The organism is Duodenibacillus massiliensis, assembly GCF_900128485.1.
Classification (GTDB): domain Bacteria; phylum Pseudomonadota; class Gammaproteobacteria; order Burkholderiales; family Burkholderiaceae_F; genus Duodenibacillus; species Duodenibacillus massiliensis.
The window spans coordinates 610107-723034 of the sequence record NZ_LT635861.1; the positions used below are offsets into that span (position 1 = coordinate 610107).

Here is a 112928-nt window from a genome sequence, read left to right on the forward strand (position 1 = left end):
ATGGCGTTAGTCCTCACAGGCGTTTTAACGTTCTCGGATCGGTAAGCACACCGGTCACGGCTGCGGCAGCCGCGGCCGCGGGACTCACAAGGTGCGTGCGGGCGCCCCGCCCCTGGCGGCCCTCAAAGTTCCGGTTGGTGGTGGAGGCGCAGCGCACGCCGGCCTCCAGTATGTCGCCGTTCATCGCAAGGCACAGCGTGCAGCCGCTCTTGCGCCATTCAAAGCCGGCGGCCTTAAAGATGTCGGCTAAACCCTCGCGTTCGGCCTGACGGCGCACGCGCATGGAACCGGGCATCACCTGGGCGCGTACGCCCGGCGCCACGTGACGGCCCCTAAGAACGGCAGCGGCTTCCCGAAGGTCCGAAATGCGGCCGTTGGTGCAGGAGCCGATAAAAACATGCTGCACGGGGGTGCCGGCAGGAGCCTGTCCGGCGGTAAGTCCCTGATAGGCAAGTCCGCGGCGGGCAGCCGCCTGCGCCACGGGATCGGCGAAGCTCTCGGGTGCGGGAATCGCTTCGTCAAAGTGCACGGCCTGATCGGGGCTCGTGCCCCAGGTCACCATGGGAGCAACTTCTGAGGCATCAAGCGTGACTTCTTTATCAAAGTGCGCGCCGGCGTCCGTTGTGAGCGTTGCAGCGTAGTCTGACATGGCTTTGAACTCATCTTCGGTCATGCCGACTGCATGGCCTTTGACCCAGGCCAGCGCTTTCGTGTCCGGTGCAATCAGTGCCCCGCGGGCACCGGCTTCCACCGTGAGGTTACAAAGCGTCATGCGCTCTTCAACGGTGAGCGCGTCAACGGCACTGCCGCAGTATTCAACGACCATCCCCAGGGCGCCGCGCGCGGAGATTTTGCGCAAAACCGTGAGCACGAGATCTTTGGCGGTTGACCCCTCGGGCAGTTTTCCGGTAAGCGTGATGCGCATCGTGCCCGCCGTGCGGTAGACAAGCGTTTGCGTTGCGAGAATATGTTCGATTTCCGACGTTCCGATCCCGAAACCCAGGGCACCTAAGGCACCGTGCGTTGTGGTGTGGCTGTCGCCGCAGATCACGACCATCCCCGGGCGCACGAGTCCCTGCTCATCCATTACGACGTGCTCAACACCCTGATCCGGATCGTCGGGGCCGTAAAAGGCGTCAATACCGAAACGGCGGCAGTTGGCTTGAAGCGTCTCGGCCTGAATGCGGCTTTTCTCATCGTAAATGCGGCGCGGTGACTCATCGATGCTCGGAAGGATGTGGTCGACCACACACAGATGCGCGTCAGGTACCGGGACAGTGAGTCCCCTGTCAACGAGCCCGGCAAAAGCCTGGGGCGACGTGTATTCATTGGCGAAGTGCACATCGCAGTAAAGAAGCACGGTGGCGGCGTCGATACGTTTGACGGTGTGCGCAGCGACGATTTTTTCGTAGAGCGTCTTGGGCACGGGTTGTCTCCTGGAGGTTCATGTTTTTTTGTGAGTATAGGCCCGGGCCATAAGCCAAACCGTTGCCGGGCTATTGGCTATTATGTCGGCCAAGCAAAGACAACCATGCCGGAAGCGCTTTCTATGGAAGACATTCTCATTAACTGCACGCCGCGGGAAAACCGCGTGGCGGTGATCGTCGACGATATCCTTGAAGACGTGCATATTGAGCGCACGCAAAGCCGCGGGCTTGTGGGTAACGTCTATAAGGGGAAAGTGATCCGGGTGCTGCCTGGCATGCAGTCCGCCTTTATCGACATCGGACTTGAGCGCACCGGCTTTCTCCATGTGATGGACATCGAAAGCGCGCACGGCCCCGACGGCATCATGAAGCCCATCGAAAAGATTCTCTGCGAGGGCGTGTGCCTGATGGTGCAGGTCGCTAAGGATCCTATCGGCACCAAGGGTGCGCGGCTTAAGACCACGATTTCGCTTGCAGGCCGCAAGCTCGTTTATCTGCCCCACGACAACCATATCGGCGTGAGCCAGCGCATTGAAGATGAGGCGCTCAGAGAGGAACTCAGAAGCCGCGTGACGGCCCTCAGGCCTGAAACGGAAAAAGGCGGCTACATCGTCAGAACCTGCGCCGAAGAGGGGGCTCAAGACAGCGAGTTTCTCGAGGACATGACTTACCTGAAGCGCCTCTGGAGCGAGATTGAGGAAAAGCGCTCGCGTCAGCCCGCGCCCTCGCTTTTGTATGAGGATCTGTCGCTTTCGCAGCGGGTGTTAAGGGACATGGTGCAGGCTACAACCCGAAGGATTTTGGTTGACAGCCGCCGCACCTGTGAAAACCTCAGAGCATTTGCCCGCCGGTTTGTGCCGGCGGCTCTCGATAAGATCGAGCACTACAGCGGTGACCGGCCTCTTTTTGAAATGTACGGGGTGGACGAGGAGATTGAAAAAGCCCTCGGGCGCCGTGTGGAATTGAAAAGCGGCGGCTATCTGGTCGTTGACCAGACTGAAGCGATGACAACGATTGACGTCAATACCGGGGCCTTTGTGGGCCGCCGGGACTTCTCTGAAACCGTCTTTAAAACGAATCTCGAAGCCGCTCAGGTCATTGCCCGGCAGCTGCGTCTGAGAAACCTGGGCGGAATCATCATCATCGACTTCATCGATATGGTCTGCGAGGAGCACCGCCAGGCGGTGTTGTCTGAATTAAGGCGCGCCGCGGCTTCTGACCGCACCAAGCACACCATTTCCGAATTCACCGAACTGGGGCTCGTTGAGATGACCCGCAAGCGCACCCGTGAGTCGCTTGCGCACGTGTTGTGCGAACCGTGCCCGGTCTGCGGGGGGCGGGGGCAGATTAAGACCGCGCGCACCGTCTGCTACGACATCCTCCGGGAGATCGTGCGGGAATTCAAGCAGTACCGCGATGCCAGGGAATTTAAGATCCTTGCTTCGCAAAGCGTGATTGATATGTTTTTGGAAGACGAGGCGCCCGCCTTGGACCTTCTGCAGGACTTTATGGGTAAGCCCGTGACGCTTGAGGTGGAGGGCTGCTACAGCCAGGAAGAGTACGACGTGATCCTGCTCTGAGCTAAAAAAGAGGCCGGCCTGGATAAAATCAGCCGGCCTTTCGTTTCGCAAGCGCTGTGCACTTAAGCGCTGACGCCTCTCCAGAAGAGCTCACATCCTAAAAGAACCATAACGGCCGACAGAAGGATCACAATCCAGGACGGGCGGATTTTCTTTGCAATCTTGGCGCCGAACTGTGCGCCGACAAAAGCGCCGCACCCCACCGCAACGGCTGCGGTCCAGACAATGTGACCGAGCATTGCATGGCTGGCAACACCGATCACGGAACTCACCATCAGCACAAAGGTGGAGGTTGCCACGGCAATCTGCGCCGGGAATCCGAGGATAAAGACCATTATCGGTACGTGCACGACGCCCCCGCCGATACCCAAAATCGACGAGATAAAGCCCACAAAGAAGGAAAGCGTGATGCCGATAGTGTAGGAAAACTCGGCATGCGCGACGTCAAAGTCTTCCACGCGGGCCGTGGCGCGCCTGCTGCGGCTTTTTAAAAACATGAAGATGCCGAGCGCGGCAAGCGACACGCCGAAAGTTATTGAAAAGCCGGGGCCCGAGAAGTATTCGGTGACATAGCTCCCCAAAAAGGCGCCCGGGATCGTGGCCGCTGCAAAGGGCAGGGCCGCACGAAACATCACGCGCTTTTGGCGGATGTAGGCGATGGTGCCTGAGACCGAATTGAGAAATACGCCGAAAAGGCTCGTGCCGATCACCTGCTGCACGGTCTGAAAGGTCGTGCCGTTCGGGGTCATCATCGTGAGCATGAAAAGCGGCACCATGATGAGGCCGCCGCCGATGCCCAGAAGCGCCCCCACAAGCCCCACGCCGATACCGACGCAGAAAAGTTCTGCAAAGGAAAGAAGTTCAGTCATGATTCAAACCACCCGGAAAATCGGGCAAGGCCGCAATTTTAGAAAAACCGGGACAAAAAAACGCCCGACGGCACACACGTGCAATCGGGCTGAAAATGCGAAACGCTTCAATGCGCGCTTTGGAAGAGGGAGAACTTCGAAAACGGCCCCTCGGGAGCGTTCCGCACAGGGAGATTCGGATCGGCTACCGCTCGATCCGCTACGAACTATATCAATTGCCTAGGTAATATCAAATAGGTGTATTCACCTAGACGCCGGGTCAGGCACTGAAACCCGCTCTGAGAGGGCGTTTGAGGGCTCAAAGGGAAAACCCCTGTGGCGTTTAGGGTACCGGCGGAAAGCCTCATGCTCCACCTCAAACGCCTGATTTTACGGATAGTTTTTAATTTAAATTCTACTATTGGTAGTGGGGCTTTAAGATTGACACCACAAGCACTGGCCGTTATTGTCCTGAGAACCAAAGTGATGCCGCAGGACTTACCGGCCTGCGGTCCGTTTTTTCCCGACAGAGCCTTATGACCGGGGCGCGGGTAATGCCCGTGCCGTCCGTTGCGGCTCTTTATTGCCGGGGAAACACTAAAAGAATAAAGAGGAGTTCACTTATGTCCATCATGCCCGAACATCTGGTCAAACGCGACGGCAGCGTCAAACCTTTTGACGCCGCCAAAATTACGGCGGCTATTGCCAAAGCCGGCAAGGCGACCGGTGAGTTCGGGGAAAAGCGTGCGCAGGAAATGTGCGAAACGCTCGTGATTCCCAAGATCAAGTCCTTAAACCTTGTGACGCCCAACATTGAGCAGGTGCAGGACGCGGTTGAACACGCCCTTTTTGACTCAGGGTACTTCGCCACACTCAGGGCCTACATCGTTTACCGCGAACAGCGCGCCAAGAGCCGTGACGCCAAAAAAAGCTGGGTCAATGTGGAAAGTTCCATCAACGAGTACCTCGATCAGCTCGACTGGCGCGTCAACGCCAACGCTAACCAGGGCTACAGTCTGGGCGGCCTCATTCTCAACGTGTCCGGCAAGGTCGTCGCCAACTACTGGCTCAACTACATCTACACGCCTGAAATCGGTGCCGCGCACCGCAATGCCGACATTCACATTCATGACCTTGACATGCTCTCGGGTTACTGCGCGGGCTGGTCGCTGCGCACGGTGCTCACCGAAGGCTTTAACGGTGTGCCGGGCAAGGTTGAAGCCGGGGCACCCAAGCACCTTTCCTCAGCCACCGGTCAGATCGTGAATTTTTTGGGCACGATGCAGAACGAATGGGCGGGCGCTCAGGCCTTCTCGTCCTTTGACACCTACATGGCGCCTTACATCCGGAAGGATCATCTGCCGTACCATGAAGTGCTGCAGTGCATTCAGGAGTTGATCTACAACCTCAATGTCCCGAGCCGCTGGGGTACGCAGACGCCCTTTACAAACCTCACCTTTGATTGGACGTGTCCTGAGGACTTAAAGCATCAGCACCCGGTGATCGGCGGCGAAGAGCAGCCCTTTACCTACGGGGAACTGCAGGCCGAAATGGACATGATCAACCGCGCCTACATCGAAGTCATGATGAAGGGCGACGCGAAGGGCCGTGTCTTTACGTTCCCGATTCCGACCTACAACATGACGCCGGACTTTGACTGGGACAGCCCCAATGCCCTGCGCCTCTTTGACATGACGGCGCGCTACGGGCTGCCGTACTTCCAGAACTTCATCAATTCGGAACTTAAGCCCAACATGATCCGCTCGATGTGCTGCCGTCTGCAGCTCGATTTGCGGGAACTCTTAAAGCGCGGCAACGGCCTCTTTGGCTCGGCCGAGCAGACGGGCTCTTTGGGTGTGGTGACAGTCAATTGCGCGCGCCTCGGGTACCTCTATAAGGGCAACGAAGAAGAGCTCTACAAGCGTCTTGATCATCTCCTCGATCTTGCCAAGCAGTCCCTGGAAATCAAGCGTAAGGTCATTCAGCGCCACATCGATCAGGGGCTTTTCCCGTACACGAAGCGCTATCTCGGCACACTCAGAAACCACTTCTCCACGATCGGTGTGAACGGCATCAACGAGATGATCCGCAATTTCACCGGCGACACCGACGACATCACAACCGACTGGGGCCACGCCTTTGCGGTGCGGTTCCTGGATCACGTGCGTGAAAGGCTCGTGCAGTTTCAGGCCGAAACCGACCACATGTATAACCTTGAGGCAACGCCCGCGGAAGGCACAACGTACCGCTTCGCGAAGGAAGACAAAAAGCGTTTCCCCAATATTCTGCAGGCGGGAACGCCCAAGAATCCCTACTACACCAACTCTTCGCAGCTGCCGGTGGGCTTCACCGACGACCCCTTCCAGGCGCTTGAGATGCAGGAAGATCTGCAGAAGAAGTACACGGGCGGCACGGTGCTGCACCTGTACATGAACGAGGCGATCAGTTCGGCTGAGGCCTGCCGGGATCTCGTGAGAAGAACGCTCACGCGGTTTCGTCTGCCTTATATCACGATCACGCCCACGTTCTCGATCTGCCCCAAGCACGGCTACATCCCGGGACGGCACGATTTCTGCCCGATCTGCGACGCTGAGCTCATTGCCAAAAAGCGTGCGGCGCTTGCGGCCAAGGAAAAGGCGGCCGCGTAAGTGTTTTATCTCTGTGCGGCCGCGGCCGCCGGTATTAAAGTTTCGTTAACCAAAAAGGGAGGTCATGAAATGGACCAGAACACAACAAAAACTCAGGAAGTTGAATTAAAGGACAGCGAACGTCAGCCCTGCGAAGTCTGGACCCGTGTGATGGGATACCACCGCCCGGTTCAGTCCTTCAACATCGGCAAGAAGGGCGAATTCGAGGAACGCAAGTACTTCGTTGAATCGAAGTGCGGCTGCAGCAAGTAACTGCGGCGTGAATCACGAAGCGATTCCGATCCGCGCTGAGGCACAGACTCCCGGCGCGGATTTTTGTCTTGAGGCACGGCACCTGAAGGTGGCGGGCATCACCCCCTTTGCGAGCATCGACTTTCCCGGAAAGCTCGCGGCGGTGGCGTTTCTGCAGGGCTGTCCCTGGCAGTGCATCTACTGTCAGAACCCCTGGATGCAGAGCCGCGCGTTTGCGCCGGATCTGGAACACAGCTCGTGGGAGGAACTTGAAAAGCTCCTGTCCCGCCGCAAGGGTCTTTTGGACGGCGTGGTGTTTTCAGGCGGCGAGCCGCTCACCGACCCCGCGCTCAAAAGTGCGATAGAGGAGGTGAAGTCGCTTGGGATGGCCGTGGGACTGCACACCTCAGGCTCCTATCCGCGGCACCTAAAAGAAGTGATCGGACTTGTTGACTGGGTGGGGCTTGATGTGAAGGCGCCGCCGGAAAACGCCGCGCTTTTTGAAGCCGTCACGCAGCGTAAGGGGAGCGCCGCAGCGTTTCGCGAAAGTTTTGAGGTGGTGCGCGCAAGCGGCGTTTCTTATGAAGCGCGCACGACGGCGCATCCGGATTTTCTCTCGGCGGAAGCAATCGGTGAAATTGCCGACTGGCTCGCAGAGCGCGGCTGCAAAACATACGCTCTGCAGATTTTCCGTCCGGCGCCGCACATTGACCTGAAACTCGCGAAAGTAGGAAGCGACTACCCGGGCGAAGAACTTCTTGCCCGTCTCAAAGCACAGTTTGAGCACTTCACATTAAGGCGCGGGTAGCGTTTTTTCCGTGTCAGATGAAGCAGTCTTGCGCCCGCGGCCGCGGGCTGCTTTTTCTTTTTTGCCGGATGTTCGGGATTTATTCTACGACATAAAACGACGCATATCTGCCGACGATTTCTTCGTGATCAACACGAAGAAAGAAAGCGATGTGTCTGCATCAGAAGCCCGTTAAAGCGCTTGAAGACAAAGGCCGGCTCCGCGCCGCAGGCTCGGGAAAGTTTCCGGCTGCAGCAGGAAAGCCGGGCGGAGAAACACTGCCCGATGATATTGCCGCCCTGATCGAAAAGTGGAAGGTCCTGTTGAAAAACCTGGAGGACAAATGAGCGGCATACGGACAGTTCTGACCGGGCGGGAAATCCGCCTCATGCACGACGCCGTTTTGATGCGCTTCCGGGGGCTGGCTTCAGCGCAGGCGCCCGGATTCCTGAAAGAGCGCATTAACGGCCTTTTGGCGGCGTGAAACTGAAGCTTACCTGCAGCACGGCAACGGATGCGGTGGTTTTCCGGACGGCAGGAGAACTGCTCTCACCGCTAGCCCGGGCGCATCTTTTCTCTGACGGCAACAAACGCACGGCCGTTCTCTCGGCGTTACTTTTTCTGTTGCGCAGCGGACACGACGTGAGTGCAACAACCGATGCGGTGCAAAGACTTTCGTCTCTGGCGGTTAATGCCGCGCAGGGCGCTCTCGGAGGAGAGGCGGCGGCCCGGGTTCTCGAAAATCTTCCCGTTGACCGTACAGTTGCGGCAACGGCCGGCAGCGCAGTGACCGGGGCAGAAACTGCAGGCATCGACCGCAGATTTGAGCCTTGTCAGCATGACAAAAAGCTATAAGCGCCATATGGCAATTAACTATCTTTTAAAAGAGGGTGAAGCCTAGAATTCAATCCGACTTTAATAAGAGCCGGGCCGGCCCCATCATTAAAATTAGAACTGGCCCTGAGGCGCGGGAGGTTTTGCGGCTTTCCTGCTTCGCTGCAGAAAAAATGTCTGCGGTGGTTCGTCAACATTTCAGGAGAAAAACATGAAATTCCGTTGCAAGGTTTGCGGCTACATCTATGAAGGCGACAGCCTCCCCGCTGACTACATCTGCCCCGTCTGCCACAAGGACGCCTCCTACTTCGAACCCGTCGTTGAAGAAAAGAAGAGCTGCGGCTGCACGTCCAAGCTCGCCGGCACCAAGACTGAAAAGAACCTGTGGTCTGCCTTCGCCGGTGAATCTCAGGCCCGCAACAAGTACACGTACTTCGCTTCCGTTGCTCGTCACGAAGGCTATGAACAGCTCGCGGAAATCTTCCTGACCACGGCCCGCAATGAACAGGAACATGCCAAGCTCTGGTTTGAATACTTGGGCGGCATCGGCGACACGGCCGCTAACCTGAAGGCTGCCGCCGACGGCGAAAACTACGAATGGACCGACATGTATGCAACGTTTGCCAAGGAAGCCGAAGAAGAAGGCTTCTCTGAAATCGCAGCCAAGTTCCGTATGGTCGGCGCCATCGAAAAGACCCACGAAGAACGTTATCGTAAGCTGCTCAACAACGTTCAGATGAAGCACGTCTTCTTCAAGGGCGAAATGACGATGTGGGAATGCCGCGTCTGCGGTCACATTGTTGTCGGTACCGAAGCTCCGGAAGTCTGCCCGGTCTGCCACCACTCGCAGAGCTTCTTCGAAGTTCGCGCCACGAACTACTAATCAGTGCTTCTGACTGCGGCTTTTTCGCTGCAGTCAGACTGATCGGTCAAGCCGCCGTTGGGTTTCAGTGCCCTGCGGCGGTTTTCGTTTGTCCGTTCGAAAAACACGGCAGAGTGCATAGGGAGAGCCTTATTTTCGCAAGAAGAGGAGATCTCTCAGGGTTATTCCCTAATTTTGGAACAGTTTTTCATTTTCCCCTGACTACACTGCAATTTCTGCGCCCACGGTACCGCAGAAAGTACCGGCTGCGGTCGTTAAAGACCCCCTCTGAAAGGAAATACATCATGCAGTGGCTTGAGGGCATCAATGCCGTCACGGTGATTTTCGCGGCGCTCTGCGTCTTTGCGATCGGTTACCGCTTCTACGGCCTTTACATCGCCCAAAAGGTTCTCAACCTCAACCCCAACCGCGAAACACCGGCTGTGAAGTATGCCGATGACCGCGACTACGTCAAAACCGACAAATTCGTTCTGTTCGGTCACCACTTTGCCGCGATTGCAGCGGCCGGTCCCCTGCTCGGACCGGTGCTTGCCGCGCAGTTCGGGTACCTGCCCGGGCTTCTCTGGATTCTGATCGGCTGCGTGCTTGCAGGCGGCGTGCACGACATGGTCGTGCTTTTCTGCTCGGTGCGTCACGGCGGACGGTCGCTCGCGTACATCGCGATGAAGGAAGTCGATCCGAAAACCGGTGTTGTGACAAGCTGGGCCGTGATTGCCATTCTGATTCTCACGCTTGCGGGGCTTTCGATTGCCTGCGTCAACGCCATGCATGATTCGCTCTGGTCCACCTACACGGTGGCGGCTACGATTCCGATTGCCGTCATCATGGGCCTTTACATGCATATCTGGCGTAAAAACGATGTGCTCGGCGCAAGCCTTCTGGGCGTTGTGCTTCTTTTCCTGTGCATCCTTTCAGGCCCCTGGGTTGCCTCGCATCCGGAATATTTCGGGTGGCTTAACCTCGACAAAAAGACGATGTCGCTTGCGATTCCCGTCTACGGCTTTATCGCTTCAGTGCTGCCGGTGTGGCTGCTTCTTCTGCCGCGCGACTATCTGTCGACGTTTCTTAAGGTCGGTACGATTGTGGCGCTTGCCGCAGGCATCATCTTTGTGATGCCTGACTTCCAGATGCCGCCTCTTACGGAATTCGTTAACGGCGGCGGCCCGATCGTGGGCGGCCCGGTGATTCCCTTTATCTTCATTACGATTGCCTGCGGTGCCCTTTCGGGCTTTCACGCAACGATCGGCACGGGCACAACGCCCAAGATGATTGCCAACGAAAAGGACGTGCTTTTCGTGGGTTACGGCGCGATGCTCACCGAGGGTTTTGTCGCCGTGATGGCTTTGATTGCGGCCTGCGTTCTGGTGCCTGCCGACTACTTTGCGATTAATTCAGCCGCGGACAAGTTTGCCGAACTCGGCATGACCGTGCAGAACCTGCCGATGCTTGAAGCTGAAGTGCAGGAAAACCTCGCGGCCCGTCCGGGCGGCTCCGTGAGTCTTGCCGTCGGTATGGCCTATATCTTCAGCCGTATCCCCTGGATGGAAGATCTGATGGCCTACTGGTATCACTTCGCCATCATGTTTGAAGCGGTCTTTATTCTCTCGGCCGTGGATGCCGGTACCCGCGTGGGGCGCTTCTTCCTGCAGGAAATGGTGGGTAAGGTCATTCCGAAGTTTGCCGATCATGAGTGGGTGCCGGGGATTGCGATAACGTCTGCCATCTTTACGGGCCTCTGGGGTTACCTCGTTTACTCGGGCGATATCTCCACCATCTGGCCGCTTTTCGGTATCTGCAACCAGTTGCTCGCTTCCGTGACACTGCTGATCGGCACCACGGTGCTGCTGCGTCTCAATAAAACGCGCTACGCCTGGATGACCGGCATTCCCGGTGTGCTGATGACCATCATCACGATGTGGGCCGGCGTGTGGCTTGTCGTCTATCAGTACCTGCCCGCCGAGAAGTATCTCCTTGCGTTCCTCTCGTGCCTTGTGATGGTTCTGATGGCCGTGGTGATCGTGGGGACGCTGCGCCGCTGGTCCGTGCTTCTGAAGATGGACAGCCACATCAAGGACGCTTACGGCGTGGATGTGAAGCAGATTGTGGAAGAGTAGTCGTCTTTTGTGAGTGACACCGAAAGCCCGGCGGGATTAAGCTCCTTGCCGGGCTTTGGTTTTCTTAACCTGCCGTCGTTTTTGCCGCCCTAAACAACCCGCGCTTGAAAGCGCGGGGTTTCCTGACACGGTGCAGGCTTTCCCGTAACAGGCAAGGTTTTTGAGGCCTTGTCTGCCCGGGCGTCCCCTGCACCACAGGAATATTTAAAACGCAACCGCTCTACGGGTACGGGCTTCATCAGCTCGATCCGTCGGTTCCGGCGAAGGACTGCTTCGTCTTGCCGATTCGCTGGTTTGTACTGCACTATCGATCCGGCGTTCCCTGAGACTTGTTTGAGCCTCGCAAGCGCTGATTGCTCAGCCTTCAGATCGTAGCTGTCAGTGGCGGGATCCGCAAAATACAGGTTCATGGCGGCCGCAAGGTCGCGGTCCATGTACCAGCCCGTATCTCCCAACTGATGACTTCTCTCCCAAAGAGCCTTCTTACGGTACGTTCCCGTTTCGGGATCGTGCTGACTCGGGCGCAGTTTTGCGGGGACTGACTTTCACCACACAACAGCCGGCGCTTTCAGCCTTACTTGTCATCCGGGTTATCAATCCTGCAATACCGCTTTTGCCCAAACTCTTGCCGTATCCGGCTCTCTGAAATGCTTTGTATGAGTTCTTCTCCACAATGACGGTGCCGGCCCTGCCGAACACCTGGTTAATCACTTCGCCGTGCAGGCAACGGCGGGTTTGCGCCTGGCGGCGGTACAGATCCGCAAGTTTTGCCTTTGTTGCCTTATAGGTCTTGGATTCCTTCCAGACAATCTTTTTTCCGGCGGCTTTAACGGTGCCGTCCGCGTTGTAGCACTCCCGATTCGTGTCTCTGCGGGAGCGGTCCATGGCACGTAAAAGACGCGCAATCTCCTTTTCCTGAGAGACAGTGCCCGCGCTCACCAAAATCTTTTGCTGCCACTCGGGGCTGTAAAAAGTCATGGTCCTCGGGCCCGGGTCAACAGCCACCTTGAGATCCTTGGGAGCATAAACGTGCTTGACGGGCGGTACGCCTTCGACAATGAGCTGAACAAAGTAGCGCATACGGCCGCGGATCATCCGCCGGACAAGACGGCAGTATTTGACACGCTTAAAACCGGACGGATCTGTTACTGAAAGAAGAGCTTCTTTCTGCCAGACATCCGGCGCTCAATGCCCTGCCAGACACGTGTGGCAATTTTCTGCGCTTCGTTGATGCCGATGCGCTTTGTAAAGCCGCCCTTGGCACGGTGCTCTTTCACGACATCATGCAGGGCATACTCGGAAAGGAGGGCGGACTTCTGAATTTCCTTAAACCGGTTGTTACGGTCTTTGCCCTTGGGCATCGCGGCCGTCAGCTTCCATGCTTCAGTGCTTTTCATGGCGCGCACGCGTTTCTTTGCCGTTCCGAGAACAGCATTGAAGAGCTGGCGTGCATCGGAGAAGTAGGTCTCCAGCGTACTTTCCTGATCCTCTCCGGTTTTCAGGCCCAGCTCGATGACAAAGGACGGTGTGCGCGATTTCATAGCGGCTGAATATACCTTAAGCGAAAACTATGTGCATGGTTTGGCTGCGTTTGGGCCAAGATTAAAAAATTTCGAAAGCCCGCATTCCTCCCGGGGCTCAAGCCCCGGGCTTCCTGCGGGAAATTCTGTGAGCGCAGCGGCTAATTCGGTAACGCTCTGCGCGTAGAAAAAAGAGCGGTTGTAGTCGAGAAGCGCAGCAAAGTTGACGCTTCCCAAAAGGTAGACTTTGGCTTTTGGATCCTCTTTGGAGGGCGTGGGAAGGCTCACCAAAAGAACGGGTGTGGCAGGAGGAAACGGCACATACCCCTGCGGTTCAACCCCTGCGTCCAGAGCGTTTTGCAGGGTTGTCGTCAGACGTGCCTCACCGGTATCGAGTTCCCGGGCGGCGGCTTCTGAGACCCGGCAGGGCCAGGTCACGGGCAGCCGGTTGTCCCATCCCACGCTTTTAAGGTAGTTGGCCGCTGAAGCAACGGCGTCCGCGGTACTTGCGGTCAGGTCGACCTTGCCGTCGCCGTCCATGTCAATGCCGAGCTTTTCAATGTTGCTCGGCATGAACTGGCAGATGCCCAGGGCCCCCGCAAAACTCCCTGTCACCGTTGTCGGATCCGTCTTGTTTTTGTGACAGATCGCAAGAAAGCTCGCGAGTTCATTCTGGAAAAAGGCCGCGCGCCGCGTGTAGTCAAAGGAAAGCGTGGCAAGCGCGTCAAGCGTTTTGACGTTTCCGGTGCTCTTGCCGTAAATCGTTTCTACACCGATCACGGCGGTGATGATTTCAGGCGGAACCTGCCAGCGTTCAAAGGCAGAAGCCAGGCTTGCGGCGTTGGCTTTCATGAAGTTCAGGCCCAGCGTGATGCGCTGACTGTTCACAAAGTTTTTGCGGTGCGCGGGCCAGTTTTTGGGGGTTGCCCCTGCGGTGAGCCTGGGGCGGCTCATGATGCGTTCGCTCACCGCGCTGTAGCGAGCGCGCGAGAGCGCATTGGTAATCCACGCAAAGGGAATGCCGCGCGATTCGGAGATGCCGGCCGCCCAAAAGCGAACGTCTGCGCGCGTGGCGTAATTAACGAACCCCTTTGTCTGCGCAAAAGCCGCAGGCACACACGCGCACACCGCGGCGGCCAAAAGCCGGCGGCGCAGGGCATCGGGCCCGGGGCAGGTGTGAAGGGGATCGGACATCGTTAAAAGCGCGCCAAGTGTGTGTGGTGCGGACAATCTTAACCGCAATACGCCAAAAACGGCTGAAATACCGGTAAGAAAGGCACTTCCGGGCTATACAAAAACGGGGCTCAACCTGATAGGATTGAAGAATCAGTTGTTTTGATATGTGTTGACCCACATGATTCACCGTGCTTTTCTTTTGAGTGTGCTTGCGGCGGTTCTCGCCGGCTGCCAGACAACGACCCACAACCCCTACAGTTGGCGCTACGCCTCCGGCGGGCAGGAGACGGTGTGCGTTGCTTCGCCGGAAGAAACCAGTGAAGTGTTAAAGCTCACCTTAAGACAGGCACTGAGGGAAAAGGGCTTTAAGTCACTTGAAACTGACGGGGAAGATGCCCGCTGTACCAAGTACCTGCGTTTTACCGCGGTGATGGGCGGCTGGTCCGGCGCTCGGCTTGAGTCCGCGCGGCTTGAGCTCAGAAATAAGGGTGAGGCGCGGCCCGCTTACAGCGCTTCGGTTTCAGGCTTCAGCGCCGGTGACGCAAGTCTTAACCTGCCGGAAGACGACTACAACCTCACGATCCGCGTGCTCGTTGACCGGATGTTTCCGGAACCGCAGCCTTGGAGCGCAAACTAAGCCGGGATATTATCCCGCCAGATTTCAACGGCAGTTTTCCAAAAGCCCGTAAGCGTATCGGCTTTAAATGCGGGCAGTCCGAAGTGCGGCCACAAGGCCGTGAGTGTTGCGAGCGGAGCCTCGGCAGTGACTGCCGGGGCTTTTCGCTGTTTGGAGAGTTTTTCGCCGTCGGGCCCGAGAATAAGGGGCGTATGAAGATAGCGGGGCGTGCGGTATCCGAGCGCCTGCTGCAGCTCAATCTGCCGCGCAGTGCTCGCTAACAGGTCGCTGCCTCTCACAACGTCGGAGATCCCCTGATCCGCGTCATCAACAACCACGCAGAGCTGATAGGCCCAGAGGTGGTCGGCGCGGCGGATGATGAAGTCGCCTACTTCTTTTTCAACATTTTGCTTAACGGGCCCGCAGAGGCGGTCGGTGAAGGCTACTTCCCGGTCTTCGGTGAGAAAACGAACGGACCGCACGGGTCTGCCGTGAGTGCCTCGTCGGCAGGTGCCGGGGTACACGCCTTTTGGAAGATGAAGCAGTCTGCAGGCGTGAGCGATATCGGTGTTGGTGCACGCGCACCCGTAGGCACGGTGAAGAGCATAAAGCCGCGCAAGTGCCGCCTCATACAGGTCGCAGCGTTTTGACTGCCATACCACGGGCTCGTCAGAGGTCATGCCGAACGCAGCGAGTGTGTCAAGAATCAGCCGGTCGGCTCCGGGCATATCCCGCGGGGGATCAATGTCCTCGATGCGCACAAGCCAGACGCCGCCGTGCGAACGGGCATCAAGCCAGGTCGCGGCGGCACAAAAAAGGCTCCCCAGGTGCAGGGGGCCGGTGGGCGAGGGGGCAAAGCGTCCCCGGTAAACGGGTGTTGTCTCAGACATGACCGGCATTTTGGCACGCATCAGAGGAGAAGGCGCCCGCCGGGCGCGTTTTTCTTCGGGCAAACACCTGTATGGAGGTCATCCGATTGTCTTGAGTCAGACCGCACGGGCCTTAGAATGCCGGCATATTTGCCGGAATTTAATTCATGACTGAAGCTAAGAAACACCCGGGCGGCACAGATTGCGTTAAGCCCAAGGTCAATACCTTTATCCTCACCTGGCTTTTGGCGGCCTGTTCCATGATCGGGCCTTTTGCGACCGACATGTACCTGCCGAGCTTTCACGAGATGACGCAGGTCTTTGGCGTGCCGATGCAAGCCGTGCAGCAGACGCTGTCGGCCTACCTCATCGGCTTTGCCGCGATGACGCTTTTTTACGGGACCATCAGCGACATTCTCGGCCGCAAAACAACGATGGTTGCGGGCTTTTTCTTTTTTATGCTCGCCAGTGTCGGCGCCGCTTTTTCAACGACTTTGGCCGAAGTCACGTTTTTCCGTTTCGTGCAAGGCCTTTTTGCGGGCTGCGGCATGGTGATCGGCATGGCCGTGATCCGCGATCTTTTCGGCGGACCGCAGGCACAGAAACTGATGGCCTACGTGGCGATGGTTTTCGGTTTCGGACCAGCTTTGGCGCCCGTGATCGGGGGTTACGCCGCAACGCACTTCGGCTGGCAGAGTCACTTCTATACGCTCGCCGTCATCAGTGCGTTTTTGTGCCTTGCCTGTGTTTTCTTTCTGCCCGAGAGCCTTCCCAAAAGCGCCCGTACGCCGGTGAACTTTAAGCTTTTGGCCGTGAATTACGCCAAGGCCGCCGCCAACCCCGCCTTCATGACGGGCTGCAGCGCACTGGGTCTTGCGTTTCTCGGACAGGGCGTTTTTATTGCGGGTGCCGCCGACTGGTGCGTCAACGTCATGGGCATGAAGCCTGATGAGTTCTGGCACATGTTTTTGCCGATGATTGCGGGAACGGTCATCGGGAGCTGGATTTCCGCGCGCACGGCGCAGAAAATCGGCACGCCCATGACGATCCGCGTGGCCTTTGCCATCATGGCGCTCGGGGCGCTCACGGCGCTTTTTGAGATTGTTTTCGTGGATCAACCCGAGATGCCCTGGGCGGTGCTGCCGCTTGCGGTTTACACAACCGGCATCGGCATGATGCGCCCGGCGATGTCGCTTCTGCTGATGGACTTTTATCCGCATTCGCGCGGAATGGCAAGTTCCGTTTTGAATTTCCTGCAGACACTCTTTTTTGCGCTTTGCTCGGCCTTTATCGTGCCGTTACTTTACGGTGACGGTGCAAAATATTCGGCTGCGATCATCGTGTTTTCGCTTCTCACGATGCTTTTCTGGGCCGCAAGCACTCAGCTTTATCTGCGGTCAAAGCACCGCGCGGCTTTAAAAGAGCGAAGCGACGAAATCGGCTGAGACCAAAAGAGAAAAGCGGACGGCAATTTTTGCCGAAGTTTCAACGGGCGGGCGCTCCTTGCGGTGTCCGCTTTAATTTTCGGACTTGACAGCGTACGGGGTCTGTGTAAAATGCGCATTCTTCGCCGCGGGAGTAGCTCAGTTGGTAGAGCGCAACCTTGCCAAGGTTGAGGTCGCGAGTTCGAGACTCGTCTCCCGCTCCAAAGCGCGTGTTTTGGAAAAGAACGGCGGCGCGATAGCAAAGTGGTTATGCACCGGATTGCAAATCCGTTCACAGCGGTTCGATTCCGCTTCGCGCCTCCAGCAGCTTTTTGCGGTGAAGAAAAACGTGATTTTGTGCGGGAGTAGCTCAGTTGGTAGAGCGCAACCTTGCCAAGGTTGAGGTCGCGAGTTCGAGACTCGTCTCCCGCTCCACAAATTTACGGTCAGTCCGGATGGGTTCTTCTGAAGGAACCCGGCGCATCAGATGATGCGGGAGTAGCTCAGTTGGTAGAGCGCAACCTTGCCAAGGTTGAGGTCGCGAGTTCGAGACTCGTCTCCCGCTCCAGTTTCTTTCCTCCCAATACTTTCGATGACACCGTCCGTGCGGTGGAATTTTGCTGTCCGCAACTTTTGCAAAACGCCTGAAAACAGGCCGTCTGCCTAAGGTTTTCGCGGGCTTGCTGCGCTAAAATCGAAGCATGATCATTCATGTCATCAGCCTCCTGGCGCGTGCTTGGGTAAACCCTCTGCGCTTTGGGCTTAAACAACGTCATGACCAAAACAGCAAAAGACAATATCTCGTTTGAAGCCGCCATGAGCGAACTTGAAGCGATTGTGCAGAAAATGGAAGCCGGGGGCCTTACGCTTGAAGAAAGCCTTGAGGCTTATACCCGGGGCGTTGAACTTTCCAAACTCTGCCGCCGCAGGCTTGACGCCGCTCAGGCCAAAATTCAGGTGCTGCAAAACGATGAAACCCTGCGGGAAGTAAGTCCCGAGGCGCTGGGGGTAAGCCGCGATGCGTGATGATGATCTTACTTTTGAAGCCTGGGCCGATGCCCGCCGTGCGCATTTTGAAACGTATGCCGAGGGCGTCTTTAAGGGCGTCACGGCGCGTGTGACCGATCCCGCGCTCTTAAAACTTTGGGAGGCCATGCGCTACGCGGTCTTGGGCGGTGGTAAACGCGTGCGTGCGCTTCTTGTCTACGCCGCAGGGCACCTCACGCAGGCCTCTTGCGCGGCCCTTGACGCCGCGGCTCTTGCGGTTGAGTCGGTGCACGCGTATTCGCTCGTGCACGATGATCTGCCGGCCATGGATAACGATACCCTTCGGCGCGGCAAACCCACCTGCCACGTGAAGTTTGGTGAGGCGCAGGCGATGCTCGCCGGTGACGCGCTGCAGCCTTTTGCGTTTTCGCTTTTGGCGTCGCTTCCTGTTTCGGACGCTTCGCGCGTTGCGGTGATGGCCGAACTTGCGAGGGCAAGCGGCGCCGTCGGGATGTGCGGCGGGCAGATGATTGACCTCGAGAGCGTCGGAAAGAGGGTATCGGCTGAGACGCTGCAGAGAATGCACGAGATGAAGACCGGGGCCCTTATTGCCGGGAGCGTCGTGATCGGCGCGCACTGCGGGACGGCTGAGAGGATCGCGGCCGCACTGCCGGCGCTTAAAACCTACAGTAAGTCCCTGGGGCTGGCGTTCCAGGTGATTGACGACATTCTGGACGTCACGGCCGACACCGCAACGCTTGGGAAAACCGCCGGCAAGGATGCGGCGGACAATAAGCCCACCTATGTGACGCTTCTGGGGCTTGAAGAAGCAACGGCCCTGGCAAAGTCCTGCCGTAATGATGCGCTTGATGCGCTTCGCGGTATTGAAACCGACGAAGAGGGGCTTATTCCGCCGCGGCTTACAAGGCGCCTGGCAGAGACCGCCGACTACATCGTCGGAAGGACGTTCTGATGACGGATAAAACGCCTGAGACCCGTTTTAAGCTTCTGGAAAGCGTGAATTATCCGGAGGATCTGAGAACCCTTCCGGAGGAGTCGCTGCCGATTCTTGCGCATGAAATCCGCGAGTTCATGATCGAAAGCGTCTCCAAAACCGGGGGGCATCTCTCCAGTTCCCTGGGTGCCGTGGAACTCGCGGTGGCGATTCATTATGTCTTTAATACGCCGGAAGACGCCGTCGTCTGGGACGTGGGGCATCAGGCCTACGCACACAAGATTCTCACCGGGCGCCGTGAGGCAATGGCGGGTTTGCGTCACTGGGGCGGCATTTCGGGCTTTCCCAAGCGAAGCGAAAGCCCGTACGACAGTTTCGGCACCGCGCATTCCTCCACCTCGATTTCAGCCGCACTCGGTATGGCCGTGGCTGACAGCCTTGCCGGAAAAACGGACCGCTGGCACATTGCCGTGATCGGTGACGGAGCGTTGACGGGCGGCATGGCCGTGGAAGCGTTAAATCACGCCGGGGTCTATAAGGACGGCGTGAAGCTTCTGATTATTTTGAACGACAACAACTGCTCGATTTCGCCTGCGGTGGGCGCTCTTTCCGGCAACCTCGGAAAGCTCGTGAGTTCCGCGCCCGTCTGGAAGATGAGAAGCATCAGTAAAAAGGCCCTGAAAGGGTGCCCGTCGCTTTGGGAACTTGCCAAGCGCCTGGAAAAGCAGACGGTGAATTTTTTAAGTCCGCCTTCTTCCATCTTTTCCACCTTTGACCTCAATTACTTCGGCCCCATTGACGGTCATAACCTTGCCGAACTCGTGCATATTCTGAAAAACCTCAGAAATCTCACGGGTCCGGTGGTGCTGCACGTCAAAACGCAGAAAGGGCACGGCTACGCCCCGGCTGAGGCCGATCCGACGCTTTATCACGGTGTCTCGCCCTTTGACCCGAAGGTGGGGATTCTTCCGAAACCCGCTGACCCCGCGCATCCCACCTATACGCAGGTCTTCAGCCGCTGGGTGTGCGATATGGCTGCCGCCGACAAGACGCTTTACGCGATTACCCCCGCCATGCGGGAAGGCAGCGGTCTTGTTGAATTTGAAAAGAAGTTTCCGGACCGCTACAGAGACGTCGCGATTGCCGAGCAGCATGCGGTGACGTTTGCCGCGGGCCTTGCCTGCGCGGGCATGCACCCGGTTGTGGCGATTTATTCCACCTTTGCGCAGCGCGCCTACGATCAGATCGTGCACGATGTGGCGATTCAGAACCTGCCGGTGATGTTTGCCGTGGACCGGGGGGGCCTCGTGGGTGCTGACGGTCCGACGCACCACGGTGTGTTTGACTTGGCGTACTTCCGGTCGATTCCGAACCTCACGGTGATGGTGCCGAGCGACGAAAACGAGACGCGGCTCATGCTCACAACGGCCTTCCGGATGAAAACACCGGCCGCGGTGCGCTACCCCAGAGGCAAGGGTCCGGGCGTTGCCCTGAGCGGGGGGCTTGAAACGATAGAGATCGGTAAGAGCCGCACACTGCGTGAGTCTGGTGCAGAAAAAGGTAAGCGCGTGGCGTTTCTGGCGTTTGGTTCGATGGTAAACGTTGTGCGGCCGATAGCTGAAAAGCTTGACGCAACCTTGATTGACATGCGTTTTGTAAAGCCCTTGGACACCGAAGCGGTTTTAAAGGCAGCGGACATCCATGATCTTCTTGTGACAGCCGAAGAGGGTGTGGCCGCGGGCGGCGCAGGAAGCGCCGTACTTGAGTGCCTGAGCGGACAGGGCCGCACGGTGCCGGTGCTTGTTAAGGGCATCGCCGACCGCTTTATCGATCACGGCGACATGGCGCACATCATGAAGGAAGCCGGTATTGATGCCGAAACGATTGAATGCGACGTACGGGCGCGTCTTGCGGCACTCTGAAGGAACGGATAAGCAAAGAGAGGAAGCAATGCTGACGGATACAGTGACAGTGTCGGCCGCCGGGGCCGTGACGGGGCCCGCGGGTGTGATTGAAAACGCTCCGTTACAGGACAAAAACACCTTTCACGTGAAGGCGCAGTCCCGTTGGTTCGGCTTTTTTAAGACGGCCGAAGACCTGAAAGCCCTTTTTGCGGACACGCGGTTTAAGGACGTGCCGAAATTTGTGCTCGGGGGCGGCTCCAACCTTTTGCTGACCGACAACTATCCGGGCCTCATGCTGCAAAGTGCCGACGGGAGCGCTGAAGTCGTCGACGAAAACGACGGCTACTGGTTTGTCCGCGTGGGGGCCGGCGCCGACTGGACGCGGTTTGTGGATATGACGCTTGAAGCGGGCATGCAGGGGCTGGAAAACCTCGCGCTCATTCCGGGGACTGCAGGGGGCGCCGTTGTGCAGAATATCGGTGCCTACGGTCTTGAGATCGCTGAGCGCGTGAGTGACGTTGAGTGCTTTGACCCGGCAACCGGGGAGCCCCTTACGCTCACGGCTGACGATTGTGACTACGGCTACCGCACGAGTGTCTTTAAAACGAAGCGGCCGGATCTCATCGTTCTTTCGGTGACATTGGCGCTTCCTAAAACCTTCGAGCCGCGGACGGCTTATAAGGAACTGGCGGCAGTCTTTGGCGAGCGGGTGCCTGCGGATGCCAACGAACTTGCCGAAGCCGTAAAGTCCGTGCGCCGCAAAAAACTGCCGGATCCCAAGGAGCTCGGTAACGCGGGGAGCTTTTTTAAAAACCCGGTTGTCACCAAGGTCAAGATGGTGCATCTTCTGGAGGACGACCCGACGCTGGTGGCTTACCCCTTGGCAGGCGGTCGCGCAAAGCTCGCCGCAGGGCGTTTGATTGATGCCTGCGGGATGAAGGGTAAGCGCGTCGGGGATGCCGGTGTTTCTGAAAACCATTCCCTGGTGCTTGTGAATTACGGCGGCGCCTCAGGGGCCGACATCCTGGAACTTGCCCGCAAGGTCCGTCAGGCGGTTAAGCGCCGCTACGGGGTGGAACTCACGCCGGAACCCGTCTTTTTGCCGGCCGCGGACCTGTAACGGCTGTTTGCAAAAGCTCGGGTTTGTCCCTAGAAAATTGAGGACGCCGACCCCACATGGACCTGTGAGAATCATTCTCAACGCGGGAGGCACAAACTGTGTCTCCCACCAGGTTTTGTCGGGAGGTTTCTTTGTTATGACAGTTTCGACGGCAGAGACAGCAAAAAAGCCGGGGCGCACCGCCTCGGACGCCTGCTACAGTCTCGGGGAAGAGATTGCTAACGCGGTCACGCACGGCGTGGCGGCGCTTTTATCCATTGCCGGACTCTGTGTGCTGGTGGCGTTTGCCGCCAACTACTCGGGGTCGGCCAAAGTCGTGACGGCCGTGAGTATCTTCGGCGCGAGCATGGTGCTTCTTTACACGGCTTCAACGCTTTATCACGCCATTCCCAACATCAACGCCAAACGGGTGCTGCAGATCCTTGATCATTCGATGATCTATGTGCTCATTGCCGGTTCTTATACGCCCTTTTGCCTCATTACGCTCAAAGGTTGGGTGGGCATTGCCCTTTGTATCGCCGTCTGGACGATTGCGGTGGTGGGGGTGAGCCTGCAGAAGATCCTTTTAAAGCGCAGCGACTGGATTAACTGCGTGCTTTACCTCGCAATGGGGTGGCTCGTGGTGCTTGCGTTTGATCCGCTCGTGACGGCGCTCCCCGAAGGCGGCCTGTGGCTTTTGGTCGCAGGCGGCATTGCCTACAGCGTGGGCGTCATTTTCTACATCTGGGAAAAACTCCCCTACGGACATGCGATCTGGCACGTCTTCGTGTTTTTGGGCACGGCCCTGCAGTTTTTCTCCGTTCTGCTGTACGTCATTCCGGGGGTACTCGATACAGGAGCGGCGTAACCGATGATGCGGGATTGGCGGGCTTCGGACTACGCGGTTTTTACTGAAGCCTTTGACAGTGTCTGGGGTTACGAGGTCAGCAATGATCCCGAAAATCCGTCGCGCCGCATCACGGCGGAAGTCTATGTCGCGGGCGCTCTGATGCGCTCGGACTTCATCAAAGTCGCAGAGACTGAAGACGGAAAACCGGGCGTACTTTTGTGCGCCGCGTTTTCAGACTTTCCTCTGCCGCCCGCAAGCCTCACGGCTCAGGCGCAGGCTTGGGCTTCCGTCATTCAGACCGGGGAAGAGGCGCTTTCAAAGACCCGGGAAGGCCGCGCGGAACTGGTGTTTGACGAACGGCTTAACGCAATGAACGACCGCTTTAAGACGCGGCTTGAGGAAAGAGGGCTTGCCGCTCAGGCTGAGCTCGTTTTTCTCATTGCGCACCCGGAGGGGCGCGGGCAGGGCCTGGCAAGCGAGGCGCTTGCGGCGTTTGATGAAGAATGTGTGAGGCGCCGCGTTAAGCGCGCGGTTCTTTTTACGGACAACCACTGTGAGCGCAGGCCTTATCTGAAAAAAGGCTGGGTGCAGGAAGAAACCGAAGTCTGGCCCGAAAGCGAATACGGGCCGAACTTCGTCTCTTTTGCCTTTGTTAAGCGCTACGGCTGAGACTTAAAGGGCATTGAGGCGGGCCAGGCCACCAGATCATCATGATCCATGATTTCGGCTGCCTGCGGACCCACGCGGGCGGAATTCACGGCGTAGTTGAGTTTGGCGTAAAGCGCTGTGATCTCGTGCTCCATCACGCCTTCGGCTTTGCGGGGATCCTCTTCAATGAGGTTGATGGCGTGCGCGAGCTCTTCGGCCGCATCGTTTAACGTCAGAAGCAGCCATTCGGTATCAATTTTTCCGTTCTGCGTCATTTGGCGGCATCCTTTTCAAACGGATTAAGCGTAAGTTCCATAAAGACGCAATCAAGGGGCCGGCCGAACTTAATGCCGCAGTTATGCATCGTGCCGATCATGGAAAAGCCGAGCTTGGTGTGAAGCCCGATCGAAGGCTTGTTTTCGCTGTCACCGATGACGCTGACCATCTGTTTGTATCCGAGGTCGCGGCAGCGGTTGATGAGTTCAGCGAGAAGCGCGGATCCGACTCCGAGGTCCCGTGCGGCCTGTGCCACATAGATGGAATCCTCGACCGTGGTGTCATAGGCCTTTCTTTCACGGAAAGGTCCCGCATAGGCGTAGCCCAGAACGACGGAAGGCTTATCCTCGCGCACCGCCACGATGTAAGGGGAGTGCCGCTCGGCAATGTGGTGAAAGCGCCGCTTCATTTCCTCAACGGTCGGGGCTTCAAGTTCAAAGCTTCCCGTGCCGTGCAGCACGTGATAACCGTAAATAGCCGTGATCTGTTCCACATCGGCTTCCGTGGCCGTGCGGATGGTAAAAGCCCTGCTCACAGGTGCCTCCCGAAATGCTCGAAGATAACTGAAGGCCGTAATGTAGCGCAGTGCCCGTTTTTTCGCTTTCGAAATGTTGCTTTTCCGGCCTTTCGGTTAACGGACTGAGGCTCTTTGTGTGCAGTCTTTGCTGCCGAAGCTGCCGTTGGTTTCGACCCGGGCAAAATGACCGTGCATTGTCATAGGAGTAGGTCATGCAGAAAAAACTTTGGGCATTGGCGGCTGCCGTGTCGGCTCTCGCCGTAACTGCCGGTTGCAGCACACAGACGCAGACGGCAGAGGAATCAGAGGTCGTTGCAGACAACGGCCGCGGGTGTCTCATAATCGTGGCGGATCATCCTTACAGTTTTAAGGACTGGCGGTTTGACGAAACCGCACAGGCACTGGCTCACGCCTCGGGCTGCTTTATTTCCATTGAAGACCGTGAGGTCTATGCCCAGAAGATTTCCCCGGTTGAAGGCCGCATGAGTATCCGTGACGCGGTCGCGCAGGCTCTGAAGGGCACAGCCTTTGAAATCAAGGAGGCCACAAACGATCACAGAATTTCCCGCAGGAAGCCCGGGGCTTGAGCCCCGGGAGGAATGCGGGCTTTCGAAATTTTTTAATCTTGGCCCAAACGCAGCCAAACCATGCACATAGTTTTCGCTTAAGGTATATTCAGCCGCTATGAAATCGCGCACACCGTCCTTTGTCATCGAGNGCACGCTCTCTAAAATTTCACGTACAGAATCACTAACACTTTGATCTTTCATCATTTTTAATCTCTTCAAAAATTGCTGTAACGTTACAGCGTAACGTTATTGTTACGACTCGGGACGATTGTCCTTGGTTAAAAGCCCCTTGTTCAGGGCCTGACGGCGATGCTCCCTCAATCGATAGCTGCTTCCCGTGATGGTTAACGCTGTGCTGTGGTGCAGAAGATGATCGAGGATCGTCGCGGCCACCGCTTCGTCGGCAAAGATGAGCCTCCATTCCGAGGGCGGTCGATTACTCGTGATGACCACGCTCTTCTTCTCGTAACGGCGGTTGATCAACTGAAACAGAAGATGTGCTGCCGACGGCGAGAACGGCAGGTAGCCAATCTCATCGATGATGATCACCTGGGGCTTGTTGATTTCCCGCAGCTTCGCTTCCAACGTATCTTCTCTTGACGCCTTCTCAAGCGTGGCGAGCAAATTGGCCGCCGTGTAAAAACGCACGGACCGACCGCTCTCAATGGCCTTGTAGCCAAGCCCGATCGCCAGATGCGTCTTACCCACACCAGGAACGCCGAAGAAGGCGACATTCTCGCCGGCGTCAATCCACTCCAAGCTGGCCAGTTCACGGATAGTCCCGGGGTTGATAGACGGCTGCGCCGTCAGATCGAAATCTTCCAGCTTCTTGATCGTCGGCAGATGCGCCGACTGCAGCAACTGCTTGAAGCGATTGCATTCACGCTGTTGCACTTCCTTGCCGAAGGCGTACTCGATAGCCTGACGGGGCGTCATTTTGGCCTGCGCAATATTCTCGAGAACTTCGGTCATGTGGTCGCGCAGATAGGGTAGACGCAAACGATCGGCCAGAGAGCAGAGCCTCTCATCAGATTCACGGCTCATCACTCTTGCTCCTTGGGCTCGGCCCAGCCGATGCTGTCGTCATAGGCACGCGTATCGGCGCTGAGCGCGCTGCGGTGCTCACTGTAAGCTTGCCACTGAGGATCCTCGGCAAGCTTGTCCCGACTCTTGTCGTAGGCCTCCTTCTCGATCTCACCGTTTGACAGATTTTGAGCTTGAGGGTTAAATACATCGGCGGTCTTATCGAGTGTGGCTACCATAACACCCCCTTGCAACACAGAAATCGTTGACTCGTCGATCTGAATCTGCACCTTCATTCCGACAAGATGTTGGGGGACTCGGTAGTACTTGTTGTCAACACGGATAAGACCGTCGTTGTTGCCGACCTTGCGAGTCTCCACGTAGGTGTGGATCATCGGCGGCTTACTGAGCGCACGCATTTTGGGGAGCTCGATTTGCCACCTCTGGGCAGGAGTCCGAGGACCGTCAAACACCGTCGAGAGCTTGCGCTCGTCGGAAGATCGGCACCAAGCCTCAAGCCACAGGTTCCAATCCTCGATGGTGGGTTTGTTGACGCCGGCCAGATTGCCTTTGAGATACTTCACCCCCGATTCCACTTTTCCCTTGCTGCGAGGCTTACACACGGCGGTCGCAATCGGCTTGAGACCGTAGTAGGTGCAGAACTGGTAGAAGCGCTCGGTAAAGCGTTCGACCGCCGTCTTGGCATAGTGGTCGCGAACCAGACTGGAAGCGTTGTCGCACACGATGCAGTAAGGCAGACCGCCGAAGTAGCGGAAGGCCGACTCAAGCCCGTCCAGCCAGGCAGTCTGGGTCTCAGACGGATAGGCATTGGCAAACAATCGGCGTGAGTAACCGAGCTTGCAAACAAAAAAGTGCAGGCGTGTCATCTTCCCGCCCAACCGAACAACCTTCTCGCCGAAGTCGATCTGCAACTGCTGTGCTGGAGCAGTCTCGTAGCGACCGTGAATAGCCTGCTGCTGCAGGCAAGCTCGGGCAGCCTCACGAAACGGCTTGCAAAACCGCTCAAGCGTTCTCAGGGGGATGTCAACGCCGTAAGTCTCACGCAACAAACTCTGCAGTGGTGGACAGCGGCTCTCGCACGTGTAGAAGCTGTTTNACCGCCAGGCGCAAACCCGCCGTTGCCTGCACGGCGAAGTGATTAACCAGGTGTTCGGCCGGGCCGGCACCGTCATTGTGGAGAAGAACTCATACAAAGCATTTCAGAGAGCCGGATACGGCAAGAGTTTGGGCAAAAGCGGTATTGCAGGATTGATAACCCGGATGACAAGTAAGGCTGAAAGCGCCGGCTGTTGTGTGGTGGAAGTCAGTCCCCGCAAAACTGCGCCCGAGTCAGCACGATCCCGAAACGGGAACGTACCGTAAGAAGGCTCTTTGGGAGAGAAGTCATCAGTTGGGAGATACGGGCTGGTACATGGACCGCGACCTTGCGGCCGCCATGAACCTGTATTTTGCGGATCCCGCCACTGACAGCTACGATCTGAAGGCTGAGCAATCAGCGCTTGCGAGGCACAAACAAGTCTCAGGGAACGCCGGATCGATANGCACTGGAGACCTACTTCTCCGATGCACGCCAGCTCTTCAATGCTGTTCTTGGAACGGCAAAGAAACGCGTGCGCGCCATGAAAAGCACTGAAGCATGGAAGCTGACGGCCGCGATGCCCAAGGGCAAAGACCGCAACAAGCGGTTTAAGGAAATTCAGAAGTCCGCCCTCCTTTCCGAGTATGCCCTGCATGATGTCGTGAAAGAGCACCGAGCCAAGGGCGGCTTTACAAAGCGCATCGGCATCAACGAAGCGCAGAAAATTGCCACACGTGTCTGGCAGGGCATTGAGCGCTGGCTGCTTCATCAGGGAGGTCAGCCGCGGTTTAAGAGTGCTAAACGGGGCTTGCACAGCGTTGAGGGAAAATCAAACAAAACAGGGTTGCGTTGGAAGGACAAGACGTGGACGCTCGAGGTTCTGGATCTGGTGATAAAGGCTGAAGCGCCGGATGCCTGGCAGAAAGAAGCTCTTCTTTCAGCAACAGATCCGTCCGGTTTTAAGCGTGTCAAATACTGCCGTCTTCTCTGGCGGATGATCCGCGGCCGTATGCGCTACTTTGTTCAGCTCATTGTCGAAGGCGTACCGCCCGTCAAGCACGTTTATGCTCCCAAGGATCTCAAGGTGGCTGTTGACCCGGGCCCGAGGACCATGACTTTTTACAGCCCCGAGTGGCAGCAGAAGATTTTGGTGAGCGCGGGCACTGTCTCTCAGGAAAAGGAGATTGCGCGTCTTTTACGTGCCATGGACCGCTCCCGCAGAGACACGAATCGGGAGTGCTACAACGCGGACGGCACCGTTAAAGCCGCCGGAAAAAAGATTGTCTGGAAGGAATCCAAGACCTATAAGGCAACAAAGGCAAAACTTGCGGATCTGTACCGCCGCCAGGCGCAAACCCGCCGTTGCCTGCACGGCGAAGTGATTAACCAGGTGTTCGGCNTCCTGTGGTGCAGGGGACGCCCGGGCAGACAAGGCATCAAAACCATTGGCTGTTACGGGAAAGTCTGCACCGTGTCAGGAAACCCCGCGCTTTCAAGCGCGGGTTGTTTAGATCGTTGTGGGCCGCAAAAAGTAAACCTGCGATTTGTTCTTAAAGGGAAGAGGGGCTTTTTCGGCAGGGTGCCGGGAAGCGCCTTTGTCGGCGGATTCTCTCTGATTGAAAGTTTTTTACTCAGATCGCACTAATTGGCGGGAAATTGGTGCAAAATGCAGTCATTATCCGCAAGCGGCCGCCCTCGGGCCGTTTCTGAAGATTCCAGAGAGAAAAATGACAACTCCCCACCCGCAGCGTCCTGTGATGACGCCCAGGCAAAAGCGCCGGCAGCTGATTCTGGCTGTCTGCTATCTCATCGCAATCGTTTTGGGTATCGTCAACGGCCTTTACGGCTCGGCCTTCTGGCAGGCCGCAGGCGACTTTATTTCCACCGTTTTCATCCGGCTTTTCCGCTTCATCGCGGTGCCCATCATTGCCGTGTCGATTATTTCGACGCTGGCGATGATCAGTCGCTCCAGCGAATCGGGACGGATCTTCCGGCACACGATTTTCTACACGCTTCTGACGACGATTCTCGCTGCGGGCCTTGCGGCGGTTTTGTACGTGCTTTTTTCACCCGCCAACGTCACGCTTGACGCCAATGTCGGTCAGGCGGCAGCCTTAGACAGCGTCAAGACGCAAAGTTACCTGCAGTACGTGCAGTCGGTGATTCCGGATAACTTCCTCGCGCCCTTTCTTTCCGCCAATGTTCTCTCGGTACTGCTGATTTCCGCTGCGGTCGGTATTGCGATTGCAAAATTGCCCAAGGACAGCCGACAGCAGGAAGTGCTGATGAGCTTTTTCTCGGGGCTTCAGTCGGTTCTCTTTACGCTTGTGGGATGGATCATCACGGTGTTGCCGATCGGGATCTTCGGGTTCTTTACGGTGCTGGCGATGCAGCTGGCCTCGGGCGTTGCCTTGGGCGGTCTCGGCACGTACTTTGTGACGGTCCTTGCCGCCAACTTCATTCAGATGCTTGTGGTGCTGCCGCTGTTGCTTTTAATGCGCGGCATCAATCCCCTTCGGGTCGCCAAAGGTATGTTCCCGGCGCTCACGGTCGCTTTCTTTTCGAAGTCCTCTGCGGGGACGCTGCCCGTCACGATGGCGTGCGCCGAAAATAATCTCGGCGTGCACACTTCAGTCTCACGCTTTGTGCTGCCGATCTGCACCACGATCAACATGAACGGCTGCGCGGCCTTTATCCTCATCACGGTGGTTTACCTCATGCAAAACGCGGGCGCCGAGGTGAGTTTCGGGATGCTTGCTGCCTGGATCGTGATTTCAACGATTGCGGCTGTGGGTAACGCGGGCGTGCCGATGGGGTGCTTTTTCCTCTCGGCAAGCCTACTGGCAAGCATGAATGTGCCGATTCTCCTGATGGGCGTGATTCTGCCTTTTTACGCCGTGATTGACGCGATTGAAACGACTCTGAACGTCTGGAGCGACAGTAACGTCGCAACGCTCGTGAACCACGACCTCTACGGTGACGCGCCGCAAAAAGAGCAGGCGCAGGTTTAAGTCCGTGTGCCGGCAGCACTTTCTTCGAGCGCCTGCCGGGCGCAGACTGTCACGAGGCTTACGGCCCTTGCGGCATCCGTAAAGGGCCGGCCGTTCTGAAGGCGCCGGTGCATAACCAGTCGCTTCAGGAAGCCGGCTGATTGCTACAATCGCTGGATTCCTCCTTATTTTCGGACGCCCGAGCCATGTCATCTTCCAGTACCGGCGAACTTTTTGTCGTGACCAATTTCGGCGAAAGCCATGGACCTGCAATCGGCTGTGTGATTGACGGCTGTCCTCCGGCCATGGAACTTACCGCTGAAGACATTCAGAAGGAACTTGACCGGCGCAAGCCAGGACAGAGCCGCCACGTGACGCAGCGTAAGGAAAGCGACACGGTGGAAATTCTCTCCGGTGTCTACGAAGGTAAAACCACGGGTACGCCGATTGCCCTTTTAATCCGCAACGAAGATCAGAGAAGCCGCGATTACGGCGACATTGCGCATCAGTTCCGGCCGGCGCACGCCGACTGGGGTTACTGGGCCAAGTTCGGCATCCGCGACCCCAGAGGCGGCGGCAGGGCTTCAGCGCGTCTGACGGCGCCCACGGTTGCCGCAGGTGCCGTTGCCAAGAAGTGGCTCAAGGATAATCTCGGCATTACGGTGCGGGCCAGACTCACAAAGCTCGGTGCCACCGACGTTCTTTTTGAAGACTGGTCGCTGATTGATGCCAATCCCTTTTTTGCTGCCAACGCGTCTCAGATTGAGGCGCTTGAAGCGCAGATGGACGCCGTGCGTAAGTCCGGAGACAGTATCGGCGCAGAACTTATGGTGGAAGCTACGGGGGTGCCTGCCGGTTTCGGCAATCCCGTTTACGGCCGGCTTGACGCAAAGCTTGCCGCGGCACTAATGGGGGTGAATGCCGTTAAGGGCGTGGAGATCGGTGAGGGGTTCGCGGCCGCGGGCCTTACCGGTACCACAAACGCCGACTGCATGACGCGTGAGGGCTTTACCTCCAACCATGCGGGCGGCATTTTGGGCGGCATTTCCACTTCGGCGCCCATTACGGCACGCGTGGCGATTAAACCGACGCCGAGCGTGCGGCTCCCGTTAAAAAGCCTTGATGAAGCCGGTAACGAAGTCGAAGTCGTGACAAAAGGCCGTCATGACCCTTGTGTGGGGTTGAGAGCCGCACCGGTTCTGGAAGCAGTTGTTGCGTTGGTACTCATGGACGCAGCACTTTTGCAGCGCGCACAGGTCGGAAACTTCGGGATGACCTACGGCGAAAAGGCTTAAGGCGCCTTGCGGCCGCGGGTCCGCATCACTTTTTCCGGTTAAGAAAAAGCCGGCAGATTGCTTAAACAGTCTGCCGGCTTTTGCCGTTATCGCAAGCGGGCTTTAGGCCATGTACTTCGGATCGGTGTGAACCTGCTCGAGGTGCTCCTCAACCACGGCTTCAACCACGGGGCGCGGACGGCCCGGGTACTTCACCGCAACGTAGGAGTAGGGCTCGGCAAGGCTTGCATCGGTCTGGACCTGGGTAAGGCCGGCCTTGGCGAGGTTTTCCTCGAGCCCTTGGCTGATGTCGTGCGCGGCGGGCGCGGGTTCGCCTGCCGCGGGTGCTGCAGCCTCAGCGGCTTCGGTCCTCACTTCCTCAGCCTTTGTTTCGGCGGCGGGAGCCTGCGTTTCAACCTGGTTCAGCACTTCGGTCTTGACGGTTTCCCGGGCTTCGGCGGCAGCAGGCGCTTCAGTAGCGGGCGCGTCCGACATTACCTGCACGCCTTCGGAGGTCTTGGTGGGACGGCGGCGACGGCGGGGACGACGGCGGCGGCTGTCGCTTTCGATCATCTGCTCACTGTCACCTTCCGGCGCATCCGTGGCGGCCGTCTCACTGTCTTCGGCGTCAGCGGGTTTGAGACCCACTTCCGCGTCAAGCGCATTCATGACGTCAGCGGGGAGCACGGGCGAAGGACCGTGGCGGTCAGCGTGACGCGCCTCGGTGAAGGCGGCATTGATGTCGTCAACATCGGCCACGGGCTCTGCGGCAGGCGTTTCAGGAAGCGCTTCCGGTGCCTGAACCGGCGTGTCTTCGGCAGCTGCCTGCACCTTGCGGCTCTGGCGGCGCGGACGCGGCGTACGGGCCGGTTTTTCTTCCGCGGCGGCTGCTTCAGCAGAAGCAGCCGGTGTTTCGGGTGTAACAGCTGCCGGTGCAGGCTCAGAAGCAGCAGCTGCGGGCACCACGGCCGGCGTCTGTTCTGCGGTATCCGTCGGTTCCTCACGGCGCGGACGGCGCGTGCGGCGGCTGCGGCGTTCTTCCGTCACGGCGTCACGGGCGGCATCGTCAGCGGCACCCTGCGTGGTTTCCGCGGGCTTTTGCGCCTCACGGCTCTGCAGGGCCTGACGGGCCTGATCGTCACGGCGGCGGTCGTTGCGGCGGCCGCGGATGGTGCGGGCCTCGTCACTTTTTTCAGAGCGTTCGTCCTTGTCCTGACGGCGGTCGGTGCGTTCAGCACGTTCCCCGCGTCCCTGACGACGCTCCTGCGTGCGGCCGCGGCGGTTGCGGTCGTCACGGCGCCCCTTCTTTTCAGCCGGTTTCTTTTCTTCTTCCTTCTTTTCTTCGGACTTGCCGCCGAAAATGGAGGAAATTGCGGAAACGATGGAGGCAAAGAACCCCTTTTCTTCGGTCTTTGCCGCCTCCGGCGCCTTTTCGTGCACAGGCGCCACATCCGTGGGAAGGATGTTCTTGATAACCGGCACCTGACGCGGACGTGCGGGCTTGTCCTCATCAGACTTCAGGGCATACGGGTCGTCGGCAACGGTCGTGAGGTCTTCGGCGCGGTTGTAGCTTGCCACCGAATCTTCAAGTCGTTCGTCGTCGGTTCTCAGGCGCTCAATGTGGTAGTGCGGCGTTTCAAGCATCGTGTTGGGGATGAGCACCACGGGCACACGGTAGCGGGCTTCAAGCTTGCTCACCTCTGCACGTTTTTCGTTTAAGAGGTAGGTGGCGACATCAACGGGCACCTGAGCGTGCAGCGCCCCCGTGCCTTCTTTCGTGGCCTCCTCCTGCAGAATCCGGAGAACCTGCAGTGCGCAGCTTTCGGTGTCGCGGATGACGCCCACGCCGTTGCAGCGCGGGCAGGTGATGTGGTGGCCTTCGGAAAGAGACGGTCTCAGTCTCTGGCGGGAAAGCTCCATCAGACCGAACCGGCTGATGCGGCCGATCTGCACGCGGGCACGGTCCGGACGGATCGCATCACGCAGGCACTGCTCGATTTCGCGCTGGTTCTTGGGGTCTTCCATGTCGATGAAGTCGATCACGATAAGGCCGCCTAAGTCTCTGAGGCGCATCTGGCGGGCGACTTCTTCAGCCGCTTCCAGGTTCGTCTTCAGAGCTGTTTCTTCAATGTCGGAACCGCGTGTGGCGCGGGCGGAGTTGACGTCCACGGCAACGAGAGCTTCGGTGTGGTCGATCACGATGGCGCCGCCCGAGGGCAGGGGCACCGTACGGGAGTAAGCCGTTTCGATCTGATGCTCAATCTGGAAACGCGAGAAAAGGGGCGTTTCTTCACGGTAGCGCTTCACGCGCCCCACCATGTCGGGCATCACGTGCGCCATGAACTGGCGCGCCTGATCGTAGATTTCGTCGGTATCAACGAGGATTTCGCCGATATCGGGCTGGAAGTAGTCGCGGATTGCGCGGATGACGAGGTTGCTTTCCTCAACGATGAGGAAGGGGGCGGGGTTGGCGCGCTTTAAGGGCTTGCCGTCCTTGACGCTTTCGGTGATGTAGTGCGTCACCGTGCGGCCTTTTTCCGTGGTCACCCATTCATACTGGGGCGTGGCGGCTTCGCTAATCGCGCTCCAGAGTTTCAGAAGGTAATTGAGGTCCCACTGCAGTTCTTCCACAGTGCGGCCGATGCCTGCCGTGCGGGCGATCGTGCTCATGCCTGCGGGCAGATCAAGCTGCTCCATGGCAGCACGAAGTTCCTGACGCTCTTCGCCCTCAATGCGGCGGCTCACACCGCCTCCGCGCGGGTTGTTGGGCATCAGGACCAGATAGCGGCCCGCAAGGCTGATAAAGGTCGTAAGTGCCGCGCCCTTGTTGCCGCGCTCTTCTTTTTCGACCTGAACGATGAGCTCCTGCCCTTCGGTGAGGGCTTCACGGATCGTGGCCGTGCGAACATCCACGCCTTCCTTAAAGTAGCTGCGGGAAACTTCCTTAAAGGGGAGGAACCCGTGGCGTTCTTCGCCGTAGTCAACGAAGCAGGCTTCAAGCGAGGGCTCGATGCGGGTAATGATGCCTTTGTAGATGTTGGATTTACGCTGTTCGCGGCCTGCGCTTTCGATGTCGATGTCGATTAACTTCTGGCCGTCCACAATCCCGACGCGGGTTTCCTCGGCGTGGGTTGCGTTAAATAGCATGCGCTTCAATTTCATTCTCCCGGGCCGCCACTGACGCGGGCGGCGTGTTGTCGCCTTGCGCACGAAAGCGCAGCAACTCAGAGCCCGTCAGACGATAAATGTCTGACCGGGTACTCACACGCTGCCGGGGAATTTTGAATCGGGTAAGAACGCACGCCGTGCGGCAGCTCTCGCTTCAGAGAGGCTGCAGACGACAGTCAGGGAAATGAGGGGATGAAGGCGCAGGCCTTCCGTCCGGACGCATTAGCCGCAGTGAGTCTGTCTGTGTCGAGCCCCTCGTTAAACCGAGGCAGCTCCTTGGGGAGAGCACGCTGTCAAAGTACATCCGCAGCTGCGGCCAAAGGCGCGCAAGGGGCCTGAAAACCCCGGCTGCGGCAGCTCGATCCCTCACAGGAACAGAGGCTAAAACGGTGATCATTTCTGTGTCGGACGGGGTGCGCGCAAAGCCCGGGCGTTCTTCCCTTGGAAGAAGTCCGAGAGCAGCAAGCGCGAAAAGAATCCACTCTTTGGCCGACACGTTCTTACTCAAAACAAAACCCGGCAGAGCGTGCGTGAGATGCGCACAAACCGCCGCAAGGAGTCCGGACGGGTTCCGCTGCCGCGCTGTGCGTTTCCGGGCAGACGCCTGAGGATCCCTTCTTCCGGACGCGTCAGCTCAAGCCTGATTCTTCATCAGGCGAGCCGAACAGAGCCGGAATCGGGCCGGTACAGGGTGCCGGCAGTAACGCGCAGCGGCCGGACAACGGGCCGCCGAACGGTCAAAAAAACTGTTACAGGCTCCGCAGAAACTGCGACTTGCCGCAACGCCGTGCGGCAGTATCGGTCCCCGTGCGGAGTTGCCGAAAACGCAAAAAATCGGCTTTTTCGGCTCCGGTGGCTCGGCTAAAATGGCCGGACACCTTCGAAAATCCGCTTCCGGACGCGCCGCAATAAGTCCGTCAGACAGTGTGCTGACCGATTTTTCACGGCGTCGCCAACGGACGCAGGCGACAGTATATAGAGTTCAACCGATGATTTCCCGACAAGATGCTGAGGTTTTGACGGCAAAAAAGACCGCGCAGCGCGAGACCGTAAAGGCTGCGGCCGCGCAGTCGCTTTCCTGCGACGCCGTGCGCTTTATTGAGATTGATGCGTCCGCCGAAGGCCAAAGGCTCGACAATTTTCTGCTCAAAATCGCCAAGGGCGTTCCCAAAAGCCATATTTACCGTGTGATCCGCTCGGGCGAAGTACGGCTCAACAAAGGCCGTACCGATGAAAAAGCGCGTCTTGCCTTAGGCGACATCGTTCGGGTGCCGCCCCTTAAAACCGCGCAGAGAACCGGTGGCGTCAAAACCGCGCCCGTTATCCGGGAGGCCGAGCTTCCGGTACTTTTTGAGGACGAACATCTTCTTGTCGTCAACAAACCCTCGGGGCTTGCCGCCCACGGGGGCTCGGGCGTGGCCTTCGGTCTCATTGAGCGGCTGAGGGCAAGCCGCCCGGCGGCGCCTTTTCTGGAACTCGCGCACCGGCTCGACCGCGACACCTCGGGGGCTCTGATCGTCTGCAAGACCCGCAAAGCACTGGTGCGGCTTCATGAAATGCAGCGCGAAGGCAAGGTTGAAAAACATTACCGGCTTCTCGTGCAGGGCGACTGGGTCAACGACCGGCAGCATGTAAAGGCACCGCTCGCGCGTTACGTTCTGCCGAGCGGCGAGCGGCGCGTGAAGGTTGATGAGGTCGAGGGGCTTTCTGCCCACACGATTTTCACGCTGATTGAACGTTTCGGGGACGTGTCGTTTCTTGATGCGGAACTGAAAACCGGACGCACGCACCAGATCCGCGTTCATGCGTTAAGTACCGGTCATCCGCTCGTGGGCGACGATAAGTACGGCGATTATGCATTTAATGACGCCGTGAAAAAGGGAAGTCTCGGCGTACGGTTTGCGAGGCTTTTCCTGCACGCCATGCGCCTGCAGTTTATCCATCCCGTCACCGCAAGCCCGGTAACAATCACCGCACCGCTTCCTGCGGAATGTGAAGCACTTTTGGCTGCGTTGAGAGCCCGCGGCCGCGTAAAGGACGCAAAATGACAGCAAAAGAACGCCGCTGGGACCTTTTTGTCTGGGACTGGGACGGCACGATCATGGATACGACGGGGCTTATTGCCCTGGGGCTGCAGCAGGCTGTTGAAAAGCTCGGTCTCACACCGGTGACCTTTGAAAAGGCAAAGTCCACCATCGGTCTCGGATTTTTCGAAACGATGCAGGTGATCTGCCCGGAGTTGCCCGAGAAAGACTGGGGACGCTTTCAGCAGGCTTATAAGGACTGGTACCTTGTGCGCGAAGCCGATGTCCTTCTGTTTCCTCATCTTTCTGAACTTCTGACCGGAATGCACGAAAACGGCCTCAGAATGGCCGTGGCAACCGGCAAAAGCCGCGCGGGACTCGACCGGGTCTTTAAAAAGACCGGGATCGGCAGCCTTTTTGAAGCCACACGCACGGCCGATGAGTGCGCCTCCAAACCTGCTCCTGATATGCTCGAGGAACTCTCAATCGAGACGGGCGTTCCCTGTGAACGGATGGTCATGATCGGTGATACCGGCTTTGATCTGCTGATGGCGAAAAAGGCGCACTGTGATGTGGTGGGCGTCACCTACGGCGCCGGAAGCCGGAAGGACCTGATGCAGGTGCCGTCGCTGGGATTGGCCGACAATGTCGATGAACTCGCCAAGATTCTTGGAGTTGACGACATTTTGACGGAAAAGCTCCTTAAAAAGCATCAAAAGTCGGAAAACTGAGACGAAAAACAAGTCTTCTGACGAAAAAACAGAAGACAGACGGAGATTGATATGGGAAAGAAAATTCTGATTGTGGACGCCGGCTGCACCAACTATGGTAAGGGCGGCACGCTCTCGCACGCCTTTGCGGCACTTGCCAAAGAAACGCTTGAGGGTCTAGGGCACACGGTGGACGTGACCACGGTGGACCGGGAGTTTGACCCGCAGGCGGAGGCTGAAAAGATCGCCGCCGCAGACTCGGTGATCTTCCAGGTGCCGGGCTGGTGGATGTACATTCCGTGGCAGCTTAAGAAGTATCAGGACCTCGTCTTCGCGAATCCCAAGCTTTGCGGCGGAGACGGGCGGCATCGCGACGATCCTGAAGCGAAGTACGGTACGGGCGGCTTCTTAAAAGAGAAGACCTATCTGCTGAGCACGACATGGAACGCGCCGCTTGAAGCCTTTGAGGATCCGAAGCAGTTCTTTGAAGGCCGGGGCCTTGACGGGCTCTTTATGCCTTTCCACAAAACGATGGCTTTCATCGGGATGCAGAAACTCCCGTCCTTTATGGTGAACGACGTCTTCAAGCATCCCACGATCGAAGCGGATATGGAACGCTTTAAGGCGCATCTTAAGACCGTTTACGGCGCTTAACCCGGGTGCGGCTCAGCTTAACGCCTGAACAATATCTTCAAGTGTCCAAAGCTCGACGGGCACGTCCTGGTTCTTGGCGTCAAGCACCAGTGCTGGCGCGAAGCCGGATTTTGAAAAGAGGTAATACGCAGAGGGCCGGATGCCGAGGTGTTCGGCTTTTTGTACCAACTTGTAGAAGTCTCCTGTCGTCATTGGTGAATTGCGGTATTTGCATTCGCCCAGTAGCATTCCATTGCCGTTGATTTCTGCAGCGGCGATATCAATTTCCGTGTTGTCTTTTGTGAATAAGCGACCAACGCGGTTACATAAAAAAGGAAGCTTCCCTTTGGCGTTGAGCCGCATCAACAGTTCACGGCAAATTGCCTCAAAGGGAAACGAGCAAATTTCATTCAGGTGATCGACGATATGTTTCTGCCAAACCTGGGTACCTGCACCGTAGTTGATTAACTCTTCATTCGGGAGAACGCAGCTGAACCAAAAGGCAATGAAATTGTCCGTCAGACGGATCAGACCACGCTGGATATTGGCTGTTTCTTTGATGCCGGTATTAATGCTGTACTCTTTTTGGATGAATCCCATGTCCGTCAGAATTTCCAGATACCTGTTGATTGACGTCGGAGCGATACCGGCTTTAGCGGCGATCTCATTGGGTTTGGAGGCGCCTAAGGCCACGACTTTAAGGATCTGAAGGTAGTTAAAGGGTTCCCTGCATTCCTGCTGAAGTGTCTGCAGCGGCAACTCAGAAAGCGGTGCATAGGACGTCAATGTATTGGCTATGACGTTATCGCCCAAAGGGACGGCATCATTGAAGTAGCTCAGAGACAGAGGAGATCCTCCGGCTATTGCATATGTTGCAACTTTGTCTGCGGGCGAGTATCCGGGAACGAACTTCTGGGCATCCGCAAAGGGCATCGGATCTACGCGCAGTACTCTTGTCGCCCTGCCATACAGTGGACTTTTTTCAGCGAGAATTTCCTTTTCAATAAAGGACATGGCGCTGCCGCACAGAATGATCATGACATTGCTGTTTTGCAGCACGTGATCCCATGTGTGCTGCAGGATTGAGGCAAGCGCTGGATTTTGCTGGAGTATGTATGGAAATTCGTCAATGATCAGTAGCTTTTTGCCCTTTTCCGGTATGCGGGAAAATTGCTCAAAAGCGACTTTCCAGGAAGCAAAAGTGTCGACAACGTCTCCTCCCGGGGCTCCGGCATTTATCACGGCGCGGCTGAAGTCCCTCAGTTGTACTTCGTCTCTCTCTGTAGAGCTAAAAAATAAAATTCCTTTTTTGTCAGAGGCAAATTTTCGAAGCAACCAAGTTTTTCCCAATCTTCGGCGGCCATAGATGACTACCAGCTCAGAATGTTCGGATTGGTAGGCTGTTTCTAATGCCTGAAGTTCATTTTTTCGCCCGATAAAACGAGGAGGTGGTGAGATAATCATTTTCGAGATAATAATTATTTAAATAATTATTCTTTAGATAATATTTTAGAACTGCTATTATCTTTTGGATAATTTTACTGCATTTTTGCCTGTGGGCTACAGCTTGTAAAACACTTTTGCAACTACCGTCGAAATTTGTGTACGACCTGCGATACACTGCGAAAACCCGACGGCGGGGCCGGTCTCCGCCCAAAACAACAATTTACCGAGAGGTCTTCATGCGTTTTATTCAAGCTGCCGTCATTGCTGCCGCTGCCGCCGTTGCTGCGGCCGGTGCCCACGCCGAATTCAAGGACTTTACCGTCAACGGTCAGGTGATCTCCAAAGATATCCAGGAGCGCCAGGCGCAGCAGGTGATTGCCGGCAGCCACACCCCTGACGTAAAGCCCAATGAGCATCTCGAGGGCCAGGTGCGGGATTGGCTGATCCGCGTGACGGCCGTGGCGCAGTACGCAAAGAAAAACGGTCTTGACAAGGATAAGGACGTAAAGGCCGATCTGCAGACCACGGCCGACTACGTCCTTTACAACGCCGCGATGGCTGACTGGATGAAGAAAAACCCGGTCACCGAAAAGGAAATGCGTGCGGTCTACGAAAAGGACAAGGCCTTCTGGGGCAATACCGAATACAACATCCGTCACATCATGGTTAAGACGGAAAAAGAAGCGCAGGACATTCTTGCGCAGCTTAAAAAGGGCGGTGACTTTAAGACGCTTGCCGATAAGTATTCGATTGACGAAGACACGGCGGCGATCGGGGGTGACCTCGGCTGGCAGTCTCCGTCGGTCTTTACCGAAGACTTCCGCAGCGTGATCACAAAACTGAAGAAAGGTGAAACGGCCGATAAGCCCCTGAAGTCGGCGGGCGGCTGGCACATCATCCGTGTTGAAGGCACGCGTAAGGCTGAGCTTTTCCCGAAGTTTGAGGAAAAGAAGGCTGAAATTGAGCAGGTGCTGATGCAGCAAAAGCTCAATCAGTTTGTGGAAGACGTGGTGAAAAGCGCAAAGATTAAGTAACGACTGATCGAAACAACAAAAAAGCGGCGGAGGAACGTAAAAAGTCCGGCGCCGCTTTTTCTTTGCATGCAAAAATTAACGGTGTCTGCGCCCGCCGGTTTTCATCTGCGCCATCACGGCAAAGACCGTGGGCAGCTTCGGCAGTTCGGGAAGCGCTTTTTTCCACTCAAGAGCGGTTTTTGTGACAATCGATTCACCGCTTCCGGTCACGTCGGTTGCCGCCGTAATGAGTGTTTCGGGACAGAGCGATTCCGCAAGGGCTTTGAGCATCTTCGTGTTGCGGTAGGGCGTCTCGATGAAAAGTTCGGTTTCACCGAGCCTGCGGCTTTCGGCTTCGATACTGCGGATCGCCGCATCGCGCTCTTCGCGTTCAATCGGCAGATACCCGAGAAACCGGAAGCGCTGCCCGTTCATGCCGCTTGCCATGAGCGTCAAAAGCATGGAGCAGGGGCCCACGAGGGGCTTGACGGGAATGCCGAGCAGCGAAGCGCGGCGCACGATCCCGGCACCGGGGTCGGCAACCGCGGGGCACCCGGATTCACTTACAACAGCGGTATCTGAGGCGCCAACTTTTGTCATGGGGGCAAGCCACGCATCAAACTGCCCGGCATCGGGCTCATGCCCGATTTCAATGATTTCAAGCGTATCAATGGGACCGGGGTGGCCCGCAGCCTTCAGAAACCGGCGCGCGGAACGCGCGTTTTCCGCAAGAAACCGCCGGCAGTTTCTGAGTACCGAGAGCGTCTGCGCCGGGAGTACGGCTTCGGGTTCGGTTTCCGCAATCCGGTTGGGCAGAAGATAAAGAGTCGCAGCCATGATGCTCGTGTCCTTAATTGACGGTGAGTCCCTTGACCGGGGGAATGCCTGCGAGGGTGAGCATTGTGGTGACGCGCATCAGAGGGAGCCCAATAAGCGACGTGGGATCATCACTTGAGACCGATTCCATGAGCGCGATGCCGAGACGCTCAATCTTGGCGCTTCCGGCGCAGTCAAAGGGTTTTTCCCGTTCAACATAGTCGCGCACGGTCTCTTCGGTGAGCGCCCGCATCGTGATCACCGTGTCGCTGATCGTTTCCTGCGGCGGCAAGACCGGGGAGAGCACACATACGGCCGTGTGAAACACGACGCGCTTACCCTGCATACTCATTAACTGCGCCACGGCTTTTTCAAACGTGTGGGGTTTGCCGAGGGCTTGGCCGTCCAAGTCACAGACCTGGTCGGACCCGATCACAACGGCGTGAGGATTGGTTTTTGCAACGGCCTCGGCTTTAAGCCGCGCAAGCCGCGCGCAAAGCTGTACCGGGGATTCACCGGCCAAAGGGGTTTCATCAACCTCGGGGCTCACGCAGGTATAGGCGAGCCCGAGACGGTCCAAAAGCTCACGGCGGTAGCGCGATGAGCTCGCTAAAATCAGAGGAATGTTTGTCATAGTGCCCGCTATTTTAAAGGCAGGCACCGCGAGATTTCCTGAGAAGAACTATGTCCCGTACCGTCGATATTTTTGAACTCTCCCGCACACGCCGCACGATCGAGGGGGAGGCAACGCTAACGGATATGCCGCAGCTTGAAAGTGCATTGGAAGGAGAAACCCGGGAGGCTTCCGTGCACTGGAAGGCTGTCGGGGAAGCCGGCGTCAGGGGGCTTGCGGCCGCGCGCCTTTTTATTAAGGCCGTGCTTGTCACGCAGTGCGTGCGCTGCGGCAAAGCCTGTGAGATTGAGATTGAAAAGGAGCTGCCCTTTCTTTTTACAAAGACAGAAGCAGAAGCCGATGCGCTTCCGATTGAAGAGGACGGTGACTACGACATTGTCGTCGGAAGCACGCACTTTGATCCGGTGGGCTGGGTTGAGGAAGAACTCATTTTGTCGCTGCCTGCATTTCCGCAGCATCCGGCCTGTGAACCCGACCGCGAAAAGCTGCAGACCAAAGAGACCGGGGAAACGCAGCAGAAAACCAATCCCTTTGCCGTGCTTGCCTCGCTGAAAAAGCGCTGAGAACGTCCTGAAGGTTTTCGTTGAGAAAAAATTACGAAGTCTCGGCTACAAATTGATGACAGAAATAATCACGAGAATGCCGCTCAGAGATCCACACAGATGCGGCATTTGCGGATGAAGCGCTTCACCGCCCAGTCGGTCTTGGCTTTGCGTAAGCCCGGAATCCCGAGATCCTCTTCGCGGTTAAGTTCCGTGATGTGCTCGGGAAGGCTCTTTGCGAACTCCTGGGCGAGCACCGGATAAGCGCCCGCAACATCTCGCGCGGCTTTTTCAATGTGAACAGCAAAAAGTCCGGGCGCGCATTCGGCGCCGTAGGTAAACCCGAGCACGCGCCCCGCATCGGTTAAGACCCTGCCCGTGACGTTAAGTGCCGTGAGGTTCGCCAGAACAATCGAAATCGCTTCGCATTCTTCGGTCAGCCCCGCATTACTGTCGTGTTCGGCGTACCAGCCTGTGAGAAAGTCTCTTACGGCGGGAACATGGGCGGGGGTGAGCGGCTCAAGCGTTGCCTGCGGATGCGCGGCACGGAAACGCCGGGCAAAGTTGCGTTTGCCGTTTAATTTTCTGCCGGCAAGCGTTACGAAGGCCTCCCGGTCGTAGATGTAATCCCAGTAGTCGTTGGATGATTCCAGGCGAAAGCTCACCGCGGGCAGATGAGCCGTGAGGTTGGCGACAAGGTCATCGACCACACCCGTGATGTAAAGCGCCTCACACCGAAGCCGCGCTTCTTCCGAGAGATGCTCCAAAACAGGCTTCATTTTTTCTGCGCAGGCAGGAACGGCATAGGCCGCTTCTTCTCCCGTCGGATGCCAGCGCACGACGGGAATTCCCTCAATCACGGCAAAACTTGCATTGCGCGCGGCAGCGCGGGAAATCAGCGATACGGCGGTGAGATTGCAGTCGCCGCTGCCGAAGGCCGGGTAGGCGGACAAAAGCGTTTCGGCGCTTTCAGGCGTGACGGGCGAAAAGGAGGTTTCAAACATCGGGAGCAGACAAATCTTTCAAAAGGAAGCAAACTTTAAAACAAAATGCCCGCGAAAAAACTGAAGGCAGACAAAAGAGCCCGCAAAGACTGCGGGCCCGATTGCCGGAATGTATGGGAAAACGCTTAAAAGCGGGCAGCCTTGAGTTTGACCGCTTCCACCCATTCGGCCGTGGAGGCTACGCTTTTTGCGCGGTAGGCGGGGCATTCCGTCGCATAAGCAGTGACGGTCCCCGCGTCAATGAGATCAAAGACCGGACGAAAGACGCGGATTTCGCCTTTTTGCGGCGCGTCCATCATCTCGGCTTCCTGTAAAGGGAGCTTGTCGACTTCCGGGGAGTCCGGATCACAGACGTTGTTGGTCCCGACGGTGTAGACGGGGATACCGGCGTGGCTTGCGGCAAGCGCGCAGAACGAGCTTCCGGTGTAGCCCACGGCGTCACCGCGCCGCGTAATCCGCAAAACCGGGAGCATGGCGGCCGTTATGCGGCGCGTTTTGATGGTGTAGTTCACTGCCGTATCGGCAATCACCGAAAAAGGAATATTGCGGATCTGCAGTTCCTGCACGGCCATGCGGATGCGGCCCGGAACGTACTGTGACTCAAGAATCACGACTTCGGCGTTTGCGCCCTGTCTGCGGGCTTTTTCCACGGCCGTGAGAATAGGGCTTTTGCCGAGCGCGCTTTTTGAGCTGCAGCCCGCGGTAAGCAAAATGACGGCATCTTCGCCGATCAAGGGCAGGAGATTTCCTGCAACCTTCTCTTCAGAGGCCACAATATGGTCGCAGTACGTTTTGGCGGCCGCAAGAAGCCCCTGAGCCTGCTCATCAATCGTAAGGTGCTCTTCCTTTAAGCGTTTGCTCGCAAGACGCATATAAGAGAGTGCCGCTGCAAGCGAGGCTGAGGCCGGGCACGTGGCCTGAAGGATCAGAAAGGCTTCTTCAAGCGCGTAACTGAAAAAGTCGGTGCTCGGGGCGCGTCTCTGGTTGTTGGCTTCAAGAGCAAGCCCCGCTAGAGCGGTTCCCACAATGGCGCCCGAACCGATCACGCCGTAAAGACGTATGGCCTGAGCGACCTTGTTGACGTTGTCAAGCTCCCAGGTTTCCTGTCCGGACGGGCGGCTTACCGAGAGCGTGAGTCCCTTGTCCGTGAGCTTTATTGAGTTGTACTCAAGAAGCGTTGTCATTATTCTGAGCCCGTCTTCAAACAGTTCTGCAGTAACCTGGGATTGTAGTCGACGGACTGATTTTTTTCGGATGTCCGGACTTTTCTTGCCTTAGGTTAAGATGCGGAAAGCTGCGGCGGGCTTTGCCTTAAAGCACAACGCATACGGGTTATGGCTCTGAGAAAACACAAAAAATTGTTTCCGGACCGTAGCAAAGCCGCGTCATTTTGCGTATAATGGCGCGCTTTCAAGTTTTCCCTCGTGGGGTATAAAAATGGCTGTTCAGCAAAATAAGAAGTCCGTCGCCAAGCGCGGCAATCATCGTGCACACGACTTTCTGACCAACCCGCCGACCGCTGTTGAAGCGACGACCGGTGAAGTCCATCGTCGTCACCACATCAGCCCGACCGGTTTCTACCGCGGCAAGAAAGTGATCGCCACCAAGGGCGACGCTGAGTAAGGTTTTACGTCCGTCCGATACAGAGTGCAGCAGCGCTCTGAGGTGAAGCACTTCAGAGCGGCTCATGTACCGAGGGATCCCACGACCCGGTCGCGGGAGAGAGCGGGAAAGGACAGACACTCTGCTGCAGGTTTCAGCAGAAAAAACTGAATTTGCCGGTCTCGACCGCATTCGCTGTCGGACGGTCAGCAAAAAGGCAGATTTCTCGCGCAGGAGGTGTGTTCCTGCAGGAGAATCTGCCTTTTTCTTTGCTCTGAAATAATCCCGGGCGCTACAGGCCCGGGAGAGAGAAACCTTATGCGGCCAGTGCGCAGGTTTCCGCGGGTGCAGCCTCCGGTGCGGGCGGCACGGGCAGTGCAATTTCGCCGTTTGTGCTCATCAGATAGTCGTTAAAGACGTGAGCGGCCGGGGGCTCGTACCACGTGCCGTCGGGCAGTTTCACGGTGGTTTCCCTGAGCCTCCAGGCAAGCGCTCCGCACGTGTAGACGCGGTACTGCTTCATTTGGTAGCAAAGGCAGGTCTTGCCCTCAATCACGGGGTTTTTGATGCCTGACTCTACCGCTTCACGGTAGGCGGCAAGGTAGGCGCAGTCGCCCTTATCGAGCAGGTAGCCGTAGGCTTCACACTGCGGTTTGACGCTGGAGGCGATGGCAGGTGAAATCTTAAGCATCCGCATCGGGTAGCCCGTAGGCGAAATGCCGTTAACCTCAATGCCGTCTTTTTCGGAATTAAAGTAGGCCTGCTTCACCTTGTGAGGAAGTCCCGCTTCCCGCGTGACGGCAAAGCGCGTTGCAACCTGAATGCCTGAGGCACCGAGCTGCATGAGTTCCACGCCGTCGGTGCCGGTGAAAACGCCGCCTCCGGCAATCACCGGGATTTCAAGGTGGTTTTCCTTGAGAAAGGCGATCACTTCAGCCGTGATTTTCTGCAGACTGTACGCCTCCCAGTCAAAGCCGAAACCGAGGTGGCCGCCCGCCAAGGGGCCTTCCACCACCACAAAGTCGGGAAGCCGTCCGGTACGGGAGGATTTTTTCAGGAAAATGTTGAGGGCACGGACGCTTGAAACCACAATCCCGAGTTTGGCGTGCCTAAAGCGCTTATTCTCAGCCATCATGGCAAAGGAAGAAATATGCAGGCCCGCCGAGAGGCTGATGCCGTCAATGCCCGCGTCAAGCGCTGCGTTTAAACGGTGCGGCAGCGTTTTAAAGCTGTCGTTCATCGTGAGCTTTTCCATGCAGTTGATGAAGACAAGACCGTCACCGGTTTTGCGGTTCATCACGTCTTCAACGCACAGGTGCGTCGCGCGCTCGATTTCTTCCGGCACAAATTCCATGTCTGTTTTCGGAGCCAGACCTGAAAAGGGCGCGCAGCGCTTTGCTTTATCCTTTACGAAGTGCGTGCCGAAAAGGCGGTCGCTCACGTCGGCGGTGAGAGCGTCTGAAATATGGCCCACGCCTCCCAGGCGTGCGGCTTCAAGCGCAAGCTCGCGGGTGGAGATATTCACGCCCATGCCTCCCACCATGATCGGTTTGAGTTCTTTGTCTCCGAGCACAAGGCGGTAGTCATTCATACGGGCCGAATTAAGCGGCATAGTCTTGGTTCCTCCGGGGGAATACGTTTTCGTTTACCGCAGTTTTGCAACGCACAGGGGACAAAATGTCCTGCCTGACTTTGGGGTTAATACGAATCAGCCGTCGGGACGATTCCCGCGGGGCCGCACCGCTCACGGCCTCAGGGGGTTTTTGAGGCTTGAACTTACTTTCAGAAAAATCCGTTTTTCAGCTTCACGGATGAGGGGATTCACCCTGATGCGCAAAGCCTGATTTTTGTGTAAACGCACACAGGCGCGAAGAGGCAGAAATTTCTTTTGTCCGTCGGACATCCGTGCTTTTGTCGTCCTTTCGGACGGCTCACAACGATCCCGCTCTTTGTTAAGATCATCAGATTCACGTCCGCGGGCTGAAATTGGCCACGGCGGACAAACGGAATCTGAGAACAAACTATCCATGGCTTTGACTGTTTTCTCACGCATTACGGGCACCGGGAGTGCGCTGCCCGTAAAAAGCGTCACCAATGACGAACTGGCGCGTGAACTCGCCCTCAAGGGTATTGAGACAAACGACGAATGGATCCGCACCCGCACGGGGATCTGCGCTCGGCGCATTGCGTCCGGGACGGAAACCACCACAACGCTTGCTGTGGCAGCGGCAAAAAATGCTTTGTCTGCCGCGGGCGCTGCAGCGGATACGGTGGACCTCATCATCGTCGCCACAACGACGCCCGACGCGGTCTTTCCTTCCACGGCCTGCCGCGTGCAGGCTGCTTTGGGTTGCCGCGGCTCGGCTGCTTTTGACGTGCAGGCGGTCTGTTCCGGTTTTGTGTATGCGCTTGGAACCGCTGACGGTTTGATCCGCGCAGGAAGCTATAAGCGGGCCCTGGTGATCGGCGCCGAAACCCTTTCGCGCGTTGTGAATTGGGAAGACCGTTCAACCTGTGTGCTTTTCGGTGACGGGGCGGCTGCGGTGGTGCTTGAAGCCTCTGACGCGCCCGGGATCCTCGCGCACCGCATGCACGCCGACGGAACGTTCGGAGCCGACACACTCGGGCTTGATGCGCACATCGCGGGGGGTGCTGTGACCGGCAACCCCTATATCCGCATGAACGGACAGCAGGTTTTTAAGCTTGCGGTGAGTTCGCTTGCGGCGTCTGCTCAAGAAGTCTGCGCGATGGCCGGTCTTAAATCAGCCGATATCACTGTCTGGGTGCCGCATCAGGCCAACAGCCGCATCATTTCGATGGTGGGGGAAAAGCTCGGAATCCCGCTCGAAAAAACAGTGCTTACCGTGGCGCATCACGGCAATACATCGGCGGCGTCCGTGCCCTTGGCGCTTGATGAAGCCGTTAAAGCAGGCCGCGTGAAATCCGGTGACACGGTCCTGCTGCAGGGGGTCGGTGCCGGCATGACCTGGGGCAGCGTCCTCGTGCGCTGGTAAAGAATAAAAAAATTTGGGAGTCAACATGAAAATCGCTTTTGTTTTTCCCGGACAGGGAAGTCAGGCCGTGGGGATGGCCGCGGGCTTTGCCGATAACGCAGCGGCTGCGGCCGTGATGAAAACCGCCGACGCCGCTCTCGGCGAGAGCCTCTCGGGGCTCATTGCAGAAGGCCCTGCGGAGAAACTGAACCTCACCGTAAACACCCAGCCCGCCGTGCTGTCCGTTTCTTACGCGCTTTACAGCGCGTGGCTTGCGGCGGGCGGGGGGGAGAGCCCCGGTGTCGCGGGGGCCAGGCTGTGGGGGAAAACCGGGCGCTTTTGTGCCTGGNCAGCGCGTGGCTTGCGGCGGGCGGCGTTAAGCCCGCTGTTGCCGCGGGGCACAGTCTCGGCGAATACACGGCGCTTTTGGCCGCGGGCACCTTTACGCTTGAAGAAGCCGTAAAACTCGTGCGTTTCCGAGCCGAAGCCATGCAGTCGGCGGTGCCCGTCGGGGTGGGCGGCATGGCCGCGATCATTGGTCTTACGGATGAAGCCGTGGAAAAGGCCTGCGCCGAAGCTGCCGAAGGTGAAGTGGTTGAACCCGTGAACTTCAATTCCCCGGGGCAGGTCGTGATTGCCGGCAACACCGCGGCGGTGGCGCGCGCCTGTGAAAAATGTAAGGCGGCGGGCGCCAAGCGTGCTTTGCCTCTGGCCGTCTCCGGGCCTTTCCATTCAAAGCTTTTGGCGGGTGCTGCCGAAAAGCTGGGCGTTCGTCTTTCTGAGGTTGAAGTGAAGACCCCGGCCTTTGACGTGATTGCCAACGTGGACGCGGCCGTACATACGGCGCCCGATGATATCCGTACGGTGCTCGCACGCCAGGCCGCTAGCCCCGTGCAGTGGGTAAAGACCGTGCACGCGATGAAGACAATGGGTGTGACGCATGTCGTTGAGTGCGGCCCGGGCAAGGTTCTGACGGGCCTTATCCGCCGCGTTGATCCAACGATTGAAACGGCCAACATTTCCTCGGTTGACGCCATTGCCACGCTTCTGGAAAAAGACGGTTTCCGCGCTTAAGACACAGATTTTTTTGTAAGGAACACGAAGAATGCTTATCAATGCAGATGCTTTTGCCGGGCGCGTGGCGCTCGTAACGGGCGCAAGCCGCGGCATCGGTGCCGCAGTGGCAAAAAAACTCACCGAAGCCGGTGCTTTTGTGGTGGGTACCGCAACCTCTGAAAAGGGGGCAGAGGCTGTCTCGGCGGCTTTGGGAGAAAAGGGCCGCGGCATTGTCTTAAATGTCACGGACCGCGCAGCCTGCGCCGAAGCCGTCAACGCTGTTGTGACCGAATTCGGCCGCATCGATATTCTCGTCAACAACGCGGGCATCACCCGCGACATGCTCGCGATGCGTTTAAGCGACGAGGACTGGGACGCGGTGATTGCCACCAACCTTACCTCGGTCTTTACAATGACGCGCGCGTGCCTGCGCCCCATGATTAAGGCCCGTTACGGCCGCATCATCAACATGAGTTCGGTGGTGGCTCAGATGGGTAATGCAGGGCAGGCCAATTACGCTGCCGCCAAAGCCGGCATCATCGGCATGAGTAAGTCGGTTGCGCAGGAAGTCGCTTCCCGCGGCATTACCGTCAACTGCATCACCCCGGGCTTTATCGAAACGGATATGACCAAAGCCCTGCCCGAAGAGACCCGAAAAGCGCTCTCAGACCGTATCCCTGCAAAGCGCTTAGGGCAAACGGATGATATCGCGGGAGCGGTCCTCTTTTTGGCCTCAGATCTTGCGGGCTATGTAACCGGCGCGGTTTTGCCGGTCAACGGTGGACTCTTCATGGGGTAGTGCTTCGCGCGCTCATCCCTGATAAAATAACGCGCTTACGGGGCGGCAGACATTCGCCCTCGTACCGAATTTTTTCAGTATTACCAGAATTACCTCCCCGGAGACTTTAAATGGACGATTTGGAACAAAAGGTCAAGAAGATCATCGCTGAACAGCTCGGCAAGAACGAAGCCGACATCAAGAACGAGGCTTCCTTCATCGAAGACCTCGGCGCTGACAGCCTCGACACGGTCGAACTGGTGATGGCTCTTGAAGATGCCTTTAAGGTTCAGATCCCCGACGAACAGCAGGAAAACCTGCGCACTGTTCAGCAGGCGATCGACTTCATCAAGGCCAACGTCAAGGCCTGATGTCTGAGCGTCACGGGTCCACAGCCTCAGACTGAGCCGCGACCCGTGAAAAGTTCTCCGAAGGGCCTCAGATTTCAGGCCCTTTTTTGTGCCCGCTGAAAGCGTGTGTTCATACCGCGGGCGCCTTAAAACATAAGGATTAATCCGTTATGCGTCGTGTTGTAGTGACCGGTCTGGGACTGGTCAGCCCCCTGGGCAATGATGTGGCCACCTCCTGGAATGCGCTCCTTGACGGGGCCTGCGGCATTGACCGCATCACGCTTTTTGACGTGGAAAATTACGGCTGCCAGATTGGCGGTGAAGTCAAAAACTTTGATGCGGCACAGTATTTGCCCGCCAAAGAAGCCCGCCGCTTTGACCGCTTTATCGCTTTCGGGTGCGCGGCCGGCATGGAAGCGTTGGACGATGCGGGGCTTAAGTTCGAGCAGGGCGATCCCGCCGCTGAACGCGCAGGCGTCATTCTGAGCGCCGGTATCGGCGGGCTTGACATGCTCTGCAAGAACTACGGCACGCTTCTTGAGCGTGGTCCGCGCCGTGTGTCGCCCTTTATGATTCCGGGCTCCATCATCAACCTCGCGGGCGGTGAACTCTCGATTTTAAGAAACCTCAAGGGCCCGAACCTCACAACGGTGACGGCCTGTGCTTCCGGCCTGCACGCGATCGGTGAAGCCTCCTGGATCATCCGCCGCGGCGACGCAGACGTGATGGTCGCGGGCGGCTGCGAAGGCTCGATCTGCCCTGACGGTATTGCCGGCTTTGACGTCATGCATGCGCTGTCGCGCCGTAACGACGATCCCAAGCATGCCTCGCGCCCCTTTGACACGGGCCGCGACGGCTTTGTGATGGGCGAGGGTGCCGGTGTTCTCGTGCTTGAAGAGTACGAACACGCCAAGGCCCGCGGAGCAAAGATCTACTGTGAAATCGCGGGTTACGGACTTTCCGGTGACGCAGGCCACATCACGACCCCGTCCACCGACGGCCCCGTGCGCAGCATGAAGATGGCTTTGGGGCACGCTGAGATGAAGCCCGAAGACGTTATGTACGTGAACGCACACGGTACGTCCACCCCGATCGGCGACATCAACGAATGTAAGGCGATCCGTGAGGTCTTCGGCGAGCACACCGAGCACATGTGGGTGAGTTCCACCAAGGGCGCCACGGGGCACCTTCTCGGGGGCGCAGGCGGCCTTGAATCGGTCTTTACCGTGAAGGCCATTGAAACCGACACGGTACCGCCGACCATTAACCTCGAAAACCAGGATCCGGAATGTAAGGTCCGGGTGTGCGCCGGTAAACCGGAAAAGACGGTGATCAACGCCGCCATGAAGAATAACTTCGGTTTCGGCGGCACAAACGCCACGGTAATCTTCAAAAAGCTGAAATAACCGCTCGGCTTTAAGCCGAAAAAAAGCCCGCCGGGAGGAAAGCTCTCAGGCGGGTTTTTGCTGCCCCAGTCTTCGGGTTTCTCGCACAGCACTTTGCTCTGGCAAAGGCTCTTATCTTTGTGCTGCCGCTGATAGCCGTGACGGCGGCAGCAGCAGCCTGGTCAGCGCTTGCCGCTTGCATCCGGGACTGAGGCCGCGCCAGCGCTTTTGGCCTCAATGTCCTTCAGCTTTTTGATCGCCTTGATGTGCCCTTCGGTGCGCTTGGTGAGAAGGCTTGCGGCAATGCCCGAGACCACAATCGTCACCATGCCGACGGCGCTGGTAAAGCTGACGTCATCTCCGAAGATAAGAACACCCATGAGCGTGGAAAAGAGAATGACGGTGTACTGCAGGGCGCCTGAGAGCACCATGTTGCCGCGGGAAAAGGCCATCGTGAGCGTGAGCTGCCCGAGGGTCGCGCAGACGCAGAAAGCGAGAATGCTTGCGGCACCCGTGGCAGTCCACGCGTGAAAGCCGCCCGTGAAGGGAATGGCCGAGAGGCCGCAGACGCTTCCTGCAAGCATCAGGAAAAAGATGATGCGCGAAAGCGGCTCATGGTAGCTTCCGAGGCGCTTCACAAAGCCCGTGGCCAGCGCCGTGAAGCCGCCCGCGGCGATGCCGACGCCCGCGGCAAAATATTCGTCCGGCCCGATGGTGGGCCCGAGCAGAATGACAACGCCCGCAAAGCCCGCGGCAAGGCTTGCCATCAAGCCCCAGTTGATGTGGGAGTGATGCAGCAGCGACCAGATGACGACAAAGGTTCCCAAAAAGAGGGGAGCTGTGTAATTGAGCGTCATCGCAAGGCCGAGGTTGAGGTGCGAGAGCGAATAAATCCCCGCCACAATGGCGGCCACGCCCGCCAGAGACCGCACGGCATGCGCCCACGGGTGCTGCGTGCGCATTGAGGTGCCTTCGCGGTGCATCATGATGAAAAAGACCACGAGCCCGAAAAACGACCGGTAAAAGAGCACTTCCCAGGCGCCAATCCCTTCAAGGCTCGCAAACTTAATGCACACACCGTAGACCGCGTAAAAAACGGCGGCGACAACCATCCAAAGCGACTGCATGCGTTTCTCCAAAGTATCTTTGGATTGTATCGCCGGAGCTTATGCCCGAAAAGGGGCCTTTTTTTGCGCTGCGTCAGACTATTTCCTGAGCTTGTAGCCGATCACGAAAAGCCGAGCGGCAATTGCGGCCGCAACGACAGCCGCGGCAGCAAGCACGGTGAGGCTCACCCAGGCATTAAAGTCGCTTTGCCCGAAAAAGCCGTAGCGAAAGCCGTCCGTCATATAAAAGAAGGGATTAAAGCGCGAAGCGGTTTCCCAGACGGGCGGCAGGCTCTTGACGGAATAAAAAACGCCCGATAGAAAGGTTAGCGGCATCAGCACGAAACTCTGAAAGGCGCCGAGCTGGTCGTACTTATCGGCCCAGAGTCCGCAGATCACGCCGAGGCTTGCCATGAGAACGGCCCCTAAAACCGCAAAGGCCAAAACCCATAACGGGGACAAAATCATCGGACGCCCCCAGAAGAACGTGGCGATAAAAACGCCGATACCCACAACGAGCCCGCGCACAACCGAGGCCCCGATAAATGCCGCGGCAAGCTGAAGACCTGAAAAAGGCGGAAGCTCAATAAAAACGAGGCTTCCCATGATCTTTGACTGCAACAGCGACGAAGCGCTGTTGGCGAAACTGTTTTGAAGAAGCGACATCATGACCAGGCCCGGCACCAGAAACTGCGTGTAGGTAACGCCCTCAAACGTGGCCATCTTGTCGTCAAGGAGTTCCCCGAAAACCGCGAGGTACATCACGCCCATGATGACGGGTGCAAGCACCGTCTGCAGGGCGATTTTCCGGAAACGCAGCACTTCTTTTTCAAACAGCGTGAGAAAGGCGGCGCCTGCGTGATAGGGTTGTGGCTTGGGAAAGGTCTTTTGTGTCATGTCAGTCGTGCGTGAGGCGCAGGAAAACTTCTTCAAGGCTTGCCGGTCCCGTCTCAATGTCAGTAATGCGGCAGCCGGCATCGTGGAGCCGGTTCAGAATCCGGCGCAGGGCGTCAGCGTCAGGCGCTGAGGCCGTAAAGATGTTGTCGCCCGCGGCGGAAAAGGGCGTGCCTTCGATCTCAGGAAGCGTCCCCTCAAGCAGCTGGAAGCGCACCCGATCACCGGAAAAGCGGGTGAGAAGATTTCGGGTGGTGTCCAAGGCCGCAAGTTTCCCGTGACTTAAAAGGGCAATCCGTTCACAGAGGGCCTGCGCTTCCTCAAGGTAGTGCGTCGTAAGAATAATGGTGTGGCCTTCGGCGTTAAAGCGGCGCATGAGATCCCAGAGCTTGTGCCGTAATTCCACGTCAACGCCCGCCGTCGGTTCATCAAGCACAATCACGGGCGGCTTATGCACGAGCGCCTGCGCGATCAGAACGCGCCGCTTCATGCCGCCCGAGAGGCGGGAGACCTTGTCGTTGATTTTTTCCGTGAGTCCGAGGCTCTCAATGAGTTCCTCAATCCAGGCGTCGTTGTTTCTCAGGCCGTAGTAGCCGCTTTGCTGCCGCAAAATCTCGCGGACGGTAAAGAAGGGATCAAAGGTGATTTCCTGAGGGACGATCCCGACCGCCATTTTGGCGCGCCGCGCATCGGTGATGACATTCATGCCGAGCGCCTCAATCGTGCCTGCGTCGGGCGTGACAAGGCCCCCGAGAATGCCGATCAGGGTGGACTTGCCGGCGCCGTTCGGGCCCAGCAGGCCGAAGAGTTCGCCTTGCTGCACCTTAAAGGAGACGCCCTCAAGGGCGTGCGTGTCTTGCCCTTTGCGGTGATAGGTTTTTGTGAGGTTCTGAACGCTCAGGGCATTCGGTAAAACGTTGGGCATTACTTAAAGATATCCGTGCCTTTTGCGGCGAGAAAGGCGGAGAGTTTCTGAAAACGGTGAATGACTTCATCGTCGGCCGTGCGTGCAATTTCGCGGGCCAGCTCCCGGGCTTCATCAGGATTAAGCATCATTGACTGCGTGAAAAAGTCTTCAATGATGCGGCGCCGGGCACAGATGCGTCGTGCGTGCCTTAACCCTGGCTCCGTGAGCGTAATGGGGCCGTAGGGCTGGTAGGTGACGAGTCCGGCTTCCTTCATTGAGCGCAGTGTTGCGGCCACCGTGCCGCGCGTGACGCCCTTTTGCTGCACGATCGAGCAGCCGCGCGCCGTTCCCTTTGCCGACTGCTCTTCAAAGATGAGCGCGAGATAGTCTTCCTGCACCGGGGTGAGGGGTTTTTCCGCCATGGTGTTCTCCCGTGTTTTTTCTTTTTACGAAAGTCTAACTGCCTGAAAGGGTGAAGACCACCGGCACGTCAACGTTAAGCGCTTCCGTGACCGCGAGTTTCATGCCGATTAAAGCGTCCGCGGCTTTTCGTGCCGCACGGTTAAGCAGTACCGACGCATGCGGCTTTTTAACCGTGACCGCCGTCACGGTGCCGGCGGCGTCGATGTTGACGGTGAGAAGCACCTCACCTTCAGTGCCCGTCTGGCGGGCGCGCCGCGGATAGCGTTTGTGTTCGTTAATGACCGCAACAATGACGGCAAGCGCCTTGGAGCGCTCCTGGGCGGAATTGCCGGCTTTTTCCGGGTTCACGGCAACGGCTGATGCCCCTTTGCCGGCACCGGTTTGCGCTGCGGCCGGCACCGTTTTTTCGACGGCAGCAGGGGCCTGAGGCTTAACTTTGGGACTGACGGGCTTTACTCGTTTCCGGGCCTCAGCCGCCTTTTTGGGTACGGGCTTCGGTTTAACGGCGGGTTCGGGCTCCACGGGTTTCACCTCGGGCGCAGGAGCCGCTTCAACGGGTTTGACGGGCGTGGGCTTTGCGGCAATCGTAAAGTCGCTTTTCTCTGCCGTATGTTCAATGATTTTTTCTTTGACGGGCGCGGGGACCATTTCAATGGTGACTGTCGTTTCCTCTTTGAAAATCCCCTTGGTGAGTTCCGGCACGGCAATCGCTTTTTCCGCAAACCGTAAAAGCACGGCGGCAACGAATAACAGCCCCACTGCGCCCACTACTGTGCGTGTGAGCCGCGTTGCCCTGAGAATTTCCTTACTGCCCCCGGCCATCGTCACTGCTGCTCCTTGTCGGAGCTTCCGGTGATGTCGCCGGGCTCGCGCGTACTGATCACAAAGCGCCCGGAGCGCTTGACCTTCGCAAGATCCAAAACCGACACGAAACTTGCAAACGATGCCTTCTCGTCCATAAAGATGTTGAGAAGATTCTCAGGATCCGCGTCAAGTGCTGCGGCAAGTCCCTTGAGATCGGTTTTTTCATCGCCGAGCCAGAGGCTGCCGTCAGCCTTTACCGAAAGAACGAGTTCTCTACGCTCAGCGTGCTCTTCGGCATTTTTGGCTTCCGGCAGAATGATTTCCAGTACCGGGCGGGAAAAGCTCATCGTCAGAACGAAAAAGATGATGAGCATGAAGAGACAGTCAATCAGGGGCGTGAGATCGATCTGCGGCTCTTCCTCGAAGTTGTCAAAGAGGTTCGGGCCCATGGCGCACCTCACGAACGGCAGACGGGACAGGTGCCCTCAGCCGTTTCCTGTCCTGCGGCGTGCTGCCCGAGGTGAAGGCGCCGGCAGACTTCAAGCGCGCGGTAGCTGTGTTCGATCGCCTCGATGTGAAAGCCCCGGAACTTGAGCATGAGGTAGTAGTAGCACATCAGTACGGGAATCGCGATCGTCAGTCCCATGATCGTGGTGATGAGCGCAGACCAGATGCCGGAAGCCAGGACCGAGGCGTTCGCCTGTGTCACGTCACTCATGCTGCGGAAAACGTCCACCATCCCCCAGACGGTGCCGAGAAGTCCCAGAAGCGGGGAGATGACAGCGATGAGTTTTAACCAGCAAAGGCCGTTACTGACACGCTTAAAGTTGCGGTAAAAGAGATATCCCACCTCGGCACGGATGTCATCGGAGTGATGCGAGTGGGTGGAGACGATGTCGTAGATGATGCGGATCAGGGGGTTGGCGCGGTTGGGATCAATGTCACGCAGACAGCGGTCGCGGCCTTTTTCCAGATCCAGAAAGTCATGCTTGAAGTTACGCCACACGGCGGACATGTAAAAGAGCTGCCACAGGCCCACGTAGAGCGCAAAAAGCGCCACAACGCAAAGCGCAAGGCCCGCAGGGCCGATCAGGCGGTAGAGGGCATCAAAGCCCGCGACGGAAACTTCCATGGTACTTCTCAAGGTAAATGACGGAATAAGGGACGGCCCGGCAGAAAACGCGAAACTTTTCCGCTTGGCCGTCCGTGGGCGCTGTCAGGCAAAAAGGGGCGCCATCGCTTCGGCGGCGTGCGCCAGATCACTTCTGTCCGGATGGGTGTCCGCGGCCTTGCGGCGTGCCTCACGCTCGGGCGTCACCTTGCCGCCCATCATCTGCGTCATGCGGTCAAAAACCTCTGAGTCGATGCGGCCCTGGCACAGAAACGTTGCTTTGAGCGTGTTGTTTTTGCCCAGCGCGGCGACTTCACCGGAGACTTTTTTGGCCCAGGCCTGCGCCCTCGGGTCTTCGGGTTCGGCGCCCATCGTGATGAAGGTCCCGATGGTTTTACCGGTCACACGCGCGGCAAAGGCCTTCATGTCTTCGGGCGCATCCCCCTTGTCGCACCAAAAACCCAGAAGCACGGTGCTGAAGCCCGTGAGATCAGAGGGGGCCGTCTCCGGCGTATAGAGAACGCCCGCGGCATAGGCGTCTGCGAGCCAATGCCCGACGATGCGGGTGTTGCCCGTGACGCTTGAAACCACAACAAGCGCTTTTGCTTCGTTTGTCATAGAAATTCCGCGAGGAAACCCGCGTCTTCAGACGCGGGAGGAATCGCGGCCCTCCTTTCTCAGTTCAGTTAAAAACATCTTGCGCTTCTCAAGAAGCGAAAGTTTCTTGTAGGAAATACCGGCAGAAATCTTTGTACCGTTCAGACGGCGCACATCGAATGCACCCGAGGAGCGTCTGCCAAAAATAAAGCCGACTTCCCCTTTGCACAGCACCTTGTCAAAGAGCCTGAAGCCGTGCACTAGGTACGGAGCCTGATGGCGCTTGCGCACACCGCCTTTGAGAATCGTCAGCTTGTGGATCTGGCGATTGTGGCGGCGCGTCTGTTTCTGAAACAGGTATTCGCCCCGACGTTTTGCGTCGAGGACGCCGGCAATGCAGAAAGCGTCCGCGCAATGCGTCTTCGGCAAGCCCGCGACGATGCGCTTGTGTTTGGTCAGATACCCGTAGGTATTCGTGACAGGCAATTCGGGATGGCGCTCGCGCAGGCGGTTGAGCACCGTCCAACGCATGATGCCCATGAAAGTCTCTGCCCTGAAAGAAGCGCCGCGCCGGGGACTGAACTGCTTCAACTTGCCTGCGTGATACGCCTTGTGGCACGCCTCGCACAGTGTGATGAGGTTGCCCGGCGCGTCGCCTCCCGTTTTCCGACTCTCAATGTGATGCACGTTGAGAATCAGATCTTTCGATCTGCCTTTGCAGGCTTGGCAAACGTGACCGTCGCGGAACAGCACATATTCGCGCACGTTCCAAAAGCCAAGCTGCTCGCCCTGCTGATAGTCCGTGCCTTCGACTTCGGGATTCTTGATCTTCTGAATGTCGAAGGATGCGGTTTCAATCACGATATTGGTGATCGGAAGCACTCGGCAAACCGCTTCAATGCGCGATATGTGCGCCTGAATGCGGTTCTCCACGGACGGCGCAAGCCAGCCCTTGTGCTTCGATCGAACGCGGTTGTCGAAGCGTGGTGCGCGGTAGCGCGTCTTGCGATTGCGTCGGGCGCGGCGAAGTGCCAAGCGATCCGAGAGCAAGCCCGTCACGTCCTGCCGCAGTTCGACCTCGGAAGCCAACAACTCTTCCTTGGCGGTCGTTGCGCTCAGGCCGACGTGCTTGTAGCCCGCATCCACACCCAAGGTGATCGGCTGCTTGGTTTCGCCCGTCGGCACCGTCAGTTGAATCACAAAGGGCGTTCGGCGCACAGGCACGGCCTTCCCGGCCCGAAGCAGCTTACGCGCCTTGGGCGGGGAGCACGGCATGAGCGGTTGCCCGCGCATATTCAACACAAAAACTTTCAAAGTGTTCTCCATTGACGGATACCTCACGGGCTCCGTCTGCTCGACCTTGCGGTCGGTGGTGATCCTTCGCCAATGTTGGAAGGGGTTTGTTGTCTGAAGCACCGCTCCTACCTCTCAGAGCTTTTAACCGCAGACCGCAGAGCGCGGGACTAGGATCGACATCCCGCGGTGCCTGTTTGCGTCCCGTCTTGCGACGGAACGGATTCCCAACCAACGGAGTCCGTCCGAAAACGGACTGAGGCTAGTCAACCAAGACTTGTTGCCAAGCCTCTGACTTCAGTCAGGGGTAGTTGACTCTTACGTATTCCTTTGGTAACTTCGCAGAGTGTCCTGTCAGTCAGGAACCAAAGCAGAAAGCGGCCTTAGCCTTATGAAAGGCTTCGACAACACTATCGATAAGCTGATGGTTTTCGCGTCCGACATAGACAGAAAACGCCACGGATCCGTCATTGCAGAAGAACTGCACGGAATGCGATTCTCGTCCCATAAAGGGCATTGTGACAAATGCGGCGGCCGCGATGTCTTCGTACTTGATGTGGCCTCCGGCAACGGCGTCTTTCTGCAGGATGTTGTAGTAGCCGCGGGCGCACTTGCCGGTGGAAAGTTTGGTCTGAATCTCAAAGACGTGACCGGCGTGGACAATAAAAAGCGTCACCTTCTGCCAGGAGGCAAGTTCCGCCCAGAGCGCCTCAAAGCGCTCTGCGATGCTGCCCGTGACAAAGGCGACGGCGTCGTCGGGCATTTTCTGTGCCGACGCAAGTTCCGTGGTGTTAAGGGCTTTTGCGACCGTGGCAAGCGTCACGGGAAAAGGTGCCTTCATGAGTTCTTCGATCTTTGCGGCTTCTTCGTGGGTTGCGGCAATTTTTTCAGTCATGGCTGACTCCTGTCGGTTTTTAAGAGTGAACGGGTTGGTCCTGAAGCATTGCCATGTCTAGCGCTCTGTCGCAGCAGGCAAGCAGTTCCAGGTCATGGGTGATGAGAAAAACGGCGCGGCCTTTTTCGGCTTCTTTTTTAAGAAGCCCGGCAATTGCCTGCATGTTGGCGCCGTCCAGGCCGCTCGTCGGTTCGTCCAGAATGAGAATCCCCGGTTTTTTCGCGAGCGCACAGGCAATGACGGTGCGCTGCTTTTCGCCGCCGGAGAGGCTCTGAGGGTGACGGAGGGCCAAATGCGTGAGGTTGAGGCTTTCGAGAATTTCGCGGGCAAAGGCTTTGTCAGCTTCCGTAAGATGCGCCTTTTTAAAGCGTGCAAGCCACCCGCCTTTCCGGCGCATGAGGCTTGTTTTCTGTGCGGCCACCGCGCTTTCGATTTCTTCAAGGACCGTCCTCATCTGAAGCTGATGGTCGGCGTTCTGAAGCACAAGTCCAGTGTGAGGCATCAGAGCGCCTTTGTCGCCTGAGAGGTCACGGCCTGAGAGCGTAAAGCGTCCGTGCTGCGGGGTGTTAAGCCCCGTGAGAATGCGGGCAAGCGTCGTTTTTCCAGCGCCGTTTTTTCCGATTAAAGCCGTGATGCCGGGCTTCACGGCAAAGCTCACGTTTTTAAAAATCGGCTTTTCCGGCACGTAGGCAAAGTCAAGGTCTTCAGCACTGAAGACGGCGTCCGCTGTTTTGGGAGCAACTCCCCTTGTGACCGCTACCCGGGGCAGCGTCACGCGCGCGTCTTCCACCACGTCCCTACGTAACCCGAGACGGCTTCGGAGCAAGGGGTCGCTGAGAATGGAGTAGGGCCCCGTTTCCCGGATTTCGCCCTTTTGCATGATGATAACGGCATCGGCGGCATCCCTGAGCCAGTAGAGGCGGTGGTCCACCACGAGAATTGCGCAACCCTGGTGCTTGAGTTCAATGAGGGTCTGCGCGAGCGCAGCGGTTGCTTCCGGATCGAGGTTGGCGCTCGGTTCGTCAAGAATGAGGACCTTGGGGCCGAGAGCCAGAATGTCGGCTAAGCCAACCTTCTGCTTCTGGCCCTCGGAAAGCGCATGAATGTCCTGCTTTACAAGACTTTCGATACCCACACGGCGGGCGGCTGCGTCAACGCGCTCAGTGATAGCGTCGGCGGGAACGCCGCGGCTGCGCAAAGCAAACGCGATTTCATTTCCCACGTTTAACGCGAAAAACTGCTCTTCCGGATCCTGAAAAAGGGTTCCGATGTCTTCGGCGAGTTCGGCAACCGGTGTCTGCGAGACGTTTTTCCCGGCGACTGTCATGCTCCCGGTGACCGTGCCGCCGTAAACCTGAGGCGCAAGGCCGTTGGTCAGCCGCATGAGCGTCGTTTTTCCGCACCCCGAAGCCCCCGTGACGATCTTGAGTTCCCCGGGTTTGACGGTAAAGGAAATGTTTCGGACCGCATCGTGATCGGTGTGGGCGTAGCGGTAGGTGACGTTATCAAAGGTGATCATCTTTCACTCCTTACCGGATCACCGGGCCCGTGCCCGCGAGCACGTGCCTCAAAAAGATTTCGCAGAGGATGACGGCCGCTGCGGCAATGACGGTTGCCGCGAGAATCCGGGCGTCAAGACTGGTCATTGTCTGCCCGTCACTGCGCATCGTGCGGCTGCGGGTGCCGAGGCCCTTGAGTTCTGAGGCTACCCCGAGCGTTTCAGAGGACTTGAGCGCCCGGAAAAGCACAGGCGCGAGAATGAGGCGCGCCGAAAGCACGGGCTGCACCGTGAGCATCGCCGGCCCCAGGGGCCAGCCTTTGATCCTGAGCGTTTCCCAGACCTGCTTGATGTCATTGGTGAAGGTCGGGATAAAGCGCAGCATCACGGTGACCGGCAGAAAGATGTAAAAGGGGAGACGGATACGCTCAAGCGTTGCCATCAGATCCTCTATGTGCGTTGTGAGCGCGAGAACCATCACCACGTTCATCATCGAGAGGCCGCGCAGAAACGGGATGATGAGTGACTTTACGGAAATGCCGCCCATTGCCGGAAAGATTTCCCCGAGGGCTGCGCCGCACAAAACGGCCACACCCATTGTCACGGCCATCACGCCGTAAAGAACGGCCAGAAGTCCCGGACGGCGGATTAAAAGCGCGTAGACAAGTGTTGCGGCAAATAAGACGAGCTGCCCGATAAGGCCGGAAGCCGCAACCGTAAGAACCGCGGTCACCAAGGTCACCGCGAGCTTTGTGCGTGCGTCAAGCCTTCGCATCAGGTTCGTTTCATCAGCCGCCGCTTTAGCGAACAAATCCCGCATGTCTTAATTCTCCGACCGTTTTCCAACCGAACCAAAGACCCGCGAGGCTTCCGGCGTAGCCCAAAAGCACAATCGGGATGATGACTGACATCAGCTGCGGGCTTTCCCGCAAAAAGAGGTACGAGACGATCAGTGACGCGCCTTTTCCGGTGACGTCAAACATACCCGCCGCGACCCAGGGCGCCCAGGCAGTGGCTGCGCCCCCGGTGAGTTTCACAAAAAGTTCGCCGACTAAGGCACCGAGGAGCGCTGCAGGCAGCAGCGTGAGACTTCCGCCCATGAGGCAAACGCTTACGATCATGCTCACGGCCGTAAAAAGCAACAGCGTTCCCGCTTTCGGAATCTTTGTGAGAAGCACGATCAAAAGCGTTGTGAAGACGAGGTTTTTCGCCACAAGCGACACGGGATTCATCCCGCCGCCCGCAAGCGCAATCAGAAGACTTGAGAGCTTTGCGGCTGCGGCAAAGACGCCGATTAAGACGAGCTCCCTTGACTCCCAGTAGCGTTTTTTAAGACTTGTCATGTTCTTTGTTTCTTTGTGGGTGATCCCCTGGGCGGCAGACTCCCTGAGGGCCGCCCGGGGGAATGTTTCATCAGAAGCGGGCGTTCATCTTCAGACTGAAGTAACGGGCCGGTTCATAAATCGACTGATTGTCCTGGTACTTCTTGTCAAAGATGTTGTAGAGACCTGCATCCAGCGAGTACTGCTTCTGAGACCCGAAGGAGACGCCTGCCGTGAGGTTTAAGGTCGTGGCGCCGCCCAGGCGGTAAGCTGAAGAGCTCCCGGCGACCCCGTCGTCATACTTTGTGGCAGTCTGGCTGTGTGCGTAAAGATCCGTGCGCAGTGCGAGTGCATCGTAGGACCCCGTCCAGCGCACGCCGTAGCGCGCCACGATTTCGGGTGTTGCCGTGTCATAGGTCTTAAAGCCCACACCGTTGTCGTACTGGCGGCGGATCCACGTGACGTTGGCATACGGTTCAAAACCGGTCAGGCCGATGCGGTAGGCGGCAGAAAGCTCAACGCCGAAGGTTTTCGCTTTGGCAATGTTGGCGTAACGTTTGTTGACGGGACCGTCCGCGACAGCGGCGATGTAGTCATCGGCAAGCGAGAGAAATGCTGCCGTATCGAGCATCAGGCCACCGCGGATAAAGCGGGCGCCGATTTCAAAGTTGTCGCTTGTTTCGGGATCAAGATCCGGATTGCCGTAGGTCATCCCCATCGAAGAGCCCATCGACGTGGGGATATAGCGTTCCTGCAGAAGCGGCGCACGGAAGCCCTGACTCCATAAAGCGCGCAGCGTCAGGTCTTCAATACCCGTCCAGGTGATGCCGGCGTTGAAAATCACACGGTCATCACTTTGATTGCCGGCGGTATCCGTTTTTGTACCCGGTTTTCCGGCATTCATTCCGAGAGCGTATTTCTTCACGCTGTAGGCATCATCCATGTCGGTTTTGACATAGGTGTAACGGGCACCATAGTTGAGTGTGAAATCGGCGGGCAGCGTCGTTTCCATAGAGGCGAAGAGGGCATGCGTCTGCATGCTGCCGTTGTAGACGCCGTCATTGTTGTAATAAAGCGAGCCGACAGGGTGATTCATCATCAGCGCGCCCATAGGTCCGAGAGTGCTGATGGTGTTGCTGGTGGCCTTGAGCTCATCACGGTTGTATTCGTAACCCGCCACCAGATAATTGGATTCGCCGAGCTGCCAGTCCGACTGAAGGGAGAAGCCGTACTGATCGGTTTCATTGTCTGCATAGTTGTCAACCGTAAACGGCATGTCGGAGCCTGCAACGTGGTTGAGCATGTTTTTGGTGCTCTTCTGGTAGAACACGTCGGCTCTTATGCGGGAGAGGTACTCACCGAGGTTTCTGAAATCGGCAAAAAGCCCGACCTTGTCACGCTTCCATTCCGGAACGTCCACTAAGAAATCTTCGTAGCCGGGCATGGCGCTTCCCGACATGAATTCCATGTCAAAGTGATCAAGCGTGAGGCCCACCGTCTTGTTTTCATCGATATCGTAGGAAAGAAAACCGTTGACGCCGGCGGATTTAAACCCGGTTTTGGTCATGTCGCCTGCGGGGGTTCTCAGGTCATCGCCCTTTTCGTGCGCAACGCCCAATCGGTATTTCCAGCCGTCGATGTTACCGGCAACATAGGCGGAGGCCGAAACCCCGTTGGAGGAATTATCGAGTCCTGCGGAAACTCCGGCTTCAAAGGGCTTTGAGCCGCCTTTTTTGGTGATGATGTTCACGGCGCCGCCGATTGCGTCAGAACCGTACAGGACGGAAGCCGGCCCCTTGATGACTTCAATGCGTTCGATCATTGCGGGGTCGATGAGCATGGGAGAGCCCGACATCGATTTGTGTTCGGCAATCTTTTGCCCGTCAATCATCACCAGGGTGCGGAAGGTGTCTTCGCCGCGCACCTTGATGCGCTTCATGCCTTGACCGCCGTCATTGTTGATGCGTACGCCCGGGACGTCTTTTAAAAGGTCGCCTACGGTTCGTGCGTCTGACTTCGCAATATCTTCGGCCGTGATGACGGAGACCGACATATTGACGTCCATCAGTTCCTGCTCGACGCGGCTTGCGGTCACCTTCACGTTTTCCGTGGTGACGGTGTCTGCGTCCTGCGCCTGAGCCGTTGTGCCGACGGCAAGCGCTGCGGTGACGGCAGCGGCCGTGAGGGTGAGGTTGCTGTACTTCATGGTGTTTCCTTGGTTACTCAGTCAGAGTCAGTCCGGCCGCCTCCTTTTTCGCGGTCAGGAAACTGACGGTTGTGAGCGTTTTGTCACCCTGCTCAGGCGGGCTTCAGGTCGGCTCTAAACCTTGGGGAGGCTCTAAGCCCAAGACGGACGTTTTGAAAAAAGGTTTATGCGGCCAGTGCTTCTTTTCTGAGCGCTTTGCCGATCAGATCAACGAGAAGCTGCGCAAGGGTCACGTGCCAGAACTGGCCGGCCACGGTCTGAACAAGCCAGTCGCCCGTGCGTGTAACAAGGCCTGCATCTTCCCACTGCGACGTCACTTCCCGGGTAAGCGCATCAACGTCAACGCCGAAACGCTCACTGATGCACGGGAGGTTGATGGCACCGGACTCCATGTCGGAAGAAACGGTTCTCAGCAGTGCCCAGTTCGGACCCGGGGCCGTCATCACCATCACGGGTTTGAGCCCGGCGTCAACACCTGCGCTCCAGTCGGCAAGGCTTCGGTTCATCATGAAGCCGTAGCCCTTCAGACGGCCACCCGCACCGCAGCCGAACGCAAGGCAGTCGCAGGCGCTTTTACCGAGTTCGTTATAGATGTTGCGTTCGCGGTTTGTCTGCCGCCAGTGGTTGTTGGAAAGCCGGTGCCACTGATGCGCCGTGAGGACTTCAACGGATTTGGCAAACATGTCGGCTTTCTGTGCCGTGTCCGCAGCCGCCGGGAGTTTGCCGTTGGCGATGTATTTGGCAAGAGGCGACTTTTCAAAAACATTTAACTGGTAGCAGTCAACGCCGTCCAGGGGCAGCGTCATCGCGGTGGCAAGGTCGTCTTCCCAGACTTCCATTGTCTGGCCCGGAAAACCGTAAATGAGGTCAATGACAACGGCGGCGTTATCGTAGGAGCAGAGCTTTTCAAGCCGGCTGATGAGGGCATCACGGCCGTCCACGCGCTGCACGGACTGTCGCACCTGAGTGTTAAAAGTCTGAACGCCCAGACTGAAGCGGTTGACGCCGCCCGCAAGCGCCGCTTCCATCTTGGCGTCTTCAAAGTGGTGAATGCGGCCTTCAAGCGTGATTTCGCAGTCGTTTGCAAGCGGCAGGTGTTCGTGCACGGCTTTAAGCACCGCCTTCAGATCCTCAGAAAGCAGCGCCGTGGGCGTGCCGCCTCCGAAGTAAACCGCGTGAATCAGCCCCGAATTCTGTGCGGCCCTGTCGCTCCAGAGCTCAATCTCACGAATCAGGCGCCGAGCGTATTCGCGGCTTGCGTCTTCCTTGAAGGGATTCTGATAAAAGAGGCAGTAAAGGCAGCGGGTTTCACAGAAAGGGACGTGAAAGTAGGCTAGCCCCTTGCCGCTTCGCGGCTCTTCCCAGAGTTCAGAGAGGCGCTTTTGTGCGGCTTCTCCCATCAGGGGCATGCCGCCCGGTCCCGAATGAATCACGGCTTTGGCCTTAAACGCCGCGTGCAGGGGATCGGCACTGTCGGCAAAGTAAGCCGAAATGCCGCCCGCATTGACGGCCTCTGTCATGGCGCGGGCGCCGGACTCAAACGTATCCTGATTGGCGCTTTTGGGAATGGAAGAGGGATGCATTACTCAATTGCCTCTGTGTTTTCTGTGATTGTATGCAAATAAGAATCTAAATAAGAATCATTCGCAATGTATGATAACTCAAACAACGGCGATTTTAAGCATGGCATCAGAAAACTGTCAATGCGATATTTCCGGGGAATAAAAAACCGCACGGTTGTGCGGTTTCTGAAGGATGCTAATCGCTGTCCTTTTCAGCAGTCTTTACGGCCTGCCGGCTTCTGCGGCGGGCCCGCTTAAATTCGCCCTGCAGCTTCTCGGTGTAGCTTTTCACCTTCATTTCCGCGAGATCAATCAGAAGCAGTGCGGCAAGCAGAGTGGGGAAGATCCCGTAGGCGAGTGCCTGAACGGTCGCTTCACTGCCGGCACCGAGCCGGTAGGAAAGGCAGAGCAGAAAAGAGCACCACCAAAGCTTCATCAGCAGGTTCCCCGGGCGCAGGCGCAGGGCGTCACGCAGTGCCGTCACGCGTTCTTCCTGCGTGAGCATCTGACGGAAAATCCACAGAAAGACGATGATGTTTGCGAGTGCCGCGAAATTGATCCAGTCGGAAACGGACATAGTGTATGGCTGTAAAGCTCTGGCTCTTAAAAACGGTTCTGAACCGTACGCCGCTCATTATAAGGAGGCGTTACTTCGCGTCCGGATTCGGATCCTTGTCTTCAAAGAAACCCGGGTTCGGATTGGGAAGCGCTGAAACACAGCGGAAAACAATGACAGCCTCCGAGCCCGGTTTTCCGTCACGCTTTTGGCTTACGGCATCAAGAGGCTGCGCACTCTTGTCGCTTTTCTGACAGTAATCCTGCGCATAGTCGTTTACATACTCACGCACGCGGATTGCCATGTCTTCCCAGGGCCAGACGGCATAAAACTGCCAGGTGTCGCCCATCACGTTGGAGAGTTTTTCTTCCCGCTGATCGTAGAGAGCGGAGCGCCCGGAAAGATCGGCGCAACCCGAAAGTGCGGCTGCTGCAAGGCATAAAGCCAAAACTGCTTTTGTCATAGAAATTCCGCGAGGAAACCCGCGTCTTCAGACGCGGGAGGAATCGCGGCCCTCCTTTCTCAGTTCAGTTAAAAACATCTTTCGCTTCTCAAGAAGCGAAAGTTTCTTGTAGGAAATACCGGCAGAAATCTTTGTACCGTTCAGACGGCGCACATCGAATGCACCCGAGGAGCGTCTGCCAATAATAAAGCCGATTTTCCCTTTGAACAGCACCTTGTCAAAGAGCCTGAAGCCGTGCACTAGGTACGGAGCCTGATGGCGCTTGCGCGCACCGCCTTTGAGAATCGTCAGCTTGTGTTTCTGGCGATTGTGGCGGCGCGTCTGTTTCTGAAACAGGTATTCGCCCCGACGTTTTGCGTCGAGGACGCCAGCAATGCAGAAAGCGTCCGCGCAATGGGTCTTTGGCAAGCCCGCGACGATGCGCTTGTGTTTGGTCAGATACCCGTAGGTATTCGTGACAGGCAATTCGGGATGGCGCTCGCGCAGGCGGTTGAGCACCGTCCAACGCATGATGCCCATGAAAGACTCTGCCCTGAAAGAAGCGCCGCGCCGGGGACTGAACTGCTTCAACTTGCCTGCGTGATACGCCTTGTGGCACGCCTCGCAGAGCGTAATGAGGTTGCCCGGCGCGTCGCCTCCCGTTTTCCGACTCTCAATGTGATGCACGTTGAGAATCAGATCTTTCGATCTGCCTTTGCAGGCTTGGCAAACGTGACCGTCGCGGAACAGCACATATTCGCGCACGTTCCAAAAGCCAAACTGCTCGCCCTGCTGATAGCCTTCGCCTTCAATCTCCGGGTTTTTGATCTTCTGAATGTCGAAGGATGCGGTTTCAATCACGATTTTGGTGATCGGAAGCACTCGGCAAACCGCTTCAATGCGCGATATGTGCGCCTAAATGCGGTTCTCCACGGCCGGCGCAAGCCAGCCCTTGTGCTTTGATCGAACGCGATTATCAAAACGCGGCGCACGGTAGCGGGTCTTGCGATTGCGTCGGGCGCGGCGAAGTGCCAAGCGATCCGAGAGCAAGTCCGTCACGTCCTGCCGCAGTTCGACCTCGGAAGCCAACAACGCTTCCTTGGCGGTCGTTGCGCTCAGGCCGACGTGCTTGTAGCCCGCATCCACACCCAAGGTGATCGGCTGCTTGGTTTCGCCCGTCGGCACCGTCAGTTGAATCACAAAGGGCGTTCGGCGCACAGGCACGGCCTTCCCGGCTCGAAGGAGCTTACGCGCCTTGGGCGGGGAGCACGGCATAAGCGGTTGCCCGCGCATATTCAACACAAAAACTTTCAAAGTGTTCTCCATTGACGGATACCTCACGGGCTCCGTCTGCTCGACCTTGCGGTCGGTGGTGATCCTTCGCCAATGTTGGAAGGGGTTTGTTGTCTGAAGCACCGCTCCTACCTCTCAGAGCTTTTAACCGCAGACCGCAGAGCGCGGGACTAGGATCGACATCCCGCGGTGCCTATTTGCGTCCCGTCTTGCGACGGAACGGATTCCCAACCAACGGAGTCCGTCCGAAAACGGACTGAGGCTAGTCAACCAAGACTTGTTGCCAAGCCTCTGACTTCAGTCAGGGGTAGTTGACATTAGCCCATCGCCTGCTTGTTAAGCATTGGAAGGAACCGAAGAACTGACGGTTGGAGAAACTTGCAGGAGAGGCAGGATATGCAGGCATTGTACGGCACCGGGTACGGCAATCGGCGCGATGTCCGCAGGGGCCGCATCTCCCTCAAAAACAAAGCGCGGCGTGCCGCCGGCAATGCCCGCCTTCACAATTGACTTGTGGTGCCTGAGGGCTGTTTGAGCTTCAAGTGCGTCTTTCGGAAAGTAAAAAGCCGTGAAGTTTTCGCCGGGCTTCTTCATCATCAGGGGGCACGTGACGGCGTTGGTGTCGAGAAAGTGCGAAAACGCTGCTCCGGGAAAGGCGTCTTTCAGTGCCAGGTACACGCAGTTTTCAATGAGTGCATTTTTGAGTTCCGGCGTAAGGTGCCCGGCCGTATCGGAAAACCAGACCGCAAGGCCCGGCGTATTCCAGAAAAGTTTCGGGCGCATCTTGGCGCGGCGCGGTGCCGGAGCGGAGGCAGCTTCGACGAGTTCCACCACACCGCAGTCCACAAGAAACCGGCACCAGTCGCGCGCGCAGGGCCCTGAAATCCCGCAGCGCGTGCCGATTCCGGCCCAGTTCATGCCGCGGGCGGTGTAGTCCGAGAGGACTTTGAGATAACTGAAAAACGTCCCCGGATCCCGCACCCGCAGTACTGGCAGCACCTCGTCATAAAAGAAGCGGTGAAACCAGGCGCTCCAGTACACCGAGGGCGTGGCGCGCAAGGGGCTGTCTGAGCCGATGCCGGCCGTCAGAAGCGCCGTACCGCAGGATCCCGCATGTCGCAATGACGCGTCGGCCGTGTCAAACGTAAGGGCCCGGGGCGCCGTGAGATAAGTCACCGTCAGTCTGATGCCGCGCTGATCACAGGTCTTTCTAAGCGCCGTCAGCCTGCGGCTTCCGATGTGGCCTGAAAGCGTGAGGCTGCGGGTATGCCAGAGATCAAGGTGCTTTACGGCTTCCGTGAGTACTTCAAAGGCCGCATGGATATGGTCGATGCAGAAGTCACGCCCGTACTGCTCAAGAAATTCAGCGGGAGACGCCCTGAAAAACCGCCAGGCACGGATGTCGGCAAGATCCACACGGTTGGCGGGCGCCTCCGGCGTATCAGTGATTTCCCGACCGGTCTCGGTGATCCGGAGAATCATCTCCGGCATCGGTCGTGCAGAGCGGATTTCTGTCGCTTCCATGGCGTGTCAAGAAAAAAATTCTATGAGTGAGGCTAAACCTTCAGGTCCCTAAAAGTACTGCACTTCACCTGTCCGGTCAAATTCCCGTGACGGACGAAACTTCCTGCTGCAACAAGGCATGAGGGGGCGTTTTCCGCGGATTAAGACTTGTTTCAGAATTCGAATTGTAAATCTATTGGTAGTTTGTTGAAGGTGGTGTAGCATCAACATCTTGTGTCAGAACTAAAAAACCAAAGGGTGAAAATGCAGGTATTGAAGAAGGACGGCAGCCTCGAGGATTTCTTCCCGGCCAAGATCATCAGCGCCATTCAGAAGGCGGCTTTCCGCTGTGACCGAAAGCTTGATGCGGAAACCCTTGAATCGATGGCCGAGACCGTGCGCAAGCGCTCCGAACACGAAGACAAAGTCAGTGTTGCGACGCTGCATGAACTCGTGATCGCCGTTTTGAGCAGCTTCGGCTTTAAGGATGTCGCCGACAGCTACGCCGAATACCGCTACTACCGCAGCAATTACGCAAAGACCTTTGAGCAGCTGCGGCAGGACGCCGATGATGTGCTGCGCCTCGGGGACCGCGAAAACGCAAACTTCGACAGTTCTCTGGTGAGTACGAAGGGCAGCCTCATCAAGGGTTACCTTACCAAGGAACTTTACCGTCAGTTTTATCTTTCCAAGACCGAAAAAACGCTCATCGACCGCGGCGACATCTATATCCACGACATGCGCGACATGATCCTGGGGTCGATCAACTGCTGCCTTTTTGACATCGGAAACCTCCTCAAAGGCGGTTTCGAAATGAGTAATGTCCGCTACACCGAACCCAAGACCGTTTTAAGCGCCCTGCAGGTGATCGGTGACGTGACGCTTGTGGCAACGGCGCAGCAGTTCGGGGGCTTTTCACTTCCTGAACTCGATAAGGTATTGCTTCCCTACGTCAAAAAGACCTACGCGGCGTTTGTGAAGAAGTACACCGAAGAGTGCGGGCTCCCGGAAGAAAAGGCCAAAGCCATTGCTCGCAAGGACACGCTGCGGGAGATCGAACAGGGCTTTCAGTCGCTTGAACACAAACTCAACACCGTTCCCTGCTCGCGCGGCGACTTCGCCTTTACGACGATTACGTTTGGCCAGTGGGATCCGAAACTTTCCGAAGAAGACCGCGACTGGCTCTTTGAAATCGGCCGCGCCATTCTCGTGACGCGCCGTGAAGGGCACGGGCCCAACCATCAGCCGGTGGTCTTTCCGAAGCTGAGTTTCCTCTACGATCAGAAGCAGATCGACGCGGACCCCTGGTCCAAGAAACTTTTTGACGAGGCGGTGAAGACATCGTGTCAGTGCATGTACCCGGACTATCTGTCGTTAAGCAGCAAGTACGGTGACGTCTCACGGCAGTTTCAAAAGTACGGGATTGTGGTAAGCGGCATGGGTTGCCGCGCCTACCTTTCCGAGTGGCACGATGAAAACGGCAAGTACGTTTCGGTGGGCCGCTGCAACATTGGTGCGGTGTCGCTGAACCTCCCGTTAATCATCAAACTCGTGCAGCTTGAGCATCCGAAGACCTGGCAGACGAAGTTTTGGGAGGTTCTCGATGAACGGCTTGAGGTGATCCGCGAATTCTTAAAGAAGCGCTACGACGCACTGCGCCATCAGAAGTGCTCCTCCAATCCCCTGGCCTTTACGCAGGGCGGCTTTTACGAGGGCACCAAGGATCCCGATGACGAAGTGGGGGATCTGGTGCGCTACATGACCGCAAGTTTCGGCATTACGGCTCTGGACGAATCCACGTACCTCTGGACCGGCAAGCGTCTCATTGAAGAGGGCGGCGTCTTCTCCAATCAGGTCTTAAAGCACATGAAGGAGAAAATCGGTCAGTTTAAGAAGGAAGACGGGTATCTGTACGCCATCTACGGTACGCCCGCCGAAAGTCTCTGCTACACGCAGGCCAAGCAGTACGACCGCTTCTGCCGTGAACGCGGCGTGGAAAATGTGTTTTTGAATACCCCGCACTATTCGCCGGAGTATTTCTCCAACAGCTTCCATGTGAACGTTACCGAAGACATCACGCCCTTTGAAAAGCAGGACGCGGAATTTAAGAACTTCCACGACTGCGAGGGCGGCCACATCATCTACTGCCGCATCGATAACCCCAACAACACGCAGGCGGTGCAAGCCATTGTCCGCCGCGGCATGGAGATGGGCTTTTATCAGGGTGTGAACTTTGACTCCGCCTACTGCAACACCTGCGGGCGCCACAGCACCAACGTGCAGCAGAAGTGTCCGTACTGCGGCAGCATGGATATTTCCGTGATTTCGCGTGTGTGCGGCTACCTCGGTTTCAGTAATGTGAACGGCCACACCCGCTTTAACGACGGCAAGAAGGCCGAGTGGCAGAACCGCGTGAGTATGTAAGGCGCACAGAGCTTACTGTTTTACACGGGAGTTACACGGGAGGCGCCGGACGTTTGGTCGGCGCCTCCCGCGCATTTTGGAAAAGAACAATGTCAACTACCCCTGACTTGCCTGTCACGAATACCTACGGGTATCTGACCAAACACAAGCGCATCGTCGCGGGTTTGCCAAAGACGCATTGCGCGGACGCTTTCTGCATTGCCGGCGTCCTCGACGCAAAACGTCGGGGCGAATACCTGTTTCAGAAACAGACGCGCCGCCACAATCGCCAGATCCACAAGCTGACGATTCTCAAAGGCGGTGTGCGCAAGCGCCATCAGGCTCCGTACCTAGTGCACGGCTTCGGACTCTTTGACAAGGTGCTGTGCAAAGGGGAAGTCGGCTTTATTTTTGGCAGACGCTCCTCGGGTGCATTCGATGTGCGCCGTCTGGACGGTACAAAGATTTCTGCCGGTATTTCCTACAAGAAACTTTCGCTTCTTGAGAAGCGAAAGATGTTTTTAACTGAACTGAGAAAGGAGGGCCGCGATTCCTCCCGCGTCTGAAGACGCGGGTTTCCTCGCGGAATTTCTATGAATTACTGCGGTTACACAAACTGTGACGCAGCCAACGGCCCGGGCATGCGTGTCTCAGTCTTTGTTTCGGGCTGCACGCTGCACTGCAAGGGGTGCTTTAACCCCGAGTCCTGGGACTTTAAGGCGGGTAAGGTTTTCGATGAGGCGATGCTTGCGAAGGTGCTCAAAGACTGTGAGCATCCCTTTGTGTCCGGTCTGAGTGTCCTGGGGGGCGATCCCTTTGAGGCGGAAAACATGGACGGGGTGCTCGCGCTTTTAAAAGCCTTCCGCGCAAAGTTCGGCGACACCAGGACCGTGTGGATCTGGTCGGGAAGAACTTACGAAAAACTCATGAAGGACACAAAGGCCGCGCAGATCATTGCACTGAGCGACGTGCTCGTGGACGGCCCCTACATCGAGAGCCGGCGCGTGACGGAACAGGGCCAGTGGTTCGGGAGCACCAATCAGCGTGTCCTCAACATTAAATCGCTCTGAGCCTATGCAGGTCAGATTTTCCGGCGTTTTTAAAGAAAGCCCGAGACTCTGACTAGGCTAAAATACTCATTTCCCAAGCCGCCGAAGAAGTGCTTTCGGCGGTTTTTGCTTAGCTGAAAAAATCTGAGAAGGTATTAAAAATGGATCAGAAAGAAGCTCTGCTTGAACGATTCCTGCGTTACGTTGCGGTCCCCACGCAAAGTGACCCCAAGGCAGCCACCGTACCGAGTAACTCCAAAGAGTTTGACCTTGCCCGGCTCCTGGCCGATGAATTGAAGACCATGGGCTTTGTTGACGTCGAGGTTTCCGAGTACGCCGTTGTCACCGGGAAGCTTCCTTCGAATCTGCCCGCGGGCACGAAGGCCCCGAAAGTGGGCTGGTGCACGCACATGGACACCGTCAACATCGGTAAGTCCGGCGACATTCATCCGCAGGTGATCCGCGGCTACAAAGGGGGCGACATCTGCCTCAATAAAGAAAAAGACGTGTGGCTGCGCGTGAAGGACCACCCCGAAGTCGAACGCTACAAGGGCGACGACCTGGTGGTCACCGACGGTACGACCGTTTTGGGAGCGGACGACAAGAGTGCGGTTGCCAACGTTATGACCGCCATGGATATCGTGATCCGTGAAAACCGTCCGCACGGCGACATCTGGGTGTGTTTTGTCCCGGACGAAGAAATCGGCCTTTTGGGCTCCAAAAAGATTGATTTCAAGAAGTTCCCCGTGGACTTTGCCTACACGATCGACTGCTGCGAATTGGGCGAAGTCGTCTGGGAAACGTTTAATGCCGGAAGCGCGTTTCTCACGGTTGAAGGTGTGTCCGCGCACCCGATGTCTTCGAAAAACGTTCTCGTGAACCCCGTGATGGTCGTGCACGATTTTCTCAATATGCTTGACCGCGGCACGATGCCTGAGTTCACGGAAGGCCGTGAAGGCTTTATTTTGCCGAAGTCGCTCACGGCTTCTCCCTCGCAGGCCAAGCTTCTCATCAACATCCGCGACCACAGTAAGGCCGGTTACGAAGCCAAAAAGGCGCTGCTCAAGCAGGCCGTTGAATTTCTCAAAGTGCGCCACCCGCGCGCCGTCATTTCCTACACCCAGGAAGACGTCTACAGCAACATCGCCGATGCCGTGACGCCTGAGAAGCGCTCCTGCATCGACCTTTTGTATAAGGCGCTCGAAGAAGTGGGTGTGAAGGCGAAAACGATTGCCATGCGCGGCGGCACCGACGGCTCTTACATCTCCACGCAGGGTATTCCCACCCCGAATTACTTCACCGGAGCGCACAACTTCCACAGCGTGTGCGAATTTATGCCGATGAACTCCTGGGTTAAGAGCCTTGAAGTGACGTTAAAGCTCGTTGAGCTCACCGCCAAGGCCTGAGTTTGATTTGAATTTTTTCAGTTTGAGGCAGTTATGAGTTGGACAATTTGGGCGGCCGTCGTCGTTGTGTGCGTGACGGTCTGGGCCCTCATCAAGCGCTATGAAACGCGTCTGGTGCTTTTGGTTTCGGGCCTGGTGATGGCACTTCTGAGCCTTGACCCGATGATGGCTTTTAAGCAGTTTGATAAGTCCATGACCAACGGCAGTCTCATCATCGCCATCTGCTCGGCCATGGGTTTTGCCGCAGTGATTTCGGTCACCAAGTGCGACGCGCACCTTGTGCGTCTTCTCACCCAGCCCTTAAAGCGCATGGGGATTTTCCTTTTGCCCGCATGTATGGCTGTGACGAGCGTCATCGCAACGGCCATTCCTTCAATGGCGGGTCTTTGCGCGTCCGTGGGTCCCACGATCATCCCGATCATGGTGCGCGCGGGTTTTCGGCCGGCTACAGCCGCTGCCGCCGTGGGCGCGTGCCTGATGCCCGCGTACTTTAACCCGGGCGTCTCGCACAACCCCTTCATTGCGAAGCTTGCGGGTATCGACGTGATGACCTTCATCGGCAACCACGGCATGATGACCCTGGGTCTTACGATTGCCGCCATTGTGCTGATGACCGTCATCTGCATGATTTACGGCGACTACCGTAAGGAAGGGTTCGGCGAACTCAAGTCCGAGGCCGCCGCGGAACTTCCGGAACGCGCCAACGTCCTTTACGCTGTTGCGCCGCTCGTTCCCGTGGTGCTCCTTGTGTGCACGTCGCTGTGGCTGCCGCAGATGAAGATTTCGGTCGCAACCGCGATGCTCGTGGGCATGATTTACGCGCTTGCGATCACCCGCAGCAACCCCCAGGACACGATCAAGAAGTTTTTTGACGGCATGGGCAAAGGCTACGCCAACATCATCGGCATCATTATCGCCGCCGGCGTTTTTGCGGCCGGTCTGCGTGCCGCAGGCGTCATTGACCTCTTTGTTGAGTTCCTGAAAAACTCCAACGAAGTCGCCAAGATCGGCGGCAGCGTCGGGCCCTTCATCCTCGGTGTTCTCACCGGGTCCGGTGACGCCGCGGCCTTTGCCTTTAACGAAGCCGTGACGCCGCACGCACCGTCCTTCGGCATGACGATTGATTCGCTCGGCTACCTCGCGATGATGTCGGCCGGTCTCGGCCGTATGGCTTCGCCTCTGGCGGGCGGCATCATCGTGCTTTCGGGCATTGCGATGGTAAGCCCCGTGGAACTCATTAAGCGTACGGCCCCGGCAGCCGTGATTATGCTGATCGGCCTGTATTTCCTTACGTAGCCGCAACTTTTGCGGCAGGTTGTAAAGCCAGCCGCAGAGTTTGACAAAAACGCTGTTTCGGGAGTTTTTCCGGGACAGCGTTTTTTATCGGTCAGCCTGCCGCGTACTACATTGCGCGCGTTGTTAATAATCAGTTCGGCGGCTAGGCAGCCGGTGTTCTTTGGTTGCCTTTAACGTTCGCCGTCGTCACTGGTTACTCTGCGCGTGCTGTCTCTTTCCCGACAGACGCCTGTAACCGGTGTTTCTTTTTCCGGCAGGAGAGCACGCGCCTGACTTTTAAAGCAAACTAACTTTTTGAGAGCCCGTAAAGCCGCACGGGCTCTTATTTTTGTGCCTTTTCTAAATTATTTTCTTGTTGTATTCCGTTGTCTTTCCTGATATAATTTCATTAGAAAATCAAGGTCTCTTTGGGGAAGGACTATGTTCGTAAAAATCACCAAAAGCGGCAACGGCAAGTTCTCCTATGTGAAACTCGTGGAAGGGTATCGGGACGAGAAAGGCCGGGTGCGGCACCGCACCGTCAAAACCCTGGGACGCCTTGATGAACTGACAGCCAACGATCCCGACTATCTGGAAAATCTCAAACAGCAGTTCGGCAGTGAACGTGCGAGCAAAAAGCAGGCCGTTGCAGCCCTTCGGGCCCAGACGGCCGAAGCGGTGGCGCAGGTCCTTGGGCAAAGTGAGAGTCCGGCAGAGGACTTTCCTCTGCTTCGGTATGGTCACTATGCACTGAAGCAAATCTGGAATAAGACCTTGTGCTTGCCCCGCAAATTTGATTACCTGCAAAGCGAGCTCAATCAGAAAGTGCAGTTCAGCTTCAATGCCGCCGCTTCTTTCATGATTTTCAGAAAAGCCATGAGACCGAGCTCTGTGTTGGCCGGTTTCCATGATCAGGATGAGTATCTCGGCGCTCCGCTGCAGGGAATCTCTCTGCAGGCCTGCTACAGGACGCTTGATTTTCTGAAAGAGAACAAGGATGAGATTTTCAACTGGGTCAACCGTCAGATGGACAAGCACTACGGTACTGACAGAGCCACGCTTGTTTTTTATGACGTCACCAATGCGTATTTTGAGGCACCTCTGACAGATGCCGAGATGGAAAACTACCACCAGGATTTTCTGGACAAACTGCAGGCTGCTGCTGAGCAGGCCCGCGCAGAAAAAGAACTTCCAGAAGCGTGTTTTGACGATGACGGCTCCGTTCTGCCGGACACTCTGCCGCAGGACTTCATCGATGCCGTGGCTGATGATCACAATCCTGAATTTTTGAGAATGCGCGGTCCCTCAAAGGAACACCGCTCGGATCTGCCGCTGGTATCCATTGCTCTGGTCATTGACAAGAATGGTTTTCCGATGGACTTTGAGGTTTTCAAAGGCAACAGCTCCGAGTACAGAACCATGGAATCCGCCATCAGAAAACTCAAGGATAAATACAACATCGGTCATGCCATTGTTGTTGCCGACAGAGGACTCAATTCAGCTGAAAATCTGTTGATGCTCCAGCGGCTTGAGCTGGGCTACCTGGTGGCCCAAAAAGTGAGTAATCTCAATGACGAAACACTTAAGCAGATGCTTGATCTGTCGGCCTATCAATCGATTAACGACAAAGATCCCGAAAGCAACAAATACCGCGTTATTGAGGACTGGGAGCGCACCGGCAAGAGCGGCTCAGTCAAATGCTCACTGGTTCTGACCTGGAGCGAAAAACGTAAGCGCCGTGATGAAAAATTGCTTGAGATCTGGGCTGATTTGATCCGCAGAAGAAGCGGGCAAGAACTTAAAACAAGAAAGCCGGCTTGGGCAGGTATCGCCACCACCGATACTAAGGAAAAGAAGCAGGTGATCACCGGTATTGACGAAAGCGCCTTGGCAGAGCGCAAAGCGCTCTGCGGGTTTGCTGCTGTTGTTTATGACGAGTACTGCATTGAGCGGACGGAAATGGCTGACGAGCAGGAGAACAAAGCAAGGGGAGCAGCATCAGGTGCCGAGGTAAATCAGCCGGTTGACAAGGGAGAACGGATACTGAAAACGGGCAAGGAAATCGCCTCGATGTACCACTGCCTGAATCAGATTGAAACGTGCTTCCGGATCATGAAATCCAACATCGGCTTGCGCCCGATGTACGTCTGGACTTCCAGCCATATTTACGGCCATATTACGGCTTGTGTACTGGCCCTGTTGCTGCTGAGGCTGCTGCAGGACAAACTGAAAAAGCAGGGAACGCCAATCAGCATTGACACACTGTGCCGTGAACTGCACGACTCAACCGTGATGGCTCAAATCATCGATGACAACCAAATCACCTTCTACCGGTGCGGCTTCGGCCCGAAGCTGCGCAAAGGAAATGAGTTGCTGACAGAAGAAGAACTTGGTGCTCAGTACGTTGCCGGCAAAGCACGCAACCACAAAGCTGACATCCTGCAGGCCTGCGGCCTGTCGCTGCCGCCTCGGGTGTGCTCGAGGCCGGAACTTGCCTCCTGCCTCGGCACCCGCTTCCCCACCAATCGCTCCGCCGTACCCATGCTCCGTGAACTGGGACAGCGGTAGAAGTACAACAAGAAAATAATCAAAACCAGCCGTTAGACCTTGTGGTTACTGGTTTTGTCGATTTTCTGCTTTAAAACTCAGGTTCTTTGGTTGCCTTTAACGTTCGCCGTCGTCACTGGTTACTCTGCGCGTGCTGTCTCTTTCCCGACAGACGCCTGTAACCGGTGTTTCTTTTTCCGGCAGGAGAGCACGCGCGCAAAGAAGGAGGAGAACTTCTATGTTGCGTCAGTTGTCTGTGGCCGCCCTGTGCGTTGCAGCTTCGCTTTGCACCGCCGCCTTTGCTGCGTAATAGCGTCCGGTCGAAACGGCTTCGATCAAAAGAACAGACTGCATATAACCTCCGAAGACGCTGAAAAGCCGTGCCTTCCCATAGTAAGGAAAGCGCGGCTTTTACAGAAACGGAGCCGGCACTCACTCCTGCATCAGTGCTTTGAAAGAAGCGCGGCAATCTGCACGATGTCAGCCGGCAACGTTCTGCAGCAGCCGCCGATACAGCGCGCCCCGAGACTCTTCCAGCGGCCCACAAAATCGTCCCACCTGGGGTGATTCACCGGGTGATGCCAGGTTTTCGTGGCCGGATCATAGGTTTCGCCGGAATTCGGATAGACAATGAGGGGCTTATCTGTGACGGAATGCGCGAGTTCAAGCGCCCGTGCAGCCCACTCCTGGCGGATGCAGTTAAAGCCCAGCGCATCAATGTTGTCAAATGCAGAAAGGTGTCTGACGGCATCAGTTACGGGCGTGCCGTCAGCGGTGTGCTCGGCGTCTGCCAGTGAAAACGTCACCCAGGCCGAAAGCCCGTCTTCATCGGCCATTTGTGCAACGACCGCCGCTTCTTCGGGTTTGGGCTGCGTTTCAATTGCCAGAAGATCCGCGCCGGCCTCAGCCAAAGCCTTGAGCCTCAGACAGTGAAACGCGCGGTATTCGTCGCGGGTGAGAGTGTAGTTGCCGGTGTATTCGCTGCCGTCGGCAAGATACGCACCGTAAGGGCCGACGCTTCCCGCAACCAAAAGAGGTGAGTTTCTCTTTTCAGGGTGAGCGGCCAGGACCGTGTCCCGCGCACGCCGGGCAAGCGTTACCGAGAGCGCAATGAGTTCAGCGGCTTTTTCCGCGCCGATTCCCTTGGCTTTAAAACCGGCTTCACTGGCCTGGTAGCTTGCGGTGATCGCGACGTCGGCACCGGCTTCGTAGTAGCGGCGGTGCACTTCATAGATTTTTTCGGGGTCTTCGGCAAGGATCTTTGCGCTCCAGAGGCTGTCGTTGAGGTTGCAGCCCAAGGATTCGAGCGCCGTGGACATGGCGCCGTCAATGACGACACTGCCCTTGGCGGCAATGAGATCGCGGAGCGGATGATTTCGGACGGATTCGGTCACGGCGGGGATCCCTTACAAATAATTCGGATGTCCGACACGATAGCGGAATCGGTTAATGACGTCTTGCGAAAAAGCGTAATACCGCGAAAATTAAGCCCGACGCGGCGGCAGACGCGGTAAGCTCCCGCCACACGTTTTTAAGTATCTTCTGAGTCATTATGTTAAGACGCAAGCTTTTAACGGGCGCCGCAGCTGCCGCGCTGACCGCCAATGTTTCTTTTCAAGCCTTCGCCCGGGAACGCAAAACCCTCATTGTCGGGATGGATGCCGCCTATCCGCCCTTTGGTTTTCAGAACTCCAAGGCCGGCACTTATGTGGGCTTTGACGTGGATGTGATCCGCGCCATCGGTAAGGCAGAGGGCTTTGCCGTGGATATCCGCAATATGGCTTTTGACGGACTGATTCCGGCGCTGAAAACCGGCAACATCGATATCGCGATCAACGACATCACCGTAACGCCTGAGCGACAAAAGAGCGTCGATTTCAGCGACCGCTACTACATCGCCGGGCTCGGTGTGGTCGTTGCGGCCGGCAACAACACGATTAAAACCGCCAAAGACCTCGAGGGCCGAAAACTCGCGGCTTCAATCGGCTCGACCGGTGAAATTGCCGCTAAGGCAATCAAGGGTGCCGACGTGCGGATTTTCAATCAGTTGAATGAATGCTTCCTTGAACTCAGAAACGGCGGGGTAGAGGCCGTCGTCAATGACATTCCCACAAACGACTACTATGTGGCAAACGCCGGCCGCGGGCGTGTGAAGAGCCTTGCGGTGGCGCTTACGGCCGAAGATTTGGCAATTGCCGTCAAAAAAGGCAATACTGATCTTTTGGCGCGTGTGAACCGGGGTTTAAGAACCATCAAGCGTAACGGCGAATTTGCCGTTATCTATAAGAAGTGGTTCGGCAAAGAGCCCCCGAAAGCGCTTTTTGAGTAATTGTTTTATCCGGCCGGATGCGCCGGAGAAGCGGGTGTGAGATGAGCAGTTTGGGCAGAGGATTTATCAGAAAGGCGGCGGCTGTAGCCGTGACCGCGGCATTGTTGCTTTCGGGAGCCGCTTACGCGGAAAAACTCACGCCAGCGCAGTTTGAGTCGCAGTTTAAGGCGATGGCGGCTTCCGGTGAACTCGGTGCAGCGCTCACCGCAGCCTACAGTGCGGGGCCAGATAAAAAAGAGATTCTCACCGGCTACACCGCGCTTTTTGCTTCGGATGCGGTGGCCAAACGCCTTGTGGGTGAATTTGACGCCGCAGGGCTTCTTGATACCGCGAACTACCCCAAAAACGCCGAGCGGCGCGACGTGATGGCGCTTTTTGCCCAGAGTTTCACGGAAGACCTCTTTGTGAAGGGATTAAGACGCCTGACGCCTGCGGAAAAGAAAACCTACTTTAAGTTTCTCGCCTTTCGTCTTACACAGATGTCGCCCGTTCTTTGTAAGCGGGTGGCCGCGGGTGACCCCAAGGCAAGCGAAGACCAGGAGTATGTTCGCGTGATGCGGGGGCTTTATGCGGCGATGGACAAAGACCTGCTGCAGGACTTTCTGAGCGCCAGAAGCCGCGCGGTGCTCGCGGAAATCCGGGCGTTTCCTGCGGTGGCAAAGGTCAGCGGTGAGAAAGAGCGCGAGGGGCGCGACGCGATGAATGCGGCGCTCGAGGCGCGTCTGGCGGCGCTTCCTGAAGGTGAGCGCACGGCATTAAAGGCCGGGCTTACGGATCCCATGAAGGCTTCTGCTGAAAACACCTGCCGTGCGTTCGGGTTTTACCTTTCCACGATTGCGTCTCTCACGGGTGAAGCAGGCGACAACTACGTTTCCACGGCAGTGAACCGTCTTGCAGGTCACGAATGAACGAGATGCGCGTATTTTCCTCGTCGTACCTGGCTTTGTCGGAGTGCTGCCTTGATGCGCCCGGCCGGCGCCGCCCCAAGCCCGCGGACGTGACGGCGCTCTTGTTGCCCGACCTCAGAATCGAAGGCGACAAGCTTTTTGATGAGATGGCCGACATTACCTGCGGCAGTAATTCCGTCACCTGGCCCGACCGCGTCGTGACAACCGACAGCGGTACCAAAATTATGGCTGTAGGGAGCACCACCGATCCTGATGCCGCGCAGATTGCGGCTGTTGCCGTCGTGGACGAAAAAACAAAGGACATCACGGTCTGCGCGTTTGTCGAGCAGCTGCCCGGTGCCGCAATCGAGATCATCCTGCGGGATAAGGCACCCACGGACAATAACGTCACGGGAGAAATCAGCTTTGCCTGCGGTGCGGCACCCGAAAGTTACTTTGAGTGCTTTATGCCGTTTTATCTTGCCGAAGACGAAAAGCTCGTGCCGGGCAGAAAGCTCTGTCTGTCGCTGGCCGGTATCGGCTTTGATGTGAGGCGCATTGACGGCGAAGAGCCCGTCACCGCGGGGCCCCTGTTTGAAAGTCTTCAGAAGCAGTGGCTCCGGGATAATCCGGACAAAAAGCCCGCGGACTTTTCGCTTGTGCTTCAGCCTTCGGACTGCTTTTTAGCCTCTCCCTCTTACGAGACGACGTCCTGCGTGACGGTACGCCAGCCTCTGCTTGCAGTGGAAAAGATTGAGATCGCCGGGCACGGTTTTTATAAAGTTTTGTATGCGCTCGCAGGCTTTGCCGAAGACGATGTCCGTTACCTCGTGCTGCCGGTGTATGTACCAGAAACAGCCTTTGCAGAAGAACCGAGGGCAGGGGAATCTTTTGAGATGTCGGTGATGCTGACCGGGTACTTGAGAGATCCAGCGACGCTTAAGCCTCAGGAATGCCTGTGTCTGAGAATTTCCTGACACCGTAACGGCAAGGGGATCGACCGGCCGGTTAACTTTTTCCGGTTATCCGTACGCTTTGCGGAAAACGCAAAATCCCTTTGAGCCAAACTCATTGTGACCGACGGTGACTCTTCCTATTCTCTGATCATGCCAAACCAAGGAGAGAACAGCATGTTCAGACTTAAGACCGCGGCATTGGCCGCAACGATGGCCGCAGCAGCGCTTTCAGCCCAGGCTTCCGATGTTGAAGTGTTCGGGCGGCTTGATACCGGTGTGCTCTATACCGTCAATCAGGGGGACGCCAAAGACACTTTACAAATGTCCACCGGCCGTTCTACCGGCAGCCGCTGGGGGCTGAAAGCTACCGAAGATTTAGGCAATGATTGGCAGGTCGTGGCCTACCTTGAATCCGGCATCAGTTCAGATACCGGTGAATTCTGCAGCTCCTGCGGCAGCCGCATATTCGGACGACAGATGACACTGTCACTGAAGAACAATTCTTTCGGAAAAATCGCTTTCGGCCGGTCCGGAAAACCGCTTTCCGGCTCCGATGAATTCACACGAATCCGCTCTTTTACACCGTTTGGTGTGACTTACGGAGACGCGGGACTGCTCTTTTACGGTAAGGGCGGTCGTGTGGATAACGGCGTTTTCTACCAGTCACCGAGGGTTGCGGGATTAACTGCAGTTCTTGCGGCCTCAACACAGACAAGCAACCAGGAAGAACCGGAGTGGACGGACAATACACGTTTCTGGGGCGGGTCACTTGACTGGAAGGGCGGCAATCTCGGTCTGATCGTCGGCGCCGAGCAAATTGTGGTCGCGCGAGCCGATAAGGAGACGAAGGACAATCCGACTACGCTTCTGATGGGGGCGTACTACGACTTCGGCTTTATGAAACTCATGGCGGCATATCAGAAGGGCTGGGACCTTGACAGAATCGGCGCTTTTCAGGGCGGCAGCAAACTGACGATCGGCGGGAAAAACAGCATCGTGCGTTATTTTGACGCGGACTTTTACATGCTTGGTGCAACTGTCCCGGCCGGTAAAGGGCTTGTTCGGCTGAGTGCGCTATACATGACCGGCGAAAATGCGCAGCGCCTTGCCAATAACTCCGTCTCCAATGACGAAACAAAAGCCGGATACTGGGCGGTCGCTGCCGGCTATACCTATCCCTTCAGCAAGCGTACGAGCGTTTACGGAACGGTGTCTTATCTGCAGGGGACGGACGCCCTGGATAAAAAGTACAAGGTAACTACGGCTGACGGCGATCTGACGCGTTACCAGTTCGCGGTGGGTTTGGTGCACAAGTTCTGATCCGGGGAGTTGTTCTATGCAAGGTTTTGTCAAATCAGCTGTTACGGTTTTCCTGGGAAGTTTTGTCATGACTTCGGCCATGGCGCTGGAAAACTCCGTGAAGCCCGAGGTCACCGAGCCGCTTGCGGTCTCTCCCAAGGTATCGCTTCTGATCGGTAATTCGTATTCGTTCTACAACTGCGGCGTACATACCTATCTTCGCGGTTTTATGAAGGCAGGTACGCCCAAGGAGAATATGAAGACCCGGCTGCTCACCATCAGCTCTGGCGCCCTGTCATTTCATGATGTGGGCTTTTATCTGAGCCCGCATGAGCAGGATCCTTATGCAGTTGTCAAAGACGGAAAGCTCACCAAGCCCATGTTCGATGTGGTGTTGCTGCAGGGGTACTCTGCGGCGGCCGTGTCCAAAAAACGGTTGCCGTATTTTGAAAAGTATGCGGCAGCTCACGCTGAAACGATCCGCAATGCGGGCAGTACGCCGATGCTCGTGATGACCTGGACTAAACAAGATAAGCCCGGGGATATCCGTAAGCTTGCCGACAACACAATTACCATCGCCAATAAGGCCGGTATGCGTGTCGTGCCCGTCGGTTTGGCTTTTGCCGAAGTCCGCAAGCTGCGGCCGGAACTTGTGATGTATATGCCGGACAAGAGTCATCCGTCTGCAGCCGGTAGCTACCTCTACGGCGCTGTACTTTATGCAACGCTTTTTCACCGGTCGCCGGCCGCCATCGATTACCTCGGTGAGTGCGAAAAACCGTTGTCTGCGGAAACAGCGAAGTTTTTGAGGGAAGTTGCCTGGAAGACGGTGGCTGACTTTAACGGCTGGGAGCAGTAAAGTCCTACCCTGACGCAACTCGGGAGCCGGCGCTGTTGCCGGCTCTTTTGTCCTCGGCTTCTTTGGTGGATTTCCATGAGGTTTCCTAAATCTGCACGTTTCTGTGCTTTCTTTCTGTCACGACGGCGTAGCCGATCTCAGGTCCGGTAGATCTGGCTGCGGTCAACAGCCGCCTTATCCGGCGGCAGCCCCACAAGCGCAGAGACTTCGGCCTCGTAGGAAGCAAAAAGCGACTGCATGGCTTTGGCGTACCATTCAAGGAAAATCCGGACGCGCTTCATGTGCCAGGCTTCATGGCTTGCCACGATAAAGCATTCGGCCGGCGGATGAAACCATCCCGGCAAAATGGCCACGAGCCTGCCGGCCACAATATCCTCATGGATCTGCACAAGCGGCATATCCACCGCCACGCCCATGCCTTCGAGAAGCGCCGAACGGATGGCGAGAATGTCCGTTGACCGGATGGCCGAGGCAAAGTTAATGGGCTCTGTGCGTGTGCCGCGGACAAGCACCTTGGTTTCTTCGCGCACGGGCCCGGTGTAGACATGGCCTGTGTGCTGCCGGAGGTTGGCGGGTTCAATCGGCATACCGTGCTGGCTGATGTAGTCGGGGCTTGCCACAGGAAGGTAGACATTGCGGCCGCGGCTCATGTAGCAAAGGCCAGGAAGTGTGGGTTCTCCCGTGATGGTTGCAACATCGCATGCGCCTTTCTGAACGTCTGCGGCACTAAAGCCGCTCAGAATTTCCACCGTAATCTGCGGGTGCAGTTTCTGAAACTCCTGAAGAAGCGGTGTAAGGCGCCGCGCGGCAAAACCGGGCGCTGAAGAAAGCCGGATGTTGCCGGTTAAGGCACTGTTGTCGTCAATGAGTTTCTGCATCAGGCTGTCGTGTGCCTTGACGATCTGTCCCATGCGTTTGACAACAATTTTTCCGGTTTCCGTGAGCTGCAGCGGCCGCACGGAATGGTGGATGAGTTCGCAGCCAAGCGACTTTTCAAGTGCAGAGATGGCGCGCGACACAACAGACGCATCAACGTTAAGGGATTGCGCGGCAGCCGTGAGACTGCCGGTTTTGGCAAACATCAGAAAGGCGCGCCAGGCGCCGAGATCGTCGAGCTTGGACATGACCGTCCGTCCTTGACCGGGTTTATGGTTCGATACAGAAGATTGTAGAGAAGAACACTTCTTTCTATTTTGCAAAATCAGCAAAATGTCTTTGCCGAATAAACATTGATTGAGATGCTGAAAGAAGGAATACTGCATGCATCAGTTTTTGCCGGGAGCAAATCGTGCAGCGTGATGAATTTTTCTGGATTTCAGAAATTAATAAGGCCAGTGTCGTCGCAAACAGCCGCAGCGGGCTTTTGGAGCCGACAATTGCGAAAGAAGCCGCGGGCGGCATTAAGGCGCTTGATGCGGCCGCTGAAGCTGATCCCGCCAAGCGCGTCAAGCGCTACATCGACTATGAGCCGATGCTCATTGCGGCAACGGGGCCCGAGGTGACGATGCTTCACGCCGGGCGCTCAAGCCAGGACATTTTGTCTACGGTGCGTGTAGCCATTGACCGGCAGGATCTCTTTGCTGTCGCCAAGGCGCTTGACGCCGTGATCGAAAAACTTCTGAGCCTTGCGGCCGCGCACCGCGATACGATTGTTCCCAACTACACAAACGGCGTTGCTGCTCAGCCCAACAGCTACGCGCATTACCTTCTGGGCTTTACAGCGGCGTTTCTGCGGGACCGCACGCGTCTCAATGAATGTCTTGCCCGTTACAACGAATGCCCGATGGGCAGCACCGTGCTTAACGGCACAGGCTGGCCGCTCGACCGCGAAACGATGGCGAAGCTCCTTGGGTTTGACCGGCCGCGCCGCAATGCGTTTGACTCCACCTGCGTAGCGCCGGTGGACTTTCCGCTGGAGATTGCCTCCGTTGCGGCTTCCATCGGTATTCACGCGGGTTCGCTGATTAATGACATCATGGTGCAGTACGCGCAGCCCCGTCCCTGGATCATTCTGAAAGAGGGCGGTGACAACACGTATGTGTCGTCCGCGATGCCGCAGAAGCGTAATCCGGGTCTGATGAATAACTGCCGTGCGGATGCCTCGGACGTGGTCTCCGAGATGAATGCCGTCTTCTTACGGGTGCATAACCTCGTGCCGGGGATGGTTGACGGTAAGAGCGTCGCGAAGAACTCCCGTATGGCAAAGGCCGCGGTCTCGATGCTCGAGCGCTTCCTCAAGGTCTTAAATGCGCTTTGCATTAATCCGGAGAGAGCGCTTGAGGAGCTTAACAACGACTGGACGGCCTCGCAGGAAATTGCCGACCGCCTGATGCGCGACCACAAACTGCCTTTCCGTATCGGACACCATGTCGCAAGCCGCATGGTGAGCTGGGCGCGTGCCAACAACGTCCTGCCCAAAGACTTTCCCTACAGCCAGATGCAGCGCATCTACGCCGAAGAAATCCGAGAGGAGTTCCCGCAGGGACCGGCGGTGCTCCCCATGACGGAAAGTGAATTTTTGGACGCTCTGGATCCCCGCAAGATTGTGGCCGGGCGCCGCACGGCGGGAAGCTGCGCTCCGGAGGAAGTCGAGGCAATGCTCCGGGAATTCACGGGGCTTCTCAATAAAGAAAAAGAGAAGACGCAGGCAGCTGAAGCGAAAGTTGATTCGGCCCTCAGTGAGCTTGCCGCTGAGTTTCAAAAATATCTTTGAAAAAGGACTGAAGGAGATTAATCATGTCGGCACTTTTACCCTGGATAGCCGTCATTGTGACGGTGCTGGCGGGCTGGGCGCTCATTAAGCGCTACCAGACCCATATGGTGTTGCTTTTTGCCGGGCTTGTCATCCTTATTTGCGTGGCGCTCATGGGCGGCGCGGGATTCCTTCCGAAGGGCGTTAAGCCCTCGGGCTTCTGGCTCTTTGATATTTTTGCGACCCTCAAATCGATTGCAACGAAACAGAGCTCCGGGATTGGGTTTCTCATCATGACCGCGGGCGGTTTTGCCGCTTACATGGACAAAATCGGCGCGGCAAGGGCGCTTGTTGACGTGGCCGTCAAACCGCTTTCGAAACTCAAGGCCCCGTACCTCGTGCTTGCGGGCGGCTACATCGTGGGTCAGTTGCTCGTCACGGTGATTCCGTCTGCCGCCGGTCTTGCGATGCTGCTTCTCGTGGCGCTTTTCCCGATTTTAAAAGCCGTGGGCACTTCCCCGGCCGCCGCGGCTTCCGTGATCGGGACCTCCGCGGGCATGACCTTTGCACCGACCGCGGGTACCGCGAGTCTCGCCGCCAAGGTCGCAGGGCTCGATCCCATTATTTATCTCGTACAGTATCAGCTGCCGCTTGCGGTTCCGACGCTTATTGTCTGCTGCGTGGCGCACTACTTCGTGCAGCGCTATTACGACCGCAAGAACACTGACGTTTACGCGGAGGCGGCCGCCGTCAAGGCCGCTGATGTGCCGGCAGTTCCCAAGTGGTATGCCCTTTTCCCGGTGCTGCCGATTGCGCTGCTCATCATCTTTTCCAAGCTCGTAGTTACATCTGTGAAGCTTGATACGATCGCCGCTCTTTTCATGGTTTGGGTGGGCGTCGTCATCATCGAAATCATCCGCTACCGCGACGTGAAGAAGATCTTCAAAGACGCCATGGCGATGTTTCAGGCGATGGGCAAGATGTTTGCCGGCATTGTGGCGCTCATTATCTGCGCCGAGTTCTTTGCAACGGGCCTGAAGACCTCGGGCCTCATCGATATCCTGATTAATTCCGCGCAGGGCGTGGGCGCCGGTATGGGCGCGATGACCGTACTTCTGACCGGGATCGTCTCGATCGTTACGTTCCTCACTGGTTCCGGCGTCGGTGCGTACTCGTCCTTTGCGGCCTTGGCGCCGGATGTTGCCGCGGGCCTCGGCGGCTCGGTCGAAGCGCTTGTGACGCCCATGCAGTTTGCTTCCGGGATGCTTCGGGCCATGAGCCCGGTTGCCGGCGTGATCATTGCCGTTGCCGGTGCGGCCGGCGTTTCTCCGATGGCGATTGTGCGGCGTACCTGGATTCCGATGATTGCAGGTATGGTGACGACACTCGTCTTTAACCAGATTTTCTTCGGCTGATTTTCACTTCTCCTCTTTCGAAGAAAAGAGCAGCGCTCAGTCTTTGGTTCAGGCTGAGCGCTGTTTTTCTCTTCGTCTGTTCAGAATACACATGCTCTTTCGGGGAGCAGTAGCCGGCAACGCGGCAGATAAGCCTGCGTTCGCCGGTAACACGCCTTTTGGCCAAAAAGAGAAAATCCCGGCGGCGGATATGATGCCTTGCTCCATGTCAGGCATTCTGTTTTTCTCTGTGCTGCGTCCGCGCCGGGATTTTCCAATAGCGGACCCTACATCCAAACACGACAATTCATGTCGCATTGAAAACACAGTAATTCCAAAATTACGCGCGTCCTGCCTTAGAATAAATTACAAATTCCAAGGAGGCCGCCATGCCGCGCCATATTGACCAAAACGGGGTCACGGACGCCCTGCTCATTATTTCGATTCTCAAGCAGATTCCCACGAGTCGCTGGATCAGCGGTCCGCAGATTCAGCAGAATCTTTCGGAACTCGGCATCGAGATTGAGGCGCGCCGGATGCAGCGGCTTTTAAAAAGCATCCGTGACTGCGAACAGCTCCATGTGGACGTGAACGACAAAAGTAAGCCCTTCGGCTACCGAAGACAGGTCCCCGAGACCGATCTCGCAGTTGATCAGTTGAAGCCCGCCGAGGCGCTTTTGTTCCGTCTTTTTGAAGAACACATGCAGTATCAGCTGCCGGCGCCGCTTTTAAAGTCGCTGTCGCCTTTTTTTGCAGCCGCTAAAAGTTCGCTCAACGAAACAAAAAACGGCCGCACGCATGAGTGGCTCAGAAAAGTGGCCTTTGTGTCGGGGACGGTACCGATGATGCGGCCGAGGATACTGCCGCGCGTCTTTGATGCGGTGAGTGAAGCTCTCTACCGCGATGCAAAGTTAAAGATTTCATTTGAAAACCGGAAAGGGGAGAAGTCCAAGGCCGAAGTTTCGCCCCTGGGACTTGTGCAGCAGGAGCAGAGGCTCTACCTTGTCTGCCGCTTTGAGAATTACGACAACGTCCGGCACCTGGCACTGCACCGCATAACGTACGCCGAGGTGCTCGATTTTCCGGCCGAGCGCCCCAAAGACTTTTCTCTGGAACGCTATATCCGGGACCGCCACTTTAATTACAGCAATGGCGGCCGCATCAGGCTCGAAATTGAATTTACCAATCCCGAAACCGCCCGCAACATGAGCGAAACGCCCTTTAACAGCACGCAGGTTCTGACGGAACTCCCCGACGGCGCCTGGCGGCTTGAAGCTGTGATGGACGACACGGTCGTTTTGCAAGGGTGGATCGCCGCCTGGCACGACATTGCCGGTATGCGACTTGTGAAGAAGACGCCCGTTGAGACACCGGTCAAGGATTAGTGTTTCCCGTGGCAGCACCCGCAGGCCGTTTCGTGCGGCTGCATGGCGCAGTTGGGTTCAACGCCTGATGCGCGCAGATAGTCTGCGCCCCAGGCGTACATGGCTTCCAGAACCGGGCGGATGCTGCGGCCGCGCTCGGTGAGCGAATACTCCACTTTGGGCGGCACCACGGCATAAACGCGCCGTGCGACAAGGCCGTCGCGTTCAAGTTCCCTGAGCTGCGTGGTGAGCGTTTTCGGCGTGGCGGCCGTCACGATCCTTTGCAGCTCAGAAAAGCGCAGTGTCCCGTCCGTGAGACGCCAGAGAATGAGCGCCTTGTACTTTCCGCCGATAAGCCCGAGCGTTGCTTCCACCGGGCAGTGGATGTCGCCCACGGGTATTGTTGCTGTTTTCATGGTATCAAAAAAGATAGTAGTTGTATTTTTTAACCGTTCTTCCAAAAAGAAAGTTTAATACCTAAAATCAGTTGTAACGTCAACTACCCCTGACTGAAGTCAGAGGCTTGGCAACAAGTCTTGGTTGACTAGCCTCAGTCCGTTTTCGGACGGACTCCGTTGGTTGGGAATCCGTTCCGTCGCAAGACGGGACGCAAACAGGCACCGCGGGATGTCGATCCTAGTCCCGCGCTCTGCGGTCTGCGGTTAAAAGCTCTGAGAGGTAGGAGCGGTGCTTCAGACAACAAACCCCTTCCAACATTGGCGAAGGATCACCACCGACCGCAAGGTCGAGAAGACGGAACCTGTGAGGTATCAAGGTATCCGTCAAAGGAGAACACTTTGAAAGTATTTGTTTTGAACATGCGCGGGCAACCGCTCATGCCGTGCTCCCCGCCCAAGGCACGTAAGCTCCTTCGGGCCGGGAAGGCCGTGCCTGTGCGCCGAACGCCCTTTGTGATTCAACTGACGGTGCCGACGGGCGAAACCAAGCAGCCGATCACCTTGGGTGTGGATGCGGGCTACAAGCACGTCGGCCTGAGCGCAACGACCGCCAAGGAAGAGTTGTTGGCTTCCGAGGTCGAACTGCGGCAGGACGTGACGGACTTGCTCTCGGATCGCTTGGCACTTCGCCGCGCCCGACGCAATCGCAAGACGCGCTACCGCGCACCACGCTTCGACAACCGCGTTCGATCGAAGCACAAGGGCTGGCTTGCGCCGTCCGTGGAGAACCGCATTCAGGCGCACATATCGCGCATTGAAGCGGTTTGCCGAGTGCTTCCGATCACCAATATCGTGATTGAAACCGCATCCTTCGACATTCAGAAGATCAAGAATCCCGAAGTCGAAGGCACGGACTATCAGCAGGGCGAGCAGCTTGGCTTTTGGAACGTGCGCGAATATGTGCTGTTCCGCGACGGTCACGTTTGCCAAGCCTGCAAAGGCAGATCGAAAGATCTGATTCTCAACGTGCATCACATTGAGAGTCGGAAAACGGGAGGCGACGCGCCGGGCAACCTCATTACGCTCTGCGAGGCGTGCCACAAGGCGTATCACGCAGGCAAGTTGAAGCAGTTTAGTCCCCGGCGCGGCGCTTCTTTCAGGGCAGAGACTTTCATGGGCATCATGCGTTGGACGGTGCTCAACCGCCTGCGCGAGCGCCATCCCGAATTGCCTGTCACGAATACCTACGGGTATCTGACCAAACACAAGCGCATCGTCGCGGGCTTGCCGAAGACGCATTGCGCGGACGCTTTCTGCATTGCCGGCGTCCTCGACGCAAAACGTCGGGGCGAATACCTGTTTCAGAAACAGATGCGCCGCCACAATCGCCAGATCCACAAGCTGACGATTCTCAAAGGCGGTGTGCGCAAGCGCCATCAGGCTCCGTACCTAGTGCACGGCTTCAGGCTCTTTGACAAGGTGCTGAGCAAAGGGGAAGTCGGCTTTATTTTTGGCAGACGCTCCTCGGGTGCATTCGATGTGCGCCGTCTGGACGGTACAAAGATTTCTGCCGGTATTTCGTACAAGAAACTTTCGCTTCTTGAGAAGCGAAAGACGTTTTTAACCGAACTGAGAAAGGAGGACGGCGATTCCTCCCGTGTCTGAAGACGCGGGTTTCCTCGCGGAATTTCTATGAAGGAAGTTCATTTTGATGTGCGCGGCATGAGCTGCGCAGCCTGTTCTGCGCGCGTGGAAAAAGCCGCTGAGTCGGTCGCGGGAACAGAGGGTGTTGCCGTCAATCTGCTCAAAAACAGCATGGTCTGCTCGGTTGACGACACGAAAGCCGATGCCGTGATTGCGGCCGTTGAGAAAGCCGTGGCTGATGCGGGTTACGAAGCCCTTTGCCGCGAAGAGGGCAAGACCGCCAAAGGTTCTGAAAACGAGCTGCAGGCAGCGGCAGACGCTGAAACCGGGCAGCTCAAAATCCGCCTTTACACCTCCGTTGTTTTGTGCGTGATTCTGATGGCGGCAGCCATGGGTCCGATGGCCGGGCTCGCCGTCCCCGCGTTTTTGGATCCGAGGGTAAGCCCCGTGTCGGCGGCGTTGACGCAGCTCCTGCTCACGATTCCCGTGGTGGCGCTTAACTTCAAGTTTTTCCGGCAGGGCACAAAGGGCCTTATCCACGGTGCGCCCAACATGGATACGCTTGTGGCGATCGGGGCCGGTGCGTCGCTTCTTTTCGGCATCTTTGCGCTTTACCGCATGGTTTTTGCCCTTGAGGCCGGCGACGCAGCGCAGACGATGCACTACGCGCATAACCTCTACTTTGACTCGGCCGCGATGATTCTGACGCTCATTACCGTCGGAAAATATTTTGAGGCAAGAGCCAAAGGCAAAACCACGGCCGCGGTTTCAGCGCTTTTAAAGCTTGTTCCGGAAACCGCGGTGGTTATGAGAAACGGCACTGAAGTCACCGTAAAGGCCGCAGAGATCGTTGCCGGTGACACCGTGGTTTTAAAAACCGGGGAGCGTATCCCCGTGGACGGCGTGGTTGTTGAGGGGACGGCAACGGTGGATGAGTCGGCGATGACCGGTGAAAGCCTGCCGGTTGCCAAAGCCGCGGGTGACAGTTTGTCGGGCGCAACGCTCATGACAAGCGGCCGTCTTTTGATGCGCGCCGTGCGGGTGGGGGATGAGACGGCACTTGCGCAGATCATTCGCCTCGTGGATGAGGCAACATCAGGAAAAGCACCGGTCGCGCGGCTTGCGGATAAAGTGAGCGCTTACTTTGTGCCCGCAGTGATCGGCATTGCTTTTGTGACGGCCGCCGTGTGGCTCGTGTGCGGCTACAGCTGGGAATTTGCCGCAACCTGTGCGGTCAGTGTCCTCGTGATTTCCTGCCCGTGCGCCCTGGGCCTTGCCACTCCCACGGCCATCATGGTGGGAACGGGCAGAGGCGCTGCCGAGGGACTTTTATTTAAGTCGGCGGAAGTGATTGAAAAGACGCGCTCCGTTACAACCGTTATTCTCGATAAAACGGGAACCGTGACCGAGGGCCGTCCGGCACTCACCGACATCGTGCCGCTTGCCGGCCAAAACGCAGACGAAGTTCTTACGCTTGCGGCTTCTGTTGAAGTCTTAAGCGAACATCCGCTGGCAAAGGCCGTTGCCGGGGCCGTCAAGGAAAAGAATTTGGCTTTACTGAAGGCAGAGGCCTTCACGCAGGCGCCGGGCCGTGTTGAGGCACTTGTGAGCGGCCGCAAAATCGCGGTGGGCAACGTTTCGGTGCTGGACGACACCGAAGCGCAGAAACTCAGCCCCGCGCTTGAAAAGCTTGCCGACGAGGGAAAGACGGCGCTCGTTGTCGTTGCTGACGGTAAGCCGCTTGCGGTGCTTGCGGTGGCCGACGCCGTCAAACCGGAGAGCCATCAGGCGATTGCGGCTCTGAAGGCCAGGGGCCTTAAGGTGCGGATTGTCACCGGAGACAACGCCCGTACGGCAGCCGCGGTGGCGCGCGCCGTGGGGCTCACTGCGGCGGACGTGACCGCTCAGGTTATGCCTGCGGACAAAGAGCGCATCGTGCGTGAGCTGCAGGCCGGCGGCGAAACGGTTCTCATGGTCGGAGACGGCATCAACGATGCGCCGGCCCTGACGCGCGCGGATATCGGGATGGCAATCGGCGCGGGCACCGACGTTGCGGTGGAGTCGGCCGATATTGTGCTCGTGAGAAGCCGTCTCACGGACGTTGCCGCGGCCTATGACCTTTCTGCGGCCGTCATGCGCAATATCAAGGAAAACCTCTTTTGGGCGTTCTTTTATAACGCGGTCGGGATTCCGGTTGCCGCAGGCGTCTTTTACCTGTGGCTTGGCTGGACGTTAAATCCGATGATTGCCGCGGCGGCGATGAGCATGAGTTCGGTTTCGGTGGTCAGTAACGCCTTAAGGCTCAGAGGCTGGAAGCGCGCAGCCGATCTCGCCGTCACCGTCAAGGCGCAGACAAAAGAGCGCCCCGAACCGCAGAAAGAACAACAGCCCGAAACACCGTGCGATGCGAAGCTCATTGTGGAAGGCATGCACTGCCCGCACTGCTCGGGGCGCGTCGAAAAGGCGCTCGCAGCCACGGCCGGCGTCACAAAGGCCGAGGTGGATCTCGCAAAGAAAACCGCCTTGGTCTGGGGGAGCGCTTCAGCTGAAACGCTCAAAGCGGCTGTTGTTGCCGCGGGTTACACCGTTTCTTCAACTACAACCAAAAAGAAGGAAATCAAAATGACAACCTACGTTCTCACAGTTAACGGCATGCACTGCACCCACTGCAGCGGCAGTGTTCAGAAGGCGCTCTCGGCCGTGGCGGGCGTCACCAAAGCCGCGGTGGATCTTGAAAGCAAAAAGGCGACGGTCGAAGGCGAGGGTGTGAGCCCTGAGGCGCTTAAAGCGGCCGTGACGGATGCGGGCTTTGAAGTTGCCGACATCCGCTCCGAATAAAGAAGAAAACGCTCAATCAGCTGCCCGTAAAAAGGCGGCTGATTTCTTCCGGGCGCGGCAGGGAGCTTGCTTCTTCCGCGCTTCTTAACCACTGGTGCACGGGCTTCAGAATTTCGAGCTTTACGCGGAAGCGGTCGGCTTCCGAGACCACAAGCCCTTTCTTTTTGAGGCTTGTCATGCTGCGCTCAAGCGCTGCGCTTGAACAGTTCACCACGTATCTGAGCGCTTCGCCGCGCAAAATGAGCGGCATATCCACCCAGGTTTCGCCGTCAATCTCGGCGAGCTTACCGTAAACGGATGCCCAGGACATAAAAAACGCGAGCACGCGCTCATCAATGTCGAGAAGGGTCTCTGCGGCAAAGCCCAGGCGGTCAGAGAGCGCCGCAAGCTCAAACTGTGCGGCAATCAAAAGGAGAAACTCAGTGTTTTTCTTCGCAAGGCTCATCACGAGTTCCTGCGGAACCGACACGACAACACTCGGCACCAGCGCAAAATAGCGGCCCACGCAGGGGCGGCCCGTGAAGAAATTGAGGTTGCCGCAGGCCAGGCGCCCGGGGAGCCCTATCGCAACCGACAGACGGCTTTGTGCAAAGGGTGAACTCACACAGCGCGCAGTGATGCCGGATTTGACCATCACAAGCTGATCGACGCGTTCAGAGGCACCCAAAACCGGGTCTTTGGGCGCAAGCGTCCGCTCAACGCCCCAGCGTTCGATAAGCGACTTGATTTCCGGGTGCAGCACGGGGTGAATCCAGGGCATCACCGGGGACTTGGGGCCGGATAACCCGTCCCAAGGGGCGTCGCGCGTATCGGCGATGTCCTTAAACCACTGTCCTGAAGGTGCCCGCATGGCCGCTGCTCCTCTCAATAAAACAAACCGCTCGGTCGAAAATTCGAAGTGACTACAGAATAGTGCCTGCCGCTGCGGGCGTCAATACGATGGTGCCGTTGCGTTTTGCGCGCTTGCCGGCCTTTAAAACGGCCTTATCCTTGGTGACAACAAAGTCGGCCTTCACAAAGTCCGCAAGCCGCAGAAACTTCACGTCATCGCGGTCCTTGCACCGGAGTGTTGTGGTGAAATCAGCGGGGATGGTGATTCCGAAAGAGAGGCTGTGCCAGAGCCTCAGAATCTCACACTGATTGGCCACCGTCAGTTCAAACTGAGGGCGTCGGATCACGTCGGCAAGTTCGTCCACCGTGTCGTCGCTTCGCACCGCCCAGAAGCGGTCGTAATAGAGCGCGTCTTTAACGGGGGCGGCAGTTTTGTCTTCCCAAAACCAAAAATCCAGAAGGACATTCGTGTCAATCACCACCACGGGCCGCGTGCGCCGGCCCGGTACCAGAGCGAGGTCGGCTTCAAGCGCCGCCCTGCGCTCCGGAGTCGGGTGGTGCTTTTGGCGCAGTTCCAGGAGAAACTGCGCCGTGGGAAGCGTCGCGGCAAAGGGTGTCACCGGTGCCTCACGCGTTTTCGATGCGGCTGATCATGTAGGGCATGATGCCGCCCGCCTTCACGTAGGTGAGTTCTACGGGGGTGTCGATTCTCACCGTAAGCGGCACGCTCTTAACCGTACCGTCCGGGTAGTGAATCGTGAGCGTCACGTCGCCCAGGGGTTTAATGGCGTCAACCCCTGTGATGTCAAAGGTTTCACGGCCGGTAAGCCCCAGCGTCTGAGCGCTTGTGCCCGGCTTAAACTGCAGCGGCAGAACTCCCATACCGATGAGGTTGGAGCGGTGAATGCGCTCAAAGCTCTTCACAATGACGGCTTTGACCCCCAACAATTTCGTACCCTTGGCGGCCCAGTCGCGGCTTGAGCCCGTGCCGTATTCTTCACCGGCAAACACAACGACCGGGATGTGCTTGGCCTTGTAGTCGCAGGCCGCTTCAAAGATCGTGGTCTTTTTGCCTTCGGGCATCTCAAGCGTAAAGCCCCCTTCCACGGGTGTGCCGTCGGGGTTTGCGGGAACCATGAGGTTCTTGATGCGGGCGTTGGCAAATGTGCCGCGCATCATCACTTCGTGCTGGCCGCGCCGCGACCCGTAACTGTTGAAGTCGGCCTCCGCCACGCCCTTGCTTCTTAACCACTTTGCTGCCGGCGTATCCGCGCCGATGCGGCCTGCGGGCGAAATGTGGTCGGTCGTCACGGAGTCACCGAAAATGCCGAGCGCGCGGGCGCCCTTGATGTCGCTCATCGTGTCGGTTGCTTCCATAAAGGGAGGCTCAGCAATGTAGGTCGAATCCGGCCAGTTGTAGCAGGGACCGGTGGTGCCGGTCACGGCCTGCCACAATGAACCCGGTTCCGTGCGGATCTTGAGGTAGGTCGAGCGGTAGGCTTCGGGTTGCTGAGCCGCGGGCAGCATCGCTTCGATTTCTTCCGGCGCGGGCCAGACGTCCCTGAGATAAACGGGCTTGCCGTCCTTGCCGGTTCCGAGCGGTTCTTCCGCAAGATCACGGCGCACGCTGCCCGCAATCGCGTAGGCGACCACCAAAGCGGGCGAGGCAAGGAAATTGGCCTTCACCGCCGGGTGAATACGGGCTTCAAAGTTGCGGTTTCCGGACAAAACGGCGGCTGTTACGAGGTTTTCGTCTTTGACGGCTTTCAAAATGTCGGGTGCGAGGTCACCGGCGTTGCCGATACAGGTGGTGCAGCCGTAGGCAGCGACATTAAAGCCGAGCTTTTCAAGGTAGGGCAGGAGCCCGAGCTTTTCAAGGTAGGCCGTTACAACGCGGCTTCCCGGTGCGAGGCTCGTTTTGATGCGCGGCGCGGTCGTAAGCCCCGCTTCCACGGCCTTTTTCGCGAGAAGCCCTGCGGCAATCAGAACCGAGGGGTTGGAGGTGTTCGTGCAGGAGGTTATGGCCGCAATCACGATGTCGCCGTGATTGAGTTTCCTGCCGTCAGCCAAAGTGCCCGCGGCATGCGTGCGGTCTGCGGGCTGCGAAAAGCCGCCATCGGCAACGGGTGTCGTGAGAAGCTTTTCAAAGGTGGGGGTAAGCTCCGTGAGTTCAATTCTGTCCTGCGGACGGCGGGGGCCGGCCAAAGACGGCCGAACTTTGGCAAGATCGATTTCTACCGTGTCGGTGTAGTCGTGCACACCGGCCTCGGCAATGCCGAAAAGCCCCTGCGCCTTAAAGTAGGCTTCAATGCGGCTGCAGACCTCTTCAGTGCGCCCCGTTTCCTTAAAGAACGCAATCGTTTTGTCGTCCACGCCGAAGTAGCCCATCGTGGCGCCGTATTCGGGGGCCATGTTGGCAATCGTGGCGCGCTCGGGCACCGCCAGAGACCTTGCGCCGTCACCGAAAAATTCCACAAACTTGCCGACCACTTTCTTGGCGCGCAGCACCTGCGTGACGGTAAGCGCGAGATCCGTTGTCGTGCAGTCGGCGGGGAGTTTCCCCTTAAGGTGCACGCCCACGACGTCGGGGGTGAGCATGTAAATGGGGCGCCCGAGCATCGCGGCTTCGGCTTCGATGCCGCCCACGCCCCAGCCGATGACACCGAGCCCGTTTACCATCACCGTGTGGCTGTCGGTGCCCACAACGCTGTCGGGCCAGAGCGTGTTGTCCTTGCCGCAGAAGACACCGCGGGCAAGGTACTCGAGGTTGACCTGATGCACGATACCGAATCCCGGCGGCACAATGCCGAAACTCTTAAAGGCCTGCATGCCCCACTTGAGAAAGCTGTAGCGCTCGCGGTTACGCTTGAATTCAACCGACATGTTGTCGGTGAGGGCCTTGGGGTTGCCGAAGTTGTCGATCATCACCGAGTGGTCCACGACCATATCCACGGGAACGAGCGGTTCCACACGTTCGGGATCAAGCCCCCGGCGTGCGGCTTCGCTGCGCATGGCGGCCAAGTCCGCCAAGAGCGGAACACCGGTTAAGTCCTGCAGAATCACGCGGCTTACCACAAACGGCGTTTCTTCACGCGGGGCGTTGGCTTTCCAGCCGGCAAGCTTTTTCACGCTCTCGGCGTGAATCGTTTCTTCGTCGCAGTTTCTGAGAATGCTTTCAAGCACAATGCGGATCGTCACCGGGACGCGGGTGAGATCAACGCCGAGCTCTGCGGCGAGTTTGGGAAGGCTGTAGTAGCGGTAGTCCTTGCCGCCTGCGGTGAGCGTCGCAAGCGTGGAGGCGCGCAGGCTCTCTTTGGCGTTCTGGGTCATCTGGTTTTGTCTCCCGGGATGTGCGGGCGTGTGTCTCCCAGAATGGAGCCGCCCGGTCTTATGTAAAGTGGAATTGATTTTAGCCGCGCACCGCGCAGGCTAAGGCTTTCACGGGGTAAAAATATGTGAAATCTAGGCAGAACGTCTAGGAAAAAAGTGCCTCAGCGAGGATTTCGGGCGTTGCGTGCGCCTGCGCCATCCGTTTGGCGCGTTCAATTTCCGTCGCTGAGAGTTCGGCCGTTAGTTCATCACAGCGGATGCGGCACTGCGCGAGAAGCTCCGCCGTGTCTTTGCCGTCGCCGCGGGCATCACGGTCGGTCAGAACGCTTCTCACCTTCATCAGAAGCGCCAGGGCTTCAGCGGGCAGCCGGCCCGCGCGTGTTTCGCCCTCCGTGAGAAGCTTTGCCAGAAAAAGAAAAGCCGGGAGGTAGCCCTGCAGCGCACTGCGCCGGGCCCAGTCGCAGGCCGTGTCCGCGGACTTTCTGACGCCGTCACCCCGCCAGTGGAAAAACGCAAGCTGCAGCTGTGCGGCAGCGAGCCCCCCGCGGGCGGCTTCCGCGCACCAGTGAAGGGCTTCAGCGCTGTCGGCCTGCGGGTTGTCCGGTCTGAGGTTGAGTTCACTTAAGGCTAGTGCCGCTTTGGCGCTGCCCTTTAAGGCCGCACGTTTAAGCCGCTGCTGGGCCTGCCGCAGGTCCGTCGGACAGCCGCGGCCGGTGGCGTAGGCAATACCGGACTCGTATTCAGCCTCGGTGTGCCCCTGGGCTGCGGCAAGCCGAAACCAGGTGAGGGCCTCGGAGGGATTTTCTTCGCAGCCGAACCCCCAGAGGAGGGCTCGTCCGAGATCGTACTGGGCGTCTTTGTTGCCCATGACTGCGGCTTTGCGGAAAAGTTCCACGGCTTTTTCCGGATCGGGCCTCACCCCCTGACCGCGGGCAATCAGCAGTCCCAGCAGGTACTGCGAGGCCGTATGTTCTTTTTCCACGGCTTTTCTGAGCCACTTGACGGCCGCACGGTTGTCGGCGGAAATGACGGCGGTCTGCGCGAGCGTCCTCGCAAGCTCGTACTGCGCCTGCGGGGAGCCCTGGGCGGCTTCGCGCGTCCAGAGATCAACCTGAGTTTTTTCCGGCCGTGCCTGCGTTACGTCCCCCCGTAAGAGCGCAAGAACCCCGGCGGAAGCCGTATCAGCCCCCGTGCGTTTGGGAAGTTCAAAGCGCGTCTCAACGTTGGTGCGCATGGCTTACTGCTGCAGAATCGGAGCGTCCGCAGGCAGCGGATCAATCCCGGTTAAATGCAGGAAAAGAACAAGTGTCAGGGCAAAAGCGGTGTAGGCGACCCAGCCGAAGGCGCCGATCATGATTGCGCGGCCGAAAAATTTCCCTTTGTAGGCGATGCGGTTGCGGCGGATGTAGGTCACCTGGCGGATTCCCATGGAAAGCGTCCAGGAAATCCAGAAACCGATAAAAAGCGCAATCATGAGATAGCGGCAGACGGGAATGTCGCGGATAAAGGGTTCGGCAATCGTGTAGGCAACGAACGTGAAAAAGCTCACGCGCACCCAGGCCATGCTTTTTTCCGCGAGGACCGGTTCATTTAATGTCCGCCAGTTAAAGCCCTGCAACAGTGCCCCGAACATCGGTGTGAAGATGAGTGTGAGAATAATGCACACCACGGGGTTATAAAGGCGCAGCGGCTCTTCAGCCGTTTGGACAGAGGGGTTCTGAATGGTTTCAGGCATTTCGTTGTCTGAGGGCGGCGCTTGCCGGCACGCCCTGAATTGAGGTTGAGCGAATTGTAGGTGGAAATCGGCGGAAACGCCCAAGGCTTAAACGGGCTGCGGCACTTGCAGCGCTTCTTATGATTATGGATCGAAAAGATCGCTGTGGCCGAGCATGATTGCGCGCATCTGCTCGGCATGTTCAGACCAGTAACTGGTACTTTTTGGGATCATGATCCCAAAATTTGCTAAATAGAAGACTTCCCGTCGAGTTGGTCAAGGACTTGGAGGGGCGTCAAAGGCATTAGCCAAGATCGCAGGAGCGGCTGGCTCTTGGTCGATATTGTCGGGGGAGACAACAGTCACCGGAATGTTCGGATAGGCGCGTGTAAATGCTCTGATTGAGTTGGAATTGGTTTTGTTGCCGGCCTTGCACTCAAAGGCTGCAATGGTGCCGTTCACAATTTCGATAAAGTCCATCTCATGCTGCTTTTTGGTTCGCCAGATATAGATTTCGCCGCCGTCGCGCCTGAAGGCATGGAGCTTCAAACGTTCTGTGAAGAACAAGTTTTCCCAAAGAGCGCCCTTGTCTTCGCGCGCAGGCACAGGTGTGAAGTTCTTCAATAGCGCATTGCGAATTCCATTATCGTAGAAATAGATTTTCTTACTGAGTTTGAGCTCTGCCGTTGGGTTTCTCGTCCACGAAGGAACGACCTTCAAGATGAAACAGGAGGCCAATAAATCGACATAGCGTTCGATCGTCTTGTTTTGAATGCCAAGTTCGGAAGCGATGGAGCCGTAGCGGATTTCCGAGCCAACATTGGCAGCAAGGAACTTAACGAGCTTTGTGAGATCGGTAGGCTTTCTGACTTCTGTCAGTTTGAACAAGTCCTTGTACAAAATGGAATCTGTGAAGTCGAGAAGGTACTCTTTGGCGTGAGCAGGATCATTGATGACATCAGGATGGCAGCCATAGATCATGCGATCATTGATTTGGCGCTTTACCTCGATCCAGCTGCTGTGTTCGGCAAGTTCTTCCAGAGAAAGAGGCCACAGGTTGTACGAATTGAAGCGGCCGGCTGCGGATTCTTTGAGATGGCCGCCAAGGTCTAGGGCGCTGGAACCGGTTACGAAGATGCGCGAGTCCGTTGTGTTGTTATCGACCATGCGCTTGATCACGCGGCCAATGTTCGGCACAAACTGCGCTTCGTCAATGATGACATTGGGAAATTGCTGTGTCAGCGTGAGAAATGTCTTCGGATCAGCAAGGATGCTCAGGTCGTCGTCATCTTCTCCGGAGAGCTTAATGAAACGCTGGTTCTGTACAAGATGGTCGAGCATCGTACTTTTGCCTACCTGGCGAGGACCGAGAATCAGCTCCGCTCGATTGCGGAGTGTGCCTTTTAAGATGTGGTCTTCGAGCTCGCGGCGAATGTAGGCAAAGTTGAACATGATGATGAGCTAACCTGCAGAATTAGAACTTTTTGGGATTATATTCCTAAAAAAGCGTGAAATTTTGGGAATATAGTGCCAAAATTTACCGAAAATGCCTGTCGAGGTGTTTGCAACCATGCAAACGTTCTCGAAATCGCAGGTTTGAGCGCCACATCCTGCCCTGCTAAACAACCCCGCGCTTTCAAGCGCGTGTTGTTTAGAGCAGGCAGACATCGGGTAAGCCCAGCCTTTGCGGCAGCCCTGCCGGAATCAGAAATCCGCAGCATCACGCCCGAAAACTTTTCGGAGACAATGAAAAACCCGGCATGCTGAATGAGCCTGCCGGGTTTTAGAGAATCCTCAGAAAGAGGTCGGCTTACTTCCCTGCCAGTTCCTTCTGCGTCTTTTCCACCATCGCGAGTTTGGCTTCAAAGTCGTTCAGAGAATACACAACGACCTTGTTGAGAGCCAGAAGGGCAATGAGGTTAGGGATCACCATCAGGCCGTTAAAGAGGTCGGCCAGAGACCAGACGAGGTCAACCTTGAGTGTTGCGCCCAGGATGATGAAGGCGCACACCAAAAGGCGGTAGGGGAGAAGCCCGCGGCCCTTAAAGAGGAAGCGGACATTCTGTTCACCGAAGAAGTACCAGCCGATGATCGTGGAGAAGGCAAAGAAGAAGAGGCACACCGCCACAAAGCTCATGCCGATGCTGCCTAAGCCCACGTTGTAGGCTTGCTGCGTGAGTTCGATGCCCGTGGTCTTGTAGTCAAGAACGCCGGTCACAAGAATCACAATCCCCGTAAAGGTCACGATGATGAGGGTTGCAGCCACACCGAAGATGGCGACAAGGCCCTGTTCCACCGGGTGCTCAACCTTCGCTACGGCGTGCGCGTGGGGCGTCGAACCCATACCGGCTTCATTAGAAAAGAGCCCGCGGGCCACACCGAACTGCATCGCTTTGGCAACCGTGAGACCCAAAGCGCCGCCGGCGACAGCCTGGGGATTAAAGGCCGCTTCGATGATGAGTTCAAAGGCCGGAATAATCTGCGCGGCGTGCATGCAGATCACCCACGTGCCGCCCACGATGTAAATGGCAGCCATGGCGGGAACGATCTTTTCCGTGACGCTCGCAAGCCGCCCGATACCGCCGAAGAAGACGAAACCGGAAAGCACGGCAACCACAACGCCCGTGATCAGAAGCGGCATGTCAAAGGCCGTCTTCATGGCCATTGAAATAGAGTTGGACTGTACGGCGTTACCGATGCAGCCCAGGGCAATGATGATGGCAATGGAGAAAAAGACAGCCATCGGACGGAATTTTTCGCCCATACCCTTGGTGATGTAGTAGGCGGGGCCGCCCACGATGTGGCCATTGGCGTCCTTGTCACGGTAGGTCTGGGCGAGCACGGCTTCCGCAAAGATCGTCGCCATACCGAAAAAGGCCGCTACCCAAAGCCAGAAAAGGGCACCGGGGCCGCCCGAAACGATGGCTGTGGCGGTACCAGCGACGTTACCGGTACCGACCTGAGCGGCAATGGCGGTCGCGAGAGCCTGAAACGAACTCATACCGGTCTTGTCGGCGCGCTTACCGAAGAGCGATGCGCCGCCGAAAAGGATCTTAAGCGCGAGGCCGAACTTTCTGACTTGAACGAAACGCAGACGGATCGTGTAGAAGATACCGGTACCGCACAGCAGGGGAATAAGACAGAAAACACCCCAAAGTACGCTGTTGACGTCGCCGACAAGGCTGTTTAGCCAGTCCATCATTTGGAAATCACCCTGTGAAAATTAGTCAAGGAGCGGACACGTCCTTCGTATCCTTTTGTAAGAATTACGCGCAGAATGTTAGCGCGAGTGGCTGAGTCTATAGAAGCGCAGGCCCGATCTGTGCGGATTTGCGCCAAAAATTTTGAATTTAATCGTCGGACTATGACTTCCTGCGGGATCGGCTGAGCAATTCCCCGTAAGCGAGTCAAAGTGGCTGTAAGACAAAACAATTAGAGTCTCAAGCGAGCGGTCTTAACCGCAAAAAATAAAAAACGAAAGGAAAGAAAGATGACTGACGGGCGGGACTTAAAGGCGGGCGACAAGGCGCCGGATTTTGAACTGATGACGGACGCCGGGGAGTCCGTGCGGTTGTCAGAGCTTCGCGGGCACAAGGTGATTCTTTACTTTTACCCGGAAGACAATACGCCGGGGTGCACCGCACAGGCGCAGGATTTCCGCGACACGATCAAAGACTTTAAGGCCCTGGGCTACAGCATCTACGGTGTCTCCAACGACAATCAGGCAAGCCACTGCGATTTTCGTGACCGCTATAAGCTCACGTTCCCGCTTTTGTGTGACACCGATCGCACAGTGAGCAACCTCTACGGCGTGATGACCGAGCAGGTTAAAGACGGCAAGCCTCGCATCCGTATCGAGCGTTCGACTTTCGTGATCGACGAAAACGGTGTTCTCACACACGTACTGCGTAACGTCGTGGCGCGCGTGCATGTGGGAGAGCTCTTAAAGCTTCTCTCCGGCAAGGATGCCTGATTTTTTGCGGCTCCGGCGTCATGGACATCAAGTCGGCTTCTGAGCGAAGCGCCAATATGGCGGCGATCCGCTCGAAAAACACAAAGCCCGAAATCATTGTCCGAAAGACGCTCACCGCCGCAGGCTGCCGCTACCGGTTAAACCGCAGCGACATTCCCGGAAAACCGGATATCGCCATGATCGGCCGCCGCATCGCGATCTTTGTGCACGGCTGTTTCTGGCACGCGCACGCGGGTTGCCCGAGAGCGTCGGTGCCGTCTGCGCACCACGCTTTCTGGGTTGAAAAGCTTGCCCGCAACAAAGCACGCGACGCGGCCGTGCTCGATAAGCTGCTTGAGAGCGGCTGGCGTGTTTTCCGGGTCTGGGAGTGTGCTTTAAGGACCAAAGCCGAGCGGGATGCCGTCGGCCGCAAAATCCGGGCATAGATCGAAAGTGACGCGCGGTTTGGTAATATTGCCGGGAGCCGCCATTAAGCCCGTGTTGTTCCGTGTACAGATTGTTGCGAAATTATCCGAAAGTGCCCGACGGTTTGCGCGAACCCTTTTAGAGTGCGGTCAAGAAAAATTGTTTTCGAAAAGGAATTACACCATGGCCATGCATAAGGACATTTACACGGAAGCCCCGTCAAGCGCGGATACGCTTGCCAACCTCGGGCCTTTGGCGCGCCTTGCCGGCACCTGGTACGGCGATCAGGGCGTTGACACGCACCCGCAGGCTGACGGCCCGGAAACCGAGCCTTACATCGAGCGCATCGTGATGGAGCCGATTGACGCACAGAATAACGGTCCGCAGGTTCTCTACGGCCTTCGCTACCACGTGCATATCGTTAAGCCCGGGGAACTTGCCGGTTTCCACGATCAGGTGGGCTACTGGCTTTGGGAGCCCGCGACCGGCCAGATTACGCATACGCTTGCGATTCCGCGCGCGCAGGTGGCGATGGCAACGGGCGTTGCCAAACCGGGCGACAAGACGATTACGGTGAAGGCCGAGCGGGGGTCGCTCACAAACGGCATCATCTCCGGCCCCTTCCTCGAAGAGGCTTTCAAGACCGTTGAGTGGACGATGAGCATCACTTTTAACGACGACGGTACCTGGAGTTACGATCAGGTCACCAAGCTCATTGTTCCCGGTGTTGAAGGGGAGTTCCTGCACACCGACCACAACACCCTTCGCATGATCGAATACCCGCGTCCCAATCCGCGCGGTATTGACGAAGGTATTTTCCTGCGCCGTTGATTTTTAAACGGGCAGTAAAAAGCCTCCGTGCGTTTTTAAAAGCGCCGGAGGCTTTTTTAACGGGACGTCAGAGCTTTAGGCCGGAACCGCCGGGAGGCTTGTGAGCATGCGGCAGCCGTGGAGATTGCGGATAAGTTCCACGCCGTGCTGCACGGCCTGCACGGCGGGCACGCGCGGGAAGGTCTTGCGCCAGGCAAGCACCACGCGGCGCTTGGGGACGCTCGGGCGCTCAAAAGGCACGATGCGGATCAGGGGGTTGTGATCGTAGAAGGGCACCGCGCTTGACGGGAGAATCGTGACGCCCAGGCCCTGCGCGACCATGTAGCAGATTGTCTGCAGCGAGCTGCCTTCGACGCTTTTTTTGGCGTTGGGGTCGCTTCGGAGCGTATCGGCACAGAAATCAAGTACCTGATCGCGGAAGCAGTGGCCGGACCCCAACAGAAGCATCGGTTCATTTTTGACGTCCTGGCGCGAAATCGCCGGCCGGTGCGCGAGCGGGTGGTTTGCCGGCACCACAGCCACAAATTCTTCGTCGTAGAGGGGCTGAATCATGATGCCCGGCTGATCAATCGGGAGCGACACGATCGCAGCGTCAAGCTGACCGCTTTTAAGCTGCTCAAGAAGGTTCGCGGTGAGGCCTTCCGTGAGAATAAGCGGCATGTTGGCAGCCACTTTGTGCATGCTGCTCACGAGATCCGGAATGAGGTAGGGGGCGATCGTGCAAATCGTTCCCAGGCGCAGCTCCCCGCTTAAGGGATCTTTACCCTGCTGGGCGCAGACGCGCAACAGGGCAGCGTCTTCCAAAACCCGCTGGGCGCGTTCAACGATCAGTTTGCCGATCGGCGTGACGGTGACGTCTGAGCTCTTACGCTCAAAAATCTTGACGCCCAGTTCCTCTTCGAGCTTACGCACGGCCACGGAAAGAGAAGGCTGGGAGACGCTGCAGCTTTCGGCCGCCCGTCCGAAATGGTGTTCCTGCGCAACGGCAAGGACATATTTGAGTTCAGTCAGTGTCATAGTAGGGACTCACTTGGGGTGTGCTTACGCTTGTAAAAAATTTCGGGCGGGATCAAACCACCGGCTGGCAAACTTTTCGGCTGCCGCCGCATCCTCACGCATCCAGTCTTCGGCCGAGCGCCGCGCCCACTCCAGAAGATCCTTGTCGTTTAAGGGATCGGCAAAGCGCATGGCGGGGCTGCCGGACTGGCGCGCACCTAAAAACTCACCCGGGCCGCGAAGCCTTAGGTCCTCGCGCGCCACGGCAAAACCGTCGGTCGTCTCGCGGATCACACGCAGACGTTCCTTGCCGACGTCACTTAATTCGGGGTCAAAAAGCATGAGGCAGGTACTTTTGGCGGTACCGCGCCCCACTCGGCCGCGCAACTGATGCAGCTGCGACAGGCCAAACCGCTCGGCGTGTTCAATCACCATCACCGAGGCGTTCGGAACATCCACACCCACCTCAATCACGGTGGTGGAGACGAGAATGTCAATTTCTCCCGCGGCAAAGCGCGCCATTACGGCTTCTTTTTCTTCTGCGGGGAGTTTGCTGTGCAGTAGCGCTGTTCTTAAGTCCGGTTCGCTTTCGCGGATCATGCGCTCGCGGTCGGTTGCGGCGGTTAGGTCCGCCTTTTCGCTTTCTTCAATGAGGGGACAGACCCAGTAGCACTGCCGCCCTTCGCGGATGTCGCCTGTGACGGCCTTTAAAACGTCCGCTGCCCGAGAAAGACTGATGAGCTTGGTGGTGACGGGCTGCCGTCCGGGCGGCATTTCGTCTAAGAAACTCACGTCGATGTCGGCAAGGTAACTCATCGCGAGCGTGCGAGGAATGGGTGTTGCGGTTAAAAGGAGCTGATGCGGCTGAACGCCTGCATCGGTGAGCGCCAACTTCATGCGCTGTGAAACGCCGAAGCGGTGCTGCTCGTCAATCACGGCAAGCCCGAGGTTTTTAAAGTGAACGCCTTCCTGAATGAGGGCGTGGGTGCCCACCGCAATCTGAGCGGTACCGTCGGCAATGCTTTTTAGCGCTGCTTTTTTGTCGGGCCCTGAGAGGCTTCCCGCAAGAAACACAATATTGACGCCCAAGGGCGTAAGCCACGCCGAGAGCTTTTTGTAATGCTGCTGCGCGAGAATTTCCGTGGGGGCCATGACCGCGGCCTGAAAGCCGTTTTCAACGGCGCGGACGGCGGCCAGCGCCGCAATCACGGTTTTACCCGAGCCGACGTCGCCCGCGACAAGCCGCTGCATGGGGCGCTTCGTTGCCATGTCAGCTTCAATTTCAGAGATGACGCGTTGTTGAGCTCCGGTAAGCGTAAAGGCAAGACTATCCAAAAACCGGGTTTTAAGGGCCCCTGACGTGTCCGTCATCGCGGGCGCGGCGGCAAGGGCCTTGGCGTCCCGGCTTTTCTTTAAAAAGATCTGCTGAGCAAGAAATTCGTCAAACACGAGGCGCTTGAATTCGGGCGCCGTGCGCTCGGAAAGCGCTTCAGCCGGTGTAAGGGGGCTCGGGTGGTGGATAAAGCGCACAGCCTCGGCAAACCCGGGAAGATTTAAGGCTTTCGTGTACTTTTCGGGAACGAGGTCCTTTAAATCGACGTCAAGGAGCGCTCTGTCAATGCGCTTGCGGATGACGGGCTGGGTGAGTGTGCCTGAGGCCGGATAAACGGGCGTAAGGGTTTTCGGAAGGTCCGAGACGTCCGCCACCGCCTTTTTAACGCGCGGCTGCCAGAGTTCCGGTTCACCGCTGTAGGCGAGTCTTACTTCACCGTAGGCACGGATGAGACTTCCCATCGTGAGAAGCTTTTTGTCACCGAACCGGAAAAGCCGCATGGCAGCCGATCCGCTCGCGTCCGTGATTCTGATAAAGGTAAAGGGAACAAAACCCGAGGTGCGTTTGGCAATGACTTCAGTAATGCGGCCCTGGACCTGGGCAAAGGTGCCGGGCGTGAGCGCCCTGCAGTCAGTGATCTGCGTTTCGTCTTCGTAACGGAGCGGCAGATGAAAGACAAAATCCCAGTCGCGCACGAGACCAAGACGCGCAAAGCGCTCAGACATCGTGAGCTTGTCTTCTTTTTTCGGTTTTTCAGTCTTTAAGGCTTGCTGCTTTTTGACCGGGACTTTGTCAATCGGCATAACACACTCAGAAGCTCATTTCCTTAATAACGGCAATGGCTTCCACTTCAAAAAGCGCACCTTTGGGGAGCGAGGAGACTTCCACGCAGCTGCGTGCGGGGTAGGGGTCCTTCACGTACTCCTTCATGACGGCGTTCACAAGGCCGAACTGCGCCATGTCAGTCACAAAAAGCGTGAACTTCACCACGTCGGAAAACGTGCCGCCTGCGGCGGAAACAACTTCCGTGAGGTTGGTGAAGGCCTGACGCACCTGGGCTTCAAGGCCCTCGGTAAGCTCTCCGGTTTCCGGCACAAGACCGATCTGACCGGAGCAGAAGACGACGTTTCCGGCTTTGACGGCCTGGTTGTACGGGCCGATCGCAGCAGGGGCCGTCTTGGTTGAAATAATCTCAGTCATATGCTTCAAAATCTCCCATATCAGCGGAGAAAAAACGGCACAGGCGCTGTCTTTCCTCTCATTGAATAATTATATTATTAATTCTCATGAATTTAGGAAGCGTTTATTATAAATCATGAGCGTTTTCAATTAGGTATTTTATCTTAGAATACTCATGAAGGAGTATTTAAAGCGGGTTAAGACAATGTCCTTGGGTTTTATTCCGGCTGATTTATAAGTGCCCTGAAATACGAGGGCGAAAACGGGAATTCTCAGAAGGTTTGCTTAGGTCAAAGAAGCGGAGAAATTTGGGGTTATTACCTATAGTACTTAGGTAGTATGGCTCGTAAACTCGCGCTGACACATAAGGTCGGCTTAATTTAAGCCGCCTGCGGTGTTGTTTTTCTGAGGTGCGGGCCGGCTGCGGGAAACTGCGGCAGGGGCGCGCCGGGACGCTGTTGTGCGCGGCTTCTCCGGCTCTTTTTTCAAGGGTCCGGGGTGTCTGAAGCGGTTGCGGTTCGGACGGCACGGCGGCACGGGCAAGGGTGTTGCGGAGTGTAAACGCCGGTCACTGTATTGCTCCAAGTCATTGAGAGCCGACTGCAGGAATGACGTTGCCGGCAAAGAGGTTGACAATATCATCCCGAATGGGTAGGTCCCCCGGGACTTCCCACAAAAAAGAGCTTTTCTGACCCTGCCGGGTCATGCGGTGCGGTTTGTTGTGCTTGACGGACCGGATGAACCCAGGCGGATCCTCACGGATCAAGGAGACCATAAAAAATGAAGATTATCTACACCGACGTACTGGTGATCGGTGGCGGCCTGGCCGGTCTTCGCATGGCAGTTGCTGCCAAGCGTCGCGGTCACGACTCCATCGTCTTGTCGCTGGTGCCCCCGAAGCGTTCGCACTCCAAGGCGGCGCAGGGCGGCATGCAGGCCTCTCTCGGCAACGTGATTAAGGGCCTGGGGGACAATGAAGACGTCCACTTCGCCGATACCGTCCGCGGTTCCGACTGGGGTGCCGACCAGGACGTGGTGCGTATGTTCGTCAACACCAGCCCGAAGGCCGTGCGTGAACTCGCGGCCTGGGGCGTGCCCTGGAGCCGTATCACCCCGGGTGACCGCCAGGTCATCATCAATGGTGAAAAGGTCACGATTACCGAGCGCAAGGAGGCCGCGGGCCTGATCGGCCAGCGTGACTTCGGCGGCACGAAGAAGTGGCGTACGTGCTTTGTGTCTGACGGCACGGGCCACGCGATGCTTAACGCCGTGAGCGACCGCGTCATCGCCGAACACGTTCCGGTTGTCGAACGTATCGAAGCTCTCTCTCTGATTCATGACGGCAAGCGCTGCTACGGCGCTGTCTGCCGCGATCTGATGACGGGCGAACTGATTGCCTACGTTGCAAAGGCTACGGCCATTGCCACGGGCGGCGCCGGCAAGCTCTTCCGCGTGACGACGAACGCTCAGATCTGCGAAGGCACGGGCCACGCTCTGGCTCTGGAATCCGGTGTTGCCACGCTCGGCAACATGGAAGCCATTCAGTTCCACCCGACCGGTATTTTCCCGGCCGGTATTCTCGTGACGGAAGGCTGCCGCGGTGACGGCGGTCTGCTTCGTGACGTTGACGGCCACCGCTTCATGCCGGACGTGGAACCGGAAAAGAAGGAACTCGCCTCCCGCGACGTCGTGAGCCGCCGTATGGAAGAACGTATTGCTCAGGGCAAGGGCGTGAAGAGCCGCTTCGGCGAACACCTCTGGCTCGACATCACGCTGCTGGGCGAACACCACATTAAGCACAACCTGCGTGAAGTTTACGAAATCTGCCACTACTTCCTGGGCGTTGACCCCACGAAGGAATGGATCCCGGTGCGTCCGGCCATGCACTACACGATGGGCGGCGTGCGCACGAACTACACGGGCGAATCCCGTCAGTTGAAGGGCCTCTTTGCCGCGGGCGAAGCAGCCTGCTGGGATATGCACGGCTTTAACCGCCTGGGCGGCAACTCCGTGGCTGAAACCGTTGTGGGCGGCATGATCGTCGGTGAATTCATCGCCGATTTCTGCGACCGTCCCGAAAACGGCATTGACATTCCGACCTCCCTCATTTATGACGCGGCCGCCAAGGTCAAGGCTGAATTGGACGGGTTCCTGAAGAATTCCGGCACGGAAGACATGGCCAAGATCCGTACCCGCATGCAGGAACTCATGACGAGCAAGATCGGTATTTTCCGTCGCGGCGACGTGATGGACAGCGCCGTCGAAGAACTCGAAGAGCTCTACAAGAAGACCTTCAAGGTCTCCTGCAAGGATCAGCTGGGCGCCAACGCCGAACTCACCTATGCCTACCGCACCCGCAAGATGCTCAAGGTGGCTCTCGCGATTGCCTGCGGCGCTACGGCCCGTAAGGAAAGCCGCGGTGCTCACTTCCGTGAAGACTTCCCGGTCCGCGACGACGCCAAGTGGTTGAAGCGCACCCTCTCTTCCTGGAAGGAAGGCGACACGATGCCGACGCTTACCTACGAAACGCTCGACATCAGCAAGATGGAACTCCCGCCGGGCTGGCGTGGTTACGGCGCCAAGAACTACATCGACAACCCCGAAACGCCCAAGCGTCAGGCCGAAGTCGATGCCATCCGCGCCAAGATGCAGGCCGAAGGTGCCGACCGCTTCCAGATTCAGGATGCGATCATGCCCTACCACAATCTGCTGCCCAAGCGTCTGCAGGGCCGCAATGAACGCATCGATGAACCCCTGCCGTAATTCCGAGGAGCTGAACTGAAATGAGTACTCAAGTTAAAAAGCAGCACCGTATGCTCAAGGTCAGCATCCTGCGCTACAACCCGGCTGACCCCAAGAGCGTCCCGCACATGCAGACCTACGAGATCGAAGAAAGCGACTCGATGACGCTCTACATTCTGCTGAACGAACTGCGTGACACGCAGGATCCGTCTCTGCAGTTTGACTTCGTCTGCCGCGCCGGTATCTGCGGTTCCTGCGCCATGATGATCAACGGTAAGCCCGGCCTTGCCTGCCGTACGCTCACCCGTGACCTTCCCACGGAATTCACGCTTGCTCCGTTGCCTGCGTTCGAACTGATCGGTGACCTCTCGGTCAATACCGGTAAGTGGATGCGCAACATGAGCGAACGCATGGAAACGTGGGTTCACATGAAGACCGAAGAGATCAATCTCTGCAAGAAGGAAGAACCGATGGATCCGCAGCTTGCGGAAGACATCTACCTTCTGGACCGTTGCGTGGAATGCGGCTGCTGTATCGCCG

At 57.1% G+C, this 112928-nt stretch carries 102 protein-coding genes, 4 tRNA genes and 2 pseudogenes (2 of these 108 cut by a window edge); 57 read left to right on the top strand and 51 right to left on the bottom strand.

Features of this window, described 5'->3' with window-relative positions; translation table 11 throughout:
* On the bottom strand, nucleotides 1–2 hold a 2-nt sliver of the coding sequence (leuD, locus tag BQ7486_RS10340) for a 3-isopropylmalate dehydratase small subunit (RefSeq protein ID WP_074009941.1). 640 nt of this gene lie to the left of the window's left edge; just 2 of its 642 coding nucleotides fall inside the window; the start codon is cut by the window's left edge — 2 of its three bases fall inside, at nucleotides 1–2; the stop codon falls past the left edge of the window.
* Nucleotides 3–13: 11 nt separating this feature from the next.
* Nucleotides 14–1426, bottom strand: a complete 1413-nt coding sequence (leuC, locus tag BQ7486_RS10345) for a 3-isopropylmalate dehydratase large subunit (protein WP_074009942.1) — start codon at nucleotides 1424–1426, stop codon at nucleotides 14–16.
* Between the two features lie 105 nt (nucleotides 1427–1531).
* Between leuC and rng the strand changes: the two genes are divergently transcribed.
* Nucleotides 1532–3007: a ribonuclease G gene (rng, locus tag BQ7486_RS10350; RefSeq protein WP_235836788.1), complete on the top strand. Its 1476-nt coding sequence runs from the start codon at nucleotides 1532–1534 to the stop codon at nucleotides 3005–3007.
* 62 nt (nucleotides 3008–3069) lie between these two features.
* On the opposite strand, the gene BQ7486_RS10355 is transcribed toward rng, so the two are convergent.
* A complete protein-coding gene (locus tag BQ7486_RS10355; RefSeq protein WP_074009944.1) occupies nucleotides 3070–3876 on the bottom strand; it encodes a sulfite exporter TauE/SafE family protein in 807 nt (268 codons plus the stop codon).
* Nucleotides 3877–4478: 602 nt separating this feature from the next.
* Here BQ7486_RS10355 and BQ7486_RS10360 point away from each other — a divergent pair.
* The 8 genes from BQ7486_RS10360 to BQ7486_RS10385 all read left to right on the top strand — a co-directional run bounded on the left by BQ7486_RS10360 (nucleotide 4479) and on the right by BQ7486_RS10385 (nucleotide 11352).
* Nucleotides 4479–6503, top strand: a complete 2025-nt coding sequence (locus tag BQ7486_RS10360; protein ID WP_022373804.1) for a ribonucleoside triphosphate reductase — start codon at nucleotides 4479–4481, stop codon at nucleotides 6501–6503.
* A 69-nt stretch (nucleotides 6504–6572) separates the two neighbouring features.
* Nucleotides 6573–6755 (top strand): anaerobic ribonucleoside-triphosphate reductase, encoded by a 183-nt coding sequence (nrdD, locus tag BQ7486_RS10365; protein ID WP_022373803.1) that lies wholly within the window; start codon nucleotides 6573–6575, stop codon nucleotides 6753–6755.
* A 7-nt stretch (nucleotides 6756–6762) separates the two neighbouring features.
* Nucleotides 6763–7542: an anaerobic ribonucleoside-triphosphate reductase activating protein gene (locus tag BQ7486_RS10370; protein ID WP_235836789.1), complete on the top strand. Its 780-nt coding sequence runs from the start codon at nucleotides 6763–6765 to the stop codon at nucleotides 7540–7542.
* Nucleotides 7543–7691: 149 nt separating this feature from the next.
* A complete protein-coding gene (locus tag BQ7486_RS11985; protein WP_022373801.1) occupies nucleotides 7692–7868 on the top strand; it encodes a hypothetical protein in 177 nt (58 codons plus the stop codon).
* Nucleotides 7865–8005 (top strand): hypothetical protein, encoded by a 141-nt coding sequence (locus BQ7486_RS11990; protein WP_154666325.1) that lies wholly within the window; start codon nucleotides 7865–7867, stop codon nucleotides 8003–8005. Before BQ7486_RS11985 ends, BQ7486_RS11990 begins: the two co-directional genes overlap by 4 nt.
* Nucleotides 8006–8040: 35 nt before the next feature.
* On the top strand, nucleotides 8041–8376 hold the full coding sequence (locus BQ7486_RS12550; RefSeq protein ID WP_420865559.1) for a Fic family protein: 336 nt from the start codon (nucleotides 8041–8043) through the stop codon (nucleotides 8374–8376).
* Between the two features lie 190 nt (nucleotides 8377–8566).
* Nucleotides 8567–9238: a rubrerythrin gene (rbr, locus tag BQ7486_RS10380; protein WP_074009946.1), complete on the top strand. Its 672-nt coding sequence runs from the start codon at nucleotides 8567–8569 to the stop codon at nucleotides 9236–9238.
* Between the two features lie 284 nt (nucleotides 9239–9522).
* The gene (locus tag BQ7486_RS10385) at nucleotides 9523–11352 is read left to right on the top strand and encodes a carbon starvation CstA family protein (RefSeq protein ID WP_204207019.1); all 1830 of its coding nucleotides are present in this window, start codon (nucleotides 9523–9525) and stop codon (nucleotides 11350–11352) included.
* A gap of 89 nt (nucleotides 11353–11441) precedes the next feature.
* Here BQ7486_RS10385 and BQ7486_RS10390 read toward each other — a convergent pair whose 3' ends face one another.
* From BQ7486_RS10390 to BQ7486_RS10405, 4 genes are all read right to left on the bottom strand, one after another.
* A complete protein-coding gene (locus BQ7486_RS10390) occupies nucleotides 11442–11807 on the bottom strand; it encodes a hypothetical protein (RefSeq protein WP_074009947.1) in 366 nt (121 codons plus the stop codon).
* Between the two features lie 28 nt (nucleotides 11808–11835).
* A complete protein-coding gene (locus BQ7486_RS10395) occupies nucleotides 11836–12432 on the bottom strand; it encodes a hypothetical protein (protein ID WP_143183148.1) in 597 nt (198 codons plus the stop codon).
* Between the two features lie 65 nt (nucleotides 12433–12497).
* Nucleotides 12498–12893, bottom strand: a complete 396-nt coding sequence (locus BQ7486_RS10400) for a hypothetical protein (protein WP_074009949.1) — start codon at nucleotides 12891–12893, stop codon at nucleotides 12498–12500.
* A gap of 27 nt (nucleotides 12894–12920) precedes the next feature.
* Complete coding sequence (locus BQ7486_RS10405; protein WP_074009950.1) at nucleotides 12921–14066, bottom strand: lytic murein transglycosylase; 1146 nt, start codon at nucleotides 14064–14066, stop codon at nucleotides 12921–12923.
* 160 nt (nucleotides 14067–14226) lie between these two features.
* Between BQ7486_RS10405 and BQ7486_RS10410 the strand changes: the two genes are divergently transcribed.
* Complete coding sequence (locus tag BQ7486_RS10410) at nucleotides 14227–14685, top strand: hypothetical protein (RefSeq protein WP_074009951.1); 459 nt, start codon at nucleotides 14227–14229, stop codon at nucleotides 14683–14685.
* Here BQ7486_RS10410 and gluQRS read toward each other — a convergent pair.
* Nucleotides 14682–15554, bottom strand: coding sequence for a tRNA glutamyl-Q(34) synthetase GluQRS (gene gluQRS / locus BQ7486_RS10415; protein WP_074010142.1), 873 nt, complete (start codon nucleotides 15552–15554; stop codon nucleotides 14682–14684). The genes BQ7486_RS10410 and gluQRS overlap by 4 nt on opposite strands.
* A 146-nt stretch (nucleotides 15555–15700) precedes the next feature.
* Here gluQRS and BQ7486_RS10420 point away from each other — a divergent pair, with 146 nt between their 5' ends.
* From BQ7486_RS10420 to BQ7486_RS10470, 11 genes are all read left to right on the top strand, one after another.
* The gene (locus BQ7486_RS10420) at nucleotides 15701–16978 is read left to right on the top strand and encodes a multidrug effflux MFS transporter (protein ID WP_074009952.1); all 1278 of its coding nucleotides are present in this window, start codon (nucleotides 15701–15703) and stop codon (nucleotides 16976–16978) included.
* A 127-nt stretch (nucleotides 16979–17105) separates the two neighbouring features.
* Nucleotides 17106–17181 (top strand) — tRNA-Gly (locus BQ7486_RS10425).
* 26 nt (nucleotides 17182–17207) lie between these two features.
* Nucleotides 17208–17281, top strand: a tRNA-Cys gene (locus tag BQ7486_RS10430).
* Nucleotides 17282–17316: 35 nt separating this feature from the next.
* Nucleotides 17317–17392: transfer RNA gene (locus BQ7486_RS10435), tRNA-Gly, on the top strand.
* Nucleotides 17393–17449: 57 nt separating this feature from the next.
* A tRNA-Gly gene (locus tag BQ7486_RS10440) sits at nucleotides 17450–17525 on the top strand.
* Nucleotides 17526–17731: 206 nt separating this feature from the next.
* Nucleotides 17732–17983, top strand: coding sequence for an exodeoxyribonuclease VII small subunit (locus tag BQ7486_RS10445; protein ID WP_022373791.1), 252 nt, complete (start codon nucleotides 17732–17734; stop codon nucleotides 17981–17983).
* Nucleotides 17976–18917, top strand: coding sequence for a farnesyl diphosphate synthase (locus BQ7486_RS10450; protein WP_074009953.1), 942 nt, complete (start codon nucleotides 17976–17978; stop codon nucleotides 18915–18917). The genes BQ7486_RS10445 and BQ7486_RS10450 overlap by 8 nt, the downstream gene beginning before the upstream one ends.
* Nucleotides 18917–20821: a 1-deoxy-D-xylulose-5-phosphate synthase gene (gene dxs / locus BQ7486_RS10455; RefSeq protein ID WP_074009954.1), complete on the top strand. Its 1905-nt coding sequence runs from the start codon at nucleotides 18917–18919 to the stop codon at nucleotides 20819–20821. The genes BQ7486_RS10450 and dxs overlap by 1 nt, the downstream gene beginning before the upstream one ends.
* A gap of 28 nt (nucleotides 20822–20849) precedes the next feature.
* Nucleotides 20850–21923 (top strand): UDP-N-acetylmuramate dehydrogenase, encoded by a 1074-nt coding sequence (murB, locus tag BQ7486_RS10460; protein WP_084765905.1) that lies wholly within the window; start codon nucleotides 20850–20852, stop codon nucleotides 21921–21923.
* A gap of 136 nt (nucleotides 21924–22059) precedes the next feature.
* Nucleotides 22060–22770, top strand: a complete 711-nt coding sequence (trhA, locus tag BQ7486_RS10465; protein WP_074009955.1) for a PAQR family membrane homeostasis protein TrhA — start codon at nucleotides 22060–22062, stop codon at nucleotides 22768–22770.
* A gap of 3 nt (nucleotides 22771–22773) precedes the next feature.
* Nucleotides 22774–23421 carry a GNAT family N-acetyltransferase gene (locus BQ7486_RS10470; protein WP_074009956.1) on the top strand — a complete coding sequence of 216 codons (648 nt, stop codon included), beginning with the start codon at nucleotides 22774–22776 and terminating at the stop codon, nucleotides 23419–23421.
* On the opposite strand, the gene BQ7486_RS10475 is transcribed toward BQ7486_RS10470, so the two are convergent.
* Together BQ7486_RS10475 and BQ7486_RS10480 are read right to left on the bottom strand one after the other, a co-directional pair.
* Entirely contained in the window at nucleotides 23412–23675 is a 264-nt protein-coding gene (locus tag BQ7486_RS10475; protein WP_022373184.1) for a hypothetical protein, read from the bottom strand. The genes BQ7486_RS10470 and BQ7486_RS10475 overlap by 10 nt on opposite strands.
* Nucleotides 23672–24211, bottom strand: coding sequence for a GNAT family N-acetyltransferase (locus BQ7486_RS10480; RefSeq protein WP_074009957.1), 540 nt, complete (start codon nucleotides 24209–24211; stop codon nucleotides 23672–23674). Before BQ7486_RS10480 ends, BQ7486_RS10475 begins: the two co-directional genes overlap by 4 nt.
* A 194-nt stretch (nucleotides 24212–24405) precedes the next feature.
* On the opposite strand from BQ7486_RS10480, the gene BQ7486_RS10485 reads away from it, so the two are divergent.
* A complete protein-coding gene (locus BQ7486_RS10485) occupies nucleotides 24406–24780 on the top strand; it encodes an STN domain-containing protein (RefSeq protein ID WP_074009958.1) in 375 nt (124 codons plus the stop codon).
* 234 nt (nucleotides 24781–25014) lie between these two features.
* On the opposite strand, the gene istB is transcribed toward BQ7486_RS10485, so the two are convergent.
* Both istB and istA read right to left on the bottom strand, forming a co-directional pair.
* The gene (istB, locus tag BQ7486_RS10490) at nucleotides 25015–25806 is read right to left on the bottom strand and encodes an IS21-like element helper ATPase IstB (protein WP_074008582.1); all 792 of its coding nucleotides are present in this window, start codon (nucleotides 25804–25806) and stop codon (nucleotides 25015–25017) included.
* Nucleotides 25806–26852 carry an IS21 family transposase gene (istA, locus tag BQ7486_RS10495; protein WP_162272263.1) on the bottom strand — a complete coding sequence of 349 codons (1047 nt, stop codon included), beginning with the start codon at nucleotides 26850–26852 and terminating at the stop codon, nucleotides 25806–25808. The genes istB and istA overlap by 1 nt, the downstream gene beginning before the upstream one ends.
* Nucleotides 26853–26940: 88 nt before the next feature.
* Here istA and BQ7486_RS11805 point away from each other — a divergent pair, with 88 nt between their 5' ends.
* The 3 genes from BQ7486_RS11805 (at nucleotide 26941) to aroC (ending at nucleotide 31169) form a co-directional block, all read left to right on the top strand.
* A complete protein-coding gene (locus BQ7486_RS11805) occupies nucleotides 26941–27168 on the top strand; it encodes a hypothetical protein (protein WP_162272264.1) in 228 nt (75 codons plus the stop codon).
* A 1443-nt stretch (nucleotides 27169–28611) separates the two neighbouring features.
* On the top strand, nucleotides 28612–29895 hold the full coding sequence (locus BQ7486_RS10505; RefSeq protein ID WP_074009961.1) for a dicarboxylate/amino acid:cation symporter: 1284 nt from the start codon (nucleotides 28612–28614) through the stop codon (nucleotides 29893–29895).
* A gap of 185 nt (nucleotides 29896–30080) precedes the next feature.
* Nucleotides 30081–31169 carry a chorismate synthase gene (gene aroC / locus BQ7486_RS10510; RefSeq protein ID WP_074009962.1) on the top strand — a complete coding sequence of 363 codons (1089 nt, stop codon included), beginning with the start codon at nucleotides 30081–30083 and terminating at the stop codon, nucleotides 31167–31169.
* A 102-nt stretch (nucleotides 31170–31271) separates the two neighbouring features.
* Here aroC and BQ7486_RS10515 read toward each other — a convergent pair whose 3' ends face one another.
* Nucleotides 31272–34304, bottom strand: a complete 3033-nt coding sequence (locus tag BQ7486_RS10515; RefSeq protein WP_074010144.1) for an Rne/Rng family ribonuclease — start codon at nucleotides 34302–34304, stop codon at nucleotides 31272–31274.
* Nucleotides 34305–35305: 1001 nt separating this feature from the next.
* Here BQ7486_RS10515 and BQ7486_RS10525 point away from each other — a divergent pair.
* The 3 genes from BQ7486_RS10525 to BQ7486_RS10535 are packed head-to-tail and all read left to right on the top strand — an operon-like array spanning nucleotide 35306 to nucleotide 37704.
* Nucleotides 35306–36364 carry an RluA family pseudouridine synthase gene (locus BQ7486_RS10525; RefSeq protein ID WP_084765909.1) on the top strand — a complete coding sequence of 353 codons (1059 nt, stop codon included), beginning with the start codon at nucleotides 35306–35308 and terminating at the stop codon, nucleotides 36362–36364.
* On the top strand, nucleotides 36361–37071 hold the full coding sequence (locus tag BQ7486_RS10530; RefSeq protein ID WP_074009965.1) for an HAD family hydrolase: 711 nt from the start codon (nucleotides 36361–36363) through the stop codon (nucleotides 37069–37071). The genes BQ7486_RS10525 and BQ7486_RS10530 overlap by 4 nt, the downstream gene beginning before the upstream one ends.
* A 51-nt stretch (nucleotides 37072–37122) precedes the next feature.
* Nucleotides 37123–37704, top strand: coding sequence for an NAD(P)H-dependent oxidoreductase (locus BQ7486_RS10535; RefSeq protein ID WP_074009966.1), 582 nt, complete (start codon nucleotides 37123–37125; stop codon nucleotides 37702–37704).
* Nucleotides 37705–37716: 12 nt separating this feature from the next.
* Here the strand turns inward: BQ7486_RS10535 and BQ7486_RS10540 are convergent, their stop codons facing one another.
* A complete protein-coding gene (locus BQ7486_RS10540) occupies nucleotides 37717–39147 on the bottom strand; it encodes an ATP-binding protein (protein ID WP_074009967.1) in 1431 nt (476 codons plus the stop codon).
* Nucleotides 39148–39365: 218 nt separating this feature from the next.
* Here BQ7486_RS10540 and BQ7486_RS12420 point away from each other — a divergent pair, with 218 nt between their 5' ends.
* Nucleotides 39366–40163, top strand: a complete 798-nt coding sequence (locus BQ7486_RS12420; RefSeq protein WP_074009968.1) for a peptidylprolyl isomerase — start codon at nucleotides 39366–39368, stop codon at nucleotides 40161–40163.
* 75 nt (nucleotides 40164–40238) lie between these two features.
* Here BQ7486_RS12420 and BQ7486_RS10550 read toward each other — a convergent pair whose 3' ends face one another.
* Together BQ7486_RS10550 and BQ7486_RS10555 are read right to left on the bottom strand one after the other, a co-directional pair.
* Entirely contained in the window at nucleotides 40239–40979 is a 741-nt protein-coding gene (locus BQ7486_RS10550; protein WP_074009969.1) for an SAM-dependent methyltransferase, read from the bottom strand.
* A 13-nt stretch (nucleotides 40980–40992) separates the two neighbouring features.
* Nucleotides 40993–41592 carry a Maf family protein gene (locus BQ7486_RS10555; protein ID WP_074009970.1) on the bottom strand — a complete coding sequence of 200 codons (600 nt, stop codon included), beginning with the start codon at nucleotides 41590–41592 and terminating at the stop codon, nucleotides 40993–40995.
* Between the two features lie 50 nt (nucleotides 41593–41642).
* On the opposite strand from BQ7486_RS10555, the gene BQ7486_RS10560 reads away from it, so the two are divergent.
* Nucleotides 41643–42155, top strand: a complete 513-nt coding sequence (locus BQ7486_RS10560) for a YceD family protein (protein WP_022373316.1) — start codon at nucleotides 41643–41645, stop codon at nucleotides 42153–42155.
* An 83-nt stretch (nucleotides 42156–42238) separates the two neighbouring features.
* Here the strand turns inward: BQ7486_RS10560 and BQ7486_RS10565 are convergent, their stop codons facing one another.
* Entirely contained in the window at nucleotides 42239–43138 is a 900-nt protein-coding gene (locus BQ7486_RS10565; RefSeq protein ID WP_074009971.1) for a DUF2156 domain-containing protein, read from the bottom strand.
* 125 nt (nucleotides 43139–43263) lie between these two features.
* Nucleotides 43264–44322, bottom strand: a complete 1059-nt coding sequence (locus tag BQ7486_RS10570; protein WP_074009972.1) for a translation initiation factor eIF-2B alpha/beta/delta subunit family protein — start codon at nucleotides 44320–44322, stop codon at nucleotides 43264–43266.
* A 253-nt stretch (nucleotides 44323–44575) separates the two neighbouring features.
* Between BQ7486_RS10570 and rpmF the strand changes: the two genes are divergently transcribed.
* Entirely contained in the window at nucleotides 44576–44761 is a 186-nt protein-coding gene (gene rpmF / locus BQ7486_RS10575) for a 50S ribosomal protein L32 (RefSeq protein WP_022373313.1), read from the top strand.
* A 295-nt stretch (nucleotides 44762–45056) separates the two neighbouring features.
* Here rpmF and BQ7486_RS10580 read toward each other — a convergent pair whose 3' ends face one another.
* The gene (locus BQ7486_RS10580) at nucleotides 45057–46352 is read right to left on the bottom strand and encodes a nitronate monooxygenase (RefSeq protein WP_074009973.1); all 1296 of its coding nucleotides are present in this window, start codon (nucleotides 46350–46352) and stop codon (nucleotides 45057–45059) included.
* A gap of 415 nt (nucleotides 46353–46767) precedes the next feature.
* Here BQ7486_RS10580 and BQ7486_RS10585 point away from each other — a divergent pair, with 415 nt between their 5' ends.
* From BQ7486_RS10585 to fabF, 5 genes and pseudogenes are all read left to right on the top strand, one after another.
* Entirely contained in the window at nucleotides 46768–47754 is a 987-nt protein-coding gene (locus tag BQ7486_RS10585) for a beta-ketoacyl-ACP synthase III (RefSeq protein WP_074009974.1), read from the top strand.
* 25 nt (nucleotides 47755–47779) lie between these two features.
* Nucleotides 47780–48807 (top strand): annotated as a pseudogene (locus BQ7486_RS10590) (ACP S-malonyltransferase).
* A gap of 31 nt (nucleotides 48808–48838) precedes the next feature.
* A complete protein-coding gene (gene fabG / locus BQ7486_RS10595) occupies nucleotides 48839–49588 on the top strand; it encodes a 3-oxoacyl-ACP reductase FabG (RefSeq protein WP_074009975.1) in 750 nt (249 codons plus the stop codon).
* 110 nt (nucleotides 49589–49698) lie between these two features.
* The gene (gene acpP, locus BQ7486_RS10600) at nucleotides 49699–49938 is read left to right on the top strand and encodes an acyl carrier protein (protein WP_074009976.1); all 240 of its coding nucleotides are present in this window, start codon (nucleotides 49699–49701) and stop codon (nucleotides 49936–49938) included.
* Nucleotides 49939–50087: 149 nt separating this feature from the next.
* Entirely contained in the window at nucleotides 50088–51323 is a 1236-nt protein-coding gene (gene fabF / locus BQ7486_RS10605; RefSeq protein WP_022373307.1) for a beta-ketoacyl-ACP synthase II, read from the top strand.
* Between the two features lie 161 nt (nucleotides 51324–51484).
* On the opposite strand, the gene BQ7486_RS10610 is transcribed toward fabF, so the two are convergent.
* The 19 genes and pseudogenes from BQ7486_RS10610 to BQ7486_RS10700 form a co-directional block, all read right to left on the bottom strand.
* The gene (locus BQ7486_RS10610; protein ID WP_022373306.1) at nucleotides 51485–52429 is read right to left on the bottom strand and encodes a DMT family transporter; all 945 of its coding nucleotides are present in this window, start codon (nucleotides 52427–52429) and stop codon (nucleotides 51485–51487) included.
* A 78-nt stretch (nucleotides 52430–52507) separates the two neighbouring features.
* Complete coding sequence (locus BQ7486_RS10615; protein ID WP_074009977.1) at nucleotides 52508–53305, bottom strand: ABC transporter permease; 798 nt, start codon at nucleotides 53303–53305, stop codon at nucleotides 52508–52510.
* 1 nt (nucleotide 53306) lies between these two features.
* On the bottom strand, nucleotides 53307–54227 hold the full coding sequence (locus BQ7486_RS10620) for an ABC transporter ATP-binding protein (protein WP_074009978.1): 921 nt from the start codon (nucleotides 54225–54227) through the stop codon (nucleotides 53307–53309).
* Nucleotides 54227–54631: a metal-dependent transcriptional regulator gene (locus BQ7486_RS10625; RefSeq protein WP_022373303.1), complete on the bottom strand. Its 405-nt coding sequence runs from the start codon at nucleotides 54629–54631 to the stop codon at nucleotides 54227–54229. Before BQ7486_RS10625 ends, BQ7486_RS10620 begins: the two co-directional genes overlap by 1 nt.
* Before the next feature lie 34 nt (nucleotides 54632–54665).
* On the bottom strand, nucleotides 54666–55454 hold the full coding sequence (locus tag BQ7486_RS10630) for a TonB family protein (RefSeq protein ID WP_074009979.1): 789 nt from the start codon (nucleotides 55452–55454) through the stop codon (nucleotides 54666–54668).
* Between the two features lie 2 nt (nucleotides 55455–55456).
* Nucleotides 55457–55885 (bottom strand): ExbD/TolR family protein, encoded by a 429-nt coding sequence (locus BQ7486_RS10635; protein WP_074009980.1) that lies wholly within the window; start codon nucleotides 55883–55885, stop codon nucleotides 55457–55459.
* Nucleotides 55886–55893: 8 nt separating this feature from the next.
* On the bottom strand, nucleotides 55894–56568 hold the full coding sequence (locus BQ7486_RS10640) for a MotA/TolQ/ExbB proton channel family protein (RefSeq protein WP_022373300.1): 675 nt from the start codon (nucleotides 56566–56568) through the stop codon (nucleotides 55894–55896).
* Nucleotides 56569–56652: 84 nt separating this feature from the next.
* Complete coding sequence (locus BQ7486_RS10645; protein ID WP_074009981.1) at nucleotides 56653–57165, bottom strand: flavodoxin family protein; 513 nt, start codon at nucleotides 57163–57165, stop codon at nucleotides 56653–56655.
* 27 nt (nucleotides 57166–57192) lie between these two features.
* Nucleotides 57193–58470, bottom strand: coding sequence for an RNA-guided endonuclease IscB (gene iscB, locus BQ7486_RS10650; RefSeq protein ID WP_204207020.1), 1278 nt, complete (start codon nucleotides 58468–58470; stop codon nucleotides 57193–57195).
* 325 nt (nucleotides 58471–58795) lie between these two features.
* Nucleotides 58796–59332 (bottom strand): heme utilization cystosolic carrier protein HutX, encoded by a 537-nt coding sequence (gene hutX, locus BQ7486_RS10655; protein WP_084765910.1) that lies wholly within the window; start codon nucleotides 59330–59332, stop codon nucleotides 58796–58798.
* Between the two features lie 19 nt (nucleotides 59333–59351).
* Nucleotides 59352–60851, bottom strand: a complete 1500-nt coding sequence (locus BQ7486_RS10660) for an ABC transporter ATP-binding protein (RefSeq protein ID WP_074009983.1) — start codon at nucleotides 60849–60851, stop codon at nucleotides 59352–59354.
* A gap of 10 nt (nucleotides 60852–60861) precedes the next feature.
* The gene (locus BQ7486_RS10665) at nucleotides 60862–61650 is read right to left on the bottom strand and encodes an energy-coupling factor transporter transmembrane component T family protein (protein WP_074009984.1); all 789 of its coding nucleotides are present in this window, start codon (nucleotides 61648–61650) and stop codon (nucleotides 60862–60864) included.
* Complete coding sequence (locus BQ7486_RS10670) at nucleotides 61631–62173, bottom strand: MptD family putative ECF transporter S component (RefSeq protein ID WP_022373295.1); 543 nt, start codon at nucleotides 62171–62173, stop codon at nucleotides 61631–61633. Before BQ7486_RS10670 ends, BQ7486_RS10665 begins: the two co-directional genes overlap by 20 nt.
* 70 nt (nucleotides 62174–62243) lie before the next feature.
* On the bottom strand, nucleotides 62244–64358 hold the full coding sequence (locus tag BQ7486_RS10675) for a TonB-dependent receptor plug domain-containing protein (RefSeq protein WP_074009985.1): 2115 nt from the start codon (nucleotides 64356–64358) through the stop codon (nucleotides 62244–62246).
* A 164-nt stretch (nucleotides 64359–64522) separates the two neighbouring features.
* On the bottom strand, nucleotides 64523–65941 hold the full coding sequence (hutW, locus tag BQ7486_RS10680; RefSeq protein ID WP_235836790.1) for a heme anaerobic degradation radical SAM methyltransferase ChuW/HutW: 1419 nt from the start codon (nucleotides 65939–65941) through the stop codon (nucleotides 64523–64525).
* Between the two features lie 175 nt (nucleotides 65942–66116).
* Nucleotides 66117–66497, bottom strand: coding sequence for a hypothetical protein (locus tag BQ7486_RS10685; protein ID WP_074009986.1), 381 nt, complete (start codon nucleotides 66495–66497; stop codon nucleotides 66117–66119).
* Nucleotides 66498–66567: 70 nt separating this feature from the next.
* Nucleotides 66568–66939 carry a hypothetical protein gene (locus BQ7486_RS10690; RefSeq protein WP_022373291.1) on the bottom strand — a complete coding sequence of 124 codons (372 nt, stop codon included), beginning with the start codon at nucleotides 66937–66939 and terminating at the stop codon, nucleotides 66568–66570.
* Between the two features lie 27 nt (nucleotides 66940–66966).
* Nucleotides 66967–68244 (bottom strand): annotated as a pseudogene (iscB, locus tag BQ7486_RS10695) (RNA-guided endonuclease IscB).
* Nucleotides 68245–68547: 303 nt separating this feature from the next.
* The gene (locus BQ7486_RS10700; protein WP_162272265.1) at nucleotides 68548–69702 is read right to left on the bottom strand and encodes a DUF4143 domain-containing protein; all 1155 of its coding nucleotides are present in this window, start codon (nucleotides 69700–69702) and stop codon (nucleotides 68548–68550) included.
* 276 nt (nucleotides 69703–69978) lie between these two features.
* On the opposite strand from BQ7486_RS10700, the gene nrdD (BQ7486_RS10705) reads away from it, so the two are divergent.
* The 6 genes from nrdD (BQ7486_RS10705) to BQ7486_RS12555 all read left to right on the top strand — a co-directional run bounded on the left by nrdD (BQ7486_RS10705) (nucleotide 69979) and on the right by BQ7486_RS12555 (nucleotide 78415).
* A complete protein-coding gene (gene nrdD, locus BQ7486_RS10705) occupies nucleotides 69979–72138 on the top strand; it encodes an anaerobic ribonucleoside-triphosphate reductase (protein ID WP_074009987.1) in 2160 nt (719 codons plus the stop codon).
* Nucleotides 72139–72227: 89 nt separating this feature from the next.
* On the top strand, nucleotides 72228–72683 hold the full coding sequence (locus tag BQ7486_RS10710; RefSeq protein WP_235836791.1) for a hypothetical protein: 456 nt from the start codon (nucleotides 72228–72230) through the stop codon (nucleotides 72681–72683).
* A 27-nt stretch (nucleotides 72684–72710) separates the two neighbouring features.
* Entirely contained in the window at nucleotides 72711–73187 is a 477-nt protein-coding gene (gene nrdG / locus BQ7486_RS10715) for an anaerobic ribonucleoside-triphosphate reductase activating protein (RefSeq protein ID WP_022373106.1), read from the top strand.
* Between the two features lie 140 nt (nucleotides 73188–73327).
* The gene (gene pepT / locus BQ7486_RS10720; RefSeq protein WP_074009988.1) at nucleotides 73328–74572 is read left to right on the top strand and encodes a peptidase T; all 1245 of its coding nucleotides are present in this window, start codon (nucleotides 73328–73330) and stop codon (nucleotides 74570–74572) included.
* 33 nt (nucleotides 74573–74605) lie between these two features.
* Entirely contained in the window at nucleotides 74606–75868 is a 1263-nt protein-coding gene (dcuC, locus tag BQ7486_RS10725) for a C4-dicarboxylate transporter DcuC (RefSeq protein WP_022373108.1), read from the top strand.
* A gap of 420 nt (nucleotides 75869–76288) precedes the next feature.
* The gene (locus tag BQ7486_RS12555; RefSeq protein ID WP_074009989.1) at nucleotides 76289–78415 is read left to right on the top strand and encodes an IS1634 family transposase; all 2127 of its coding nucleotides are present in this window, start codon (nucleotides 76289–76291) and stop codon (nucleotides 78413–78415) included.
* Between the two features lie 422 nt (nucleotides 78416–78837).
* Here BQ7486_RS12555 and mmuM read toward each other — a convergent pair whose 3' ends face one another.
* Entirely contained in the window at nucleotides 78838–79788 is a 951-nt protein-coding gene (mmuM, locus tag BQ7486_RS10735) for a homocysteine S-methyltransferase (protein ID WP_074009990.1), read from the bottom strand.
* A gap of 158 nt (nucleotides 79789–79946) precedes the next feature.
* Between mmuM and BQ7486_RS10740 the strand changes: the two genes are divergently transcribed.
* From BQ7486_RS10740 to BQ7486_RS10760, 5 genes are all read left to right on the top strand, one after another.
* Nucleotides 79947–80723: a basic amino acid ABC transporter substrate-binding protein gene (locus BQ7486_RS10740; protein ID WP_074009991.1), complete on the top strand. Its 777-nt coding sequence runs from the start codon at nucleotides 79947–79949 to the stop codon at nucleotides 80721–80723.
* 89 nt (nucleotides 80724–80812) lie between these two features.
* Entirely contained in the window at nucleotides 80813–81631 is an 819-nt protein-coding gene (locus BQ7486_RS10745; protein ID WP_143183151.1) for a hypothetical protein, read from the top strand.
* Nucleotides 81632–81636: 5 nt separating this feature from the next.
* Nucleotides 81637–82587, top strand: coding sequence for a hypothetical protein (locus BQ7486_RS10750; protein ID WP_143183152.1), 951 nt, complete (start codon nucleotides 81637–81639; stop codon nucleotides 82585–82587).
* Between the two features lie 153 nt (nucleotides 82588–82740).
* Nucleotides 82741–83886, top strand: a complete 1146-nt coding sequence (locus tag BQ7486_RS10755; protein WP_074009994.1) for a porin — start codon at nucleotides 82741–82743, stop codon at nucleotides 83884–83886.
* Between the two features lie 67 nt (nucleotides 83887–83953).
* Nucleotides 83954–84724 carry an SGNH/GDSL hydrolase family protein gene (locus BQ7486_RS10760; RefSeq protein WP_235836792.1) on the top strand — a complete coding sequence of 257 codons (771 nt, stop codon included), beginning with the start codon at nucleotides 83954–83956 and terminating at the stop codon, nucleotides 84722–84724.
* 137 nt (nucleotides 84725–84861) lie between these two features.
* Here the strand turns inward: BQ7486_RS10760 and BQ7486_RS10765 are convergent, their stop codons facing one another.
* Nucleotides 84862–85848, bottom strand: a complete 987-nt coding sequence (locus BQ7486_RS10765; protein ID WP_074009995.1) for a LysR family transcriptional regulator — start codon at nucleotides 85846–85848, stop codon at nucleotides 84862–84864.
* Between the two features lie 164 nt (nucleotides 85849–86012).
* On the opposite strand from BQ7486_RS10765, the gene BQ7486_RS10770 reads away from it, so the two are divergent.
* The 3 genes from BQ7486_RS10770 (at nucleotide 86013) to BQ7486_RS10780 (ending at nucleotide 90195) form a co-directional block, all read left to right on the top strand.
* Nucleotides 86013–87437, top strand: coding sequence for an argininosuccinate lyase (locus tag BQ7486_RS10770; protein ID WP_084765915.1), 1425 nt, complete (start codon nucleotides 86013–86015; stop codon nucleotides 87435–87437).
* Between the two features lie 23 nt (nucleotides 87438–87460).
* Entirely contained in the window at nucleotides 87461–88831 is a 1371-nt protein-coding gene (gene dcuC, locus BQ7486_RS10775; RefSeq protein WP_074009997.1) for a C4-dicarboxylate transporter DcuC, read from the top strand.
* A 368-nt stretch (nucleotides 88832–89199) separates the two neighbouring features.
* The gene (locus BQ7486_RS10780; RefSeq protein ID WP_022373879.1) at nucleotides 89200–90195 is read left to right on the top strand and encodes a helix-turn-helix transcriptional regulator; all 996 of its coding nucleotides are present in this window, start codon (nucleotides 89200–89202) and stop codon (nucleotides 90193–90195) included.
* Here BQ7486_RS10780 and BQ7486_RS10785 read toward each other — a convergent pair.
* On the bottom strand, nucleotides 90192–90590 hold the full coding sequence (locus tag BQ7486_RS10785) for a winged helix-turn-helix transcriptional regulator (protein ID WP_074009998.1): 399 nt from the start codon (nucleotides 90588–90590) through the stop codon (nucleotides 90192–90194). The two genes, BQ7486_RS10780 and BQ7486_RS10785, sit on opposite strands and share 4 nt — an antisense overlap.
* Before the next feature lie 396 nt (nucleotides 90591–90986).
* On the opposite strand from BQ7486_RS10785, the gene iscB (BQ7486_RS10790) reads away from it, so the two are divergent.
* Nucleotides 90987–92237, top strand: a complete 1251-nt coding sequence (gene iscB / locus BQ7486_RS10790; protein WP_268874103.1) for an RNA-guided endonuclease IscB — start codon at nucleotides 90987–90989, stop codon at nucleotides 92235–92237.
* 27 nt (nucleotides 92238–92264) lie between these two features.
* Nucleotides 92265–95054 carry a heavy metal translocating P-type ATPase gene (locus tag BQ7486_RS10795; protein ID WP_074010000.1) on the top strand — a complete coding sequence of 930 codons (2790 nt, stop codon included), beginning with the start codon at nucleotides 92265–92267 and terminating at the stop codon, nucleotides 95052–95054.
* 16 nt (nucleotides 95055–95070) lie between these two features.
* Here BQ7486_RS10795 and BQ7486_RS10800 read toward each other — a convergent pair whose 3' ends face one another.
* The 7 genes from BQ7486_RS10800 to BQ7486_RS10830 form a co-directional block, all read right to left on the bottom strand.
* Nucleotides 95071–95904, bottom strand: coding sequence for a cyclic nucleotide-binding domain-containing protein (locus BQ7486_RS10800; protein ID WP_074010001.1), 834 nt, complete (start codon nucleotides 95902–95904; stop codon nucleotides 95071–95073).
* Nucleotides 95905–95956: 52 nt separating this feature from the next.
* A complete protein-coding gene (locus BQ7486_RS10805; RefSeq protein WP_074010002.1) occupies nucleotides 95957–96505 on the bottom strand; it encodes a putative toxin-antitoxin system toxin component, PIN family in 549 nt (182 codons plus the stop codon).
* A gap of 7 nt (nucleotides 96506–96512) precedes the next feature.
* Nucleotides 96513–99215: an aconitate hydratase AcnA gene (acnA, locus tag BQ7486_RS10810; protein WP_074010003.1), complete on the bottom strand. Its 2703-nt coding sequence runs from the start codon at nucleotides 99213–99215 to the stop codon at nucleotides 96513–96515.
* Nucleotides 99216–99360: 145 nt separating this feature from the next.
* Nucleotides 99361–100449, bottom strand: coding sequence for a tetratricopeptide repeat protein (locus BQ7486_RS10815; RefSeq protein WP_074010004.1), 1089 nt, complete (start codon nucleotides 100447–100449; stop codon nucleotides 99361–99363).
* Nucleotides 100450–100452: 3 nt separating this feature from the next.
* Nucleotides 100453–100950 carry a hypothetical protein gene (locus BQ7486_RS10820; protein ID WP_022373933.1) on the bottom strand — a complete coding sequence of 166 codons (498 nt, stop codon included), beginning with the start codon at nucleotides 100948–100950 and terminating at the stop codon, nucleotides 100453–100455.
* A 255-nt stretch (nucleotides 100951–101205) separates the two neighbouring features.
* Nucleotides 101206–102381 carry an ATP-binding protein gene (locus BQ7486_RS10825; RefSeq protein ID WP_074010005.1) on the bottom strand — a complete coding sequence of 392 codons (1176 nt, stop codon included), beginning with the start codon at nucleotides 102379–102381 and terminating at the stop codon, nucleotides 101206–101208.
* Between the two features lie 358 nt (nucleotides 102382–102739).
* Entirely contained in the window at nucleotides 102740–104131 is a 1392-nt protein-coding gene (locus BQ7486_RS10830) for an alanine/glycine:cation symporter family protein (protein WP_235836794.1), read from the bottom strand.
* Between the two features lie 288 nt (nucleotides 104132–104419).
* Between BQ7486_RS10830 and BQ7486_RS10835 the strand changes: the two genes are divergently transcribed.
* The 3 genes from BQ7486_RS10835 to BQ7486_RS10845 all read left to right on the top strand — a co-directional run bounded on the left by BQ7486_RS10835 (nucleotide 104420) and on the right by BQ7486_RS10845 (nucleotide 106138).
* The gene (locus tag BQ7486_RS10835) at nucleotides 104420–104902 is read left to right on the top strand and encodes a peroxiredoxin (protein ID WP_022373936.1); all 483 of its coding nucleotides are present in this window, start codon (nucleotides 104420–104422) and stop codon (nucleotides 104900–104902) included.
* 20 nt (nucleotides 104903–104922) lie between these two features.
* The gene (locus BQ7486_RS10840; RefSeq protein WP_074010006.1) at nucleotides 104923–105327 is read left to right on the top strand and encodes a very short patch repair endonuclease; all 405 of its coding nucleotides are present in this window, start codon (nucleotides 104923–104925) and stop codon (nucleotides 105325–105327) included.
* A 163-nt stretch (nucleotides 105328–105490) separates the two neighbouring features.
* Nucleotides 105491–106138 (top strand): FABP family protein, encoded by a 648-nt coding sequence (locus BQ7486_RS10845; protein ID WP_074010007.1) that lies wholly within the window; start codon nucleotides 105491–105493, stop codon nucleotides 106136–106138.
* A 75-nt stretch (nucleotides 106139–106213) separates the two neighbouring features.
* Here the strand turns inward: BQ7486_RS10845 and BQ7486_RS10850 are convergent, their stop codons facing one another.
* Genes BQ7486_RS10850 through BQ7486_RS10860 form a run of 3 tightly spaced genes read right to left on the bottom strand, consistent with a single transcriptional unit; the run spans nucleotide 106214 to nucleotide 109667 of the window.
* Nucleotides 106214–107155 (bottom strand): hydrogen peroxide-inducible genes activator, encoded by a 942-nt coding sequence (locus BQ7486_RS10850; protein ID WP_074010008.1) that lies wholly within the window; start codon nucleotides 107153–107155, stop codon nucleotides 106214–106216.
* A 24-nt stretch (nucleotides 107156–107179) separates the two neighbouring features.
* On the bottom strand, nucleotides 107180–109270 hold the full coding sequence (gene recG, locus BQ7486_RS10855) for an ATP-dependent DNA helicase RecG (protein WP_074010009.1): 2091 nt from the start codon (nucleotides 109268–109270) through the stop codon (nucleotides 107180–107182).
* A gap of 7 nt (nucleotides 109271–109277) precedes the next feature.
* Complete coding sequence (locus BQ7486_RS10860; RefSeq protein ID WP_074010010.1) at nucleotides 109278–109667, bottom strand: Rid family detoxifying hydrolase; 390 nt, start codon at nucleotides 109665–109667, stop codon at nucleotides 109278–109280.
* A gap of 759 nt (nucleotides 109668–110426) precedes the next feature.
* Between BQ7486_RS10860 and BQ7486_RS10870 the strand changes: the two genes are divergently transcribed.
* Together BQ7486_RS10870 and BQ7486_RS10875 are read left to right on the top strand one after the other, a co-directional pair.
* Nucleotides 110427–112409 carry a fumarate reductase flavoprotein subunit gene (locus tag BQ7486_RS10870; protein WP_022373942.1) on the top strand — a complete coding sequence of 661 codons (1983 nt, stop codon included), beginning with the start codon at nucleotides 110427–110429 and terminating at the stop codon, nucleotides 112407–112409.
* 20 nt (nucleotides 112410–112429) lie between these two features.
* Nucleotides 112430–112928, top strand: partial view of a fumarate reductase iron-sulfur subunit gene (locus tag BQ7486_RS10875; RefSeq protein ID WP_022373943.1) — the 5' portion only. Its footprint extends 305 nt past the window's final position; 499 of the gene's 804 nt are visible here — the first part of the coding sequence; its start codon is at nucleotides 112430–112432; its stop codon lies beyond the right edge, outside the window.

What these genes read in the sequence shown, in the direction of transcription:
- BQ7486_RS11985 (WP_022373801.1), top strand. Translation starts at nt 7,692, where the DNA reads ATGTGTCTGCATCAGAAGCCCGTTAAAGCGCTTGAAGACAAAGGCCGG.
- BQ7486_RS10660 (WP_074009983.1), bottom strand. Translation starts at nt 60,851, where the DNA reads ATGATCACCTTTGATAACGTCACCTACCGCTACGCCCACACCGATCAC.
- BQ7486_RS10780 (WP_022373879.1), top strand. Translation starts at nt 89,200, where the DNA reads ATGCCGCGCCATATTGACCAAAACGGGGTCACGGACGCCCTGCTCATT.
- BQ7486_RS10475 (WP_022373184.1), bottom strand. Translation starts at nt 23,675, where the DNA reads ATGACGCAGAACGGAAAAATTGATACCGAATGGCTGCTTCTGACGTTA.
- BQ7486_RS11990 (WP_154666325.1), top strand. Translation starts at nt 7,865, where the DNA reads ATGAGCGGCATACGGACAGTTCTGACCGGGCGGGAAATCCGCCTCATG.
- BQ7486_RS10550 (WP_074009969.1), bottom strand. Translation starts at nt 40,979, where the DNA reads ATGGCTGCGACTCTTTATCTTCTGCCCAACCGGATTGCGGAAACCGAA.
- BQ7486_RS10555 (WP_074009970.1), bottom strand. Translation starts at nt 41,592, where the DNA reads ATGACAAACATTCCTCTGATTTTAGCGAGCTCATCGCGCTACCGCCGT.
- BQ7486_RS10405 (WP_074009950.1), bottom strand. Translation starts at nt 14,066, where the DNA reads ATGTCCGATCCCCTTCACACCTGCCCCGGGCCCGATGCCCTGCGCCGC.
- dcuC (WP_074009997.1), top strand. Translation starts at nt 87,461, where the DNA reads ATGTCGGCACTTTTACCCTGGATAGCCGTCATTGTGACGGTGCTGGCG.
- BQ7486_RS10800 (WP_074010001.1), bottom strand. Translation starts at nt 95,904, where the DNA reads ATGCGGGCACCTTCAGGACAGTGGTTTAAGGACATCGCCGATACGCGC.
- trhA (WP_074009955.1), top strand. Translation starts at nt 22,060, where the DNA reads ATGACAGTTTCGACGGCAGAGACAGCAAAAAAGCCGGGGCGCACCGCC.
- BQ7486_RS10505 (WP_074009961.1), top strand. Translation starts at nt 28,612, where the DNA reads ATGACAACTCCCCACCCGCAGCGTCCTGTGATGACGCCCAGGCAAAAG.
- BQ7486_RS10785 (WP_074009998.1), bottom strand. Translation starts at nt 90,590, where the DNA reads ATGAAAACAGCAACAATACCCGTGGGCGACATCCACTGCCCGGTGGAA.
- BQ7486_RS10685 (WP_074009986.1), bottom strand. Translation starts at nt 66,497, where the DNA reads ATGTCCGTTTCCGACTGGATCAATTTCGCGGCACTCGCAAACATCATC.
- BQ7486_RS10610 (WP_022373306.1), bottom strand. Translation starts at nt 52,429, where the DNA reads ATGCAGTCGCTTTGGATGGTTGTCGCCGCCGTTTTTTACGCGGTCTAC.
- BQ7486_RS10840 (WP_074010006.1), top strand. Translation starts at nt 104,923, where the DNA reads ATGGACATCAAGTCGGCTTCTGAGCGAAGCGCCAATATGGCGGCGATC.
- pepT (WP_074009988.1), top strand. Translation starts at nt 73,328, where the DNA reads ATGGATCAGAAAGAAGCTCTGCTTGAACGATTCCTGCGTTACGTTGCG.
- acpP (WP_074009976.1), top strand. Translation starts at nt 49,699, where the DNA reads ATGGACGATTTGGAACAAAAGGTCAAGAAGATCATCGCTGAACAGCTC.
- rpmF (WP_022373313.1), top strand. Translation starts at nt 44,576, where the DNA reads ATGGCTGTTCAGCAAAATAAGAAGTCCGTCGCCAAGCGCGGCAATCAT.
- BQ7486_RS12555 (WP_074009989.1), top strand. Translation starts at nt 76,289, where the DNA reads ATGTTCGTAAAAATCACCAAAAGCGGCAACGGCAAGTTCTCCTATGTG.
- BQ7486_RS10845 (WP_074010007.1), top strand. Translation starts at nt 105,491, where the DNA reads ATGGCCATGCATAAGGACATTTACACGGAAGCCCCGTCAAGCGCGGAT.
- BQ7486_RS10470 (WP_074009956.1), top strand. Translation starts at nt 22,774, where the DNA reads ATGATGCGGGATTGGCGGGCTTCGGACTACGCGGTTTTTACTGAAGCC.
- BQ7486_RS10360 (WP_022373804.1), top strand. Translation starts at nt 4,479, where the DNA reads ATGTCCATCATGCCCGAACATCTGGTCAAACGCGACGGCAGCGTCAAA.
- istB (WP_074008582.1), bottom strand. Translation starts at nt 25,806, where the DNA reads ATGAGCCGTGAATCTGATGAGAGGCTCTGCTCTCTGGCCGATCGTTTG.
- BQ7486_RS10675 (WP_074009985.1), bottom strand. Translation starts at nt 64,358, where the DNA reads ATGAAGTACAGCAACCTCACCCTCACGGCCGCTGCCGTCACCGCAGCG.
- BQ7486_RS10700 (WP_162272265.1), bottom strand. Translation starts at nt 69,702, where the DNA reads ATGCCGGAGATGATTCTCCGGATCACCGAGACCGGTCGGGAAATCACT.
- acnA (WP_074010003.1), bottom strand. Translation starts at nt 99,215, where the DNA reads ATGACCCAGAACGCCAAAGAGAGCCTGCGCGCCTCCACGCTTGCGACG.
- BQ7486_RS10445 (WP_022373791.1), top strand. Translation starts at nt 17,732, where the DNA reads ATGACCAAAACAGCAAAAGACAATATCTCGTTTGAAGCCGCCATGAGC.
- BQ7486_RS12420 (WP_074009968.1), top strand. Translation starts at nt 39,366, where the DNA reads ATGCGTTTTATTCAAGCTGCCGTCATTGCTGCCGCTGCCGCCGTTGCT.
- BQ7486_RS10850 (WP_074010008.1), bottom strand. Translation starts at nt 107,155, where the DNA reads ATGACACTGACTGAACTCAAATATGTCCTTGCCGTTGCGCAGGAACAC.
- fabG (WP_074009975.1), top strand. Translation starts at nt 48,839, where the DNA reads ATGCTTATCAATGCAGATGCTTTTGCCGGGCGCGTGGCGCTCGTAACG.
- BQ7486_RS10620 (WP_074009978.1), bottom strand. Translation starts at nt 54,227, where the DNA reads ATGCCCAACGTTTTACCGAATGCCCTGAGCGTTCAGAACCTCACAAAA.
- hutX (WP_084765910.1), bottom strand. Translation starts at nt 59,332, where the DNA reads ATGACTGAAAAAATTGCCGCAACCCACGAAGAAGCCGCAAAGATCGAA.
- BQ7486_RS10645 (WP_074009981.1), bottom strand. Translation starts at nt 57,165, where the DNA reads ATGACAAACGAAGCAAAAGCGCTTGTTGTGGTTTCAAGCGTCACGGGC.
- BQ7486_RS10860 (WP_074010010.1), bottom strand. Translation starts at nt 109,667, where the DNA reads ATGACTGAGATTATTTCAACCAAGACGGCCCCTGCTGCGATCGGCCCG.
- BQ7486_RS10760 (WP_235836792.1), top strand. Translation starts at nt 83,954, where the DNA reads ATGACTTCGGCCATGGCGCTGGAAAACTCCGTGAAGCCCGAGGTCACC.
- BQ7486_RS10710 (WP_235836791.1), top strand. Translation starts at nt 72,228, where the DNA reads ATGTCAACTACCCCTGACTTGCCTGTCACGAATACCTACGGGTATCTG.
- recG (WP_074010009.1), bottom strand. Translation starts at nt 109,270, where the DNA reads ATGCCGATTGACAAAGTCCCGGTCAAAAAGCAGCAAGCCTTAAAGACT.
- gluQRS (WP_074010142.1), bottom strand. Translation starts at nt 15,554, where the DNA reads ATGTCTGAGACAACACCCGTTTACCGGGGACGCTTTGCCCCCTCGCCC.
- BQ7486_RS10870 (WP_022373942.1), top strand. Translation starts at nt 110,427, where the DNA reads ATGAAGATTATCTACACCGACGTACTGGTGATCGGTGGCGGCCTGGCC.
- BQ7486_RS10535 (WP_074009966.1), top strand. Translation starts at nt 37,123, where the DNA reads ATGGGAAAGAAAATTCTGATTGTGGACGCCGGCTGCACCAACTATGGT.
- BQ7486_RS10485 (WP_074009958.1), top strand. Translation starts at nt 24,406, where the DNA reads ATGCAGAAAAAACTTTGGGCATTGGCGGCTGCCGTGTCGGCTCTCGCC.
- BQ7486_RS10570 (WP_074009972.1), bottom strand. Translation starts at nt 44,322, where the DNA reads ATGACAACGCTTCTTGAGTACAACTCAATAAAGCTCACGGACAAGGGA.
- BQ7486_RS10525 (WP_084765909.1), top strand. Translation starts at nt 35,306, where the DNA reads ATGATTTCCCGACAAGATGCTGAGGTTTTGACGGCAAAAAAGACCGCG.
- BQ7486_RS10765 (WP_074009995.1), bottom strand. Translation starts at nt 85,848, where the DNA reads ATGTCCAAGCTCGACGATCTCGGCGCCTGGCGCGCCTTTCTGATGTTT.
- BQ7486_RS10835 (WP_022373936.1), top strand. Translation starts at nt 104,420, where the DNA reads ATGACTGACGGGCGGGACTTAAAGGCGGGCGACAAGGCGCCGGATTTT.
- BQ7486_RS10450 (WP_074009953.1), top strand. Translation starts at nt 17,976, where the DNA reads ATGCGTGATGATGATCTTACTTTTGAAGCCTGGGCCGATGCCCGCCGT.
- nrdG (WP_022373106.1), top strand. Translation starts at nt 72,711, where the DNA reads ATGAATTACTGCGGTTACACAAACTGTGACGCAGCCAACGGCCCGGGC.
- BQ7486_RS10825 (WP_074010005.1), bottom strand. Translation starts at nt 102,381, where the DNA reads ATGTTCAACTTTGCCTACATTCGCCGCGAGCTCGAAGACCACATCTTA.
- dcuC (WP_022373108.1), top strand. Translation starts at nt 74,606, where the DNA reads ATGAGTTGGACAATTTGGGCGGCCGTCGTCGTTGTGTGCGTGACGGTC.
- BQ7486_RS10625 (WP_022373303.1), bottom strand. Translation starts at nt 54,631, where the DNA reads ATGGCGGAAAAACCCCTCACCCCGGTGCAGGAAGACTATCTCGCGCTC.
- dxs (WP_074009954.1), top strand. Translation starts at nt 18,917, where the DNA reads ATGACGGATAAAACGCCTGAGACCCGTTTTAAGCTTCTGGAAAGCGTG.
- BQ7486_RS10585 (WP_074009974.1), top strand. Translation starts at nt 46,768, where the DNA reads ATGGCTTTGACTGTTTTCTCACGCATTACGGGCACCGGGAGTGCGCTG.
- BQ7486_RS10820 (WP_022373933.1), bottom strand. Translation starts at nt 100,950, where the DNA reads ATGCCTGAAACCATTCAGAACCCCTCTGTCCAAACGGCTGAAGAGCCG.
- aroC (WP_074009962.1), top strand. Translation starts at nt 30,081, where the DNA reads ATGTCATCTTCCAGTACCGGCGAACTTTTTGTCGTGACCAATTTCGGC.
- BQ7486_RS10815 (WP_074010004.1), bottom strand. Translation starts at nt 100,449, where the DNA reads ATGCGCACCAACGTTGAGACGCGCTTTGAACTTCCCAAACGCACGGGG.
- BQ7486_RS10580 (WP_074009973.1), bottom strand. Translation starts at nt 46,352, where the DNA reads ATGCCGCTTAATTCGGCCCGTATGAATGACTACCGCCTTGTGCTCGGA.
- BQ7486_RS10530 (WP_074009965.1), top strand. Translation starts at nt 36,361, where the DNA reads ATGACAGCAAAAGAACGCCGCTGGGACCTTTTTGTCTGGGACTGGGAC.
- BQ7486_RS10420 (WP_074009952.1), top strand. Translation starts at nt 15,701, where the DNA reads ATGACTGAAGCTAAGAAACACCCGGGCGGCACAGATTGCGTTAAGCCC.
- BQ7486_RS10830 (WP_235836794.1), bottom strand. Translation starts at nt 104,131, where the DNA reads ATGATGGACTGGCTAAACAGCCTTGTCGGCGACGTCAACAGCGTACTT.
- BQ7486_RS10615 (WP_074009977.1), bottom strand. Translation starts at nt 53,305, where the DNA reads ATGACACAAAAGACCTTTCCCAAGCCACAACCCTATCACGCAGGCGCC.
- BQ7486_RS10750 (WP_143183152.1), top strand. Translation starts at nt 81,637, where the DNA reads ATGCGCGTATTTTCCTCGTCGTACCTGGCTTTGTCGGAGTGCTGCCTT.
- fabF (WP_022373307.1), top strand. Translation starts at nt 50,088, where the DNA reads ATGCGTCGTGTTGTAGTGACCGGTCTGGGACTGGTCAGCCCCCTGGGC.
- rng (WP_235836788.1), top strand. Translation starts at nt 1,532, where the DNA reads ATGCCGGAAGCGCTTTCTATGGAAGACATTCTCATTAACTGCACGCCG.
- BQ7486_RS10670 (WP_022373295.1), bottom strand. Translation starts at nt 62,173, where the DNA reads ATGACAAGTCTTAAAAAACGCTACTGGGAGTCAAGGGAGCTCGTCTTA.
- BQ7486_RS10410 (WP_074009951.1), top strand. Translation starts at nt 14,227, where the DNA reads ATGATTCACCGTGCTTTTCTTTTGAGTGTGCTTGCGGCGGTTCTCGCC.
- BQ7486_RS10385 (WP_204207019.1), top strand. Translation starts at nt 9,523, where the DNA reads ATGCAGTGGCTTGAGGGCATCAATGCCGTCACGGTGATTTTCGCGGCG.
- BQ7486_RS10355 (WP_074009944.1), bottom strand. Translation starts at nt 3,876, where the DNA reads ATGACTGAACTTCTTTCCTTTGCAGAACTTTTCTGCGTCGGTATCGGC.
- BQ7486_RS10630 (WP_074009979.1), bottom strand. Translation starts at nt 55,454, where the DNA reads ATGGCCGGGGGCAGTAAGGAAATTCTCAGGGCAACGCGGCTCACACGC.
- BQ7486_RS10635 (WP_074009980.1), bottom strand. Translation starts at nt 55,885, where the DNA reads ATGGGCCCGAACCTCTTTGACAACTTCGAGGAAGAGCCGCAGATCGAT.
- murB (WP_084765905.1), top strand. Translation starts at nt 20,850, where the DNA reads ATGCTGACGGATACAGTGACAGTGTCGGCCGCCGGGGCCGTGACGGGG.
- BQ7486_RS10755 (WP_074009994.1), top strand. Translation starts at nt 82,741, where the DNA reads ATGTTCAGACTTAAGACCGCGGCATTGGCCGCAACGATGGCCGCAGCA.
- BQ7486_RS10400 (WP_074009949.1), bottom strand. Translation starts at nt 12,893, where the DNA reads ATGAAATCGCGCACACCGTCCTTTGTCATCGAGCTGGGCCTGAAAACC.
- hutW (WP_235836790.1), bottom strand. Translation starts at nt 65,941, where the DNA reads ATGCATCCCTCTTCCATTCCCAAAAGCGCCAATCAGGATACGTTTGAG.
- nrdD (WP_074009987.1), top strand. Translation starts at nt 69,979, where the DNA reads ATGCAGGTATTGAAGAAGGACGGCAGCCTCGAGGATTTCTTCCCGGCC.
- nrdD (WP_022373803.1), top strand. Translation starts at nt 6,573, where the DNA reads ATGGACCAGAACACAACAAAAACTCAGGAAGTTGAATTAAAGGACAGC.
- BQ7486_RS10540 (WP_074009967.1), bottom strand. Translation starts at nt 39,147, where the DNA reads ATGATTATCTCACCACCTCCTCGTTTTATCGGGCGAAAAAATGAACTT.
- BQ7486_RS10560 (WP_022373316.1), top strand. Translation starts at nt 41,643, where the DNA reads ATGTCCCGTACCGTCGATATTTTTGAACTCTCCCGCACACGCCGCACG.
- rbr (WP_074009946.1), top strand. Translation starts at nt 8,567, where the DNA reads ATGAAATTCCGTTGCAAGGTTTGCGGCTACATCTATGAAGGCGACAGC.
- BQ7486_RS10565 (WP_074009971.1), bottom strand. Translation starts at nt 43,138, where the DNA reads ATGTTTGAAACCTCCTTTTCGCCCGTCACGCCTGAAAGCGCCGAAACG.
- BQ7486_RS10795 (WP_074010000.1), top strand. Translation starts at nt 92,265, where the DNA reads ATGAAGGAAGTTCATTTTGATGTGCGCGGCATGAGCTGCGCAGCCTGT.
- BQ7486_RS10640 (WP_022373300.1), bottom strand. Translation starts at nt 56,568, where the DNA reads ATGGAAGTTTCCGTCGCGGGCTTTGATGCCCTCTACCGCCTGATCGGC.
- BQ7486_RS10665 (WP_074009984.1), bottom strand. Translation starts at nt 61,650, where the DNA reads ATGCGGGATTTGTTCGCTAAAGCGGCGGCTGATGAAACGAACCTGATG.
- BQ7486_RS10395 (WP_143183148.1), bottom strand. Translation starts at nt 12,432, where the DNA reads ATGCGCTACTTTGTTCAGCTCATTGTCGAAGGCGTACCGCCCGTCAAG.
- iscB (WP_204207020.1), bottom strand. Translation starts at nt 58,470, where the DNA reads ATGGAGAACACTTTGAAAGTTTTTGTGTTGAATATGCGCGGGCAACCG.
- BQ7486_RS10690 (WP_022373291.1), bottom strand. Translation starts at nt 66,939, where the DNA reads ATGACAAAAGCAGTTTTGGCTTTATGCCTTGCAGCAGCCGCACTTTCG.
- BQ7486_RS10740 (WP_074009991.1), top strand. Translation starts at nt 79,947, where the DNA reads ATGTTAAGACGCAAGCTTTTAACGGGCGCCGCAGCTGCCGCGCTGACC.